Source organism: Kurthia senegalensis, from assembly GCF_000285595.1.
In the GTDB taxonomy this organism is placed as follows: domain Bacteria; phylum Bacillota; class Bacilli; order Bacillales_A; family Planococcaceae; genus Kurthia; species Kurthia senegalensis.
Genome location: NZ_HE611064.1, coordinates 513,270 through 628,612 on the forward strand (window position 1 = coordinate 513,270; position 115,343 = coordinate 628,612).

General features: G+C 39.2%; 109 protein-coding genes, 6 pseudogenes and 1 other annotated feature (1 of these 116 only partly in view). Of the genes and pseudogenes, 15 read left to right on the plus strand and 100 right to left on the minus strand.

Going from position 1 to position 115,343, the window contains the following annotated elements; genetic code table 11:
* Positions 1–198 precede the first annotated feature (198 nt).
* The 27 genes and pseudogenes from sucD to KSHG_RS03030 all read right to left on the minus strand — a co-directional run bounded on the left by sucD (position 199) and on the right by KSHG_RS03030 (position 27,187).
* Positions 199–1,119 carry a succinate--CoA ligase subunit alpha gene (gene sucD / locus KSHG_RS02900; RefSeq protein WP_010301571.1) on the minus strand — a complete coding sequence of 307 codons (921 nt, stop codon included), beginning with the start codon at positions 1,117–1,119 and terminating at the stop codon, positions 199–201.
* Positions 1,120–1,135: 16 nt separating this feature from the next.
* Positions 1,136–2,296: an ADP-forming succinate--CoA ligase subunit beta gene (gene sucC, locus KSHG_RS02905; RefSeq protein WP_010301575.1), complete on the minus strand. Its 1,161-nt coding sequence runs from the start codon at positions 2,294–2,296 to the stop codon at positions 1,136–1,138.
* 164 nt (positions 2,297–2,460) lie between these two features.
* Positions 2,461–2,745, minus strand: coding sequence for an EscU/YscU/HrcU family type III secretion system export apparatus switch protein (locus KSHG_RS02910; RefSeq protein ID WP_010301579.1), 285 nt, complete (start codon positions 2,743–2,745; stop codon positions 2,461–2,463).
* Positions 2,742–4,826, minus strand: coding sequence for a hypothetical protein (locus KSHG_RS02915; protein WP_010301581.1), 2,085 nt, complete (start codon positions 4,824–4,826; stop codon positions 2,742–2,744). Before KSHG_RS02915 ends, KSHG_RS02910 begins: the two co-directional genes overlap by 4 nt.
* A 4-nt stretch (positions 4,827–4,830) precedes the next feature.
* The gene (locus KSHG_RS02920) at positions 4,831–5,604 is read right to left on the minus strand and encodes a ribonuclease HII (RefSeq protein WP_010301584.1); all 774 of its coding nucleotides are present in this window, start codon (positions 5,602–5,604) and stop codon (positions 4,831–4,833) included.
* Positions 5,605–5,693: 89 nt separating this feature from the next.
* On the minus strand, positions 5,694–6,548 hold the full coding sequence (gene ylqF / locus KSHG_RS02925) for a ribosome biogenesis GTPase YlqF (protein WP_010301587.1): 855 nt from the start codon (positions 6,546–6,548) through the stop codon (positions 5,694–5,696).
* Between the two features lie 13 nt (positions 6,549–6,561).
* Positions 6,562–7,118 (minus strand): annotated as a pseudogene (gene lepB / locus KSHG_RS15995) (signal peptidase I).
* Positions 7,119–7,258: 140 nt separating this feature from the next.
* Positions 7,259–7,603, minus strand: a complete 345-nt coding sequence (gene rplS, locus KSHG_RS02935; RefSeq protein ID WP_010301592.1) for a 50S ribosomal protein L19 — start codon at positions 7,601–7,603, stop codon at positions 7,259–7,261.
* Positions 7,604–7,751: 148 nt separating this feature from the next.
* On the minus strand, positions 7,752–8,483 hold the full coding sequence (gene trmD, locus KSHG_RS02940) for a tRNA (guanosine(37)-N1)-methyltransferase TrmD (protein ID WP_010301595.1): 732 nt from the start codon (positions 8,481–8,483) through the stop codon (positions 7,752–7,754).
* The gene (gene rimM / locus KSHG_RS02945; protein WP_010301598.1) at positions 8,483–8,998 is read right to left on the minus strand and encodes a ribosome maturation factor RimM; all 516 of its coding nucleotides are present in this window, start codon (positions 8,996–8,998) and stop codon (positions 8,483–8,485) included. Before rimM ends, trmD begins: the two co-directional genes overlap by 1 nt.
* Positions 8,999–9,064: 66 nt before the next feature.
* Positions 9,065–9,298 carry a KH domain-containing protein gene (locus tag KSHG_RS02950; RefSeq protein ID WP_010301601.1) on the minus strand — a complete coding sequence of 78 codons (234 nt, stop codon included), beginning with the start codon at positions 9,296–9,298 and terminating at the stop codon, positions 9,065–9,067.
* Positions 9,299–9,328: 30 nt separating this feature from the next.
* Positions 9,329–9,601: a 30S ribosomal protein S16 gene (rpsP, locus tag KSHG_RS02955; RefSeq protein WP_010301604.1), complete on the minus strand. Its 273-nt coding sequence runs from the start codon at positions 9,599–9,601 to the stop codon at positions 9,329–9,331.
* A gap of 197 nt (positions 9,602–9,798) precedes the next feature.
* On the minus strand, positions 9,799–11,160 hold the full coding sequence (gene ffh / locus KSHG_RS02960; RefSeq protein WP_010301607.1) for a signal recognition particle protein: 1,362 nt from the start codon (positions 11,158–11,160) through the stop codon (positions 9,799–9,801).
* A gap of 12 nt (positions 11,161–11,172) precedes the next feature.
* The gene (locus tag KSHG_RS02965; RefSeq protein WP_010301610.1) at positions 11,173–11,505 is read right to left on the minus strand and encodes a putative DNA-binding protein; all 333 of its coding nucleotides are present in this window, start codon (positions 11,503–11,505) and stop codon (positions 11,173–11,175) included.
* A gap of 200 nt (positions 11,506–11,705) precedes the next feature.
* Positions 11,706–13,007, minus strand: coding sequence for a signal recognition particle-docking protein FtsY (ftsY, locus tag KSHG_RS02970; protein ID WP_010301613.1), 1,302 nt, complete (start codon positions 13,005–13,007; stop codon positions 11,706–11,708).
* A 16-nt stretch (positions 13,008–13,023) separates the two neighbouring features.
* A complete protein-coding gene (gene smc / locus KSHG_RS02975; RefSeq protein ID WP_010301616.1) occupies positions 13,024–16,578 on the minus strand; it encodes a chromosome segregation protein SMC in 3,555 nt (1,184 codons plus the stop codon).
* Positions 16,579–16,593: 15 nt separating this feature from the next.
* Positions 16,594–17,340 (minus strand): ribonuclease III, encoded by a 747-nt coding sequence (rnc, locus tag KSHG_RS02980; protein ID WP_010301619.1) that lies wholly within the window; start codon positions 17,338–17,340, stop codon positions 16,594–16,596.
* 217 nt (positions 17,341–17,557) lie between these two features.
* Positions 17,558–17,797, minus strand: a complete 240-nt coding sequence (locus KSHG_RS02985; RefSeq protein ID WP_010301624.1) for an acyl carrier protein — start codon at positions 17,795–17,797, stop codon at positions 17,558–17,560.
* A 98-nt stretch (positions 17,798–17,895) separates the two neighbouring features.
* Entirely contained in the window at positions 17,896–18,630 is a 735-nt protein-coding gene (gene fabG / locus KSHG_RS02990) for a 3-oxoacyl-[acyl-carrier-protein] reductase (RefSeq protein WP_010301625.1), read from the minus strand.
* Entirely contained in the window at positions 18,623–19,570 is a 948-nt protein-coding gene (fabD, locus tag KSHG_RS02995; protein ID WP_010301627.1) for an ACP S-malonyltransferase, read from the minus strand. Before fabD ends, fabG begins: the two co-directional genes overlap by 8 nt.
* Position 19,571: 1 nt before the next feature.
* Positions 19,572–20,558, minus strand: a complete 987-nt coding sequence (plsX, locus tag KSHG_RS03000; RefSeq protein ID WP_010301628.1) for a phosphate acyltransferase PlsX — start codon at positions 20,556–20,558, stop codon at positions 19,572–19,574.
* Positions 20,558–21,130: a transcription factor FapR gene (fapR, locus tag KSHG_RS03005; RefSeq protein ID WP_010301629.1), complete on the minus strand. Its 573-nt coding sequence runs from the start codon at positions 21,128–21,130 to the stop codon at positions 20,558–20,560. The genes plsX and fapR overlap by 1 nt, the downstream gene beginning before the upstream one ends.
* Before the next feature lie 98 nt (positions 21,131–21,228).
* Positions 21,229–23,277: an ATP-dependent DNA helicase RecG gene (gene recG, locus KSHG_RS03010; RefSeq protein ID WP_010301630.1), complete on the minus strand. Its 2,049-nt coding sequence runs from the start codon at positions 23,275–23,277 to the stop codon at positions 21,229–21,231.
* A complete protein-coding gene (gene sdaAA / locus KSHG_RS03015) occupies positions 23,267–24,166 on the minus strand; it encodes an L-serine ammonia-lyase, iron-sulfur-dependent, subunit alpha (protein ID WP_010301632.1) in 900 nt (299 codons plus the stop codon). The genes recG and sdaAA overlap by 11 nt, the downstream gene beginning before the upstream one ends.
* 11 nt (positions 24,167–24,177) lie before the next feature.
* Positions 24,178–24,846: an L-serine ammonia-lyase, iron-sulfur-dependent subunit beta gene (sdaAB, locus tag KSHG_RS03020; RefSeq protein ID WP_010301634.1), complete on the minus strand. Its 669-nt coding sequence runs from the start codon at positions 24,844–24,846 to the stop codon at positions 24,178–24,180.
* Between the two features lie 305 nt (positions 24,847–25,151).
* Positions 25,152–26,795 (minus strand): DAK2 domain-containing protein, encoded by a 1,644-nt coding sequence (locus tag KSHG_RS03025; protein WP_010301638.1) that lies wholly within the window; start codon positions 26,793–26,795, stop codon positions 25,152–25,154.
* 17 nt (positions 26,796–26,812) lie between these two features.
* The gene (locus tag KSHG_RS03030; protein WP_010301640.1) at positions 26,813–27,187 is read right to left on the minus strand and encodes an Asp23/Gls24 family envelope stress response protein; all 375 of its coding nucleotides are present in this window, start codon (positions 27,185–27,187) and stop codon (positions 26,813–26,815) included.
* 236 nt (positions 27,188–27,423) lie between these two features.
* Here KSHG_RS03030 and rpmB point away from each other — a divergent pair, with 236 nt between their 5' ends.
* Positions 27,424–27,612, plus strand: a complete 189-nt coding sequence (rpmB, locus tag KSHG_RS03035) for a 50S ribosomal protein L28 (RefSeq protein ID WP_010301642.1) — start codon at positions 27,424–27,426, stop codon at positions 27,610–27,612.
* A 190-nt stretch (positions 27,613–27,802) separates the two neighbouring features.
* Here rpmB and KSHG_RS03040 read toward each other — a convergent pair whose 3' ends face one another.
* The 14 genes and pseudogenes from KSHG_RS03040 to KSHG_RS03105 all read right to left on the minus strand — a co-directional run bounded on the left by KSHG_RS03040 (position 27,803) and on the right by KSHG_RS03105 (position 42,216).
* A complete protein-coding gene (locus KSHG_RS03040; RefSeq protein ID WP_010301644.1) occupies positions 27,803–28,450 on the minus strand; it encodes a thiamine diphosphokinase in 648 nt (215 codons plus the stop codon).
* Complete coding sequence (gene rpe, locus KSHG_RS03045) at positions 28,450–29,112, minus strand: ribulose-phosphate 3-epimerase (RefSeq protein ID WP_010301646.1); 663 nt, start codon at positions 29,110–29,112, stop codon at positions 28,450–28,452. The genes KSHG_RS03040 and rpe overlap by 1 nt, the downstream gene beginning before the upstream one ends.
* A gap of 5 nt (positions 29,113–29,117) precedes the next feature.
* On the minus strand, positions 29,118–29,999 hold the full coding sequence (gene rsgA / locus KSHG_RS03050; protein WP_010301647.1) for a ribosome small subunit-dependent GTPase A: 882 nt from the start codon (positions 29,997–29,999) through the stop codon (positions 29,118–29,120).
* A gap of 10 nt (positions 30,000–30,009) precedes the next feature.
* Complete coding sequence (pknB, locus tag KSHG_RS03055; RefSeq protein WP_010301649.1) at positions 30,010–31,977, minus strand: Stk1 family PASTA domain-containing Ser/Thr kinase; 1,968 nt, start codon at positions 31,975–31,977, stop codon at positions 30,010–30,012.
* A complete protein-coding gene (locus KSHG_RS03060) occupies positions 31,974–32,729 on the minus strand; it encodes a Stp1/IreP family PP2C-type Ser/Thr phosphatase (protein ID WP_010301651.1) in 756 nt (251 codons plus the stop codon). The genes pknB and KSHG_RS03060 overlap by 4 nt, the downstream gene beginning before the upstream one ends.
* A 21-nt stretch (positions 32,730–32,750) precedes the next feature.
* Positions 32,751–33,863: a 23S rRNA (adenine(2503)-C(2))-methyltransferase RlmN gene (gene rlmN, locus KSHG_RS03065; RefSeq protein WP_010301653.1), complete on the minus strand. Its 1,113-nt coding sequence runs from the start codon at positions 33,861–33,863 to the stop codon at positions 32,751–32,753.
* Positions 33,864–33,916: 53 nt separating this feature from the next.
* Positions 33,917–35,281 (minus strand): 16S rRNA (cytosine(967)-C(5))-methyltransferase RsmB, encoded by a 1,365-nt coding sequence (rsmB, locus tag KSHG_RS03070; protein ID WP_010301657.1) that lies wholly within the window; start codon positions 35,279–35,281, stop codon positions 33,917–33,919.
* The gene (fmt, locus tag KSHG_RS03075) at positions 35,278–36,219 is read right to left on the minus strand and encodes a methionyl-tRNA formyltransferase (protein ID WP_010301660.1); all 942 of its coding nucleotides are present in this window, start codon (positions 36,217–36,219) and stop codon (positions 35,278–35,280) included. The genes rsmB and fmt overlap by 4 nt, the downstream gene beginning before the upstream one ends.
* A 36-nt stretch (positions 36,220–36,255) precedes the next feature.
* Positions 36,256–36,732, minus strand: coding sequence for a peptide deformylase (def, locus tag KSHG_RS16000; protein ID WP_010301662.1), 477 nt, complete (start codon positions 36,730–36,732; stop codon positions 36,256–36,258).
* A gap of 14 nt (positions 36,733–36,746) precedes the next feature.
* A pseudogene (priA, locus tag KSHG_RS16005) lies at positions 36,747–39,156 on the minus strand (primosomal protein N').
* Positions 39,153–40,313: a bifunctional phosphopantothenoylcysteine decarboxylase/phosphopantothenate--cysteine ligase CoaBC gene (gene coaBC, locus KSHG_RS03090; protein ID WP_407635298.1), complete on the minus strand. Its 1,161-nt coding sequence runs from the start codon at positions 40,311–40,313 to the stop codon at positions 39,153–39,155. Before coaBC ends, priA begins: the two are co-directional and overlap by 4 nt.
* A gap of 131 nt (positions 40,314–40,444) precedes the next feature.
* Positions 40,445–40,669, minus strand: coding sequence for a DNA-directed RNA polymerase subunit omega (gene rpoZ, locus KSHG_RS03095; RefSeq protein WP_010301674.1), 225 nt, complete (start codon positions 40,667–40,669; stop codon positions 40,445–40,447).
* A gap of 3 nt (positions 40,670–40,672) precedes the next feature.
* Complete coding sequence (gene gmk, locus KSHG_RS03100; protein ID WP_010301677.1) at positions 40,673–41,290, minus strand: guanylate kinase; 618 nt, start codon at positions 41,288–41,290, stop codon at positions 40,673–40,675.
* A gap of 50 nt (positions 41,291–41,340) precedes the next feature.
* Complete coding sequence (locus KSHG_RS03105) at positions 41,341–42,216, minus strand: YicC/YloC family endoribonuclease (RefSeq protein WP_010301680.1); 876 nt, start codon at positions 42,214–42,216, stop codon at positions 41,341–41,343.
* Between the two features lie 169 nt (positions 42,217–42,385).
* Here KSHG_RS03105 and KSHG_RS03110 point away from each other — a divergent pair, with 169 nt between their 5' ends.
* Complete coding sequence (locus tag KSHG_RS03110; protein WP_010301683.1) at positions 42,386–44,074, plus strand: Rqc2 family fibronectin-binding protein; 1,689 nt, start codon at positions 42,386–42,388, stop codon at positions 44,072–44,074.
* Between the two features lie 288 nt (positions 44,075–44,362).
* Here KSHG_RS03110 and KSHG_RS03115 read toward each other — a convergent pair whose 3' ends face one another.
* From KSHG_RS03115 to KSHG_RS03280, 33 genes and pseudogenes are all read right to left on the minus strand, one after another.
* A complete protein-coding gene (locus tag KSHG_RS03115; RefSeq protein WP_010301686.1) occupies positions 44,363–45,265 on the minus strand; it encodes a VOC family protein in 903 nt (300 codons plus the stop codon).
* Between the two features lie 128 nt (positions 45,266–45,393).
* Entirely contained in the window at positions 45,394–46,026 is a 633-nt protein-coding gene (gene pyrE / locus KSHG_RS03120; protein ID WP_010301689.1) for an orotate phosphoribosyltransferase, read from the minus strand.
* A 1-nt stretch (position 46,027) separates the two neighbouring features.
* Complete coding sequence (gene pyrF, locus KSHG_RS03125) at positions 46,028–46,735, minus strand: orotidine-5'-phosphate decarboxylase (protein WP_010301692.1); 708 nt, start codon at positions 46,733–46,735, stop codon at positions 46,028–46,030.
* Between the two features lies 1 nt (position 46,736).
* Positions 46,737–47,648 carry a dihydroorotate dehydrogenase gene (locus tag KSHG_RS03130; protein ID WP_010301696.1) on the minus strand — a complete coding sequence of 304 codons (912 nt, stop codon included), beginning with the start codon at positions 47,646–47,648 and terminating at the stop codon, positions 46,737–46,739.
* Positions 47,645–48,412: a dihydroorotate dehydrogenase electron transfer subunit gene (locus tag KSHG_RS03135; RefSeq protein WP_010301699.1), complete on the minus strand. Its 768-nt coding sequence runs from the start codon at positions 48,410–48,412 to the stop codon at positions 47,645–47,647. The genes KSHG_RS03130 and KSHG_RS03135 overlap by 4 nt, the downstream gene beginning before the upstream one ends.
* Positions 48,412–51,615: a carbamoyl-phosphate synthase large subunit gene (carB, locus tag KSHG_RS03140; protein WP_010301702.1), complete on the minus strand. Its 3,204-nt coding sequence runs from the start codon at positions 51,613–51,615 to the stop codon at positions 48,412–48,414. The genes KSHG_RS03135 and carB overlap by 1 nt, the downstream gene beginning before the upstream one ends.
* Positions 51,608–52,711, minus strand: coding sequence for a carbamoyl phosphate synthase small subunit (locus KSHG_RS03145; protein WP_010301703.1), 1,104 nt, complete (start codon positions 52,709–52,711; stop codon positions 51,608–51,610). The genes carB and KSHG_RS03145 overlap by 8 nt, the downstream gene beginning before the upstream one ends.
* A complete protein-coding gene (locus tag KSHG_RS03150) occupies positions 52,711–53,988 on the minus strand; it encodes a dihydroorotase (protein WP_010301705.1) in 1,278 nt (425 codons plus the stop codon). The genes KSHG_RS03145 and KSHG_RS03150 overlap by 1 nt, the downstream gene beginning before the upstream one ends.
* Entirely contained in the window at positions 53,988–54,872 is an 885-nt protein-coding gene (locus KSHG_RS03155) for an aspartate carbamoyltransferase catalytic subunit (RefSeq protein ID WP_010301707.1), read from the minus strand. Before KSHG_RS03155 ends, KSHG_RS03150 begins: the two co-directional genes overlap by 1 nt.
* 181 nt (positions 54,873–55,053) lie before the next feature.
* Positions 55,054–56,415, minus strand: a complete 1,362-nt coding sequence (locus KSHG_RS03160) for a uracil-xanthine permease family protein (RefSeq protein ID WP_010301710.1) — start codon at positions 56,413–56,415, stop codon at positions 55,054–55,056.
* 27 nt (positions 56,416–56,442) lie between these two features.
* Positions 56,443–56,985: a bifunctional pyr operon transcriptional regulator/uracil phosphoribosyltransferase PyrR gene (gene pyrR, locus KSHG_RS03165; protein ID WP_010301714.1), complete on the minus strand. Its 543-nt coding sequence runs from the start codon at positions 56,983–56,985 to the stop codon at positions 56,443–56,445.
* Positions 56,986–57,228: 243 nt separating this feature from the next.
* Positions 57,229–58,152, minus strand: coding sequence for an RluA family pseudouridine synthase (locus tag KSHG_RS03170; protein WP_010301716.1), 924 nt, complete (start codon positions 58,150–58,152; stop codon positions 57,229–57,231).
* Between the two features lie 3 nt (positions 58,153–58,155).
* A complete protein-coding gene (gene lspA, locus KSHG_RS03175) occupies positions 58,156–58,632 on the minus strand; it encodes a signal peptidase II (RefSeq protein ID WP_010301719.1) in 477 nt (158 codons plus the stop codon).
* A gap of 225 nt (positions 58,633–58,857) precedes the next feature.
* Entirely contained in the window at positions 58,858–61,638 is a 2,781-nt protein-coding gene (gene ileS, locus KSHG_RS03180) for an isoleucine--tRNA ligase (RefSeq protein ID WP_010301722.1), read from the minus strand.
* Between the two features lie 47 nt (positions 61,639–61,685).
* Positions 61,686–61,914 (minus strand) — a binding site (T-box leader).
* Positions 61,915–61,961: 47 nt separating this feature from the next.
* On the minus strand, positions 61,962–62,483 hold the full coding sequence (locus KSHG_RS03185) for a DivIVA domain-containing protein (protein ID WP_010301724.1): 522 nt from the start codon (positions 62,481–62,483) through the stop codon (positions 61,962–61,964).
* Positions 62,484–62,565: 82 nt separating this feature from the next.
* The gene (locus KSHG_RS03190; protein WP_010301727.1) at positions 62,566–63,357 is read right to left on the minus strand and encodes a YlmH family RNA-binding protein; all 792 of its coding nucleotides are present in this window, start codon (positions 63,355–63,357) and stop codon (positions 62,566–62,568) included.
* 67 nt (positions 63,358–63,424) lie between these two features.
* The gene (locus tag KSHG_RS03195; RefSeq protein ID WP_010301730.1) at positions 63,425–63,685 is read right to left on the minus strand and encodes a YggT family protein; all 261 of its coding nucleotides are present in this window, start codon (positions 63,683–63,685) and stop codon (positions 63,425–63,427) included.
* A gap of 16 nt (positions 63,686–63,701) precedes the next feature.
* A complete protein-coding gene (locus KSHG_RS19065; RefSeq protein ID WP_010301733.1) occupies positions 63,702–64,253 on the minus strand; it encodes a cell division protein SepF in 552 nt (183 codons plus the stop codon).
* An 11-nt stretch (positions 64,254–64,264) separates the two neighbouring features.
* Positions 64,265–64,942: a YggS family pyridoxal phosphate-dependent enzyme gene (locus KSHG_RS03205; RefSeq protein WP_010301739.1), complete on the minus strand. Its 678-nt coding sequence runs from the start codon at positions 64,940–64,942 to the stop codon at positions 64,265–64,267.
* 166 nt (positions 64,943–65,108) lie between these two features.
* Positions 65,109–66,263: a cell division protein FtsZ gene (gene ftsZ, locus KSHG_RS03210; protein ID WP_010301743.1), complete on the minus strand. Its 1,155-nt coding sequence runs from the start codon at positions 66,261–66,263 to the stop codon at positions 65,109–65,111.
* A gap of 45 nt (positions 66,264–66,308) precedes the next feature.
* A complete protein-coding gene (ftsA, locus tag KSHG_RS03215) occupies positions 66,309–67,595 on the minus strand; it encodes a cell division protein FtsA (RefSeq protein ID WP_010301748.1) in 1,287 nt (428 codons plus the stop codon).
* 204 nt (positions 67,596–67,799) lie between these two features.
* Positions 67,800–68,198, minus strand: a complete 399-nt coding sequence (locus KSHG_RS03220) for a cell division protein FtsQ/DivIB (protein ID WP_010301751.1) — start codon at positions 68,196–68,198, stop codon at positions 67,800–67,802.
* A 14-nt stretch (positions 68,199–68,212) separates the two neighbouring features.
* The gene (locus KSHG_RS03225) at positions 68,213–68,569 is read right to left on the minus strand and encodes a cell division protein FtsQ/DivIB (RefSeq protein WP_010301754.1); all 357 of its coding nucleotides are present in this window, start codon (positions 68,567–68,569) and stop codon (positions 68,213–68,215) included.
* A 30-nt stretch (positions 68,570–68,599) separates the two neighbouring features.
* Positions 68,600–69,937, minus strand: a complete 1,338-nt coding sequence (gene murD, locus KSHG_RS03230; RefSeq protein ID WP_010301757.1) for a UDP-N-acetylmuramoyl-L-alanine--D-glutamate ligase — start codon at positions 69,935–69,937, stop codon at positions 68,600–68,602.
* Between the two features lie 15 nt (positions 69,938–69,952).
* Positions 69,953–70,927: a phospho-N-acetylmuramoyl-pentapeptide-transferase gene (gene mraY / locus KSHG_RS03235; RefSeq protein WP_010301761.1), complete on the minus strand. Its 975-nt coding sequence runs from the start codon at positions 70,925–70,927 to the stop codon at positions 69,953–69,955.
* Between the two features lie 160 nt (positions 70,928–71,087).
* A complete protein-coding gene (locus KSHG_RS16010; protein WP_010301764.1) occupies positions 71,088–73,193 on the minus strand; it encodes a penicillin-binding protein in 2,106 nt (701 codons plus the stop codon).
* 55 nt (positions 73,194–73,248) lie between these two features.
* A complete protein-coding gene (gene ftsL2 / locus KSHG_RS03245; protein ID WP_010301767.1) occupies positions 73,249–73,650 on the minus strand; it encodes a cell division protein FtsL in 402 nt (133 codons plus the stop codon).
* Between the two features lie 14 nt (positions 73,651–73,664).
* Entirely contained in the window at positions 73,665–74,603 is a 939-nt protein-coding gene (gene rsmH / locus KSHG_RS03250) for a 16S rRNA (cytosine(1402)-N(4))-methyltransferase RsmH (protein ID WP_010301769.1), read from the minus strand.
* Positions 74,604–75,020: 417 nt separating this feature from the next.
* The gene (gene bshC / locus KSHG_RS03255; protein ID WP_010301772.1) at positions 75,021–76,622 is read right to left on the minus strand and encodes a bacillithiol biosynthesis cysteine-adding enzyme BshC; all 1,602 of its coding nucleotides are present in this window, start codon (positions 76,620–76,622) and stop codon (positions 75,021–75,023) included.
* Positions 76,623–76,709: 87 nt separating this feature from the next.
* Positions 76,710–77,066, minus strand: a complete 357-nt coding sequence (locus tag KSHG_RS03260; protein WP_010301775.1) for a DUF3397 family protein — start codon at positions 77,064–77,066, stop codon at positions 76,710–76,712.
* A gap of 132 nt (positions 77,067–77,198) precedes the next feature.
* Positions 77,199–77,936 (minus strand): annotated as a pseudogene (locus KSHG_RS03265) (enoyl-CoA hydratase/isomerase family protein); the annotation flags it as partial.
* 346 nt (positions 77,937–78,282) lie between these two features.
* Positions 78,283–78,456, minus strand: coding sequence for a 50S ribosomal protein L32 (rpmF, locus tag KSHG_RS03275; RefSeq protein WP_010301781.1), 174 nt, complete (start codon positions 78,454–78,456; stop codon positions 78,283–78,285).
* Positions 78,457–78,480: 24 nt separating this feature from the next.
* Complete coding sequence (locus KSHG_RS03280; RefSeq protein WP_010301784.1) at positions 78,481–79,011, minus strand: YceD family protein; 531 nt, start codon at positions 79,009–79,011, stop codon at positions 78,481–78,483.
* A 128-nt stretch (positions 79,012–79,139) separates the two neighbouring features.
* On the opposite strand from KSHG_RS03280, the gene KSHG_RS03285 reads away from it, so the two are divergent.
* Positions 79,140–80,318 (plus strand): nucleotidyltransferase, encoded by a 1,179-nt coding sequence (locus KSHG_RS03285; RefSeq protein ID WP_010301786.1) that lies wholly within the window; start codon positions 79,140–79,142, stop codon positions 80,316–80,318.
* A gap of 16 nt (positions 80,319–80,334) precedes the next feature.
* Positions 80,335–80,784 (plus strand): GNAT family N-acetyltransferase, encoded by a 450-nt coding sequence (locus tag KSHG_RS03290; RefSeq protein ID WP_010301788.1) that lies wholly within the window; start codon positions 80,335–80,337, stop codon positions 80,782–80,784.
* Positions 80,785–80,844: 60 nt separating this feature from the next.
* Here KSHG_RS03290 and KSHG_RS18680 read toward each other — a convergent pair whose 3' ends face one another.
* The 5 genes from KSHG_RS18680 to KSHG_RS03310 form a co-directional block, all read right to left on the minus strand.
* Positions 80,845–81,360 carry a S16 family serine protease gene (locus KSHG_RS18680; protein ID WP_010301791.1) on the minus strand — a complete coding sequence of 172 codons (516 nt, stop codon included), beginning with the start codon at positions 81,358–81,360 and terminating at the stop codon, positions 80,845–80,847.
* Positions 81,338–81,904: a PDZ domain-containing protein gene (locus tag KSHG_RS18685; protein WP_010301794.1), complete on the minus strand. Its 567-nt coding sequence runs from the start codon at positions 81,902–81,904 to the stop codon at positions 81,338–81,340. The genes KSHG_RS18680 and KSHG_RS18685 overlap by 23 nt, the downstream gene beginning before the upstream one ends.
* Positions 81,905–82,026: 122 nt before the next feature.
* The gene (gene coaD / locus KSHG_RS03300) at positions 82,027–82,512 is read right to left on the minus strand and encodes a pantetheine-phosphate adenylyltransferase (RefSeq protein WP_010301797.1); all 486 of its coding nucleotides are present in this window, start codon (positions 82,510–82,512) and stop codon (positions 82,027–82,029) included.
* A 1-nt stretch (position 82,513) separates the two neighbouring features.
* A complete protein-coding gene (gene rsmD, locus KSHG_RS03305; protein ID WP_010301800.1) occupies positions 82,514–83,077 on the minus strand; it encodes a 16S rRNA (guanine(966)-N(2))-methyltransferase RsmD in 564 nt (187 codons plus the stop codon).
* Positions 83,078–83,090: 13 nt separating this feature from the next.
* Positions 83,091–84,521, minus strand: a complete 1,431-nt coding sequence (locus tag KSHG_RS03310; RefSeq protein ID WP_010301804.1) for a stalk domain-containing protein — start codon at positions 84,519–84,521, stop codon at positions 83,091–83,093.
* Positions 84,522–84,575: 54 nt separating this feature from the next.
* On the opposite strand from KSHG_RS03310, the gene KSHG_RS03315 reads away from it, so the two are divergent.
* Positions 84,576–84,965, plus strand: coding sequence for a DUF7147 family protein (locus KSHG_RS03315; protein ID WP_010301807.1), 390 nt, complete (start codon positions 84,576–84,578; stop codon positions 84,963–84,965).
* A gap of 102 nt (positions 84,966–85,067) precedes the next feature.
* On the opposite strand, the gene KSHG_RS03320 is transcribed toward KSHG_RS03315, so the two are convergent.
* The gene (locus KSHG_RS03320; protein WP_026022493.1) at positions 85,068–85,340 is read right to left on the minus strand and encodes a YlbG family protein; all 273 of its coding nucleotides are present in this window, start codon (positions 85,338–85,340) and stop codon (positions 85,068–85,070) included.
* Between the two features lie 138 nt (positions 85,341–85,478).
* On the opposite strand from KSHG_RS03320, the gene KSHG_RS03325 reads away from it, so the two are divergent.
* A complete protein-coding gene (locus KSHG_RS03325) occupies positions 85,479–86,384 on the plus strand; it encodes a glycerophosphodiester phosphodiesterase (protein WP_010301812.1) in 906 nt (301 codons plus the stop codon).
* Positions 86,385–86,436: 52 nt separating this feature from the next.
* On the opposite strand, the gene KSHG_RS03330 is transcribed toward KSHG_RS03325, so the two are convergent.
* The 6 genes and pseudogenes from KSHG_RS03330 to KSHG_RS03355 form a co-directional block, all read right to left on the minus strand.
* Positions 86,437–86,889: a YlbF family regulator gene (locus KSHG_RS03330; protein ID WP_010301814.1), complete on the minus strand. Its 453-nt coding sequence runs from the start codon at positions 86,887–86,889 to the stop codon at positions 86,437–86,439.
* Between the two features lie 15 nt (positions 86,890–86,904).
* Positions 86,905–87,792: a CAP domain-containing protein gene (locus tag KSHG_RS16020; protein WP_010301817.1), complete on the minus strand. Its 888-nt coding sequence runs from the start codon at positions 87,790–87,792 to the stop codon at positions 86,905–86,907.
* A 233-nt stretch (positions 87,793–88,025) separates the two neighbouring features.
* Positions 88,026–88,486 (minus strand): annotated as a pseudogene (locus KSHG_RS16025) (DUF420 domain-containing protein).
* Between the two features lie 193 nt (positions 88,487–88,679).
* Positions 88,680–92,113: pseudogene (locus tag KSHG_RS16030) on the minus strand (ATP-binding protein); the annotation flags it as partial.
* Between the two features lie 12 nt (positions 92,114–92,125).
* The gene (locus KSHG_RS03350) at positions 92,126–93,283 is read right to left on the minus strand and encodes an FtsW/RodA/SpoVE family cell cycle protein (RefSeq protein WP_026022494.1); all 1,158 of its coding nucleotides are present in this window, start codon (positions 93,281–93,283) and stop codon (positions 92,126–92,128) included.
* Between the two features lie 73 nt (positions 93,284–93,356).
* Positions 93,357–93,638 carry a YlaN family protein gene (locus KSHG_RS03355; protein WP_010301825.1) on the minus strand — a complete coding sequence of 94 codons (282 nt, stop codon included), beginning with the start codon at positions 93,636–93,638 and terminating at the stop codon, positions 93,357–93,359.
* A gap of 177 nt (positions 93,639–93,815) precedes the next feature.
* Between KSHG_RS03355 and KSHG_RS03360 the strand changes: the two genes are divergently transcribed.
* Positions 93,816–94,313 carry a hypothetical protein gene (locus tag KSHG_RS03360; RefSeq protein ID WP_010301828.1) on the plus strand — a complete coding sequence of 166 codons (498 nt, stop codon included), beginning with the start codon at positions 93,816–93,818 and terminating at the stop codon, positions 94,311–94,313.
* A 14-nt stretch (positions 94,314–94,327) separates the two neighbouring features.
* Positions 94,328–94,531, plus strand: coding sequence for a YlaI family protein (locus tag KSHG_RS03365; protein WP_010301831.1), 204 nt, complete (start codon positions 94,328–94,330; stop codon positions 94,529–94,531).
* 152 nt (positions 94,532–94,683) lie between these two features.
* Here the strand turns inward: KSHG_RS03365 and typA are convergent.
* Positions 94,684–96,529: pseudogene (gene typA, locus KSHG_RS16035) on the minus strand (translational GTPase TypA).
* A 182-nt stretch (positions 96,530–96,711) separates the two neighbouring features.
* On the opposite strand from typA, the gene KSHG_RS03375 reads away from it, so the two are divergent.
* Positions 96,712–96,897 (plus strand): DUF5325 family protein, encoded by a 186-nt coding sequence (locus tag KSHG_RS03375; RefSeq protein WP_010301837.1) that lies wholly within the window; start codon positions 96,712–96,714, stop codon positions 96,895–96,897.
* Positions 96,898–97,080: 183 nt separating this feature from the next.
* Here the strand turns inward: KSHG_RS03375 and KSHG_RS03380 are convergent, their stop codons facing one another.
* Both KSHG_RS03380 and KSHG_RS03385 read right to left on the minus strand, forming a co-directional pair.
* Positions 97,081–97,875 (minus strand): inositol monophosphatase family protein, encoded by a 795-nt coding sequence (locus KSHG_RS03380; protein ID WP_010301840.1) that lies wholly within the window; start codon positions 97,873–97,875, stop codon positions 97,081–97,083.
* Positions 97,876–97,977: 102 nt separating this feature from the next.
* Positions 97,978–98,175, minus strand: a complete 198-nt coding sequence (locus tag KSHG_RS03385; RefSeq protein ID WP_010301843.1) for a hypothetical protein — start codon at positions 98,173–98,175, stop codon at positions 97,978–97,980.
* Between the two features lie 149 nt (positions 98,176–98,324).
* Here KSHG_RS03385 and KSHG_RS03390 point away from each other — a divergent pair, with 149 nt between their 5' ends.
* Both KSHG_RS03390 and KSHG_RS18920 read left to right on the plus strand, forming a co-directional pair.
* Positions 98,325–98,957: a YktB family protein gene (locus KSHG_RS03390; RefSeq protein ID WP_010301845.1), complete on the plus strand. Its 633-nt coding sequence runs from the start codon at positions 98,325–98,327 to the stop codon at positions 98,955–98,957.
* Between the two features lie 207 nt (positions 98,958–99,164).
* Complete coding sequence (locus KSHG_RS18920; protein ID WP_261797751.1) at positions 99,165–99,287, plus strand: hypothetical protein; 123 nt, start codon at positions 99,165–99,167, stop codon at positions 99,285–99,287.
* A gap of 335 nt (positions 99,288–99,622) precedes the next feature.
* Here the strand turns inward: KSHG_RS18920 and KSHG_RS03405 are convergent, their stop codons facing one another.
* The 4 genes from KSHG_RS03405 to KSHG_RS03420 all read right to left on the minus strand — a co-directional run bounded on the left by KSHG_RS03405 (position 99,623) and on the right by KSHG_RS03420 (position 104,256).
* Complete coding sequence (locus tag KSHG_RS03405; RefSeq protein WP_010301847.1) at positions 99,623–99,913, minus strand: UPF0223 family protein; 291 nt, start codon at positions 99,911–99,913, stop codon at positions 99,623–99,625.
* Between the two features lie 44 nt (positions 99,914–99,957).
* Positions 99,958–100,635, minus strand: a complete 678-nt coding sequence (locus KSHG_RS03410; RefSeq protein WP_010301850.1) for an LrgB family protein — start codon at positions 100,633–100,635, stop codon at positions 99,958–99,960.
* On the minus strand, positions 100,622–100,987 hold the full coding sequence (locus KSHG_RS03415) for a CidA/LrgA family protein (RefSeq protein WP_010301853.1): 366 nt from the start codon (positions 100,985–100,987) through the stop codon (positions 100,622–100,624). The genes KSHG_RS03410 and KSHG_RS03415 overlap by 14 nt, the downstream gene beginning before the upstream one ends.
* Positions 100,988–101,133: 146 nt before the next feature.
* Positions 101,134–104,256, minus strand: a complete 3,123-nt coding sequence (locus tag KSHG_RS03420; protein WP_010301856.1) for an efflux RND transporter permease subunit — start codon at positions 104,254–104,256, stop codon at positions 101,134–101,136.
* A 135-nt stretch (positions 104,257–104,391) separates the two neighbouring features.
* Here KSHG_RS03420 and KSHG_RS03425 point away from each other — a divergent pair, with 135 nt between their 5' ends.
* A complete protein-coding gene (locus KSHG_RS03425; protein WP_147630479.1) occupies positions 104,392–105,231 on the plus strand; it encodes a TetR/AcrR family transcriptional regulator in 840 nt (279 codons plus the stop codon).
* A 109-nt stretch (positions 105,232–105,340) separates the two neighbouring features.
* Here the strand turns inward: KSHG_RS03425 and KSHG_RS18240 are convergent, their stop codons facing one another.
* The 5 genes from KSHG_RS18240 to pdhA form a co-directional block, all read right to left on the minus strand.
* Positions 105,341–105,514 (minus strand): hypothetical protein, encoded by a 174-nt coding sequence (locus tag KSHG_RS18240; protein ID WP_154646870.1) that lies wholly within the window; start codon positions 105,512–105,514, stop codon positions 105,341–105,343.
* A gap of 287 nt (positions 105,515–105,801) precedes the next feature.
* The gene (lpdA, locus tag KSHG_RS03435; protein ID WP_010301860.1) at positions 105,802–107,217 is read right to left on the minus strand and encodes a dihydrolipoyl dehydrogenase; all 1,416 of its coding nucleotides are present in this window, start codon (positions 107,215–107,217) and stop codon (positions 105,802–105,804) included.
* A gap of 3 nt (positions 107,218–107,220) precedes the next feature.
* Positions 107,221–108,528: a dihydrolipoamide acetyltransferase family protein gene (locus tag KSHG_RS03440; protein ID WP_010301862.1), complete on the minus strand. Its 1,308-nt coding sequence runs from the start codon at positions 108,526–108,528 to the stop codon at positions 107,221–107,223.
* A gap of 48 nt (positions 108,529–108,576) precedes the next feature.
* Entirely contained in the window at positions 108,577–109,554 is a 978-nt protein-coding gene (locus KSHG_RS03445; RefSeq protein WP_010301863.1) for an alpha-ketoacid dehydrogenase subunit beta, read from the minus strand.
* A 3-nt stretch (positions 109,555–109,557) separates the two neighbouring features.
* A complete protein-coding gene (pdhA, locus tag KSHG_RS03450; RefSeq protein WP_010301866.1) occupies positions 109,558–110,673 on the minus strand; it encodes a pyruvate dehydrogenase (acetyl-transferring) E1 component subunit alpha in 1,116 nt (371 codons plus the stop codon).
* A 334-nt stretch (positions 110,674–111,007) separates the two neighbouring features.
* Between pdhA and def (KSHG_RS03455) the strand changes: the two genes are divergently transcribed.
* Entirely contained in the window at positions 111,008–111,559 is a 552-nt protein-coding gene (gene def / locus KSHG_RS03455) for a peptide deformylase (RefSeq protein WP_010301869.1), read from the plus strand.
* Between the two features lie 54 nt (positions 111,560–111,613).
* Here def (KSHG_RS03455) and KSHG_RS03460 read toward each other — a convergent pair whose 3' ends face one another.
* Positions 111,614–112,393, minus strand: a complete 780-nt coding sequence (locus KSHG_RS03460) for a Cof-type HAD-IIB family hydrolase (RefSeq protein ID WP_010301872.1) — start codon at positions 112,391–112,393, stop codon at positions 111,614–111,616.
* Positions 112,394–112,758: 365 nt separating this feature from the next.
* On the opposite strand from KSHG_RS03460, the gene KSHG_RS03465 reads away from it, so the two are divergent.
* Complete coding sequence (locus tag KSHG_RS03465; protein WP_010301875.1) at positions 112,759–112,971, plus strand: DNA-dependent RNA polymerase subunit epsilon; 213 nt, start codon at positions 112,759–112,761, stop codon at positions 112,969–112,971.
* A complete protein-coding gene (rnjA, locus tag KSHG_RS03470; protein ID WP_010301879.1) occupies positions 112,972–114,639 on the plus strand; it encodes a ribonuclease J1 in 1,668 nt (555 codons plus the stop codon).
* A 90-nt stretch (positions 114,640–114,729) separates the two neighbouring features.
* Here the strand turns inward: rnjA and KSHG_RS03475 are convergent, their stop codons facing one another.
* Positions 114,730–115,343, minus strand: partial view of a potassium channel family protein gene (locus KSHG_RS03475; protein ID WP_010301882.1) — the 3' portion only. Its footprint extends 46 nt past the window's final position; 614 of the gene's 660 nt are visible here — the last part of the coding sequence; the start codon falls outside the window, past its right edge — the gene reads right to left on this strand; the stop codon is at positions 114,730–114,732.

Here is a 115,343-nt window from a genome sequence, read left to right on the forward strand (position 1 = left end):
ACTCGGAAGAAGTTCTAGGAGAGGCATATTCGTAAAAAGTATCGCGAGTTTTGATAGTGGTACAGGATGAATATAATGGAGGGCTAATAACATATTACGTCGTTTCAAATCGTTCATTTTTAACTTCCCTTCTATATAAAAAAGATGTAGCAAGTTCTGCTACATCTCATCATACATAATTTGTAATTATTTTCCAAATTAAACGTTTTGTTTCTCTGCATGCGTTTTCACTTGGTCATAAATACCACGTTCTTTTACGACTTCAATAAACGTATCTCCGATTGTTGAAGGCGTTGGTGCAACATGAATACCTGCTGCATTTAAAGCCGCAATTTTATCTTCCGCCGTTCCTTTACCACCTGAAATAATCGCACCAGCATGACCCATACGTTTTCCTGGAGGTGCTGTTTGACCAGCGATGAATGCAACGACCGGTTTCGTCATATGATTTTTCACATATTCTGCCGCTTCTTCTTCTGCTGTACCGCCAATTTCACCAATCATCACAACGCCTAGTGTTTCTGGATCTGCTTCAAATTCTTTTAGGACATCGATAAAGTTCGTACCGTTTACTGGGTCTCCACCAATACCAACAGCTGTCGTTTGACCGATACCTGCTGCTGTTAATTGATGTACCGCTTCATATGTTAATGTACCTGAGCGAGAAACGACGCCGACGTGACCTTTCGTATGGATGTATCCTGGCATAATACCAATTTTACACTCATCTGCCGTAATGACACCTGGACAGTTTGGTCCGATTAAACGGGTTTTCTTACCTTCCATATAACGTTTCACACGTACCATATCAAGTACTGGAATGTGCTCTGTAATACAAATAACCATATCAAGTTCCGCTTCAACCGCTTCTAAAATCGAATCTGCAGCAAAACGAGCGGGTACGTAAATAACCGATACGTTACAACCTGTTGCATCTACAGCATCTTTAACTGTATTAAATACGGGTACACCCTCAGCCTCTGTACCACCTTTACCTGGTGTAACACCAGCTACAATTTTCGTACCGTATTCTAACATTTGCTTCGTATGGAAAAGTGCAGTAGAACCTGTAATTCCTTGAACTAACACTTTCGTATCTTTATTAATGAAAATACTCATGTAAACCCACCCTTTCTTATCCTACACACTCAACGATTTTTTGTGCGCCATCAGCTAAAGAAGAAGCTGCCGTAATGTTCAAACCAGATGTACGTAAAATTTCTTTACCTAAGTCGACATTCGTTCCTTCTAAACGAACGACTAACGGAACTGTTAAACCGAGTTCAGCCGCAGCTGCAACGACACCTTCAGCGATAATATCACACTTCATGATGCCACCAAAAATATTGACGAAAATGCCTTTTACGTGTTCATCTGAAAGGATAATTTTAAATGCTTCTTTTACTTTTTCGGCCGTTGCGCTACCACCAACGTCTAAAAAGTTTGCTGGACTACCGCCGTAGTATCCAATCGTATCCATCGTTGCCATCGCAAGGCCTGCACCATTTACGAGACAGCCGATTGAACCGTCTAGTGGAATGTAGCTTAAATCATGCTTAGATGCTTCAATTTCTTTCGGATCTTCTTCTTCGTAATCTCTTAATTCGATAACGTCTGGATGACGATATAGACCATTGCCATCGAAGTTGAATTTCGCATCTAACGCGACGACTTCACCTTCTTTTGTCACAACGAGAGGATTAATTTCCACGATTGATGCATCTTTCTCGATAAACGTCTCATATAAACCTTGGAACAAGGCTGCAGCTTTATTTATCAAATTATTCGGAATATTAATATTAAATGCAAGACGTCTCGCTTGGAATCCAGTTAAACCAACGATTGGATCAATTACTTCTGTGAAAATTTTCTCTGGCGTTTCCTCAGCGACTTCTTCAATATTCATGCCGCCTTCTTCAGACCCCATTAACGTCACGCGTGATGTCGCGCGGTCTACGAGTAAACTAACGTAGTATTCTTTTTCAATATTAGAGCCTTCCTCTATGTAAAGGCGTTTAATTTCTTTTCCTTCTGGACCTGTTTGATGTGTCACCAATACTTTTCCTAGAAGTTCTTTTGCATAGGCTTCTACTTCGTCTACACTACGCGCAATTTTAACACCGCCCGCTTTACCACGCCCCCCAGCGTGAATTTGTGCTTTTACGACAATTACTTCAGTACCTAACTCTTTTGCTGCTTTGACTGCTTCCTTCGGTGAGAATGCAACAAAACCCTTCGGTACCTTTACCCCATTTTGACGAAGAATTTCTTTCCCTTGATACTCATGGATATTCATGAAACTTCCTCCCATCTCTTTATACAACTTGTTTGTACTTCTATATTGTAATAAAAATATTCTGACATGTCTATGCTTTATATTACAATATCTTTTATATTCGTTATAAATTTCTTCTTTAGACACAAAATCCGCTAGATTTCGCACGTTGAAATCTAGCGGATTTATTTCTTAAATGTATCATACGTTTTATCTAATCGGTAAATAAAGGCAAAAACTTCTGCCACTGCTTGGTACAATTCTTCCGGAATCGATTGATTCAAATCCAATTGACCTAATAATTGAACGAGTGAAGGATCTTCTTGTATTGGTACGTCATGAAGCTTCGCTTGTTCCAATATGTTTTCGGCAATTTTGCCTTTCCCTTTCGCAATCACTTTAGGTGCCGCGTTACTCGCAGGATTAAACTGAAGTGCGACGGCTTCTTGTCTTTTTTCTTGTTCCGTCATATGCGTAAATCTACGCCTCCTTGACCGTCTGAATTTGTTGCATGAAGCGTTGGTGTGACGACATTTTTCTCTCGTTCATACGGCTTTAATGCTACACCAGACAGCTGGTATTGATGCGCTTCTAATCCCTTGCTTAAAGTCACTTTCAACGGTTCTATTAAAGGCGCTAGTTGCTCATTTTCATTGTAAATTGTAACGTTTACGACACGACTTTGCACGTGCATGTCGATAATCGTTTCTTTCAACGCACCTAAATTTAAATAAAACATAACACGCGCATAATCGGCATCAATTTTCCCGTTTTCTTTCATCGTCCCATTCCATTGCAAAGTCGCATCTGTTTTCTTACCGAAAAACTCTAATGGGACTTGCATAATCAACTGATGCTGCGGACCATTTTCTCCAGATAAATAATGCATGCCGTTCATTCTTGCAACGAGTTGTTCTGCAGCATGTTTCGTCGTCACATTTCCACTTTCATCTTGCAAAAGAGCCATTAATTGCGGTTTCAGCTGTTGCTGTAATTGGTCTTTATCGGTTAACTTATTCGCTAAATCTGCTTCATAATTTAACCCTAAACTTTGCAGTGTATGGCGTAAAATCGACTCAAATGCTTTTCCGTTTGCTTGCTGTTCCAGTTGTCCTTCTGCCTGTTGTAATAATTGTTGTACTATAACATTCGAGCTTTTTGCCGCTTCATACGTTAATTTCTGCAAGACATCATCCATTTGTTGCGGTGCAACACCTAAAAGTTGTAATGTATTTAACTTCGCAGACTGCTGTTCATTCCCTGTCTGAAATGCTTGTTTCCCCGTATGTTCTCCGTAAAATTGCAGGAGCTGTTGTTGTACACCTTTCAACGTTTGTTGAATCGTTTCACTAGAAGCTGAATTCGCCATAAGCGGCTGCATTTGAGATAAGATTTCTTGTTTTTGTGCCGTCGTTAACTGTGGATCTTGTTGAACGGTTACTTGAAAATTTTGAAGCTGTTGCGAACTTGGGTTTTTCCCTTGTACGAGCCCACTCAATGCTTGCGCAACCGTTTGTGGCACCGCCGTCGAAAGTGCCGATGTCGTCGCTTTCGTTAATGCGTTCATAAACTTCGCTGTCGAGGAAAGTTGTACACGTGCCAAATCCGCTAACAACGATTCTTTTGCAGTCGCCATTAACCCTGTATGGTTCAAGATAGCTTGTTGCATTTGTTGTTGTGCTTGTTTATTCGATGGGTTATTTTGAAGCTGTTGCAAACTTTGTTGTACAGTGAGCGACGGACTCGCATCAGTTTTTCTTGAAGCGTTCGCAACGTAGTTCATAAGATTCGCATTTTGAGGTAACACATTCGCTTCTTTTAAAAGACCGAGTATCGTTTGTTTCATCGAAGCCGATGTCGTCGCATCATTTAAAGCACGCATACTATTCCCTAAAATCGCCGCACCACTTTCTAAAGCGAGTGGCTTTTGTAATTGCATTAAGTTGTTTAATAACGTTTGTTTCAAACTAGCTGACAACGTCACATCTTGCTGAATCGCTTGCTGTAAGTTTTGCAAACTATTTTGGAACCCCGTTTTTGCATTTCCTTGAACGATTGCTTGTAGTGAAGACTCATTCATCGGTAATTTTAATTGAATTACTTTTTCCATCGCCGCGAGCGCTTGCTCTCTCGGAACATTGGTCGTTTTCAACACTTGTTCAGCTTGTATTAATTGCTCTTTCGACATCGGTACGTCATTTTTCAAAAAGTGTTGTACGATTTGACGCATTTCTTTAGAATCTGGCAAATTCATATTCGTCATTAGTTGTTGCACTTGTTGTGCCGCTGATTGTGACGTAATAGGTCCTGAGACAACTTTTAAACTTAAATCAGGTGAAGTGGATGAAATTTGAAAGAAATGTGCGTCACCGGCCTTTAAAGGTGTTTCAAGGCGTGCCATCATTTTTTGATTTCCTACTTGCACCTCTGCCATTTGGTCTGGAAACAGTTTCTTAATCGTCCCATGCATAATTTGCCCTTCTTTTAATACCACACTTTGTAAAACGTTTGTTTGCTGTGCTTGCTGTACGTTTACACCTGATAAGTTCATCCAATCATCCTTTCTGAATCATCGTTTTAATCGGTTCAAACGTTTTACGATGAATCGGTGTTACTCCTAAATGTTGTAACGCTTCTAAATGTTGTTTCGTCCCGTATCCTGCATGTTGCCCAAATCCGTAACCTGGATATTTTTCATCCATTTGCTCCATGTAATGATCCCGTGCTGTTTTCGCTAAAATCGAAGCTGCTGCAATCGCTAAACTCTTCGCATCCCCTTTAATAATGGAGCTTTGAGGTTGTTCAATATCGAGCTTCATCGCATCCGCTAATACGTAATCTGGCTTCACTTTCAACGACTCAATCGACGCTTTCATAGATAAGCGTGTCGCTTCGTAAATATTCACTTCGTCAATGACTTCAGCAGATTGGAAATGAATCGCTGTCGCAATCGCTGTTTCATTAATTTTCGCAATAAAATATTCTCGTTTTTCTTTTGAAAGTTGCTTCGAATCATTCAATCCAACGAGATGTTCACACGCATCGTTCGGTAAAATGACAGCCGCTGTTACGACGGGCCCTGCTAACGGTCCACGACCTGCTTCATCTGTACCGGCTACGTGGCTCGTTGCGTCTACGCGGTACGATGCATCAAAGGCTAGTTTCTCTTCATGTTCGCGTTGTAAATTGTCTCGTTTTTGCTTCGCACGATGCCATGTTTTCAATGCATTTTGCACCCCTGCACGTTCATCTTTTTTTAATTCTTCCATCCATGGTTGCCACAAAAGTTCTTCCGCTAATCGTTGTTTAATTTCTTTAATTGTTGTCATCATCTATACCTCATTTTATCGGTCAATTATGCCGTTTTTTAATGAAAAAAAGCCGACAATGCATGATCGCATTGTCGGTAAATTAAAAACTACTCAAAATCCTCTACGAAATCGAATGTTAGTTTGCCTAAATGTTCATTTCGGATATCACGTACAATTAGTTCTGAAATCATTTCGTAATCAACTTCGCCACCGGAAGATTTCATATGACGTAAACGTCCAATATGGTCAAATGTACCAACGATTGGATCTGTTAATCCTTCAATTTGATAGCGTTCGTGTAAGCGTTTTGGATAATACTCTTCTAAAAATTGCAGTCCGAAAATAGCTAGATCATCCATATTCATAATGGCATCTTTAATTGCACCTGTTACAGCTAATTTATACCCGACACGTGGGTCCTCAAATTTAGGCCATAAAATTCCTGGCGTATCAAGAAGTTCTAACTGTTTCCCTACTTTAATCCATTGTTGAGAACGTGTAACCCCTGGCATATTCCCTGTACGTGCGATATTTTTCTTCGCTAAACGGTTAATCATCGTTGATTTCCCAACGTTCGGAATTCCGACAATCATCGCGCGAATTGCACGAGGCTTTAAGCCTTTGCTACGCATACGCTCCCATTTTTCAGCAAGTACTTCTTCCGCTGCTTTCGTTACGCGTTTCAATCCCTTTGAATCGAGTGAGTTCACTGCTATTGCACGGTGTCCTTTTGATTCAAAATACGCAATCCATTTTTTCGTTTGTACTTCATCCGCCATATCCGCTTTGTTTAAAATTAATAAGCGGTTTTTTTGATGAATAATTTCGTCTAACATTGGGTTTCTTGATGACATCGGTAAGCGTGCGTCAATTAATTCAAAAACAATATCGACAAGTTTCAGATTTTCTGTTACTTGACGACGCGCTTTCGCCATATGTCCTGGGAACCATTGAATCGTCATATTTTTTCTCTCCTTATTGAACTGTTCCAAATTGGTCGATTGGCCAAAAAACAATCTTCGCCTTACCGACGAATTGCTCTTCTTCAATCAATCCAATGTAACGGCTATCTTTACTATTACGACGATTATCGCCCATAACGAAATAATAGCCTGCTGGAATCTTTTTATAATTCGTATATTCTTCTAAAGTAAAATCTTCTGTTAACGTGCCACCATCTACGATTTCACGTTTATAAGCGGTTAAATACGGCTCAGCTACTTTTTGGTCGTTAATGTACAACTGATCGTTTTTATAAGCGAGCGTATCACCCGGCAATCCGATGACGCGTTTTATATAATCTTTCTTTTCAGGTGCATGAAATACGACGATATCAAAACGATGAATGCCACCCAATTTATTGACGATCATTCGCTCGCCATTTTGAAGCGTTGGCATCATCGATTCGCCATCAACGACAATGGGTGTAAAAAAACAAAACGAATAATAACGGCTAAGAAAAAAGCAATTGCTAGGGCTTTAATCCATTCAAATAACTCACTTTTTTCTTTTTTCTGTTCTTTTTTCACCATCTCGTTCGCCCCCTTAGTAAATACACTACTTATTGTACCTTATATTGGCTTTTAGACACAAAGTTTACTTAAAGGTGTCGTAGACATGAAAAAAGTGTAGAGCAAACGCTCTACACTTCCTTCTTGCTTGTGAAAAGAAATTAACGAATTTCTTTGATACGAGCAGCTTTACCACGTAAGTTACGTAGGTAGTATAATTTAGCACGACGTACTTTACCACGACGAGTAACTTTAAGTGATGCAATTTTTGGTGTGTTTACTGGGAATGTACGTTCAACGCCTACACCGTAAGAGATTTTACGAACAGTGAAAGTTTCGCTGATACCGCCACCACGACGTTTGATAACAACACCTTCGAATTTTTGGATACGTTCGCGAGTACCTTCGACAACTTTAACGTCGATAGATACAGTATCACCAGCACGGAAAGTTGGGATATCAGTACGTAATTGTTCTTTTGTAATTTCTGCAATAATGTTTGACATGTTTATGTTCTCCTTTGACAGATGCTCTTATAGGTCACTTAATGGTTGCTACAGCGGAACACCGTAATACGGCATCTCTTTTAGAAATGCACTTTAAATATTAGCATAGTCATGCTCATGTGGCAAGACTCTTTCCTTGTCGCCTCTATTATTTTTTATAACCAATTGAACGTAAATACGTTAATTGCTGATCGTTTAATTCAATATGCTCCAATAAATCTGGACGGCGTTCAAATGTGCGTTTTAAAGACTGCTCATCGCGCCACTCAGCGATTTTTGCATGATTACCAGACATTAATACGTCTGGCACTTTCATGCCTCTAAAATCCGCTGGACGCGTATAGTGAGGATGCTCTAATAAGCCTGTTGAAAATGAATCATTAATGTGTGAATCTTCTTGTCCAAGTACACCTGGAATTAGACGAACAACACTATCGATTACCGTCATAGCAGCAAGTTCGCCACCTGTTAACACGAAGTCCCCAATTGAAATTTCATCGGTTACTAAATGTTCACGAATACGTTCATCATAACCTTCATAATGACCACATAAGAAAATCAAATCTTCCTCTTGAGAAAGTTCTTCTGCTTTTTGTTGCGTATAACGTTCTCCTTGTGGACACATTAAAATAATACGTGGTTTTTTTCCTTCTTCTTGTAATGCTTCTACTGCATTAAAAAGAGGTTCCGGTTTTAACACCATTCCTGCACCGCCACCATATGGATAATCATCCACTTGGTTATGTTTGTTATTTGAAAATGCACGGAAATCCGTTACATCGAAATGAACAGCCCCTTTATCTTGAGCCTTTTTCATAATAGATGAACCGAATACGCCTTCAAACATGTCTGGGAACAATGACAGCACTTGAATATTCATCATGATAATAAACCTTCCATCAATTCAATTGTGACGCGTTTGTTTTCAACGTCGATTTCTTTAATTACTTCATAAATAACGGGTAAGTAATGCTCTTTACCGTCTACCCCTTTGACAGTCCAAACATCGTTTGCGCCTGTTTCAAAGATTTCTTTAATTTTACCGATTTCATTGCCTTCTTCGTCAAATACGTCACAGCCAACGATTTCATGGTAGTAAAATTCATCTTCTTCAAGTTCAGCTAAATAGTTTTCATTTACTTTTAGCACACTGCCTTTGAATTGTTCAACATCGTTAATGTTTGGATAGCCTTCAAAAGATAATAAAATAAAGTTTTTATGTTTACGCGCTGTTTTAATAACAACGAGTGTCGGATGCTTCGCTCCAGGAGCAAAGATTCCTAGTTTCGTTCCGATTTCATAACGATCTTCTGGAAAGTCCGTTTGTGAAATGACACGTACTTCACCACGAATACCGTGTGTGTTTACGATTTTACCTACATTGTACCAATTCATTTATTTACACCTCTTTTTTCGTATATACAACAAAAAAGGAAGGAACTAATGCTCCCTCCTTTTTCGCTAATCTATGATTTCGACGTATGTCTTCTTCATCTGGTGGCTGCTCGCAGCAGAATAAACAATTGTTCGTATTGCTTTCGCAACACTCCCTTGTTTACCTATAACTTTACCGATATCTTTTGGATTAACAGCAAGTTTATAAACGATGCGATGTTCAGATTCTTCCACCATAACGTGAATATCGTCTGGAAAATCGACTAACGGTTTCACAATTGTTGTAATCAGTTGTTTCACATTGCCACCCCCGATTATTTAAAGGTAAAATTATTTACCTAATTTTGATTCATGGAATTTAGCCATGATACCTTGTTTTGAGAACAAGTTACGAACAGTATCAGATGGTTTAGCACCTTGAGCTAACCAAGCTAATGCTTTTTCTTCGTCAATTTTAACTTCTTCAGGAGAAGTTAATGGATTGAATGTACCGATTGTTTCGATAGAACGACCGTCACGTGGAGAACGTGAGTCAGCTACTACGACACGGTAGAAAGGAGCTTTTCTAGCACCCATACGTTTTAAGCGAATTTTTACTGCCATTTTTCTTTGCACCTCCGAATAAGTTTCACACAAGATAGTATAATATCAAGCTTTCGATTGTTTGTAAAGTGTTTTTTCTTAACACAGGTAATTTTACAGGATATTTCATAAGATTTCAAGTGTTTGTAAAGTATTTTTTCTTAACAAGTAAAAATACGTCACAATCCCTATTTTTCACTCATTAAATCGAGCAAAAACTACATCTTAAATAATGAATCCATGCCTGGTAACTTGAATTTTTTCTTCTTAGAAGATGATGTAAGACCTGTCATCTGTTTCATCATTTTCTTCATTTCGTCAAACTGTTTAATTAAACGGTTCACTTCTTGAACAGAACGACCTGATCCTTTTGAAATACGTTTACGACGACTCGCATTAATGATTTCTGGATTCGTACGTTCTGCCACCGTCATCGATTGAATGATTGCTTCGATATGATTAATTTGTTTATCATCGAAGTTCATTTTATCGAGACCTTTCATTTTATTCATACCTGGAATCATTTTAATGATGTCTTCTAATGGACCCATTTTTTTCACTTGGCTCATTTGATCTAAGAAATCGTCAAACGTGAAACTTTGCGTTTTGAATTTTTCTTCTAATTCTTTTGCCTTCTCTTGATCGACTGTCGCTTGCGCTTTTTCAATCAATGTTAATACGTCACCCATACCTAAAATACGTTGTGCCATACGTTCTGGATGGAATGGCTCTAACGCATCCATCTTCTCACCCATACCGACAAATTTAATTGGTTTTTCTGTTACTGAGCGGATTGATAGTGCCGCACCACCACGTGTATCACCGTCTAATTTCGTTAATACGACGCCCGTAATGCCTACCGCTTCATTAAAGCTTTCTGCTACGTTCACAGCATCTTGACCTGTCATCGCATCGACGACTAAAAATACTTCGTCCGGTTCTTTAATTGCACGAATATCTTTCAATTCTTGCATTAATGTTTCATCAATATGCAAACGACCTGCCGTATCAATAATGACAACGTCGTGATGTTCTTCTTTTGCAAATTCAATTGCTTCACGCGCGATTTCTACTGGTGAAACGTCCGTCCCTTTTTCAAATACAGGAATCGACAATTGGTTTCCTAATGTTTGCAATTGTTTAACTGCTGCTGGTCGATACACATCGGCTGCAACGAGCAATGGTTTTTTGTTGTACTTTTTACGTAAAACGTTCGCAAGTTTCCCTGTAGTCGTCGTTTTACCAGCACCTTGTAAACCGACCATCATAATAACCGTTGGTGGTCTCGTTGAAAATTTAACCGGTGATTGTTCACCACCCATTAAATTCGTTAATTCGTCTTGAACGATTTTAATAATTTGTTGTCCTGGTGTTAAACTTTGCATAACATCTGAACCAACAGCACGTTCACTTACTGATTTTACAAATTTTTTAATAACTTTTAAGTTAACATCGGCTTCAATTAAAGCGAAACGAACTTCACGCATCATAACTTTAACGTCTTGTTCGGTAACTTTCCCTTTTCCTTTAATTTTGGCAATCGTACTTTGGAGTCTTTCTGATAAGCCTTCAAATGCCATAGTGGTCGCCCCCTAATCCCATTGTTTCAATTGTTCAATATAACGCATAACTTCTTCTCTTGAAGAATCTGCATCAATAGCTGTCGTTAAATCGGCAACAATTTGCTGTCTGTTTTTAAACTTAGATAAAAGCTGAAGTTTTTCCTCGTATTCTTCAAGCATCGCCTCTGTACGACGAATATTGTCATATACAGCTTGACGAGATACTCCATAGGATTCAGCAATTTCACCTAGTGATAAATCATCTAAATAATACAGTTGCATATAACTACGTTGCTTTTCTGTCAAAAGCGCTTGATAAAAATCAAAGAGAAAGTTCATACGTGTTGTCTTTTCAAGTAACATACATAACCTCTCCTTTACATACATATTCCAACGTATCATATAAGAAAATCACTCATTCTGTCAAGGTAAACCCCTTGTCTTATGAGGGTTTATACGCTTTAAAAATGGTGCGAACCACGTCGTGTAATCGACGATTTTTTTACAAAAAAACCTGAAATCCATATGCAGTGATTTCAGGTTTTTTATAAAAGAGCGATGCATTATTTATCGTCTAAGTCTTTTAATTGATCATCTAACGTGTCTGCAAACAATCCGTATACGTATCGTTCTGCATCAAACGGTTGTAAATCATCCATTTGTTCACCTAGACCGACAAATTTCACAGGAATGTGTAATTGATTGCGAATAGCTAAAACGATTCCGCCTTTTGCTGTTCCGTCTAATTTCGTTAACACGATTCCGGTTACTTTCGTCGCTTCTTTAAATGTCTTCGCTTGTACTAAAGCGTTTTGCCCTGTCGTTGCATCAAGCGCTAAAAGCACTTCATGCGGTGCACCAGGTACTTCGCGTTCAATGACACGGTGAACTTTTTCAAGCTCGTTCATTAAGTTTACTTTGTTTTGAAGACGACCTGCTGTATCACAAATCAAGACGTCGGCATGGCGGTTTTTCGCTGCGTTAATCGCATCGTACATTACCGCTGCTGGGTCTGAGCCTTCCGATTGTTTAACGACTTCCACACCGACGCGGTCGCCCCAAACTTGGAGTTGGTCAATCGCACCTGCACGGAACGTATCCCCTGCAGCGAGCATCACTTTTTTGCCTTCTTGTTCGAAGCGATGTGCTAGTTTACCGATTGTTGTCGTTTTACCAACACCGTTAACACCTACGAATAAAATAACTGTTAATTCACCTGCTGGTTGCATGTTCAATTCTGTAATATCTTTCTCACCTTGTTCGTAAATTTCAACAAGTTTTTCAGAAATCACTGCTTGAATGCCATCCGTTGTTTTAATGTTTTTACGCTTTACTTCCATTTCAAGTTCGTCAATTAGCTTCATAACCGTTTCAAAGCCAACATCGGCTTGTAATAACACTTCTTCTAATTCTTCAAAGAAATCTTCGTCTACTGTACGATAACGTGCAACGAGGTCATTTACTTTTGAAGCAAAAGAGTTACGTGTTTTTTCAAGACCGTGCTTGAATTTTTCTGTAATCGCTGCTGGTGAGAACCAAGATGTTTTTTTCTCTTCTGCTTGTGTTTCTTCAGCTTCGTCTTCAAGAGCCTCTTCTACTACAGCAGGAGAAGCTTGTTCAGTCGGCTTTGTAACGACCGATTCTGGAACATCTCCTTGTTCTTCTTTTCGTTCTTCTACTTGTTCTACAACTTCTTCTTGAAGTTCAGGTTGTTCTACTACTTGCTCTGTTTGCTCTGATGCGACTTGATCCTCTTCAGATTTCGTCACATCACCTTCTATTTCTTCTACTAAAGGGGCATCTTGTTGCTCATTTTCTTGTTCTTTCCCCATTAGCTTTTGTTTCATACGTTGTAAAAAGCCCATAGTTTGCTTGCTCCTTTTAGGAAATTTCTTGTTCTAATTTCACCGAAACGAGTTTAGAAACGCCCGATTCTTGCATCGTAATACCATACAAGACATCCGCGCCCTCCATCGTACCTTTACGGTGCGTAATAACGATGAACTGTGTATCATCACTAAATTTTTTCAAGTATTGGCTATAGCGTGCAACGTTTGCTTCATCGAGTGCCGCTTCTACTTCATCTAAAATACAAAATGGGACAGGACGTGTTTTTAAAATCGCGAATAACAATGCAATCGCTGTTAACGCACGCTCCCCACCTGATAATAAACTTAAGCTTTGTAACTTTTTGCCTGGTGGTTGTGCCACGATTTCGATGCCTGTTTCTAAAAGATTATCTGGTTCGAGAAGTAGTAAATCTGCTTTCCCACCACCGAATAGTTCACGGAATACTTCTTGGAAATGAACACGAACAGACGTAAAAGTTTCTTCGAATCGCGTCACCATTTCTTCATTCATTTCACGAATCGCTTCATGTAACGTATCTTTCGCCTCAAGAAGATCACTTCTTTGCGTAGATAAAAATTCATGGCGTTCTGACACATTTTTATATTCTTCAATCGCTAAGACGTTAACGTCCCCAAGTTCTTCAATGGATTGACGTAATAATTTCACTTTACGGCGCGCAACATCGATTTCGATATCGATTGCTTCTTCGAGTAAAGCTTCTTGGAACGTTAAATTGTACGCGTTCATCAATTGTTTTTCGTAATGTTGACGATTCGCATCTAAACGATTCATTTTTACATCTAAATCGCGAATCCCATTTAAAATACCTAAATGGATACGTTGTTCTTCTTTCAACGCTTGATCCGTTTCTTGAATAGCTCTTTGTGATACGCTACGTTGTTGTTTAGCATTTGCAATAGACGTTTGCAATACATCTCGACGTTGTTTCAACGTATCGATTTGTTTTACTAATTCGTTTTCAGAAAGCTTCTCGTCGCCATGATCAGACAATAACCAATCGCGTTCTTTCGTCTGGTCTGCCACGATTTTTTCAGCTTCTTCTAATTGCTTTTGTAAACTATCGACTTGTGTTTGCAAATGAATGACTTGCTCTGCTTTTACCGCTTGCGCAGCACGTTGATCTGCTAATTGACTTTGAAGTGCATCTTTTTCAGATACGCTCTTCACTTTCAATACAGTGAGCTGTTCAATTTGATCGTTCAGTTCAAGCAATTCTTTTTCCACTTCACCTAATCGCTTTTGAAGCTTTTCGCTTTCCGCAACGAGATGGTCTGCTTGTGACGTACCATCTTGGCGTTCTGTATCGACTAACATCACTTGTTGGTTGAGACGTTTCTCTGTTTCAGAGGCTGCTTTCAATTCAATTTCTAAACGATATTGAAGTTGTTTAGCATCTTCCCCTTCACTACGTAATTGCTCTACTTTCGCTTCGTGTTGACCGACTTGTTTTTCTAACGTTTTCACGACATTTTCTGCTTGTAAAATCGTTTGTTGCATGTTGTCTACATTTATGATTAATTGTTCTAATTCTGCTTTGCGGCTAAATACAGGATTCTGTTTATTCGTAGAACCACCTGTCATCGAACCACCCGCATTAACAACGTCCCCGTCAAGCGTCACGACACGGTAGCGATAGTGACATGCATTCGCAATCGCTTTCGCACCTTCCAACTCTTTCGCAATAATGACGTGACCTAATAAATTTTTCACGATAATTGAAAAGGCTGGATCCACTTCAACGAGTTGATCTGCTGTATTTATGTAGGCTGGATGCCCTTGTACTTTCGAGAGCATCTCAGCAGGTATAGAACGAGCTTTCATAATGTTTTTCGGTAAAAACGTTGCACGGCCGCCTTGATGTTGGCGTAAATATTGAATCGCCTTGCTCGCATGCTGATCCGTTTCCGTAATAATGTGCTGTGCTGTCGCACCTAAAGTCGTTTCAATTGCAGTCGCATATGGAGATGGTACTTGAATGACTTCCGCAACCGCTCCGTGAATGCCCGTAATACGGCTTTCATCACGCGCCTGTAAAATCATTTTAGGTCCTTTATAAAATCCTTCGAAATTAGAAGACATTTCAGCAAGTGTTTCTTTACGTCCTTGCATCGTTTTTAACTGATGATAGCCTTCGAAAAGCATTTCGCGTTTTCTTTGGTACTCATTGCGTGTTTTCTTCAATAGTTCTTGAGATTGTTTATAATCTGTCAAACGCACTTCTACATCGTCTGACACTTGTTGTAAGCGTGTTTCTAATTGATGCTTCGTTACTTGTGCCTCTTTTAATTGAACGCGCATCTCGCCCGACTCAGACGTTCTTTTCGTCGATTGAAGTCGTAATTGTTCTTTCTGTCTTTCCACGTACTTCCGATCATTTTTGAGCGTTGCTTGCTCATTCATACGATCGATGTATACGCTTTTCAACGATTCAATTTCTTTTTCAATTTCGTCTGTTGAACGGTCTAAGTTCGTCGACAAGTGCTTCACGGATGCTCGAATTTGTTTAAACTCTTCATTGCGCTCCGCTAATTGTTGTTCTTGAACGTGTTTTAATTCAATTAATTGCGCACATTTTTGCGTCGCATTTTCAATTGTTTTTTGGATTGTCGCTACTTGCGTCGACATATTTTGTCGTTTTTCTGCTAACAGTGCTTTACGTCCTTCAAAACGTTCTACATCTGAACTAACATCGACAAGTTCTGCTTGCTCAACGTCTAATTGATGATCGATTTGTTGCAATTGCTCTCTTAAATCGTTTAATTGTTGTTGTAGGTTTTCGGCAGCTACACGACGTGCATTTTCCTGTTCAGAAAGAGTACTTTTTTGCACGTTATGCTTTGTGAATGCCTCGTCCACTTCTTCAATATCATGAATTAATACCGCAATCTCGATGTCTGTCAATTCTTTCGTCATCGACACATAATCTTCGGCTTTCGCTGCTTGAATGCTCAGCGGCTCCATTCGTTCATCTAATTCATGTAAAATATCTAACACACGATTTAAATGATCATCTGTTTCGAACAATTTTTGTTCCGCTTTTTTACGACGTTTTTTATATTTTAAAACGCCTGCTGCTTCTTCAAAAATCGCACGACGGTCATCGGGCTTACTATTTAAAATTTCGTCCACTCGACCTTGAGAAATAATTGAAAAAGCTTCTTTCCCTAATCCTGAATCTAAAAATAAATCCGTAATATCTTTTAAACGGCACGTTTGTTTGTTTAAAAGAAATTCACTTTCTCCAGAACGGTATACACGACGAGAAACGCTTACCTCATTGTATGCAAGTGGCAAACGTTCGTCTTCGTTATCGAGGATTAATGTTACTTCTGCAAAGTTAAGCGGTTTGCGTGAATCACTTCCTGCAAAAATGACATCTTCCATTTTTGCACCACGTAGTGATTTCGCCGATTGTTCACCGAGCACCCAACGAATGGCGTCGATGACGTTACTTTTCCCACTACCATTTGGTCCGACAACAGCGGTTACGCCTTGTACAAAGTCAATACCAATACGGTCGGCAAAAGATTTGAACCCAATCACTTCAAGCCGTTTAAGGAACAATTGAATCCCCCCTAATTAATCTTTTTTATTCGTAAGTGTATGAATGGCAATTTGGGCGGCTTTTTGTTCAGCTTCTTTTTTTGATTTCCCATGACCTTCACTAATTACTACATCATTTAAAATAACTTGTGATACGAATGTACGTTTATGGGCTGGGCCATTTTCTTTTACAATCGCATATTGTAATGAACCTGAACTTGTTTGTTGGACAAGCTCTTGTAATTGGCTCTTGAAGTCCATTACATCTGAAAACATACCGAGCTCAACTTTCGGGAATACAACTTTACCCAAGAAGCCTACAACTGTTTCTAAACCTTGGTCTAAATATAAAGCACCGACAAATGCTTCAAAACAGTCCGCAAGTAATGCTGGACGTTCACGACCGCCTGTATTTTCTTCCCCTTTGCCTAGCAATACGAATTCGCCGAATTTCAATTCGTTCGCAAAAATAACAAGGGCTGGTTCACAAACGATTGCCGCACGCAATTTTGTCAATTGACCTTCCGTCATTTTAGGGAATTTAAGGAATAAAAACTTAGAAACAGTTAGCTCTAACACGGCATCGCCTAAAAACTCAAGACGTTCATTATCTTCATATTGTTTACGACGGTGTTCGTTCACGTATGAAGAGTGCGTAAATGCATTGTACAATACATTTTTATTCGTGAAATGTAAGCCTAAATTATTTTGTAATTCTTCAAATTTAGAACGAGCTTGTTCTGGTATTGCGCCATTTTTCTTTGATAGTTCTTCGATTTTCATCGTTTCATCAACCTTCTTAGTTTACTAAATTAGTACTCCATAGTAGTGTACCTTTTTATGCGTCAATGTGCAAAGTATAAAAACCACTACACCCTACTATAAAAACATTCTATTACCGCCTGAAAATAAAATAAAACCGCGCTCATAGCACGGTTTTAAGTAAAGAAACATTCCATTTGTTGCAACATTTCTATATTAAGTATAAAAACAGTTCAGCTTATTTGTTTAAAGCTGCTTCGATGAATTTTACTGCATCACCAACTGTTTGAATTTTTTCAGCTTCTTCGTCTGCAATTTGCATGTCGAATTCTTCTTCAAATTCCATTACTAATTCAACAACATCTAATGAATCAGCATCTAAATCATCACGGAATGAAGCTTCTGGTTTTACATCAGTTTCGTCAACACCTAAACGGTCAACGACAACTTTAGATACGCGTTCTAGTACTGTAGCCACAAAAAACACCTCCTCTCAATGAAAATGATCTGCGTCTTTTTCTAAATTAGTATAGCATCTTTCTAGAAAGACGAATAATGATAAATATCATGTTTTCATTACATGACCATGCCGCCATCGATATGCAACACTTGGCCTGTCATATAACGGCTCGCATCGCTTACTAAAAAGTGAACGACGTCTGCGATATGTTCCGGTTTACCGAATGCATTCAATGGAATTTGAGCAAGCATTCCTTTTTGTAATTCTTCTGGGATTTCATCCGTCATTTCTGTTTCAATGAAACCTGGTGCGACTGCATTCACTAAAATATTTCGTGAAGCTAATTCGCGAGCCGTCGTTTTCGTGAAACCGATGACACCCGCTTTTGATGCGGTATAATTCGCTTGACCTGCGTTTCCGATAATCCCAACGACTGATGCTACGTTAACGATGCGTCCTGAGCGTTGTTTCATCATCGGACGTGCAACAGCTTTCGTGCATAAGAACACAGATTTTAAATTCGTGTCGATTACCGCATCCCAGTCATCTTCTTTCATACGCATTAACAATCGGTCGCGTGTAATACCCGCATTGTTTACGAGCACATCAATCGTACCGAACTGTTCTAATGTCGTATCAATTAAGTTTTTAACTGAGTCCGCATCACTGACATTCGCTTGAACAGCGATTGCTTGAGAGCCTAGCTGTTTAATTTCTTCTACTACTTCAAGAGCACGTTGTTCTGAGCCACTGTAGTTTACGACGATTTGATAGCCTTCTTTTGCTAATTTCAATGCGATCGAACGTCCTATCCCACGAGAAGATCCTGTGACAATTGCTGTTTTACTCATATGCCCACTCCTTCGATGCTTCTACTACTTTTTGTAGTGTCGCTTCATCACTAACGTTGTAAATCGCTACGCTGCGATCTACTTTTTTAACTAAACCGCTTAATACTTTTCCGGGTCCACATTCGATGAACGTATCGACCCCTTGTGCAAGCAATTCACGAATTGATTTTTCAAATTGAACCGGCGCACTCAATTGTTCTACGAGCAATGCCTCAATTTCGCTTGGATTCGTTACAGGTTTGGCTGTAACGTTCGCAATAACTGGAATTGTCGCTTCTTTCAGCGTAACTGCATCAAGTGCTGCTTTTAATTTTTCAGCAGCTGGTTTCATTAATTCCGAATGGAAAGGTCCACTTACATTCAACGGCAACGCGCGACGTGCTCCCGCTTCTTTCGCACGCTCACAAGCGACTTCCACCGCTTTCTTCGTACCAGAAATAACAATTTGACCTGGGCAGTTCAAATTCGCAAGTTGTACAACTTCACCCGTTTCAGCCATTACTGCTGTCGTAATGTCTTGAAGCTGTTGCTCATCAAGCGCTAAAATAGCCGCCATCGCACCTAGCCCTGCTGGGACCGCTTCATTCATAAACGTTCCACGTTTGTGAACGATTTGAAGCGCTTCTTCAAATGACATCACACCGGATACGACATGTGCCGCATATTCCCCGAGGCTATGTCCAATTGTAAATTGCGGTTGAATACCTGCTCGTTGTAATTGTTTTGCTGCGAGTACACCTGTAGTTAATAACGCGGGTTGCGCATTGTATGTAAGTGTAAGCTCTTCTTCTGGACCTTCTAACATTAATTTTGACAGTGGATATGCAAGAGCTTGATCCGCATCGGCATAAAACTGTTCAAAACCATTCGTTAATAATTCAGCTCCCATTAGAACGTGCTGAGAACCTTGACCCGGAAATAGAAAAGCGATTTTTGTCATATTAATTCTCCTTTGAAATCGTAGAATCAATCGTTGCACACACGTGATGTTCAACCATCTTCGTTCCTTGGCGAATCGCACTAAAGAATGCTTTTGCGTCAGAAGAACCGTGTGCTTTAATAACAGGCGCTTTTAGACCAAACAGTACAGCACCGCCGTATTCAGAGTAGTCCATTTTATTTTTAATTTCTTTTAAGTTCGGTTTAATCATCATCGCGGCAACTTTCGTTTTCGTAGACGACATTAACTGTTCTTTTAAAAGCGTGAAAATAGAGCCTGCTACACCTTCGATTGTTTTTAATACCATATTACCTGTAAAGCCATCTGTAATGATGACGTCCGCGGCATGATTTAATAATTCACGCGATTCCACATTCCCGATAAAGTTAATCGGTGCGTCTTTTAATAAAGCAAATGCGTGTTTCGTTAAATCATTCCCTTTTTTATCTTCTGTACCGATATTCAACAAGCCAACCGTTGGATTTTCAATTCCTCGAACTTCTTTCGCATAAATGCTCCCCATAATTGCATATTGCAATAAGTTTTCTGGTTTAGCATCTGCATTGGCACCTAAGTCCAACATATCAACCCCTGCACCGTCCATTGTCGGTAAAGTCGTTGATAATGCCGGGCGATCGATTCCATCAATACGATGGACAATAAACAAACCAGCAGCCATTAAAGCACCTGTGTTCCCTGCAGATACACAAGCATCTACTTCGCCGTCCGCTACAGCTTGCGCCATACGAACCATCGAAGCGTCTTTTTTACGACGTACTGAACGTACCGGTTCATCTGTTCCTTCAATCACTTCTGAACAATGCACAACTTGTAAACGTTCATGCGTTTGTAAATACGGTTTCATTTTTTCTTCATCACCATACAATACAACTTCAAGGTCTTTAAATTCGTTCAGTGCTAATAACACACCTTCGATAATTTCCTTCGGGGCGTTGTCGCCACCCATACCATCAATTGCAAATTTCATTATTGTTCACCTTTACCTTTCGTACGATACATTTCGAATTCGCCTGTAAACACTGTCGTACCATTAACTGATGATGATACGGTTACAAATGTACGATTATTGTCACCACGACCTGTTACAACTGCTTTTGCCACTACGCGGTCTCCTGCATGTACAGGACGTGTAAATGATAATTCAGATTTTACAGTCAAAGCTAAGTCATCGTCAATGACAGCAACCGCTAAAGAGTTTGCTTGTGCAAATAAGTGATGACCTCGTGCAATGCCATTACGTTGGAAAACGTGATCTGTCGTAACATCAAAAATTGACAGTGCTCTTTCATCTAGATCGATATCAATAATCTCTCCGATGACTTCGTCGATTGGTAAGGTTTTTACTTCATTTTCAAAATTATGTGCCGCAACGTCTTTAATACGTTCACGTAATTCTGGGATAGATAATTCCATTCGATCTAATCGAATCGTTTGAACACTCACAAAAAACTTCTCTGCCAGTTGATCATCCGTAATAAAAGGATTATCCTCAATCGTTTGCTTCAACAATTTTTGTCTTTCTTTTTTTGAATACTTCATTGTCTAAGTTCGCAGCTCCCTTTGAATTAGCACTTGGTACTAATATCAGTATATAAATAGAAAAAGAAGAATGCAAGCATTTTTTGCACTCTCCATGTTTAATCGATGCGCTCTCCGTCTAAAATACCGGATTCATTCAACATTTGACGCAGCGGTTCGAATGATGATTCTTCCCAAAATTCGGTTGATTGAATTAATTGGACAGCATCTCTTCGCGCCGTTTCTAACGCACGATAATCGTGTACTAAATCCGCCATTTTAAATTGAGGTATACCGCTTTGTTTTTGACCGAAGAAATCGCCCGGTCCGCGCAGTGCTAAGTCTTTCTCAGCTAAACGGAAACCATCATTCGTTTCTGTCATTGAAATCAATCGTTCTTTGCCTTCTTCGCTTTTAGGATCAGCTACTAAGACACAATACGATTGATGTTTGCCACGTCCGACACGTCCTCTTAATTGATGCAATTGTGCCAACCCGAAACGCTCGGCATCATAAATTACCATAAATGTCGCATTCGGTACGTTGACCCCAACTTCTACAACGGTTGTCGAAACGAGAACGTCTACTTGTCCCTCACTAAACGCTCTCATTACCGCTTCTTTTTCATCTGCAGACAGTCGACCGTGCATTAAACCGACTGTAAAACGTCCTTCAAATAGCACTTGCAGTTGCGCATGCAAATCAACAGCATTTTGTACGTCTAGTTTGTCCGACTCCTCTATTAGAGGACAAATCAAATACGCTTGACGTCCATCTGCTAATTGCGCAGCCATACGGTCCAACACTAAATTAAACTGTTCGGCTTTCATCCAATTCGTTTGAATCTCTTTTCGCCCAGCTGGCATCTCATCAATAATTGAGACGTCCATCTCTCCGAACGCTGTAATCGATAATGTTCTCGGAATCGGTGTCGCTGTCATAAATAATTGATCAGGGTTGTCGCCCTTTTCTTTTAAAATTCTACGTTGATTGACACCGAAACGATGCTGTTCATCTGTAATAACTAAGCCGAGTCGTTTAAACAATACATTCGGCTGAATTAAAGCATGCGTCCCGATTAAAATATCGATTTTTCCGTTCGCTAAATCTTCCAGTAGCTCTCGACGTGCTTTCGCTCGTGTCGAACCCGAAAGTAACTCTACTCGCACGTCAAACGGTTCTAACCAAGTGCGCAAGTTTTCTAAATGTTGTTCAGCTAAAATTTCGGTTGGTGCCATCAGAGCACCTTGGAAACCTGCTGTAACCGTCGCATAAAGCGCACTTGCCGCAACGACGGTTTTCCCTGAACCTACATCTCCTTGCAATAATCGGTTCATTCGCTCAGAAGTAAGTAAGTCCACACAAATTTCATTGACGACGCGTTTTTGTGCACCTGTTAACTCATATGGTAATCTGTTAAAAAAAGCACGTAATTGTGCGACGTCGTAGTGAATCGCTTGACCGCCTTCCGATTCTTTTCGTACTTTACGTAACGCTTGCATTTTTAATTGGAATAGCAAAAATTCTTCATAAACGAAGCGGCGTCTTGCTTGCTTCGCATGTTCGGCATTTTTAGGGAAATGAACCCCTTCCATCGCTTCACGAATGCCGAGTAAACGATAAGCTGTACGGAATTTTTCCGGGATCTTCTCAGTTAATTGTTGCCCGCATAAATCCAATGCTTGTCGCACGAATTGACGGTATTTTTTTTGCGTCATTTTCCCTTTCAAGCTATACACAGGTTCAAAATCTGCTTGGTTATCTTTATCACCAAAATGTACAGACGATGCTGTGATTGTTTGACGCCCTTGGTCCCACTTTCCTGTAATCGTAACTGTTTCTCCTCGGATTAGTTTATTTTTTAAATATGCTTGATTAAAAAAGACAACCCGAATAAGATGTGTACCTACAAGTACTTGAACTTGCAATCTAGAGCGTCCTTTGCCCATAAACATTACATTCGGAGTACTTTCAATACGTGCTTCTACAGTTAAACGTTCATTATGAGGTGTTTCAGCTAAATTTTTGATTCGAAAATCTTCATGACGAAACGGGAATGTGTAAATCAGGTCTTCAATAGATTCGATTCCCATATTCCCTAAATTTTCTGTTGCGGTTTTTCCGACACCTGTTAATTCTGTAACAGAGCTCCACAAATCAATTGACACTTTTCGCTACAGCTCCTCCAAAAATACGTTTTTCTAACCAACGACCAGTCGGTGTAGCGGCAAGTCCTCCTTGTGCAGTTTCACGTAGTGCAGATGGCATTGATTGCCCGATACGGTACATCGCTTCGATCACTTCATCTGTTGGAATACGACTTTCAATACCTGCTAAAGACATATCCGCCGCAATCATTGCATTCGCTGCGCCCATCGCATTTCTTTTCACACATGGTACTTCGACTAAACCAGCAACCGGGTCACATACTAAGCCTAGCATATTTTTCAAGGAAATGGAGAAAGCATGTGCAGATTGTTGTGGTGTTCCGCCTGCCATTTCTACAATGGAAGCTGCCGCCATCGCTGCTGCTGAACCAACTTCCGCTTGGCAACCACCCGCTGCGCCAGAAATAGAAGCATTGTTCGCTACGACAAATCCGAATGCCCCCGCTGTAAATAAGAAGCGGACCATTTGCTCACGCGTCGGATTTAGTTTATTTTTCACGGCGAACAATACGCCTGGTACAACACCAGCAGAGCCTGCAGTAGGCGTTGCACAAATCATACCCATCGCAGCATTTACTTCGTTCGTTGCAACTGCTTTACTTACCGCATCTAAAATGTAATCTCCGCTTAAGCCTTTACCTGATTCAATGTATCGTTTCATAAGCACCGCATCGCCGCCAGTTAATCCAGTCACAGATTGTACACCGTTTAACCCTCGTTCGACAGCTTGTTCCATTACTTCTAAATTACGTTCCATTTGCGTTAAAATATCTTCGCGGCTTCTTTCAGACATTCTCATCTCTTGTTCAATCATAATTTCAGAAATTAATTTTTCTTCTTCTTGGGCACGTTCCACTAGTTCTCGAACGTTACGGAATAACACTTCCATTTTAATTCCTCCTAATTGTTTTTAATACGCGACACTTGCGTAATATTCGGTAATCGTCCAATTTCTTCTAAAATCGTCTCGCTAATGTTTTGATCGACTTCGATGACCATTAATGCCATGTTTCCTCGTTCGATTCGAGATACTTCCATGTGACCGATATTAATTTGATGACTCGCTAAACAAACTGATACGTGAGCGACAACACCTGCACGGTCATTGTGTACGACTAAAATAGCTGGCATACCACCAGACATACGCAGACGGAATCCATTTAGTTCTGTAATTTCAATCGCACCACCGCCAATTGAAATACCACACATAGACATTTCTTTCCCTTCGTCATCTCCTAGTACGATACGAGCTGTATTCGGATGTTCTGAAGCACCTGTTTCGACAATAAATTCAAAAGTAAGTCCTGCTTTTTCAGCTTCTTCAAAAGAAGTTTTAATACGTTCATCATACGTGTCATAATCTAATAAACCCCCGATAATGGCGACATCTGTCCCGTGTCCTTTATACGTTTCTGCAAAAGATCCGTACAGATGAATTTTTGCCCAAGTCGGTTGCTTACCGAATAAATCACGTGCGACACGACCTATTCTTGCAGCACCTGCTGTGTGGGATGAAGATGGACCAATCATAACTGGTCCAATAATATCGAAAACGGATGAAAATTTCATTGGGAATCCCCCTTAACTATAATTGTAGTTTCATTTTATCGTATTCACGTCATAAACCCAACATTTATGTGTTACTGTTATACGTGAATTTCCACTTCGAACAGACAGATTGTTTATCTTTTCCATATAGTTCAACGAGACGCTATTTTAAGCGCTTTTATTCAGAAATACACAGGAAAGAAAAAAATAAAAATAGTCTATGTATTCAAACATGCCTATTCCAATTAAACGTCTTATACGAACAAAAAAGGAATCGCGATTAGGCGATTCCTTTTTCGTATTTCACGTCGTTAGACAATCATCGATTACTCGACAGAAATAATATATGGGTAAACAGGTTGTTTACCGTTATGCACTTCTACTTCTACGTCTTCGTAGTTCGCTTCAATAAAGCTTGTAAGTTGTGCTAATTGTTGTTGCGTTGTGTTTTGACCGTAAAGAACGGTTACGATTTCTGAATCTTCATCAACTGTGCGTTTGATTGCTTCTTCAGCTGCTTCTTCTAATGTTGTGACAGAAGCGACAATTTTACCTTCAACCATAGCCATGAAGTCATCTGTATGGATTTCAACACCGTCAATTGATGTGTCACGTACAGCCGTTGTAATTTGAGCTGTTTTCACGTTAGATAACGCACGTGTCATCGTTGTGGCATTTTGTTCAACCGTTGCTTCTGGGTTGAATGTAAGAATCGCACTCATTCCTTGAGGAATTGTTTTCGTTGGAACGACAGCTGCAGGAATATCTAATAATTCAACTGCTTGTTCTGCCGCCATAATGATGTTTTTGTTATTCGGTAAGATTAATACTTGTTCTGCACCGACTTCCTTAATTGCGTTCATAATATCTTCCGTAGAAGGGTTCATTGTTTGACCGCCTTCGATTACGTAAGATGCTCCAACGCTTTCAAGTAATTCTTTCACACCTTCACCAAGTGCAACTGTTACGATTGCGTAAGGTGCTTTTTTAACTTCTTTCGGTGCTGCAGTTTTTTCTTCACCAACGATGGCTGTATGTTGTAAACGCATGTTATCCACTTTAATTTTCACAAGGCTACCATATTGGTGACCGTAAGAAATTACTTCACCTGGTGTTTCAGAGTGAACGTGAATTTTAACAACTTCATCATCAGAAATAACTAATAATGAATCCCCAAATTTGCTCATGTCTTGACGGAATTGATCTTCATCAAATGGACGTTTATCTTCTTCAAAACGAACCATGAATTCTGTACAATAACCGTAAACAATAGCAGAAGTATCCATGAAGTCTTGTGCGCGGTGATGTTCAGCGCTCACTAAATCATCTAAGCTTGATTCTACTTTTTCAGGTAGTTTTTCGCCTTTAAGACTTGCTACGAATCCTTCGTAAACGAATACTAAACCTTGACCACCACTGTCGACTACGCCGACTTCTTTTAATACTGGTAAAAGGTCAGGTGTTTTGTCTAAAGCAGCTTTTGCTGCCTTTAACGTTTCTTCCATTAAGACGATAATATTTTCTTCTGTTTCGGCAACTTCTACTGCTTTTTCTGCAGCAAGACGTGCAACCGTTAAAATCGTTCCTTCAACTGGTTTCATAACTGCTTTGTACGCTGTTTGAACACCGTGATTTAATGCGTTAGCAAAAGATTTTGCTGTTAACGTTTCTTCGTTTTCTACCGCTTTACCGAAACCACGGAAAAGTTGTGAAAGAATAACACCTGAGTTACCACGTGCCCCCATTAATAAACCTTTTGAAAGGGCTTGTGATACTTTACCGATATTTTCTGTGACATTGTTGGCAACTTCTTTAGCGCCTGATGTCATTGAAAGATTCATGTTCGTACCTGTATCACCATCTGGTACTGGGAATACATTTAGTGAATCTACGTAATCTGCGTTTTGTGATAGGTGATGTGCACCTAATTTAATCATTTCCGCAAATTTAATGCCGTCTAATGACTTCATTGTTTAAGTTCCTCCTCTTAATCGTTCGCTACACGAACACCTTGAACATATACATTAACTGAGTTCACAGCCATGCCTAACGTTGTATCGAGTGTGTATTTTACTTTCGATTGGACTTGGTAAGCCACTTCTGAAATTTTTGTTCCATAGCTCACGATTACATACATATCAATATGTAATTTATTATTTTCATTTGCACCCTCTTGACGCACTAAAACGCCACGAGCAAAGTTTTCTTTACGCAAAATATCTGTTAATCCATCGCGGACTTGATGTTTACTTGCCATGCCGACAATTCCGTAACACTCAATTGCAGCACCTCCTGCGATTTGTGCCACGACATCGTTTGCGATGTCAATATGACCGAATTCATTTGTTAGTTCTACTGACATGATTTGGCCTCCTGTCTATAATTAACTCCAATTTATTGTACTATACAAAGTTTGATTATAAAAGAATCAACTCTGTTCGTCTAGTTTTCTTCAAAACATAGTGTAAAGGTTTTTTTCTTGAAAGTCTAGGATTTAGTTATTGCAAAGTAACAATCTGTATGTTAAATTAATATGGTATGTGAAATACCGAAGTGAAACAAAATCTTTCAACTTCTTTAATTGAGGAGGAAATTATTATGCCAAAACAATGCGTAATTACTGGACGTAAAACTCGTTCTGGTAACAACCGTTCACACGCTATGAACGCTTCAAAACGTACTTGGGGTGCTAACTTACAAAAAGTTCGTATCTTAGTAGACGGCAAACCTAAACGTGTTTGGGTTTCTGCTCGTGCTCTTAAATCAGGTAAAGTTGAACGCGTATAATTTATAGCGTTTTCTAAAGCATCTTGCCACGCAGGATGCTTTTTTACTTACTAACAAGAGGCTAGGTCAAAACCTTAGCCAATACGAAAAGCCGGTATGATTTTAAAATCATACCGGCTTTTTTGACACGTACAGTTCTAGTTTAAACAAATAGATAAAAAAAAGAAGCTGTCGATCGACAGCTTCTTTTTTAATCAACGCTTCGAATCATCATGACGGCACTAGAATCAAAAGAAATGGTGCCTCCTTCTCGGCAAATCTCATTGCTCGTAAAACGCGTCGACCCGAGTTCAATCGTTTCATTCGTCGTTTCATACGCAACCCCTCGCAGCGTCACTCCTGTTACAGACATGCCAAATGGAAAGAAAGAAACGTATGGGTATTTTTCGTCATATACGAGTTCATTCAAACGAGGAAATAAAAAACGAATCTCATTTTTTTGATTTACGATGTTTAACTCACATTGAGGATGTTCTTTTTGTAAACGATACATAATGTGCAAATTAGCTTCATAATGGTCTAAACGGCCCCCTGTAGCGCCTAAAATCGTTATTTTATCTGGTAATAACAGCAAAGCTTGTCGGATTGCTAATTCTGTATCCGTCTCATCCTTTTCAGGAAGATGCTTTTCAATTTTAGCTACTTTTTCTTGAACAAGTGCCCATTCAGAAGGCGTAAGGGAATCAAAATCTCCTACAGCAAGTTGTGGCGTAATTCCGTTTTCTAACAAGTAGATCGTGCCATGATCTGCACCAATCCAAGTGACATCTTGTAAAGAAAAGAGGAGATCGCTAGCGACCTCCTCTTTCGGACCTCCAGCACAAATAACAACGTGCATTAAAGTGCAGATTCTCCCGCTTCTTTAATCGCTTGCAATGCTGCATGGCGATCCTCTTTACCGAAAATGGCAGATCCTGCCACGAAAATCGTCGCACCTGCTTTTGCACAAGGAACGATTGTTTCTGCGTTGACGCCACCATCAACTTCAATCGCCACATCTAAATTACGCTCTTGAATAATCGCTGATAACTCAGAAATTTTAGGAACGACAGAAGAAATAAATTTCTGTCCGCCAAAACCTGGATTAACTGTCATAAATAGAACCATATCCACGTCTTCTAAAACGTGCTTAATCGTTTCAATCGGCGTATGTGGATTGAGTACAACACCTGGTTTCACTCCGAATGAGCGAATTAGTTGAATCGTACGATGTAAATGGCGACAAGCTTCTACGTGTACTGTAATATAAGCCGCGCCTGCTTTTGCGAATTGTTCAATATATTGGTCCGGATTTTCAATCATTAAATGAACGTCTAAAGGCAATTCTGTATGTGGACGAATCGCATCCATTGCGATTGATCCGAATGAAATGTTCGGCACGAAATGCCCGTCCATTACATCTACGTGAATTAAATCGGCGCCTGCCGCTTCCACATTTTTCACTTCTTCTACTAACTTTCCAAAATCTGCAGCTAAAATAGATGGTGCAATTTTAATCATATTGATTAATACCTCGGCTTTCTATCTGTAATTTCTTGAAGGAATTGTAAGTAATGATCGTAACGATATTGTTTAAGCTCGCCTGTTTCAAGCGCTTCTTTCACTGCACATTTCGGTTCTTTCACGTGTAAACAACCTCTAAATTTACAGCTTTCTGAAAGCTTCGTTAAATCAGGGAAACAATACGTTAACTCTTCTCTTTCTATTGTATCAAAATCAAAGGAACTAAAACCAGGTGTATCTGCGATTAATCCTTCTGCTACTTCGATTAATTCAACGTGACGTGTCGTATGCTTCCCTCGACCGAGCGCATCTGAAATGACGCCCGTTTTTAATTCTAACTGCGGCATTAACGTATTTAATAACGTTGATTTTCCTACACCAGACTGTCCTGCAAGTACCGTTGTTTTTCCTTTCAAGTAAGGAACAACTTTAGACATAAGCGTCGCGTCGTCTTTAAACGTTTGGATGATTGTGTAGCCAATTGCTTCATAATCTTTCACATATGCTTGAATCGCATCCTGCTTCGTTTCTGGTAATAAATCCATTTTCGTTAAGCAAATAAGCGGTTGAATATGAAAAGATTCTAATACGACTAAAAAACGATCCAATAAAATCGTATTGAATTCTGGTTCTACGACTGAAAATACGAGCAATGCTTGATCAATATTCGCAATCGGGGGTCGAACAAGTTCGTTTTTACGTTGTTCTACTTTCGTCAACGTCCCATCATTATTACCTTCTACTTCATACTCGACAAAATCTCCTACGAGCGGCGTAATGCCACGTTTACGAAAAACCCCACGCCCTCTCGTTTGAATTAATTGCTGTCCATCTTGAACATAATAAAAGCCACTTAAAGCTTTACGAATTTGGCCAGTTGCCATCTAATTCCTCCTATAAGTCTTCATAACGAATCGTCTCGTTATAAATTTCTTCTCCATCGCGTGTTATGCGATATATTCCAGATTTATTTTCTTCTATAATAAGCTTCAATCGACGCGTCGTCGTTTCACTAATCATAAACGTTTCGTACACATCGTCTACTGCGTGATCTTTATCTTGAATGTAAATGTTAATTTTTTCAGCGGCACTCGTTGTTGTATCCTCATCGTTATTTTCGTTATACGGAATCTCAATAGAACGAATCAATGTTTTCGAAGGGATCATCTTCGGTCCTTTCGACATAATCACTTTGATTTCTGTATTTTTCGTTACAGTCGTCCTTGCTGCAGGAGTCTGCGATGAAACGAGCCCTTTCATTACTGTCGATGAATATTCATCGTCTGAAATACGAATCGTAGCACCTACATTATCAGCATACGTTTTCAGCTGTTCTTCCGAGTAACCGATTAAGTTCGCTATTTCAAATGTTTCTTCCCCCTTACTCACCTTAAATGTAATCGGTGTTTCTGAAGGAATAACCGTCAAATCTGCTGACGGATTTTGGTCTAAAATTTCACCAACATTTTTTTCTGAAAAAACTTTTTCAACTTTCACTTTAAAACCACGTTTCGTTAAAAGCTTCTGTACTTGTTCAATATCTCGACCGATGTAGTCATCGAGCGTTACACGTTTTTTACCTTCAGATACGACAAAATCTACAGCTGTTTTTTTGTCAACTTTTTTACCGACAGCCGGTGTCGTACGAATGACCTTCCCTTCTGCAACGTCATCTGAATATTCCATCGTTCGCTCTCCAATATCTAAACCTGCATTTTGCACTTGATTCAATGCTTTTTCATAAGAAATGTCTACTACATTCGGCATTTCTATTTGCTCGGCTTTAAATAAGTTAGGGAATAAAATGATCGTCGCTAAAAAGAGAACCATTAAAATAGCTAATGTGAATAGCGTCACTAAAAATTTATTGCGTTTCTTTTTCTTTTTCGTCGGCGGCACAGGTTTCGGATTCGGCTTTTCTTCTTTAATCATCGCAATTGTCGCTTCATCCATTTCTTCTGGTTTAAAATCCCGAATAATCGGTAATGCTTTCGTTTTCTCCATATCTTCTGGTACAGAAAATTTTGCTTCATTACGACGATTTTCATCTAAAACCGTTTGTAAATCTGCTCGCATCGCTTCAACATTTGCATATCGATTATGAGGCTCTTTCGCCGTCGCTTTTAACACGACGTTTTCTAAACTTTGTGGAATCGCTGGCACGACATTTCGAACAGATGGCGTTTCAGCTTGTAAATGTTTGAGCGCAATCGACACAGCCGACTCCCCCATAAATGGAAGCTGCCCTGTCAATAATTCATACAATACAATGCCGAGCGCATACATGTCCGACTTTACTGTCGCCACGCCCCCACGCGCTTGTTCGGGTGATAAATAATGCACCGTCCCGAGTACAGAGTTTGTTTTCGTAAAAGAAGTCGCAGATAAAGCCATCGCAATGCCGAAGTCCGTAATCTTTACATTCCCTTCTTCATCCATCAAAATATTTTGAGGCTTAATGTCACGATGAATAATTTGATTTTGATGTGCATGCGCAATCGCAGAAGTGAGCTCTAGCATAATACTAACCGCTCGCGTTGGAGAAACAGGCGCATATTGCTGAATGTATTGTTTCAACGTCTGTCCTTTAATATACTCCATGACTAAGTAGTGCATATCCTCTTCTTCTCCGACATCATAAATAGAGACAATGTTCGGATGGGTCAAACTCGTGGCAGAAGACGCTTCTCTTTGAAACCGGCGATGTAAGTCATCTTCGTCTGAGAAGTTATATCGCAATATTTTTATCGCCACATCTCGATCTAAAATACGATCATGCGCTAAATAAACATTCGACATGCCGCCGCCACCGATGAGTTCTTGTATTTGATACCTTCCACCGATATTCATTCCAATAATCATACGTCTACCCCCTCTCGCTGTTGCTCTGAAAGGATAAATGTAATATTGTCTTCGCCACCGTACTCGTTTGCGACTTGAATAAGTGTCATTCCTTTATCGTCTAAAGATTGCTCCGACATGATAATACTATGTAACTCAGCAGAGCTGAGCTTATTGCTAAGACCGTCTGAGCAAATTAGTAAATAGGTGGAAGGCAACAATCCCACCTGATAATAATCGGGTGCAATTGTTGCCTCAGTACCTAAAGATTTTATAATATAGTTTTTTTGTGGATGGCTTGCTGCTTCTTCTTCACTAATTTCTCCTGAATCCAGGAGTACATTTACGTAAGAATGATCTTTCGTAATTTGTTGAATTTTTTCTGAATCGACAATATACATACGACTGTCTCCAACATGGCAAACTGTAGCAAATCCGTTTTGAATGACAGCGACAATAATTGTCGTTCCCATCCCTTGGCACTCTTCGTGCGTAAGTGAATAGTTGTAAATACGTTTATTAACGTCTTTAATGACTACTTGTAACCACTCACGAATCGTTTCCGTAGAATCAAATACAACTTTACTCGCTCCTAAAAAGGCTTCTGAAAAACCTTCTACGGCCATCGTACTAGCGACATCGCCCGCATTATGACCACCCATGCCATCCGCAACAATTGCTAATGTTGTAGCAGGGTCGCGCTGTAATAAAATTGCACGGTCTTCATTGACCGTTCGCTTTCTTCCAATATCACTTTGAACTGTAAATCTCAAGGCACTTCACCTCTTTAACAATTAGTGTGCTGTTTCTTCTTCACGTTCTTGCGCACGTAATTGACCACAAGCAGCCGCAATATCTGAACCTTGCTCACGACGAATCGTTACGTTAATACCACGGTCTTTTAATGTGCGTTCAAATGCAAAAATACTACTACGTGACGTACGTACATAATCACGTTCTGGTACATAGTTAATCGGAATTAAGTTGACATGACATTTAATGTCTTTAATTAAATCAGCCAATTCATTCGCCACTTCCGGTGAATCATTTTGACCTGACATTAAACCGTACTCAAAACTTACACGACGTCCTGTTTTTTCTGTATAGTAACGAACCGCATCCATTAACTCGTTTAATTTATATGCTTTAGCAATCGGCATTAAGTTTTGACGAGCTTCTTGGTTTGGTGCGTGTAAAGAAACAGCGAAGTTAATTTGTAATTCTTCATCTGCGAATTTATAGATTTTCGGTACAATTCCAGATGTCGAAACAGTGATGTGACGGGCACCGATATTTAATGATTGTTTATGGTTGATAATGCGTAAAAATTGCATCATGTTATCGTAGTTATCGAATGGTTCTCCGATTCCCATAATGACGATGCTTGAGACACGTTCGTCTAATTCGTCTAATTGACGTTGCACTTTTACGACTTGTTCCACGATTTCACCAGCTAATAAATGACGTTTTAAACCACCTAATGTAGAGGCACAGAACGTACAGCCAATACGGCAACCTACTTGTGTCGTTACACAAATAGAGTTTCCGTAGTTATGACGCATTAGAACCGTTTCAATTGAATAGCCATCTTGTAATTGGAATAAAAACTTGATTGTACCATCTTTTGATTCTTGTTTTACGAGTGTAGAAAGTGTGCTCAATTCAAAGTCCGCTTCTAATTTATCGCGTAGTCCTTTTGATAAGTTGCTCATTTCTTCAAATGTTGCGACACGTTTCACATATAACCAATCAAAAATTTGTTTCGCACGGAATGCTTTTTCTCCATTATCTTTTAACCATTGTTCCATATCTTCCGGTAATAATGAATAAATTGATTCACGTAATACAGGCTTTTCTTTTTTGACACGTTTTTTTTCAGTTACTGGTTTTAAAATTTCTTGTTCCACTTTTCGGAATCTCCTTAATTTGGCTTAGGGGCTTCATGCCCGTTCAGCACTTGTTATTTCACTAAGCTTTTTTTGACAAATGACGCAACGAAAAATCCATCGCTGTTAAAGTCTTGAGGGAAAACTTGCATCATCCCTTGTTCACGAAGCGTTGTTAATACTTCTGGAGCATTTTCAACAGGGGCAAGCATCATATCTGTATGCTTCGCTAAAAATGCTTCAACTGTCCCATTGTTCTCCATTTTATCAATTGTACACGTACTGTAAACCATTTTGCCTTGAGGTTTCAATAATTCATAGGCAGAATCTAATAAATCAAGCTGAATTTTGTGCAATGATTCGAAGTCTGATTCTGATTTTGTGTACTTAATATCTGGTTTACGACGAATAACGCCTAAGCCGCTACAAGGGGCATCAACTAAAATACGATCGAATGATTGCTTTTCAAATTGTTCTGTCGCTTTACGGCCGTCTAACATTTGTGCTTCGATAATTGATAAGCCTAAACGTTTTGCACTTTCATCAACTAATTTAATTTTATGTTTATGAAGATCTGTCGCAATGACTGTTCCTTCATTGTTCATTTTTTCCGCAATATGCGTCGTTTTCCCACCCGGTGCTGCACACATATCGTATACACGCATACCCGGTTGAACGTCTAAAGCGTATGCAGGAATCATTGAACTTTCATCTTGAATCGTAATAACGCCTTCTTCAAATGCTTTTGAACGTGCAGGTTGACCTTCTAATACGTGCAAGCATTCTGGAATATTTTCACTACGACGAACGGCAAATTTTTCTTCCCAAAGCGCTTCTAATCCACCACGTGTATCCGCTTTTGTTGCATTCACACGTACCGTTTGAAGTGGTGGTAAGTTATTCTCGATTAACATATCTTCCGTTACTTCCACACCGAAACCATCGATATAGCGTCGAACGAGCCACTCTGGATGACTCGTTTCAACTGAAATACGTACAGCGGGGTCTTTAATTTCTGTCGTATCGCGTAAACCGTTACGTAAAATTGAACGTAAAATACCATTTACTGTTGAACTAACCCCACGGTGACGTGCACGATGTTTCGCGATTTCAACCGCTTCATTAACTGCAGCGTGATCTGGAATTTTGTCCAAATAAGCAATTTGGTATAACGCTAAACGTAGTACCCATCGTACCCATGGATCTAATTTCCCACGTACGTATGGTTCTAAATAGAAATCTAGTGTTAATTTATGTTGTAACGTACCGTATGTTAACTCTGTTAATAACCCACGATCTTTCGCAGTAATATTATATTTTTCGATTGTTTGGTGTAATAACAAATTACTATAAGCTTGTTTTTCATCGACAGCTAATAAAATCGTTAATGCGGCATCGCGTACGTTACCGTCCCAAATTGGTGCTTTCTTTTTACTCATTCAAATCGTTCCCCGATCTCTAATTTCGAGCCTACGCCATTTAAATAATTCACAGCAGGCATCGCTTTTTTACCAGCTGGTTGAAGTTCTAACACATCAACAGCTGTTCCTTCTCCACAAGCAACTGTAAAGAATTTTTTCGCTTTCGCAACGACTGTACCTGGTGCTTCTGTCGTCGTTTCAACTGACTCACGTACAGCCCAAATTTTCACATTATCACCGTTCAATGTCGTGTAAGCAACTGGCCAAGAATTTAAGCCACGTACTTGATTAAATACCGTACGTGCATTTTGTGCCCAGTCAATACGTTCTTGCTCACGAGAAATATTACGTGCAAATGTTACTTTCGTTTCGTCTTGTGGAATACGTTCGTTCGTTCCTGCAACGATTGCTGGCAATGTATCTTTTAGTAAGTCGCGTCCGATAATGCTTAGTTCATCAAACAATTGACCTGTCGTATGGTGGTCTTCGATTGCCATCGCACGTTGAGAAATAATATCGCCCGCATCTAATTTTTCCGCCATATACATAATTGTAACACCTGTTTCCGATTCACCGTCTAAAACAGATTGGTGAATCGGTGCGCCACCGCGGTATTTCGGTAACAATGATGCATGTACGTTCACACAACCGAGTGCCGGTACGTCAAGTAACTCTTTCGGTAAAATTTGACCGAATGCTGCTGTCACGATTAAATCGGGTTGCAACGCAATAATTTCTTGAAGTTCTTCTGAACCACGTAATTTTTCGGGTTGAATGACACGTAAGCCTAATTCAACTGCCGCTGCTTTCACTGGTGGTGGTGTTAAAACGTGTTTACGACCAACCGGACGATCTGGTTGTGTTACGACAGCTAATACGTCGTATCCTTCTTCAACGATCATTTTCAATACAGGTACTGAAAAGTCAGGTGTTCCCATAAAAACAATTTTCGTCATCTTTATTCTTCCTCCCCGTACATTTCAGCCATTTCTTCATCTGTGTACATTTTTTACAGCTTTCGTCGTGAATAGTACGCCGTTTAAATGGTCAATTTCATGTTGGATAATACGTGCATCGTAGTTATATGCTTCTAGTTTGTACGTATCGCCAAAACGATCTTGGAATTCTACACGTACACCGTTTGAACGTTCCACATCCCCAAATTTCTCAGGAATGCTTAGGCAACCTTCTAAATCAATGTTTGTATCTACTGAAAACTCGACGATTTCAGGGTTGATTAGCTCTAACCGTTCATCTTCCTCATCTTCTGAATCGACGTTTAATAAAACGATGACTGCTTGGATAGATTCGTTTACTTGTGGAGCGGCGATTCCAACCCCTTCACTTTCAACCATCGTTTCATACATGTTATCTAACAATGTATGCAGTTTTTCATCGAATTTTTTAACGGGTTTTGCTTTTGCTAACAATACGTCAGCTGGTTCTGTTACGACATTTAAAATTGTCATGTAAATCCTCTTTTCTATATAGACGACGGATCTAAATCGACGCTCAATTGAACGTCGTCTTTAATCCAATCTGTTCGATACATTTTTATTAATTGTTTCAATGCCTCAATCAAATTAGGCTCTACTTTGTATTTTATCAAACATTGATAACGATATCTATTTTGTATGCGACTAATGGATGCAGGCGTCGGTCCAATAAGTCCCACTTGTGGAGATAAAGAGCCTTGTAAAAAGCGCATGGCCATCGTCGCATATTCAGAAGCTTTTAACGCATTTTCGTGACTCACTTGAATGAGAACAACGAAAAAATACGGTGGGTAGCTATAGCGGTGACGCATATGCATTTCTTTTTGGAAGAAAGGCACATAATGTTGCGTCTTCGCTAACTGAATCGCATAATGTTCCGGCGTATACGTTTGAATAACTACTTCCCCTGGTAATTCATGACGTCCCGCACGACCACTCACTTGCGTCAATAACTGGAACGTTTTTTCTGCCGCTCTAAAATCAGGTAAGTTTAATGACGTATCCGCACTTAGTACACCGACGAGCGTAATGTTTGGAAAATCTAGCCCTTTTGCAATCATTTGTGTACCGAGTAAAATATCTGCTTCGCCGTTACCGAACGCTTCTAATATTTTTTCGTGAGAGCCTTTTTGTCGCGTCGTATCGACGTCCATTCGCAGTACCCTTGCTTCTGGAAACACCGTATGCAACTCTTCTTCAATTTTTTGTGTCCCAGTCCCGAAAAAGCGAATGTATTCACTTTCACATTGCGGACATTTCGTAGGAACCGGTTCTTCATAACCACAATAATGGCATTTCAATGCGTGGCTTGCTTTATGGTACGTCATGGAAATATCACAGTTTTTACATTGTACGACCGTCCCACAGTCTCGACATAATACGAAAGATGAAAATCCACGGCGATTTAAAAAGAGCACGATTTGTTCTTTTCTTTCTAATCTCGCCCGAATACCTTCCGCTAATGCAATCGAAAACATCGAACGATTCCCTTTGTGCAACTCTTCCCGCATATCTACGACTTCAACAGTCGGCATCGCTTGGTGCTTCGCTCTTTCAGTTAATGTCAGCAGTGTGTACACACCTTTTTGAGCTCTCGCATGCGATTCGAGTGACGGCGTAGCACTTCCTAAAATCACCGGACAATTGTAATAGCGACTACGCCAAATCGCCGCATCTCTCGCATGATAACGCGGTGTATCTTCTTGTTTGTACGTCGATTCATGTTCTTCATCTAAAATGATAATACCGACATTTTTAAACGGAACGAAAATGGCCGAACGGGCTCCAACAACGACTTTTACTTCACCGCGTTGAATTTTACGCCACTCATCATATTTCTCCCCTGTCGATAATCCACTGTGCATGACTGCTACTTGTTCGCCAAATCGTGCACGGAATCTTTCCGTCATTTGTGGCGTTAAGGATATTTCAGGTACGAGAACGATTGCCTCTTTTCCTTCTTCCAACGCATGTTGAATTGCTTGCAAATACACTTCTGTTTTGCCACTTCCTGTTACACCTTGTAAAAGGAACGTTTCGGCACGCTTCGCATCATACGCTTTGATGACGGCTTCTAAAGCAACTTGTTGTTCAGAAGTCAACGTCAGTGGAACGGTTGCCTTTGCGTCTTTCGAAAAAAGGATCTCGGTACGTTTCCTCATTTAAAAACGTCGCACCTCCTTTTTCAACGACGCTTTTTAACACCGCTTCAGACACGTTTAGCTCCGCACATAGCTCACTCGGTACAAATTGTTCTCCGGCATGCTCAGACATCCATTGTACGACTTGTAACTGTTTCTTCGCACGCCCCCCCATCTGTTCAGCCATTTGCTGCAAATAGAATTTATCTTCATGCACTTGGATCATACGAACAGTTTTTGCTTTACCTTGTTGTTTCACAGTAGTCACAACTTCTACTTGTTGTCGTTTCAACGCTTGTTTTAACATTGGTAAAAGCGCATTTTTTTCAAACAGTTTGTAGTTGCTCATTTTTCTTTTCCCGAACACGGTTTGTAACGATTCATCTAGCTGCTCAACAGGTACTTTCAATACGACACGTTTTTCGTATTTAGCGCGAAGTGCGTTCGGAAGCATAACTTGCAATGCATCAATTTCATAACAAAGCGTTTTTTGCGTCATCCATTTCGCCATCTCTAACATTTCAGCCGTTAAAACGGGCGCAATGTCTAACAACTCCGCGACGTCTTTTAATTTCCCTTGTGGAACATCTGTCGTATCGCTCAAACCGACGACAAAACCGAGTACATTTCGTCGACCGAAAGGCACTTTCACACGGCTACCCGCTTCAATTAACGTTTCCAAAGATGATGGTACGCCATAATCGAACGGTCGATCGACAGGATAGGCCGATACATCAACAATTACTTTCGCAATCATTCCGCAACACCTGATTGTGTAAGAATTGTTTCAAACAATTGAACAGCTAATTGTTTTTTATCCATCGATGGGAAAGCACGTTCAAAATCACGTCCGTATAGCGTGACCGTATTTTGCTCTGAACCGAAACCACGATCCGTTTTAGAAACGTCATTTGCGATAATGAAATCCGCATTTTTCTTTTCTAATTTACCCGTCGCGTAAGTCGCTACATCGTTCGTTTCTGCCGCAAAGCCTACGAGTAGTTGATGCGTCTTTTTCGCTCCGAGTGACGCCAAAATATCCGTCGTTCTTTCTAATTCTAGCCCTTGGTCGGTAGACGTTTTTTTTATTTTTTGTGTTGCTGGATGTTTAGGTCGATAATCTGCAACGGCTGCCGCTTTTACGACGATGTCTGCCTTATCATATTCAGATAAAATAGCTTCATACATTTGCTCCGCACTTTCTACTGAAATGACGCGCATCCCATTCGGTATTGGAATCGATACAGGGCCATGTACGAGTACGACATCTGCTCCTAAATCACGCGCTGCCTCTGCCATAGCAAAGCCCATTTTCCCACTTGAAAAATTAGATAAATAACGAACCGGGTCAATTCTTTCGAGTGTCGGCCCCGCTGATACGATCACTTTTTTTCCTTTTAGCGGTAATTTTTTCGGTTGAAAAAACGCAGCAACGAGTGCCGTAATTTTTTCCGGCTCTTCTAAACGACCTTTCCCTACATAACCACAAGCTAAAAAGCCTGCTGAAGGTTCGATAAAACGAATTCCATCTTTATATAGACGATCGATATTTCGAATAACCGCTGGATGTTCGTACATATGAACATTCATCGCTGGCGCAATCCAAACAGGTTTCGTCGTCGCAAGCAATGTCGTCGTCACCATATTATCTGCAATCCCATTTGCCAATTTGCCAATGACATTTGCCGTAGCAGGTGCCACGATGATTAAATCTGCCCAATCTGCCAAGTCAATATGCGCAATAACATTCGAATCTTTTTCATCAAATGTATCTGTATAAACATCATGTTTCGACATTACTTGAAAACTCAATGGATTGACAAATTTCGTTGCGGATTCTGTCATCATCACTTTCACGACAGCACCAGCTTGCGTTAATTTACTTACGAGTGCGACTGCTTTATATACAGCAATCCCACCTGTTACACAAAGTAATATTTTTTATTTACGAGCATATCGATTCCTCCCACAATAAAATAGAAAGCCCCCAAGAACCAACCTGGGGGCTTCTACGATTCTTCATCGAGTAATTGTTGATGGCGAAATTAAACTTCGTCTTCGTATACTTTTGATTCGTCTTGTTTTTCTTTCATTAAAACGCCTGCAGCTACTTCTTCAAGTGCTTTCCCAACATTTTTCACTGATTGGTATTCAGGAAGTAGTGCTGGAGAGCCCTCTTGCATACGGCGAGCGCGTTTTGAAGCTAAGCTCACTAAAGAATATTTTGAATCAAGTTTTGTTTTTAATACGTCAACTGATGGATAAATCATCGGTTATTCCCCTTTCAACATAGCTAAATATTGTTTTTCTACACGTTCACGACGGCAGTGTTCAGCTAAAATAATGGCATTAATACGTTCACACGCATTTTCCACTTCATCATTTTCTACGACATAATCGTATAAATTCATCATTTCAAGTTCGCGATTTGCCGCAGCAATACGATTTTGAATGACTTCTTGTGACTCTGTACCACGACCGATTAAACGGTTTTGAAGTTCAGACAAACTTGGCGGTGCAAGGAAGATAAATAAAGCGTCTGGCGCTTTTTCACGAATTTGTGTAGCACCTTGAACTTCGATTTCTAAAAAGACATCTCGACCCGCATCTAATGTTTGGTTGACATAGTCAATCGGTGTGCCATAGTAGTTGCCAACATATTCAGCATACTCCAATAGCTTCCCTTGTTCGATTAGTTTTTCAAAATCTTCTCGATCCTTAAAGAAGTAATCTACTGCATCTACTTCCCCTTCGCGTGCTTTACGCGTCGTCATCGAAATTGAGTATTCATAGTTCGTATCTGGTTGAGAAAATAATTCTTTACGTACAGTACCTTTACCGACGCCAGATGGTCCAGATAGAACGATTAAAATTCCGCGTTCTTTTATCATTAGTTCTCCCTCATCGTTCCAAATTAATAATTTTACAACTTCTTCAGTGATTATTCAATATTTTGTGCTTGTTCTCTCATTTTTTCGAGAATAGCTTTTGATTCTACCACTGCAATTGATAGTTGGGCTGACTGATTTTTAGATCCAATCGTATTCAGCTCTCGATGAATCTCTTGCAAAAGAAAATCGAGTTTACGCCCGATTGACTGGTCTTCTGCAAACATATCATCTAATTGTGTCAAATGGCTATTTAAGCGATCTAGTTCTTCTACTATATCGATTTTTTCCGCAAATATAGCAACTTCAGTTAAAACACGATCTTCTACGATCGTACTCCCCGTCACTTCATTCATTCGTAACAACAATTTTTCACGATATTTCGTCGTCGCTTCAGAAGCGAACTGACGAATGTGCTGAACTTCAAGCGAAAGTGCTTGTTGGAATTGCTTCATATTTTGCAATAAAGCCATTCCTTCTCGTTCACGCATCGTAATTAAATTGTGTAAAGCTTCTTCTACAGCTTCACAAACAGCTCGTGCAATGTCTTCTCGTGGCACTTCCTTTTTCTCGACAGTTAAAGCACCGTCTAGTGAAAGAAGTTCAGACATCGCCCATTCTTTTTGCAAAGGAACTTGCTTTTGCAATTCGTCCCTTGCACTTTTATACGCTTGAACTAAAGGCCAATTAATCGCAATTTGTTGCTGGGATTGTTGCAAATCTTGCACGTTCACAGAAATATCAAGCTTCCCTCGAGAAATTTTACTCTGTATGTGCTTCTTCGCAGCAACTTCCGCTTCCATCCATTCTTTTGGGAATCGACTCGAAACTTCTAAAAAGCGATGATTGACTGAACGTATTTCAATCGTAAGTTGAAAATATTCTGTTTGTGCGACACCCCTACCGAAACCTGTCATGCTACGAATCAATGTCAGTCACATCCTTCTTTGCATAATAGTAATAGTATATCATAGCGCATTCTCTTTTGGCTCACCGTTTTCAACTTTTATAAAAAATTCATCATTCCCTTGAAAGCTACAAACTCTCGCTAAAAATGGTAAAATATAAAGACGTTATATACGAAAGAGGTAGTCAATTATGGCATACGATGGTTTATTTACAGTTGCGATGACGCACGAATTACAAAAACTCGTAACAGGTCGCATCGCACGCATTCATCAACCGAATGCACAAGAAATTGTTTTCACCGTTCGCGCAAACGGACGTAACGATAAATTATTATTTTCTGTACACCCTTCATACGCTCGCGTACAAATTACGGAGCAATCCATTGAAAATCCACCAGAACCACCTATGTTTTGTACGTTGCTTAGAAAGCATATCGAAGGTGGGTTCATCGAATCAATCGAACAACTCGGTGCAGACCGTGTCATCGTCTTAACGATTACATCAACGGATGAAATCGGCGATCCCATTACGCGTAAATTATATGCAGAAATTATGGGACGTCATAGTAATCTCGTATTAGTCGATACAGAAAATGGCAAAATCGTCGACAGTTTGAAACATTTACCACCGAGCGTCAATAGTTATCGTACGGTGCTTCCGGGATTTGAATATTTAACACCTCCCGCACAAGACCGTGAAAATCCGCTAACAATTACATTAAATGAACTCGATGGCTTTTTCGGTATCCCACGCGATCCGAAAGAAATTATGAATCATTTTGTCGGCTTTAGCCCTTTACAAGCGAAAGAGTTCGTCCATCGTGCAGAAGCGAGCGAACAATCAATGGCAGACTTGTTCCAGCCGTTCATTCAACAATTTAAAGACGGTGGTACCGTACCAACTTACGCTGAAATCGGTAATAAAGTCGTATTCTCTCCGATTGAATTAACGCATCTAGACGGCCAAACGACCGCTTATCCAACGCTTAGTGCGTTGCTTGACCGTGTGTTCTTTGCACGAGCAGAAAGAGACCGTGTGAAACAGCAAGCGGGTGATTTAGAACGTTGGTTGCATAGTGAAATAAGTAAATTGAAATTAAAACTTAAAAAACTTGGCCAAGATTTAAAACGCGCACAAAATCTTGACCAATATCAACTGTACGGCGAACTATTAATGGCGAACTTGTATGCATTTGAAAAAGGACTTACAGAAGTCACAGTTACGAACTACTATACGAATGAACCAATTACGATTCCGATTAGCGTGCGCAAGACGCCAATTGAAAATGCGAAAAGCTACTACGCAAAATATACGAAATTTAAACATGCACTTATCAAAGTACAACAACAAATTGATAAAACGAATGAAGACCTTGCGTATTTCGATATGATCGCACAGCAAGTCGAACAAGCTGCGCCTGCAGATATTGAAGAAATCCGTGAGGAACTTGCGGACCAAGGCTACATGAAACTAAAAAAATCAAAACGTCGTAAAAAACCGACAAAACCACAGCCTGAAACGTATGTTTCTTCTACAGGAACACGCATTTCAGTCGGTAAAAACAATAAACAAAATGATTATTTAACGTTTAAACTAGCACATAGAAACGATATTTGGATGCATACGAAAGATATTCCTGGTTCTCACGTCGTTATTCATACAGCCGAGCCAGATGAACCGACGATTCGTGAAGCAGCAAATTTAGCTTCTTACTTTAGTAAAGCGCGTGCGTCTTCTTCTGTTCCAGTCGATTACACACAAATACGTCACGTAAAAAAACCAAATGGTTCGAAACCCGGCTTCGTCATTTTCTTTGAACAAAAAACTATTTTCATTGATCCAGACGAAGATGCTATCATGAAACTCGAGAAAAAATAAATTAAAAAAGCCCCTTCGCTTACCCTGTTAAGCGAAGGGGCTTTTTTCTTAGACAAAGAAATGCTTTCGAGCCATCGCTAGCAAACTGCCCTACCACCATTTCACTGTCAGTTTTCCCCAATAACTATTTTTAAAACCACACAAAATGGCGAAAATGACCATTTAATGAAGCGAAAAGTTCTAGTGTCTCGTTCAAAATAAATTAAAGATAGTTAAAATTTCATCCTTTATAAAAAAATCACGTTCGATTCAACGAAAATAAGTTGAATCGAACGTGATTTTTAGCGATTAATACGTAAAGACGAGTTTATTTTTGCTCGGATCTTCTACGACGACTTTCGTATCTAAATCTTGAAAGGCAATATGTTGTTTCATATGATTTTTAAAATCATCAAAGGCAATTTTATTCGATAAACGAATTTGCACTTCTTTTAGTCCACTATGGCGTGCAATTGGTGTCGCAACATGTTCACCACACCACGTATTCCCTGCGATATGATGATGGTAGCCTCCCGCTCCAACGAAAAAGACATCATCGTAAACTTCCTGCATATTAAAACCTAGTACGTCTACATAAAAAGCAAGCGTTTCTTCAAATTGATCAATGCGTAAATGCACATGTCCAATCGTCGTGCCAGCCGGTAATTTTCCGTCCGTATCAAAATCAGCTAACGGCGCTAATTGTTTAAAATCCAATGGGTTGCTACCACCGGGATGTTTGTCCCACTCATCTCTCGGACGATCCGCATAAATTTCAATGCCATTCCCTTCAATATCTGACAAGTAAAAAGCTTCACTATACCCATGATCACTCGCACTATCCAATTTTGCGATTGGAATAATTCGTTCAAAATGTGGAAAGCGATTTTCTTGTTCTAACGGGCTATCTACCGTTTCTTTATTGCGTAGGATGTCAAAAAATTTCGTTGCGAACGATTCGCGAGAAGGAAGTAAAAATGCGGTATGAAATAAGCCTGTACATAGAGAAGGCTGCATTTTCTCTGCTTCTTTGCGTAGTTCAAAAAAAACAGGTTCTTCCGCTCCTGCTGAAAAGGTCGTATAAGATGTCGTTTTTTCAACGATATGTAACCCAACGACGCGTTCATAAAAAGCCGTTTGACGTTCTAAGTCAATGACCTTAATGACGACACGATCGATTGATAAATTTGAATCTATTTCAAATGCTGCCATGCTGTAAGCCTCCGTTAAAACCTAGTTATTTACTATGTTTTATCATATTTTAAGTTTTTTGCAAATATTTGCACAAAAAAATGATAGACGCACGCATCGCTGCATGTGCCCATCATTTAGAAAACGATTTATTTTAATTTATCTGCTTTTAAATCTTCATACCACGTTAATAAACCCGGGATATCCGCTTCTTCAATGGCAGCTGTTTCTTTAGCCGCTTCAATTAATGCTTCAAAATTAGATAGACTATAATAAGGCACGCCTGCTTTTTCAAAATTCTCAAGCGCTTTCGGTAATAAGTATGAGTAGACCGAAACGACGCCGAGGACATTTGCTCCTTCACGCTCTAACGCTTCAACGGCATTAATAGATGAACCACCTGTCGAAACGATGTCTTCAATTACGACTGTTTTGGCACCTTCTGCAAACTTCCCTTCCGTCTGTTTACCACGACCGTGATCTTTCGGTTTAGAACGAACGTATACCATTGCTAAGTCTAAAAGATCGGCTACCCACGCTGCATGTGGAATACCTGCTGTCGCTGTACCTGCTACGACTTCTGTACCTGGGAATTTTTCTTCGATTAAATCCGCTAATCCTTGCGCGATTACTTTACGTACTTTCGGAAATGAGATCGTTAAGCGTGTGTCACAGTAAATAGGTGATTGAATACCTGAAGCCCACGTAAATAATTGTTTCGGACTTAATTCTACTGCCCCTACTTCTAACATTCCTTTTGCTACTTCATGTTGAATTGCCATCTTAGTTGCCCTCCCATAATTGCTTCACTGTATGATATGCTTCGACTGGATTTTCTGCTTGTGTAATCGCACGTCCTACGACAATTTGTGTCGAACCTTCTATACGTGCAACTTGTGGTGTTGCGACACGTTTTTGATCATGTGTTGCACCACCTGCTAATCGAATACCCGGCGTCACTTTTAAAAAGTCTTTTCCGCACGCTTCTTCAATCATCTTCGCTTCATGTACAGAACAAACGACGCCATCAAGCCCTGCTTGCTGCGCTAATTTCGCATAATGAACGACGCCTTGTTGAATCGTCCCAGGAATTTGCTGTTCAACATTCATTTGTTCTTCAGTCGTCGACGTTAGTTGCGTCACAGCGATTAATGCTGGACGTTTCTTCCCTTCTTGCGTACCTTCTTGTAAGCCTTCTAATGCAGCCGCCATCATCGCGCGACCACCTGCTGCATGTACGTTAATAAGATCAATATCTAACTTTGCTAAGCCCTTCATTGCCGATTTTACCGTATTCGGAATATCGTGCAATTTCAAATCTAAAAAGATGTCATGACCCGCTTCTTTAATCGTGCGAATAATCGACGGACCGTTTTGTAAATACAGTTCCATCCCTACTTTTACGAATAGAGGTTCATCAAACTTCCCTAAAAATGTTGCGACATCTTCAGGTGTTGGAAAATCTAGTGCAATAATTGGCTTCGTATTCATCTTATCGATGGCTCCTTCCGACTAATTCGTCTACGTGTGAAACGCCTAGTTGTTGTAATTTAGCAGGTAATTGTTCAATAATATTCGGACAAACGAAGGGATCGACGAAGTTCGCCGTTCCTACTGCGACTGCCGTTGCTCCGACAGATAAGAAGTCGATAACATCTTCTACCGTCGCAACTCCGCCCATACCGATTATCGGAATGTTCACCGCTTTGTACACTTCATATACCATACGAAGGGCGACAGGTTTCACAGCGGGACCTGATAAACCACCTGTGACATTCGCAATAATTGGTTTCCCTGTTCGTTCGTCTAGGCGCATACCTACTAACGTATTAATCATCGTAATCGCATCAGCACCCCCACGTTCGACTGCTTTTGCCATCTCTACGATGCTCGTCACATTCGGTGACAGTTTCACATAAACAGGTACGCTCGAAACAGCTTTCACACTACGTACGAGTTGTTCCGCAACGTCTGGATCTGTTCCAAACTGAATGCCTCCGTGTTTTACGTTCGGACATGAAATGTTTAATTCTAATGCATAAACGTTCGATGCTTGACTAATTGCTTTCGCTACTTCTACATAATCTTCTGCTGCAGAACCTGCCACATTCGCGATAATCGGCACATCGTATTTTTCTAAAAAAGGTAACTCGTGTGCTAAAACATGTTCTAAACCTGGATTTTGTAAGCCGATTGCATTCAACATACCCGAAGACGTTTCCGCTACACGCGGTGTCGGGTTTCCTCGACGCATTTCCGGGGTCGTCGCCTTAATCATAATGGCTCCTAGTTTAGATAAATCATACAAGTTTGCGTACTCTTGACCGAACCCAAAACAGCCAGATGCTGGCATAATTGGATTTTTCAACGTGACGCCTGGTAATTTAACTTCTAATGGGTTCACAGTGCAACAACTCCTTTCGGGAAAACAGGTCCATCTGAACATACTTTTTTGTAGCCGCCATCGGTCGTATCACATACGCATGCGTAACATGCTCCAATTCCACAGCCCATACGTTCTTCGAATGATAAGAACCCTTTTTTTCCTTCAAAAAGATGGTCGATTGCACGAAGCATCGGCGTTGGTCCACACGTATAAAACGTATCGAATGCTAGTTTCTTTTCTTCGATTAACGTCGTTACGAAACCTTGATGCCCACTTGAACCGTCTTCCGTCACGATATACGTTTCACCTAGTTTATTAAATGCTTCTTCGTAAAAGACGTCCTTCTCAGAACGGAATCCTAATACGTGAATCGTCTTAACGCCTCGTGCATTTAAACGTTTTGATAATTCATGTAGCGGCGGTACACCAATCCCACCACCGATTAATAAAGCGGTCTCTTCGGGAGCTGTTTCTTCAACAGGGAATCCATTTCCTAACGGACCAAGTACATCGACTTCGTCACCTGCTCGTTTCAAAGAAAGAACGTCCGTACCACGTCCACCAGCACGATATAACATCGTAAACTGACCTGCTTCTTGATCAATATTCGCAATAGAAATCGGACGACGAAGTGTTGGTTCGTAACTATCCGCTACACGTAAATGTACGAATTGTCCCGGTTGGTTCATTTGTTGAGTTAAACTGCCCTCTAGCGTTAACTCATAAATATGATTTGCGACTAGTTGTTGACGCACTACTTTCATTTTTTCTTGTTGAATCATTACATGTTTACCTCCACTTTCGCTTTTGGCATTGGCATTGCAGTAAATGTCATTGACTCGATGACTTTTAAAATCGCATCTGCTGTATCAAGTGAAGTTAAGCAAGCGATACCGTTTTCTACTGCTTCACGACGAATTCGGAATCCATCACGTGCTGGTTGTTGCCCTTTCGTTAACGTATTAATAATTAACTGTGCATCACCATTTTGAATGACATCTAATAATGTCGGACCGTTTGAGCCGATTTTATCAACGACTGTTGATGAAATACCGGCTGCCTCTAACGCTTTCGCTGTTCCTGGTGTTGCTAAAATAGAGTAACCAATTTCAACGAAACGTTTCGCAAGTTCTGTCGCTTCCGCTTTATCTTTATCTGATACGGTCATTAGTACTGAACCGTGATCTTCAATTTTCGTTCCAGCTGCTACGAAACCTTTGTACAATGCTTTTTCAAGCGTACAGTCTTTCCCCATTACTTCCCCTGTTGATTTCATTTCAGGTCCTAATGTCGTATCTACTCGGCGTAATTTCGCAAAGCTGAATACCGGTACTTTCACGTAAACACCTTCTTGAATTGGCGCTAAGCCTGTTGGGAATCCTTGGTCAATAATCGACGTTCCAAGAATTGCTTTCGTTGCAACGTTCGCCATTGGGATATTCGTAATTTTACTTAAGAATGGCACTGTACGTGATGCACGTGGGTTCACTTCGATAACGTATACTTCATCGTTTGAGATGACGTATTGGATATTCATTAATCCTTTAATGCCTAAGCCAAGTGCTAGACGCGTCGTATAATCGACTAACGTATCGATATGTTTTTGAGATAAGTTTTGTGGCGGATATACAGCGATCGAGTCACCTGAGTGAACCCCTGCGCGTTCGATATGTTCCATAATCCCTGGAATGCATACATTTGTACCGTCGCAAATAGCATCGACTTCAATTTCTTTCCCTGTTAAGTAACGGTCAATTAATACCGGTTTTTCTGGAGAAGCTTCTACCGCTGTCGCCATATAATGTTTAATTTCTTCTGTGCTATAAACAATTTGCATCGCACGTCCACCGAGTACGTATGAAGGACGAACAAGTACTGGATAACCAATTGATTCAGCAATTTTCACTGCGTCTTCTGTATTCGTAGCCGTTTTGCCTAATGGTTGTGGAATGTCTAATTCGTGAAGTGCTGCTTCGAAGCGGTCACGAGATTCTGCAAGGTCGATTGAATCTAATGATGTTCCTAAAATTTTCACGCCGCGTGCTTCTAATTGATCTGCTAAGTTGATGGCTGTTTGACCACCGAATTGAACGACAACGCCTTTCGGTTGCTCTAAGTCGATGATGTGCATCACGTCTTCAATCGTTAATGGTTCGAAGTACAGTTTGTCTGAGATGGAGAAGTCAGTAGAAACTGTTTCTGGATTTGAGTTAACGATGATTGCTTCGTACCCTGCTTCTTGGATTGCCCATACAGAGTGAACGGTTGCGTAGTCAAACTCTACCCCTTGACCGATACGGATTGGACCAGAGCCAAGTACGATCACGGATTCACGGTCCGTTTTAATCGATTCATTTTCATCGCCGTACGTACCGTAGAAGTAAGGTGTTTCTGATTCGAATTCTGCGGCACACGTATCAACCATTTTGTAAACGGGAATAATGCCGTTTTCTTTACGGAAGTCGTATACGTCACTTTCGTTCATGCCCCATAGTTTACCGATTGTTTCATCGGCGAAACCAATTTTTTTCGCGTAGCGAAGAACTGCAACGTCGCGTACGTTTTCTTTTAATGTCGTTTCGTAATCAATGATGTTTTTGAATTTATTTAAGAAGAACAAGTCGATTTTTGACCATTCATGAATTTCTTCGATTGTCACGCCGCGGCGAAGTGCTTCACCTAGGAAGAATAAACGTTCATCGCCTGCTTTTGTGACACGTTTTTTAATCCATTCATCTGTTAAGTCTTCGGCATGTTTCATTTCGATATGTTTATGACCTGTTTCAAGTGAACGTACCGCTTTTAACATCGCTTCTTCAAAGTTGCGACCGATTGCCATTACTTCACCTGTTGCTTTCATTTGCGTACCTAAATTACGTTTTGCTCCTTCGAATTTATCGAAAGGCCAACGTGGAATTTTCGCTACGATGTAGTCAAGCGCTGGTTCGAAACAAGCGTATGTTTTGCCTGTTACAGGGTTAATCATTTCATCAAGCGTTAAACCGACAGCGATTTTAGCTGCTAATTTTGCGATTGGATAACCTGTTGCTTTAGAAGCAAGCGCAGATGAACGTGATACACGAGGGTTTACTTCGATAATGTAGTAGTTGAAGCTATTTGGGTCAAGTGCTAACTGTACGTTACATCCACCTTCAATGCCTAATGCGCGGATAATTTTAAGTGATACGTTACGTAGCATATGGTATTCACGATCTGATAACGTTTGAGAAGGGGCTACAACGATTGAATCGCCTGTGTGAATGCCGACTGGATCCACATTTTCCATATTACATACGACAATGGCATTGTCTTTTGAATCACGCATTACTTCGTATTCGATTTCTTTATAACCTGCAATTGATTTTTCGACTAAACATTGCGTCACTGGAGAATATTTCAAACCAGACGTCACAATTTCATGCAGTTCTTGATCGTTTTCACAAATACCACCGCCAGTACCACCTAATGTAAAGGCAGGGCGAACGATAATTGGATAACCGATTTTTTTCACGAAAGCTTCCGCTTCTTCTACTGTATGAACAATTTCTGATTCTGGTGTAGGAACGTCTAGTTCGTACATTAAGTTACGGAATAAATCACGGTCTTCTGCTTGGTTGATCGCGTCTAGTTTCGTTCCTAAAATTTCAACGTTCATCTCATCTAAAATGCCTGAGTTGTGTAATTCAATCGCCATATTTAAACCTGTTTGACCACCTAATGTTGGTAAAATGGCATCTGGACGTTCTTTACGAATAATACGTGAGACGAACTCAAGGCTAATTGGTTCAATGTACACTTTGTCAGCGATTTGTGTATCTGTCATAATCGTTGCTGGGTTTGAGTTAATTAGAATAACGCGGTACCCTTCCTCTTTAAGTGAAAGGCAGGCTTGTGTACCTGCGTAGTCGAATTCTGCGGCTTGTCCGATAATGATTGGACCTGAACCGATTACTAAAATGGATTTGATATCTTGGCGTTTAGGCATGTTGTTGTTGCTCCTCTCTAGTATTGTTCTTCATTAACTCAATAAATTCGTCGAATAAGTGGTTCGGATCTTCCGGACCAGGTGATGCTTCTGGGTGATATTGTACAGTGAAGGCTGGTGCTGTTTTGTGGCGTAATCCTTCACATGTTCCATCATTTAATGCAACGTGTGTTACTTCTAAATCTGTCGCTGCTAATGAATCCATATCGACTGCGTACCCGTGGTTTTGAGACGTTAATTCTGTACGATCTGTACGTAAATCTTTCACTGGGTGGTTCGCACCGCGGTGTCCGAATTTTAATTTGAATGTTTGTGCACCACTCGCTAGTGCAAATAGTTGATGTCCTAAGCAAATACCGAATAATGGCACTTTTCCGATTAAATTTTTAACCGTTTCAATTGCTTCCGGTACGTCTAATGGATCCCCAGGTCCATTTGATAACATAATGCCATCTGGTTTATAAGCTAAAATTTCTTCTACTGTCGTATTGTAAGGAACGACGACAACATCACAATCACGGTTGTTTAATTCGCGTAAAATACCGTGTTTCATACCGAAGTCCATCAGTACAACTCGTTGCCCACGTCCTGGTGATGGATAAGCACTTTTCGTTGATACTTGTTCTACTTGGTTTATTGGAAATGTTGTGCTTTTCAAGCGTTCGATTACTTCTTCCACATTCACTTCTTCATTCGTCGCAGTTAAGTATCCTTTTACAGATCCTTCGTTACGAATAAGACGTGTCAGTTTACGTGTATCGATGCCTTCGATTCCTGGAATGTCTTTCATTTTGAAATAATCATCTACTGTGCCTTCATTTCGGAAATTCGATGGTGTTTTCGCAAGCTCATGTACGACGAATCCTTTAATCGCTGGTGAAATCGTTTCGAAATCGTCACGGTTAATCCCGTAGTTCCCGATTAGTGGATAAGTCATCGTTACAATTTGACCGCAAAATGATGGATCTGATAATGTTTCTTGGTATCCTGTCATCCCCGTTGTAAATACAACTTCACCGTCAGAACCTTTATCGCTACCGAATGCTTGCCCTTCAAATACTTCCCCTGTTTCTAAAATGAGTTTTCTCGTTGTCATTATGCTTCCTCCCATACAATCTTACCGTTGTAAATTGTTTTTTGTGGCCATCCGTAAGCTTTCCAGCCGTTAAATGGTGTGTTTTTCCCCTTTGATTCGAAATGTTCGACATCAACTGTTTGTTCATGTTCTAAATCGATGAGTACGATATCTGCTGATTCGCCGATATTTAACGTACCGTATGGCAATTTGAATAGTTGCGCAGGTTTCACAGTCATCCAGTCGATCAATTGACGAAGTGTCCATTTACCTGTCTTCACAAATTGTGTGTACAGTAATGGAAATGCCGTTTCGAAACCGACAATGCCAAACGGTGCACCGACCATGCCACAGCATTTTTCTTCATGCGTATGAGGTGCATGGTCCGTTGCGATACAATCAATTGTGCCATCTAGTAGCCCTTCATGTAATGCTTCCCAGTCATCTTTCGCACGTAATGGCGGATTCATTTTCCAGTTTGCATCGTCTGAAGGAATATCCATCTCTTCTAAGATTAAATGGTGAGGACAAACTTCTGCAGTCACGCGGATGCCCGCTTTTTTCGCATCGCGTACAGCGCGTACCGATTCTTTCGTCGATACGTGACATACGTGATAGTGAGCACCAGCCGCTTCTGCAAGTAAGACGTCACGCGCAATTTGAACCGACTCACAAACAGATGGAATACCAGGTAAACCGAGTTCATGATTTCGCGTTCCTTCGTGCATCACCCCGTCATAAATAAGTGAGTTATCTTCACAGTGCGCTACGACTGTAACGTCTAATGCTGCCGCATCTTTCATTTGTTCGAACATCGTTGAGGCAAGTTGTACACCAACGCCATCGTCTGAAAAAGCAACCGCGCCGTTTTCTTTCAATGCTTTCATATCCGTACGTGCATCGCCTGATTGTGCAACCGTTAGAGAACCATATGGTAAGACGCGAACTTTAGCGCTCTTTTCAATCAGTTTGTTGATTAGTTGCAAATTTTCAACCGAATCAGGTACAGGTTTCGTATTAGGCATGGCACAAATTGTTGTGAATCCACCTTTAGCTGCTGAAGCCGTTCCCGTTTCAATTGTTTCTTTATGTTCAAATCCTGGTTCGCGTAAGTGTACATGTACGTCCACAAAACCTGGAGAAGCGATGCACCCGCGTCCGTCAATTACTTCATCTGCTTTCGTTGAAATATTTTGTCCAACTTCTGCAATCGTACCGTCATTCGCAATGAAAATTTCACCTGCTGTTAGTTGTCCTGCTTCATCTACTAATTGAATGTTCGTCAATAACTTTGTCATTATCCTTTTCTCTCCTTTAAGATCGATTCTACAATGGCCATTCGTATGAAAACACCGTTACGAACTTGGTTAAAGATGCGAGAGCGTTCACACTCGACTAAACTTGAATCAATTTCTACTCCGCGGTTGATTGGGGCTGGGTGCATGATGATGGCATCTTTTTTCATTCGGCGCTCACGCTCGACTGTCAAACCAAATTGTTCATGATACCCTTCTTTCGTAAACCCTTCGAATGCGGCATCACGCTCGTGTTGCACACGAAGTAGCATGACGACATCACTCGTTTCAAGAAGTTCCTCCCAATCTTGATATGTATTTTCAAAATCACCTTGCCACTCACTTGGGCAAAGTATTCGAACGTTCGCACCTAATCTCGTTAATGCTTCCGCATCTGATTTTGCGACACGACTATGAGATACGTCGCCGACAATCGTCACGTTCACTCCTTCGAACTTCCCGAACTCTTTGAATATTGTGAATAAATCGAGTAGACATTGAGAAGGATGTTGACCTGCTCCATCTCCTGCATTAATGACAGCTACGTTAATTCCTTCAAGTAGCTCATCATAATAAGCATCTGTCTTATGTCGAATGACGACAGCATCCATACCGATCATCTCTAAAGTTTTCACCGTATCATACAATGTTTCACCTTTTAGCGTGCTCGAGAAGCCTGCTTCAAAAGGAATAACGGTCGCTCCGACTTTACGTTCTGCTGTTTCAAAACTCGTCTTCGTCCGCGTGCTCGGTTCAAAAAATAAGTTTGCGACTAAGTAGTCTTTTTCTAGTTGTGATGGTGCTCCCTCTTCGAACTCGCCAGCTCTTTTTAAAATTGTATAAATTTCTTCGTTTGAAACTTCTTCAATTGATCGTAAATTTTTCATCGTATGAAAACCTCCATTTTTTTAGCTTACGCTTTCGAATCATATCGATTAAAAAAGCCTCCTTAGAAATATAAGGAGGCGGAGGAAGGATCTTACAGTTATTATTAGTGTTCTCACTAATAAGTCGCTGTATGTTCACCCTTCTGAGCCTCTCTGGGCATCTATTAAAAGGTCGTACTATTTAGTTATGCTGTTCTTGTTCTTTTTGTTCGTCTGCTAACAACTCAATGTCTGGCTGTGCTTTCCCCGGTAAGATGATGTTTAATAACACACCGACGATTGCCGCTAATGCCATACCTTCAATCGCAAAGTCATTATCTTGAATACCGAATGCGTTGTGCCATAATAACTTACCGCCACCGATTCCTAGTATTAAGATGACCGATGCAATCACGAGATTACGTTTATGATCAAAATCAATTTTATTTTCTACTAACATACGTAAACCACTTGATGCGATGATCCCGAATAATAAGATGGATACGCCACCAAGTACTGGTGTTGGAATCGTACTGACAAGTGCCATTAATTTACCTGAGAACGATAGTAGTACTGCGAATACTGCCGCACCACCGATTACCCAGACGCTAAACACACGCGTTAGTACGAGTACACCAATGTTTTCACCGTATGTCGTTTTCGGTGGACCCCCGATGAAAGCTGAGAGTAACGTACCGAAACCATCACCGAGTAATGAGCGATTCAAGCCCGGATTTTTAATAAAGTTACGGTTAACGACTTTCCCTAAAACGAGTTGATGTCCAATATGCTCTGAAATCGTCACGATGACAATCGGTACCATTGCGAGTAAGATAGGCGCTGTCACTTTAAAGTCGTAGTCAATTCCGACGATTAAGAAGTCCGGTGCAGCAATCAAAGCTGCTTCCGTTACCGATGTAAAGTCGATAAAGTTTGTACCCGCAATTTGATCTGAAATCAACGCTGCGATGTACCCAACGATTAGACCGATCAAGATTGGCATCGTACTAATAACACCTTTTACGAAGTTATTAACGACGATTGCTGCTGCTAATGTAATCAGTGCAATCACGAAGTAAGATGCGTGATACACTTGTGTATTATCTTGTAGCGTTTCGTACATTGACATATTAACAGCCGTTGTCGCAAGCGCTAAACCAATGACCATAATGACAGGTGCTACGACGATTGGTGGTAAAATACGTAAAATCCATTTGTACCCTGTTTTCCAAATGAGTAAGGAAACGATACCGTACACAATACCGACTGCCATCGCCCCGATCATTGCACCACCAGGACCGTCTGCAGCTTTTGTTGCAACCATCATCGGCGCGATAAAAGCGAAAGATGAGCCTAAGTATGCGGGTACTTGGAAGCGTGTAATGAGTAAGAAAAACAGTGTCGCAATCCCACTCGTTAGTAGCGCAATCGCTGGTGATAAGTGTGTAAGTGTTGGTACTAAAATTGTTGAGCCAAGCATGGCGAACATATGTTGTAAACTTAACGTGATTAATTGACCGCCCGAAGGCTTTTCATTTATATCGAGAACAGTGTTGTTTGACATTTCTTCATTTCCTCCAATATTGAATACCTATTCGTAAATTGCGACGCTATCTTGGTCGTCTACTTCTACCATATGAACGACGATTCGTTCGTGTCGAGCTGTCGGAATGTTTTTTCCGACGAAGTCTGCTCGTACGGGCAATTCACGATGTCCTCTATCTACGAGAACCGCTAATTGGATTTGTGCTGGACGTCCGATGTCCATGACAGCGTCCATTGCTGCGCGAACTGTTCGTCCTGTGTAAAGTACGTCATCGACAAGTACGACCGTTTGATTCGTAACATCTTCTGTAATATCTACTTGTTGAACGAGTGCTTCACCGTTATCCGTTTTCATTGATAAATCATCACGGTAAAGAGAAATGTCTAATTCACCTGAGCGAACTTCTTTCTTTTCAATCGTATTGATTTTTTGTGATAAGCGGCTTGCTAAGTAAGCCCCTCGTGTTTTAATACCGACTAAGATGACGTTATCGATTCCTTCGTTGCGCTCGATAATTTCATGTGCAATTCGAGTTAACGCTCGGTTAATTGCTGCTTCATCTAAAATGTCTGCTTTTTTTTCAACCATTTTCATTTCCTCCTTCCTTGTTTTAAACGTTCCGTTTGTGCATAAAAAAACCTCTTGAGCGTTTGCCCAAGAGGTTGTATAGGTATACTGATAGATATGTCAAATAAACTGTACGCATACAGCAATCCCACATTCTTCGCATCCCTTTTCAGCCTCTCTGGACTGTCTTTAAAAGGTGAATATTAAGATTTTCACTGACATCAGTATAGACCGTAAGACATAAAGTGTCAACGGATTTTTTGATTATTTTTCGTAATGACTGCGTAAATCAGCTAATAACGCTGCATACTCAGCAGGAATTGGTGCAGAAAACTCAAGATATTCTTTCGTACGTGGGTGTACGAAACCTAAAATACCGGCATGCAATGCTTGACCGCCAATATCCATCGTTTTTCTTGGTCCATATTTTGGATCCCCAACTAGTGGATAACCAATGTAGTTCATATGCACACGAATTTGGTGCGTACGACCTGTTTCTAAACGACATTCGATTAACGTATAGTCTACGCCAAAACGATCTGTCACGTAGAAATGCGTCACAGCATGTTTACCATTATCTACGACAGCCATTTTTTGACGATCTTTCGTATTACGACCAATTGGTGCGTCAATTGTTCCTTTATCATGTGGAATATGCCCATGAACAAGCGCTGTGTAGCGACGTGTTACCGTTTTATCTACTAATTGTTGTACGAGACTCTCATGGGCTGCATCATTTTTCGCAACCATTAATAAGCCTGATGTATCTTTATCGATACGGTGTACGATACCTGGACGTACGACACCATTAATGCCTGATAAATCGTTACAATGGAACATTAAACCGTTCACAAGTGTACCTGTTGCATGTCCTGGCGCAGGGTGTACGACCATGCCTTTTGGTTTGTTTACGACAAGTACATCTTCATCTTCATAAACGATTTCTAATTGTAAGTCTTCCGCTAAAATTTCTAACGGCTCTGGTTCTGGAGGTGTTACTAAAATAACGTCCTCCACTTTTACTTTGTATTTTTTAGCGACTACTTCTTTATTAACTGAAACATGTCCACCTTCAACGAACCCTTGGATTTGTGTACGTGACCATTCTGTTTGCATTGTTGCGATTGCTTTATCAATGCGGTTGCCAGCTACTTCTGCAGTAGCAACGAATTTGATTGTATCTGCCATAAGTTACTTCTTCACCTTTCCTGCTTTTCCTTCGTAAAATAATACGTAAATGATCATTGTGATGACACCAAATGTCAGTGCCATATCTGCAATGTTGAAAATCGGGAAATCATAGTTAATGACTGGAATCCAAAAGCTCGCAAAATCGACCACTTCTCCGCGTAATAGACGGTCAATAAAGTTTCCGATTGCACCACCTAATAGCAGCATTAAACTCGTTTGAAATAATGGTTTCCCTTTACCTTCTTTATGGAAATAATAAATAATCGCTACGATCACGACAATTGTAATTATTGTAAATAAGCCAAACTTCCCTTGCATCATGCCCCAAGCAGCACCTTGGTTTCGGTGTGAATACAATGAAAAAATCGGATCCCAAATGACAATTTCTTGTCCTTTGTCCATATTTTTCACAACGCCCCATTTTGTTAATTGGTCAATAATGATGACAAAGAGAGCAATACCATAATATTTATACACAACAGTTCCCCCGTTTACCTTTATCCTACTATTTTAAAATAATTGTATCCGAACGATAATTTTATCATAAATACGAAAAAGATTACAGTTCATTCTATTTCGCGCGTATCATTTTGCGAATACGCATCACCTTTTTACACAAAGAACCGCCCTTGCTTACGCAAAGAGCGGCTCTTTTTTTATGAGAAAAGATTATTTATTCCTGTCCTCATCAATTGCTTCTATTTATTTAGTTTCTAGATCTACATCCGCAAAGTTTTCTTCAACGACTGTTGCACAGCGTTCACATAAATCTGGGTGGTTAGCATTGTGTCCAACTGTTGGATCAACTGTCCAACAACGATCACATTTTTCGCCTTCTGCTTTCACAACCGCTACAGCAACTGTTTCTGTTTTAACACATTCTGGTGTTGCGTCAGCAAGATCGCCGACAACAAATTCAGATACGATCATCAGTTGTGAGAAGTCAATTGCTTCTTCAGAAAGAATAGCTTTCGTTTCTGCATCTGCATAAACGGTTGCTCTCGCTTCTAAAGATTTACCAATTACTTTCGCTGCACGTGATTCTTCTAAAGATTTTAGAACGACGTTACGTACAGTCATGATTTTCGCCCATTTCGCAGTTAATGCTTCGTAGTTATCTTTTTCAACAGCGTCTGGCATATCTGTTAATTGTACAGATTCTTCTGTTGTCCAAGCCATATAGCCGAAGATTTCATCTGCTGTATGAGGAATGATTGGTGCTAATAATTTCACTAATGCATTTAATGTATCGAATAATACAGATTGCATAGCGCGACGTGCGTGATTGTTTGGTGCTTCTACGTAAACAACATCTTTCGCAATGTCTAAGTAGAATGAGCTTAATTCTGTTGCGATAAAGTTATTAATTGCTTTATACACTGTTGCAAATTCATAATTATCGTATGCAGTGCGCACAGTTTGAACTAATTTTTGAAGTTGCATGTACATGTATTGATCTACTTCACGTAAATCTTCATATTTCACATAATCTGTTTCGTAATTGAAATCAGCTAAGTTCCCGTGTACGAATTTAAGCGTGTTACGCACTTTACGGTACATTTCTGAAACTTGTTTTAACATATCCATTGAGATACGCACATCTGCTGTGTAATCAACTGAAGCAACCCACATGCGAAGAATATCTGCACCGTATTGTTGCATGATTTTCGCTGGTGCGATGATGTTACCTAGTGATTTAGACATTTTACGACCGTCACCATCTAACACGAAGCCGTGAGATAGTAAGCCTTTGTACGGTGCATGACCGTTCGTAGCGACAGAAGTGATTAATGAAGAGTTGAACCAACCACGATATTGGTCAGAACCTTCTAAGTAAAGGTCTGCTGGGTAGTTCATACCGCGCTCTGCTAATACACCTTGGTGAGACGAGCCAGAGTCGAACCAAACGTCCATGATGTCGTTCTCTTTAGTAAATTCACCATTTGGAGAACCTGGGTGTGTGAAACCTTCTGGTAATAATTCTTTCGCTGTTTTTTGGAACCAAATATTTGAACCGTTTTCACGGAATAAATCTTGAACGTGTGCAATTGTTTCTTCTGTGATGATGCTTTCGCCGTTTTCAGCGTAGAACACAGGAATTGGAACACCCCATGCACGTTGACGAGAAATACACCAGTCACCACGGTCACGGATCATGTTGAATAAGCGTGTTTCGCCCCATTCAGGTGTGAAGTTCGTATCGCGGATTGCTTGTAACAATGCTGGACGGAATTTTTCAATTGATGCAAACCATTGTGGTGTTGCACGGAAAATAACTGGTTTTTTCGTACGCCAGTCATGTGGGTATGAGTGTTCGAAGAATGTTAAGCTTAATAATGCGCCAACTTCTTCTAATTTTTCACAGATTGGTTTGTTCGCTTTATCGTAGAACATACCTGCAAACTCGCCTGCAGCTTCTGTTAATATACCGCGGTTATCGACAACTGAAAGAATTTCTAAGCCGTAACGTTTACCAACTTGATAGTCATCTTCCCCGTGTCCAGGAGCTGTATGAACACAACCAGTACCTGCTTCAAGTGTTACGTGATCGCCAAGCATCACAAGTGATGTACGATCAAATAATGGGTGTTTCGCTGTAATATTTTCTAAAGAAGCACCGTTGATTTCACGGTCGATTTGAACATCTTCCCAACCATTTTTCTCTGCCACTGTGTTTAATAATTCTTTCGCAACGACGAATTTACGATCCGCTACTTTCGCAACGACATACGTGAATTCAGGGTTTACAGAAATCCCTAAGTTGGCTGGCATTGTCCAAGGTGTAGTTGTCCAAATAACAAGTTCTTCATCGTTATTTAATACCCCTTTCCCATCTTCTACTTTGAAAGCAACGAAGATTGAAGGTGATTTAATGTCTTTGTACTCGATTTCTGCTTCAGCTAAAGCTGATTCAGAAGATGGAGACCAATAAACGGGTTTTAACCCTTTAAAAATATAACCTTTTTTCGCCATATCGCCAAATACGCCAATTTGACGTGCTTCGAATTCTGGGTTTAATGTGATGTATGGATTTTCCCAATCAGCACGAATACCGATACGCTTAAATTGTTCACGTTGGTTATTTACTTGATCTAAAGCATATTCTTTACAAAGTTCACGGAAATCCGCAATCGACATTTTTTTACGGTCATGTCCTTTGTTCGTTAATGCTTGTTCGATTGGAAGACCGTGTGTATCCCACCCTGGAACGTATGGTACGTAGTAACCTGTCATTGAACGATGACGGTTAATCATATCTTTTAATACTTTATTTAAAGCGTGACCCATATGGATATCACCATTTGCGTAAGGAGGTCCATCGTGTAAAACGAATGGTGTACGATCTTTCGTACGTTCTAACACTTTTGCATTAATGTCCATTTCAGCCCATTTTTCTTGCATTTTCGGTTCCATGTTTGGAAGATTTCCGCGCATTGGGAAATCTGTTTTTGGCATTAATAACGTTTTTTTATACTCAGCCATTGTAATTCCTCCTAAATATTAATCCATAAAAAAACTCCTCATCCCATAAAAGGGACGAGGAGAAGTTAACTCGCGGTACCACCCTAATTGCATAGCTACAGTTCGCTATGCCACTTAAGTACACCTTAACGCGGTGGTGACGAGATTGCTTACTAAATTCCGTTCAGCGATCTAGCTCAAGAGTGATCTTCGGCTTTTATTGTTCGTTCGAGCTTTCACCGTCCTCGAATCGCTAATCCACAAATAAAAACGTACTGTCTCTATCGTTGCTTTTCATATCATATGTTGCAATTATAGAAAATTGCTCGTGGAACGTCAAGTGATTATTCTTCTTCTGGTAATTCAATAGCATCCAAGTCATCTACGTCTGGTACTTTAATTTCATATTCCATTAAGTGATCCCAGTCGTCTGATTCAATTAAATCAAGTTGTGCTTCGACGATCATTTTGAAACGATTACGGAACACTTTGGAATGCTTTTTCAATTCTTCAATTTCAAGAGCTACTGTACGTGCTTTAGCAAGTGCCTCATTGACAATTCGGTCCGCATCTTTTTCTGCTTCTGTCACGATTAACTTCGCTTCTTTTTGAGAGTTGCGGCGCACTTCTTCAGCAGCTTCTTGCGCAACAACGATTGACTTTTGCAATGTTTCTTCAAGAGCACTGTAATGATTCAATTGTTCATGAGTAGCAGATAAGCGTGCTTCTAAATCTGCTTTGTCCTTCATAACGAGATCCATGTCTTTCATTACTTGCTCCATGAATTCATTAACTTGATCCTCGTTATATCCACGAAATGCACGATCAAACTCTTTATTATGTATATCGAGTGGTGTTAATGGCATACTATCTCTCCTTTGTCGCAATTATCTTATCAACAATTATACATTTCTTTCCTTAGAACTTCATCTTTTTTCATCAATTCATTTATTTTCTTTCCATTTTACCAATTTTTAATCGAATTTTCTCTTTCTTTGTATGCCCTTCAATCGATAGCAATACGAGACGTCCGACACCTCTAATAGACAATAGATCATGCTCTTGTAGTTCAAAAGCATTTTGTTCACGAACCGTATAATTTACTTTCACACGTCCAGCTTCAATAAGCATGGCGGCTTTTTGTCTCGAAATGGACGGATAACATGAGGCAATCACCGTATCTAAACGAAGTGATGACGTCGTAACGACACTTTCAAGCCACGGGTCGTTGCTCTCCCCAATAAGTTGCTGTTCTGATACTTCTATAATCGTCGCTTTACTTTTACCAATCGTCGTCAAATTCGCTCGCACATAATCTGCTACTTCTTGTGCTACAACAAATTGAACCATTTCTGAATCGATGCGAATATCTCCAAACTTCGTTCGATCTATTCCGAGATGAAGTAAAGCACCGAGTACGTCTGGATGTTTCAGCTGAACGAACTTAGAAGCGTACCGTACGCCGAGAACACATAATTGAAAATCGTCCTTTACTGGTACTATATAACTTGGGTATAACATACCGCGTACACGTTCAACATTTCCACCGAATGCTCCGTCTACTGAAAAGTGAACGTCTTCATTTTTCCCGATAATCGCTTCAATAATTTTCACTTGGCGCGGATCTAAAAAGTCCAATAGTTTAGGCGCATAAAAATCTTCGACGTATCGTTTGTATTCAAACACTTGTTCAATAAAACCATGTTCTTCTTTTCTAAAATGTTGAAAAATAGTATCCATCTTAACTCCTTATAAAAAAACTGCTTTTACGTTCATTCTCAAATGAAGTAAAAGTCAGTTTTTTTCATTAATACAATAATTGAACTAAAATTGTTTGCACACCGCGTTGAATAAAATTCAGTGCGAGTAATGCAACAATTGGTGAAATGTCGATCATACCAATTGTCGGAATAAACTTCCTGAAAATCGATAAATACGGATCTACAATTTTATCTAGCAATCGACCGAAAGCTGAGTTTTGTAATCCCGGTAACCAGCTCATTAAAATATAAATAATAATTGCAAACCAATAAATTTGGAATGCATAGTACACAAATGTAAGAATCATAAATTATTTGTTCTCCTTAATACTGCTCTGCATCATAATAATGTTCTGATATTGCGCCGTCAATTTCTACGTTATCTGGTGTACATAAAAAGATGTCGATCCCAATTTTTTTAATTTCGCCGTTCAAGGCAAAAACCGTACCACTTAAAAAATCAATAATACGTTTGCCATTTTCTTTATCAATTCGTTGTAAATTGACGACGGCTGTTTTTTTATTTCGAATACATTCTGCAATGTCTTGTGCTTCTGAATAAACACGAGGCTCAAATAAATTCACTTTAGAAGTTGTTTGTGTAAAACTCACTAAATTTGTACGTTGTTCTTCTGTGTACATTTGTGTGACTTGATTCGTGTTCTTTGGCACAGGTTGCATTTTGCGTTGTTGCTGTTGTTTACGAGGTGTAGCCATTGGTGTCGTAACAACTTGCTGCATTTGTTGATTCGGTACTTGTTTTGCAACTTGTTGTGGTTGCTGAGGATGTTGTTCTTTTTTAGGAGTCGTTTGCTCCATTGTGTCATCCTCTGCTTCATCTTCTAAGTAAAAGAAGTTTTTTAAGATGTTTTTCATATGAATCCTCCTTAGTCCAAACCAACTAACGCAGTACCGATACGAACGAACGTCGCACCTTCTTCTACCGCAATCGCATAATCATGCGACATCCCCATTGAAAGTTCTGTACATGGGGCATGTTCATATTGTTGGTTAATAATTTGTTGTTGAAGTTGTTTCAATCCTTTAAACGTTTGACGAATAATAGATTCGTCTTCCGTATTCGGTGCCATCGTCATTAAACCAATGACAGAAAGGTTTGAATACGGCGTTAATGACTTAATAAAAGGAAGTACTTCTTCAACTTTTAATCCGTGTTTTGAGTCTTCCTCCGATACATTTACTTGTACGAAGCATTGGATTTTTTTCGTTGCACGTTTGTCCAATTCTTCCGCCAAGCTTAAACGATCTAACGAGTGAATATAATCTACGTGATCAATTACTTTTCGAACTTTACGTGTTTGTAAAGTTCCGATATAGTGCCAAACAGCACCATTCGTAATATGTTGTTGTTTTTCTAACAATGGTTCAGGACGATTTTCGCCTAAATGTATTAATCCAGCGGCAAGAGCTTCTTCTGCACGCTCAGTAGGTACTTGTTTCGTCACCGCAATAATTTGAACTTCTTTCGGATCACGACCTACTTTTTCGCATGCTGCGTTAATATTCAATTGAATGTCTTTTAAATTATCGATAATTAGTGTCATAATGAATCCCAGCTTTTCAAATTACTTGTCAATCATTTTATTTTTTATTTTATCAAGCATTGCTGTATTAATCAACGAATTCCCTAGAACGATACAAAAAAAGAGGATATTCCAACAAGATGGTCTCACCTTTTTGGAATATCCTCTTTATGCAATTTTTTACAAATTATCGACGGTTACGACGATTTCGTAAAAATGTTGGGATTTCTAATTCGTCTTGTTGTCCTTGTTGTTCAACTTGTGGTGAAGCTGTGTGTGTAGCTTCTTGTTGAACAGGTTGCGGTGCAACAGGCGGTGTTGATTGTTGTGATTGTGTAGTAGTCGTACGTGGCGCTGCATTTGGCGCTTGGTAGCTACTATGATTTTCAGAGAAATCTGTCGCAATAACTGTCACGACAATTTCATCTTTTAAGTTATCATTAATAACAGCACCGAAAATGATGTTCTCGTCATCATCAGGTGATGCAGCACTTGAAATAATGTCTGCAGCTTCTTGTACTTCGAATAAGCTCAAGCTAGAGCCACCTGTAATATTTAAAAGAACACCTTTCGCACCTGCGATTGATGTTTCAAGTAACGGACTAGAAATAGCTTTTTTAGCAGCTTCTTCTGCACGTTTTTCACCAGTTGCAATACCAATACCCATTAAAGCAGAACCTTTGTTAGACATAATTGTCTTAACATCGGCAAAGTCTAAGTTGATTAAACCTGGTACGGCGATTAAATCTGAAATACCTTGAACACCTTGACGTAATACGTTATCCGCTTCACGGAATGCTTCAAGCATTGGCGTACTCTTATCAACGATTTCAAGTAATCGATCATTCGGAATGACGATTAATGTATCAACCGCTTCTTTCATTGTCGCTGTTCCAGCTAAAGCTTGAGATTGACGTTTACGACCTTCAAAAGAGAATGGACGTGTTACAACACCTACTGTTAAAGCACCAATTTCGCGTGCGATTTGTGCAATTACTGGCGCAGCACCTGTACCAGTACCGCCTCCCATACCAGCAGTTACGAATACCATATCCGCACCTTGTAAAGCTTCTTCTAACTGTTCGCGGCTTTCTTCAGCTGCTTTTTTACCTACTTCAGGATTAGCACCTGCGCCTAAACCACGTGTTAATTTATCCCCAATTTGTAAACGAACGTCGGCTCGTGATGTAATTAACGCTTGTGCGTCTGTATTGACAGCGATAAATTCTACACCTTGAACACCATGTTCAATCATACGATTGACAGCGTTGTTACCGCCACCGCCGACACCAATTACTTTGATTATAGCTAACGGATTTTCATTCTGTTCGAAACCAATCATCTCAATTCCTCCTATTTCCTCAGTCACTTTTATTATTCGAATCTGTTATTCTAAAAAGCCTTTTAAAAGACCTTTGAATTTCTTTGAAAAACTTTCTTTCGGTTTTTGTGGTTCTGTAATTTGTTCATACTCAGAAGGACTGTCTTCTACGATTGCAGGTGGTACATCTTCTTGTACCGACTGCCCTTCATATTTGCGATAAAATGCATCTTGCAAATACGCATAACGAATTAAATTTACTGCAGATGTGTATTCAGGTTCACGTACACCGATGTATTGTGGCGTAGCAATCCGTACACGCGTTTGCAGACAATCACGTGTAAGTTGAGCGATTCCATCTAATTTTGCAACGCCACCTGTTAGCACGACGCCTCCAGGTAAACCAGACAAGTTTTGACGGTAAAATTCATCTAGGATCAATTCGAATAATTCTTCTAAGCGCGTACTAATGATTTCAGAAATATAACGTTGGCTATATTGTTCTTTCGTGTCTGCACCAATTACAGGTACTTCAAACACTTCATTTTCAGACGCTTCATTGAAATAAGCATGACCGTATTCAAGCTTAATTCTTTCAGCTTGTTCAGTAGGTGTACGCAATACGATAGATAAATCTTTCGTAATGTTTTCGCCACCGACAGGAATAACAGCTGCATGAATCAATTGATTTTCTTTAAAGACGCTAATCGTCGTCGTTTCGCCACCAATATCAATTAATGTCGTTCCACGACTCTTCTCATCGTCTGTAAGAGCAAATTCACCTGCAGCTAATGGTTGTAGATAAATATCTTGAATAACTAGTCCAGCCTTCTCTACACAACGTAAAATATTGTGTAAATTCGTTCTAGTTGTTGTAATCATTGTTGCGTCAACTTCTAATCGAATGCCTAACATACCACGAGGGTCCTTAATGTCTGACACGCTGTCTACTGTGTAGTAGCGTGGGACTAAATTAATTTTCTCGCGATCTGGGCTAAGAGAAATCATTTCAGCCGCATCTAATACACGATAAACATCGTCGGTTGTAATGTCGCTATTTGTATCGTTGACAGCAACGATACCTTTCGCATCTTGTAAAACAACTTGATTACCAGGAATCCCTAAAATGACTTTATGTATCGACATACCAATCATTCGTTCAGCTTGGTCAACAGCTCGTTTAATTGATTGTACTGTAGCATCAATGTCTACAATACTTCCTTTACGGATACCTGTTGATTTAGCATTCCCTACACCGATAACATGCACGGCATCATCATCGACTTTACTAATAATACATTTTACAGATGTAGATCCTATATCTAGCGATACATAAATCTCTTTCTCACTCATTGCGGCACCTCCCTTTCGCTACTCTTGTTATTGAATATTTTAGTGTAAAATCATTTTCTTGTCTAAACATATTGTAGTAAACATGTTTAATTTCATGAATTCAGCGATATATTTGTCAAAATTTCCAAAAATAATACGTTTATAAACGTATTATTTCATATTTTAACGAAATTTACACGTTAGAATAGCAATTTTTTTACAAAATCACTTCTTTTTGTACGATTCGAAATATTCCCCTACTTCTAAATTAAAAATGCCTTTTTTCTTTTGTTCATTTTTAACTTGTTCAGCCATTTCCGGATAGTATTGTAATTTCGATGCAAGTGTTTTAGCATTTGCACGCACTTCATTACCATCTGTCATATATAACTTTATATAATTAGCATTTTTACTTGAAACGTTCGGACGAATTTCAGAAATGGAGTGCAACAGTTCAGCATCTAGTTTTGCTAATTGCTCTGCTGTATGCTGCCTTACTTCCTCGTTCGTAAATCCAGTCATGATCGGCATATCCATTTCTTTTACCTCTTCATCCGCACGTACTACAACACCATTTTCTAACACATATTCGGTGCGTTTTTCATCATCCCGAACGTAAGCCACACGCTTGTATTCTGTCAGTTGAATATGGACTGTATTCGGTAAATCACGTTGTACGACAACTTTTTTACCGTTCGTTCATTTGCTAATCGTTCTTCAACATCCGCGTTGCGATATCCCCAAAGAGAATCGCCTTCATAAACATCACTTTGTTTTGCGTAATAACTTGCCTCTTTTAACGTTGCACCGTCGACGGAGATTTTTCCAATATGACTGATTGGAATTTGGAGATAAACGAGCGTGAGCAAACAAACAAATAATATCGACATGATAATTAAATATTTCTTTGCTGGTTTTTGTGGATGATGATCATTCTTTTTGGACTGTTGGTCAGTCGACTGCTTTAAACTTGAAAACTCAATAATCTTCTCCATACTCACATCTCACCTACCCTCTTAATAAAACTAATTCAATTTTTGTACAGCTTTTACAAAACGTTCTCCGCGCACTTCAAAGCGACTATATTGATCCCAGCTTGCACAAGCTGGAGATAATAATACGACGTCCCCTTCTTTTGAAAGAGCGTATGCTTTTTCTACAGCGTCTTCAATCCATTCCGCTTTTTCGATTGCTTCAACACCACATGATTTTGCAAACTCTGCGAAACGATCCGCTGTTTGGCCTGATACGACGACCGCATGAACGTTCGGCATAAATTCACGTAAGTCTTCAAATGAATGATTACGGTCCAAACCACCTGCCAATAAAACGATTGGTTGTTTGAAAGCAGATAACGCACTGCGTGTAGCAAGCGTATTCGTCGCTTTTGAATCGTTATAAAATTTACGGCCATTTAATTCTTTAATGAATTGTGTACGATGTTCTACACCAGCGAATGTTGCTAATACATGTTCCATTGCTTCTTGTGGACAGTTCATTAATTTCGCAACTGCTACTGCGCACATTACGTTTTCCACATTATGTTTCCCAGGCAATGCGATAATGTCACGTTGCATAAACGCTTCCCCGTTCCAATAAAGCATTTCATCATCACAGCTAATTCCTCGTTCAAGAATTTGAGTAGATGAGAATGGTATTTTTTGTGCTTTTGATTTCGATGCATATGTTGAAACGATTTCTTGATCTGCATTGTAAATTAAATAATCATTTTCATCTTGATTACGCGTTACATTGAATTTTGCTTTCGCATATTCTTCCATTGAGCCGTGGTAGTCAATATGTGCTTCAAACAAGTTCGTCCAAATCGCAATGCGTGGTTTAAATGCATTCGTACCCATTAATTGGAATGATGATAATTCTGTTACGATTACGTTGTCTTTTTCAGCTTCTTCTGCAACGCCACAAGCAACTGTACCAATATTTCCCGCGATTAATGGTTTCAACTTACCTTCATTCAAAATGTTAAATAACAATGTCGTCGTCGTCGTTTTACCATTCGAACCTGTAATTCCGATCATTGGCGCTTCGCTAACTAAATAAGCTAATTCCACCTCGGTCCATACAGGAATATTACGTTGTAATGCGTCTTTTACGATAATGTTTGAATAAGGAATTCCTGGATTTTTCACGACAAGTTCGAAGCCCTCATCTAATAAATCTTCCGGGTGACGTCCACAAATGACGTTCATACCTTGTTCTAATAATCGTTTTGCTGCATCATTTTCTTCAAATGGTTTAGCGTCATTCACCGTAACGAATGCGCCTAATTTGTGCAATAGTTCAGCCGCTGCGACACCGCTTTTCGCTAAGCCTAAAACTAATACTTTTTTATGTTCAAACATTGTTATTTTTTCATCTTATAAAACCTCCAGAACCACTGCAATCACTGCAACGATAACACCGAAACCCCAGAATGTAAGCACGACGCGCCATTCTGACCATCCAGATAATTCGAAGTGGTGATGTATTGGGGTCATTTTAAATACTCGTTTGCCCGTCTTTTTAAACACAGCGACTTGAATCATAACAGAAGCTGTTTCAATAACGAATACGAGACCGATTAATAATAATAGTAATTCTTGATGCGTTAAAATAGATAACGTTGCAAGCGCACCACCAAGAGCAAGTGAACCTGTGTCACCCATAAATACTTTCGCAGGGTTTTTATTAAACAATAAGAAACCGAGTAAAGCACCTGTTACAGCAAAAGCAAATAAAGCTAAATCATATTGCTCTTGAACGAATGCGATAATAGCGTACGCTAAAAACGCAACTGAACCAGTACCAGATACAAGACCGTCTAAACCATCTGTTAAATTGACTGCATTTGAAAATCCGACTAACCAGAAAATCATGAATACAACGTAAACCCAACCGAGGGAAAGATCATAGTTCGTAAATGGAATGTGCACGCTATTTTCAAAATCGCCTAAATTGACGATTAAGAAATACGCTACGATAGAAATGACGATTTGTGCAATTAATTTTTGAAGAGAGGTTAACCCTAAATTACGTTTGAAAAATACTTTCATTCCATCGTCTAAAAATCCGACAATCCCGAAACCGAGTAATACGATTAATAAAGCAACTGCTTCAGCAGAAATTAATCCTTTACCTGCACCGACTAATAACGTCGTTAAAATGATAGCTATTAGGAAAATGATTCCACCCATCGTAGGTGTTCCTGCTTTTTTCATGTGAGATTTTGGGCCTTCCTCACGAATACTTTGTCCGAATTTCAAACGAGTTAGTGCAGGAATTAGCATCGGTGATAAAATCACTGAAATAGCAAATGCTACAACGATCGTTAAGAAAATATCGGATGTTGACATAGATACTGACATTTTTAAAAAACTCCTTTTATTTTAACTATATAAATACGTTATCTATCATAGTAGTTTAATTTTAAAATGAAAAGTCTTTTTCAATAAAAGGGGTTTACATTTCAAATACAATTATGACAACGACGCAAAACAGCCTGTTGTTAATTACTTAATTTGATTTTGTTAATGTGATTTTTAATTTTGAATTAGAGTCAATCATCGTTCCTTTTGGTAAAGATTGTTTCGTAACAAATCCTTCTCCTTCGACATCAAAATCAAGCCCAGATAAAGATTCATACGTAAGTACGTCACGCAATGACCAATCTTTCATAGAAGGTAAACGAATCTCATTGCTATCTGTTCTTAAGAACAAATGATTCCCAATCAGAATTTTTTCACCTTTTTTAGGGTATTGATCAATAATTTGCGTTCCATTTTCTCCAATCATCACTGTAGATAATTTTTCATCTTTCAACGATTCTGTCGTTTGTTCAATCGTTTCATCGATATAGTTATCTACTTGAACACCTTCGGTTTTTTCAATTGTATCCGGCTTAACGTTTAAATATTTCAAACTTTTGCCCATGACTTCATTGAAAATTTCAGAAGTTGGATCTGAACCGAATTGTTCCGCTTTTAGTTTTGGCTTTTTCACGGCGATATACATAACAAGTTGTGGTTTATCAGCTGGTGCGCTACCTAGAAATGAATAAAGGAATTCATTTTTTCCCCAATAATACCCGCCACCTGCTTTTGGAATCTGAGCTGTACCTGTTTTTCCAGTTACTGTATAATCATCACTTGCAAATTTTCTCGCTGTTCCCACTTCTGACGTTACGGTCGTCGCAAGCGTATCACGCACTTGCTTCGCTGTTTCCGCAGAAATCGGTTCTCCTTTTACAGTCGGTTTATTTTTTTCGATTACTTTTCCTGTATTTGGATTCACAATTTTCTCAATGACATACGGTTGCATCATCTTGCCATCATTCGCAATCGCGGTGTACGCTTGAATAAGTTGAATCGGTGTAACCGTTGAACCTTGTCCATATGCTGTTGTTACACGGTTAATCGGATAATCATTCAACAATTTACCAGTCGCTTCATTCGGTAAGTCAATCCCTGTCTTCTCACCGAAACCAAATGCTTTCAATGAATTCATAAAAGCTTCTCCGCCGATACTTTTCAATAAGTTTGCCATTCCTACGTTAGAAGAACGTTGAATCCCTTCTAAATACGTAATGCGTCCCCACCCGTACTTGTTACTATCCCGAATCGTTGCCGTATATACTTTGTATTGACCCGATTGGAACGTTGCATTTGGATTCCAAACCCCTTTTTGAATAGCTGTTGCTAACGTGAACGTTTTCATTGTCGAACCTGGTTCAATCGTTTCTTCCGTTACAAAGTTCGCCCAACTATTTTGTAGTCCTTCCCTCGTTTGCAAGTTAAATGTCGGGCGTTGCGTCATTCCTAAAATCTTGCCTGTAGAAGGATTGGCTACAATCGCTGTAATTTTTTCTGGGTTGTATTTTTCTTGAACATCGCTTACAGCATCTTCTAAGAAACTTTGGATCATCTTATCAATTGTTAAATAAATGTTTTCGCCATCTTGTGCTTTTTTAACTGTTTCATTTTTATTCGGTAACAAAAATCCCCAGCCATCACTTTGAAACGACATACTGCCATTTTTACCTGACAGCTCTTCATTATAAATTTTTTCGATGCCCATATTCCCTTTCATGACACCTGTTTCCTCATCTTGACTCACGATACCGATTAAATTTGAGGCAAAAACGCCATTTGGATAAAAACGGTTTGAATGGGCTTCAAAGTTAATACCAGGTAATTTGTATTTCTCAATGGCGAGTTTCACACTATTTTGAACACCGCTACCGTATCTTCCAAACTCCACTTGGTATTTCCCACTATTTCGCCCATCGACTAATATTTTTTTAATTTTCTTGGCTGGTAAATCAATATATTTCGCTAATACTTTCGCTGTTTTTTCTGCATCTACTACGTGATAATCTTCCTGTTCATTTTTTGAAATTTCAGGTGTCACGATAGCAAACAGTTTGTATGTCAATTCATCTTCCGCTATAGCAGAACCATTTTTATCTAATATTTTCCCTCTAGAAGAAGTTAATAATTGATTTTTTGTATGCTTTTGTTCTGCGCGCGCAGCTAGATTTTGCCCTTCCGCTGAACCTGTTGCTTGTATAAAAACGATACGTAAGAACATACATAGAAAAAGGAGCCCAAAAATGCCTAGCATTAGAGCGGCTCCCCAACGATTCCCAAAAATGTTTTTTACTCTAATTTTTTTCTCGTCATTTTCCAGACACTACCTTCACATTCGTTTCATTTGAAGTTAAACCTAATGCTTTTGCTTTTTCCATTAGACGTTCTGGTGTAGACAAGCGGCTGACTTCATTTGATAGCTCGCTATTTTCGAGTTTAATAGCAGATAGTTTTTCATTCGTCTCATGAATATGTGTAGAAGTATCTTGAATATGCATAATTGTATTCAAGTTCAAAATGGCAAATAGAGCGATAACACTTAGAATTGCAACAAAGCTAACTTTTTCGACTTTTGACCATCTGAAAATTGACTTCTTACGTTGTTGAGACTTCTTCTGAGGTTGTTGATTTGGTTTAAATTCTGGTTGTTGTGGAACTTGCTCAATGTACGGTTGTTGTATGTAATCCACTTTACGGTTTGCCAATGCCATCTACTTAATTCCTCCTAACTCTTAATACGTTCAATGACACGAAGTTTCGCTGAACGTGAACGATTATTCTCTTCTAATTCTTCTTCGCTTGGTAAAATAGGTTTACGTGTTACTAATTTAAAATCCGGTTGTAAATAATCCGGAATAACGGGTAACCCAGGTGGTAAATCAGGTAATGAAGATTTTTCTTTAAATAATACTTTGCATAAGCGATCTTCTAATGAATGGAACGTGATAACGCTAACGCGACCACGAACGTGAATTAAATCGAGCGCTTGTTGTAATGAATCTTCTGCTGCTCCTAATTCATCATTCACTGCAATACGAATCGCCTGGAATACGCGCTTCGCTGGATGACCTCCTTTACGACGTGCTGCCGCAGGAATCCCCTCTTTAATAAGTTCCACTAATTCGCCTGTTGTGTTAATAGGAGCTTGTTCACGGGCTGCTTCAATCTTTCTAGCAACTTGTTTCGAAAACTTCTCTTCTCCATAACGATAAAAAATACGCACTAAATCTTCATATGCCCATTCATTCACAACATGAAATGCAGTAAGCGGTGCTGTTTGGTCCATACGCATATCAAGTGGTGCATCTTGGTGATAACTAAAACCACGCTCCGCATTATCTAACTGCGGTGATGATACACCTAAATCATATAAAATCCCATCGACTGAAGTAATGCCTAATGCATTCAATTCCTGCTTAATGTTTCTGAAATTTGAATGTACGAATGTTACTCTGTTCAAATAGGGTGCTAATCTTTCTTTTGCATGATCGATTGCAGTTTGGTCTTGGTCAAAACAAATTAACCGACCTTCGTCCGACAACTGACTTACGAGATATTCACTATGTCCAGCCCCGCCGAGCGTACAATCTACATAAATGCCATCAGGACGAATGTTCAAACCATCGACTGTTTCTTTTAATAATACGGTTGTGTGATTGAACACTATAAAGTCCCTCCAAATTCTAATAAACTACGTGCAATTATTTTTATTGCACATCTAAGATATGTACGGTTATTTGCAAAAAATGATTTTTCAACTAAAAAATTTTTCACAAGTCTATACAATACCCCACTTTATACAGTAAATGTACCACATCCCAACTGTTTCCTCCACCAATTCCTGTACAATTACTTGGATTCGTCGAAAAATAAGTATTTTATCCCCATTGCCATTTTGAAAAATAGTATTTTTTGCATTTATTTTAACTAATCTTCTTATTACCCAAATTTTATTATATAAAACATCCTACATGCTTCAGAAATAAATTATCATTTTCCACAGAACTACGTCTTTTTTCTAGCAAAAGTAAAAAAGACATATAAAAAAAGTACATCTTTATGACTAAAGATGTACTTTTTATTATAAATAAATGATATGATGTCGTCCGTCAATCGTATAATCGAGCGTTACTATTTTTTCAATTAAATCTGGACCATACGTATTTAAGAATGGATACGGTGTAAATGTTCGTTCTTGGAACGCACCGAGTGGCAATACTTCATGTTCTACATCGTCAAAGCGACGCATCGCTACTTCATGTTTCAAAAGAACTTCCTGTTCAATTTTGCGTAGCATAAAGTCTAATTGTGCTTTATGGAACGTTAAATTTTTATCGACAATCGCATTCAAATGTAAATCATTTTGAATAAGATGCTCATGCAATGTTTCGTATTGTTGATCAAGTAAACGTTTCGTCGATTCAATCGTCTGTTTCGCTTCTCGATCATACACTCTTTCTTTAAATGCTTGACGAAGCGTTTCGATTTTACCTTCTAAAACATCTTTCGCACTAATTTGTAGATCTTCTAACAATGCTTGTACGTGTGACGTAATAAACGTGATATTTAAACGAGGTGTGAAAACAGGCACTTTCATGTTTAAAATTTCAAAGCCTTCTTTCAACGTCGACCAGTAAGCGAGTTCGCCCGGTCCACCGACGAATGATAATACCGGGAATACGCAATCTTGCATGATCGGTCTCGTCACTACATTATTACTTAAACAATAGTTCGTACGCACTTCTTCTTTTAATTGTTCTGCTGTAAATTGTACGTTGGCAGCTAAATTGATGAATTTACCGTCTTTGCGCGTTAATAAGTAGCGTGCCCCGTCTTCTGTGTAAAATAAGTTTGCAGCATCTTCCGTCGCACCAATCGGCATTGGATAGCCTAGGTCAACTAAATGTGCTTCGCGAGCCGTTACGACTTTTGCAATTTGCTCTGAATGCTCGATTAATTGTTCAAAATAAGGTGTTTCATATTCACGTAAACCACGGTTCGCTGCATCAATCATTAATAAACCGTGTTCTTTAAATAAGCCGTGCATTAAACGTACGAAGAAATCTGTAAAATTCGTTGATTTACGAACTTCTACGAGAACGTCATCTAATAAAGCACTCGTGTAAGCTGTTTCTCCGAATGTTTTAAACACATCTGTTACCCATTCCGTTAACTGACGCTCATCAATTTCCGTATAAGAAGCTTGTTTTTTCACTCTCGTATTTTCACCATACGTCGTTTTCACGAGCGTATTCGTAAATGTATGATTAATTTCATCGATATCATGATCTTCCCCTGCAATCCAAAATACAGGAACGACTGGAATACCTAATCGTTCACGTTGTTGTTTCGCAAGGACGATGACCGTAATTGCTTTATGTACTGAATAAAGCGGCCCTGTTAACAAACCTGCTTGTTGCCCACCGACAACTGTTACTGCATTTTGTTCAAGTTCTGCTAAATGTTTCTTATCTTGTTCAGACAAGCCGTACGGTGCCATAAATTGACGAATCACGTTCACTAATTGTGCGCGACGCACAGGATGTTTTTCTAAATCTTGTAAGCGTTGTTCAAACGCTTCTTGTGTTTGATTATAATGAAAAAAAGACGCCAAATCACCGTTAGCCATATAACTTGCTAACAAAGGATTCGTTGCTTTTAATTCAACTTGTTCCAATTTCATAATCGTAACTACTCCTCTTCGAATGTTTCACTCAATAGTAGCAGTATACCATTTACTGCTTTCAGACACGTATAAATGTGCTTGCCGTTATGAAACGAACCAATGTGCAACCCATAAACACACGTAACAAATACCGCAAATCATAAACAATAGACGCCATGTCTTTTTCAACACGCTCGTCATTTTTAATATTTCTTTATTATGCCATTCGAGAGTGGTGATGATCATTAGTAACGCCACTAACACGATGTAATGGTATACACCTAAACTAAATCCAAAAAACTTTTCAGTTAAAATCGGCATCGCAAAAAATAAAAAGAACGTCGTAACGTCCGAGGCAATACCGAGTGCTTTTGCACCGGTCATTTTCTTTTTCAAAATTAGAACGAGTAACACAAAAATAATCCAGGCATATGTCGTACATAATTCAAAAATCGTTTCCATCCTGTTCCGTTCACCCACTCTCATTTTCTTTATCTCTATGCAAGTATAATAATTTTTACAAACAATTAGCAACTATCATTTAAAAACCCACAAGAAGCATCGTAAGCTTTCTCGCAGGTTTTTAAATGAAACTTATTTATTTTTATTTAAAAAGCGCTCTACGGCTTGCAAATGTGGTTCTTGCTCCCATAATCGAGCACACGTTGCTACTTCTTCTTGAATACGCGTATATAGTTCAGCATTTTTCCATTTACGAATTTCCATCTCTTTATACGCTTTATGTACGCCAGGCTCGATTTTCCTCATATTTCCAATAAATGTATTTAACGCTTCGCATGCGTCGCCATCAAAAACGCGCATCGCCCAACCAATTTCAAAAAGTTGTTCTGCTGGATACACACTTGCATCAACGAGCATTTTTAACGCTCTGTCATGTCGCAAGCCACGTTGGAATAAGTACGTACCGCCTCCCCATCCCGTCGTAATCGCGAGCGTTCCTTGAATGAAGCCACATTTTGCGTGACGTGCAACGAGACGGAAATCACAAGCCGTCGCAATTTCACAGCCACCTCCAACCGCTGCACCATTAATGAGCGCAATCGTCGGGACAGGTAGCGTTGCCCACTCGTATAACAGCTCCGCCATTTTCGACAACATCGTCGATGCTTCTTCCGCCGTCGTAAGTGCATGAAACTCAGATAAATCGCCTCCTGAACAAAAAGCGCGGTCACCTGCACCTGTAATGACTAAAAAGCGTACAGAAGGATGTTCGTATACGTAATCCATCACTTCTCGAAATCCTTGCATAACTTGATCATTAATTGCATTTCTGCGTTCTGGACGATCAATCGTGAATGTCAACACCCCATCTTGTTCTTCAAAAAATAACCATTCCCCATTCTCATCACCCCTATTTTATTTTTCAGAAACTTTTCATTATCATAGCAACGTTCCAAATTAAATAGCAAGAGACGAAATTTTTTACGTCTTATTTTATTTTTTATTTTCACTACGAATCCTATGACTGTCGAAAAAAATAATTTTTTGCCCATCATAAAATTATTTTCTTTTTTCTATCCCATTCAATTTATATCTTTATTTTTTAAATAAAAAAGCCTATCATTAACTGACAGGCTACCATGATTTACACACATAAAAAGGCCGCTAAAGAGCCATGGTCTCTCTAGCGGTCTCTCTTCAGTTTTAAAAACTGAAATTATTTGCTGATAACTTCTTTACCTTTGTATGAACCACAAGCTTTACAAATGTGGTGAGCTAATTTAAGTTCTCCACAATTTGGGCAAGCTACCATACCTGGTACAGATAATTTAAAGTGCGTACGACGTTGACGTTTCGCAGTTTTAGAAGTTCTTCTAAATGGTACAGCCATTGAATGGCACCTCCTTACAGATATTTATTCATCTGTTTGATCAAAAAACTTAGCTAAGTCAGCTAGTCTTGGATCCACTTTTTGTTCGTCATTTTGTTTCTGACGATCAAATTCTTCTTCCGACATAACCGACCAGTGATCGTTTTTCGGCTCCAGAATTTGTGCATCTTCCTTATACACTTGCATTGGTACTTCTAATAAAATTAGTTCTTCCAATACAGGGTCGACATCGATTACATCACCTTCAACAGGATGAATGTTATCCATTTCATCATGACCAGCCATATCTCCCCAGCGGAAAACTTCCGCTGCTTCAATATCAATTGGATAGATGACATCTTCCCATGTGCGTGCACAAGGAAGCGTTAAAGTCGTCGTCACGCGAAAATGACAGTTCATTTGCTCTGACCCGAAAGTACAGAGACCTTCTACGTGAACAGGAGCAATAGCGCGAATGTCGCCATTGCGTTCCATTACGCTATCCAGTTGGACAAATTCGTCAACCGGCATCCCGTTTTGGCGATATTTCGATAATTGTGGGATTGCCCATTTCATATATATTATCACCTCAAGACAACAAAATTGATTATATAGTGTGAACAAATAGATGTCAAGATATTTTCTTGTCAGTACTATTAAAGTCTGTTTATAATCATACTAGTTAGTATAAACGGAGTGATTCTATGAATGCAACAGGTGTTATTGTTGAATACAACCCTTTCCACAACGGGCATCTACATCATATCAAACAATCAAAGATTTTAACAGATGCAGATATCGTAATTGCGGTCATGAGTGGACATTTTTTACAACGAGGTGAACCGAGCTTCGTAAATAAGTGGCTGCGCACAAAAATGGCACTATTAAATGGTGTTGATCTCGTCATTGAACTTCCTTACGCTTTTTCAACTGCACCCGCAGTCGATTTTGCAAAAGGTGGGATTGCGTTATTAGATGCTCTCGGCTGTCAGTCGATTGCATTCGGTAGCGAAGAAGGTCAAATTGAACCATTTTTAGCCGTTTACAGCGCGATTGAGACACAAACTAGCACTTTCCAATTAAATGTCCAACAAGCTGTTAAAAACGGCGTAAGCTACGCTAAAGCCCTAAATAGTGCCTATGCACAATTAGCGACAACGAGTACACAAAAATTTGCTGACTTATCGTTGCCGAACAACATTTTAGGGTACCATTATGTTGAACAAATTTTTAAACAGAAAAGCGAGATGAAACCGTTCACGATTCCACGTGTCGCCTCAGGTTACCACGATGCGATTCACGAAGGAACGACCATCCAAAGCGCAACAGGCATTCGACAAGCTGTTTTTGAACAATCATTGCAAACAGTCGAGACGTTCATGCCCGCTTCCAACTACGCTTTACTGCAACAAACAAATTTAATGAATTGGGATCGTTTGTACCCGCTACTGCGGTATGAACTATTACGTACCCCTCCAGAACAATTGGCACAATTTGCAGAAGTAACAGAAGGTATTGAACATTTATTAATTAAAGCCGCAAAAACGTGCGAAACGTTCCAGACGTTTATGGAACGGATCAAATCAAAACGCTATACGTGGACACGATTGCAACGTATGTTGACGCACATCGTCACCGGATTTACTTCCGAACAATTAAGCGAAAGTCAACGTCCATCGTATGCACGCATTCTCGGCATGACGACAAATGGGCAAAAATATATTTCAACGCATAAAAAACAATTTAAATTACCGCTCATTAGTCGCGTCGCAAGTTTCGAAGATGCTATGCTTGCGCAAGACATAAAAGCAACGGACATTTATTTACATGCTTCAAACGAATCAATTGGCTTAGATTATAAATATCCACCGATTCGTTTATAACGAGGAGGACGAACGAATGATTGAAATCTCTTTTCAAAAAATAAATGCATCCAATTTAGCAGACGTACAAAAAATTTCATTACACGAGACACAAAAACACTTTATCGAAACGGTAGACGACTGTTTAGAAGAAGCCGCCACCGTAGAAGAGTGGCGTCCTGTAGCCATTTTAGCTAATAAAGAAATTGTCGGTTTTGCGATGTACGGTAGCTTCGGTCCGCAAAAAGATACGTGGATTGATCGCATTATGATCGACAAAAAACATCAAGGAAAAGGCTACGGTCGACGTGCTATGCTCGCTTTGATGAAACGTGTCGTGACAGAATATGACGTATCGACGATTTATTTAAGTTTAACTGAACATAATACGGTCGCCAGAAAATTATATGAAAGCATCGGTTTCGTCTACATGAACGAAAAAGATCCGAGTAACGATGAATTAATGTTTCACTATATCGTCAAATAAAAAAGGCTAATCAAACAGAAAGAGCCGTCATGATTTTAAAGTCATGACGGCCCTTTCTGTTTACGATGCTTTTTTCGCTTTCAATGCCTCTAAGTAATCGAGCGCATCTTCTACATTTTTTACCGGAACGATTTTCATATTCGTAATATTATTTTCTTTTGCTGACGCTTTCGCCTCATCATAGTTTGACTGAATATGCGCTTTCGGTGCTAATTTTTGATATTCTGATACGTCATCGTCTGGTGCGAAGAAAATATCGACACCCGCATCATGTGCTGCGACAACTTTTTTGTCGATTCCGCCAATTCGTCCGACCGTACCATCCTCATTCATCTCACCTGTACCAGCGATGTTATACCCTTTCGTCAAATCACCTGTCGTCAGTTGATCGATAATTTCAAGCGTAAACATCAAGCCCGCTGACGGTCCACCGATATCTTCCGAGTGAATCATTACATCTGGTGTCGTTTTAATGGATTTACTGTCATCAAATGCAATACCTAAACCAATTTTTTCGTTATCTTTTGAAATTTCTCGTAACGTAATTTTTTCGTTAATGTTTTTTATTTCGCTCAATTTGAACGTTAACCGTATCCCCTTTTTTCTTATCTTTCAAAAAGGCAACGAGTTCATCATGTTTCTGAATTTTTTTACCGTCTAGTGCTGTAATTTCATCGCCCGCTTCTAAAATACCGTCCGATGCTGATTTCATAACAACTTGCGTAACGTACACACCTTTGTAATCGACCGTAAATGGTTTTTTCGTTTCTTTAAACGCAACATATTTCGCATTGAATTGTGAATCTGTCATTAAGTGTAATTGTCGTTCATTGTATTGCTCATTCGTTTCTTGGCCCCCGAGAACTTCCTCTTTCGTTAAAACATCCATGTTCTTCCCAAGTTTTGCCCATACGTAAGTAAAAGGCGTCGCAATACCCATCGACACAGTCATCATACTTAATTTACCGTCTCCAGGTGCATCCCCATCTTTCACTTCTACGTATTTCGTTAAATCATAGGCACTACCAGGTTTCATAACGTAATAGTTCAGTGGATACAACATGCCCGCTGCCATAACAATTAATACGAGTACGAAACTCCAAAATACTTTTTTATTCATCTTCTCGGTTACCTCCTCTACTCGTGTATGAGACGTAAAAAAGAACAGAAAGTTACGTCCAATTGAAAAAAAGCCGATTCATTAAGCAATGATCGGCAATAGTGCGTATGATGTACACTTCTTTATTTTGTATTAAATTTTTCGTACAATGCTTTTTCGACGATTTCAGGTACGAGTCCTTTAATTTTACCACCGTATTGCGCTACTTCTTTTACGATACTTGAACTTAAAAATGAATGTTCATTTTTCGTCATAATAAAAAATGTTTCAATATTTTTGTCTAAGAAACGATTCATTGACGTAATTTGCATTTCATATTCAAAATCCGAAATCGCACGTAGTCCACGCACAATGGCACTTGCGTTTTTGCTTTGTGCATAATCGACTAATAAACCAGATGAGCAATCAATGCGTACATTCGGAATATCTTTCGTAATTTCTTTTATTAAAGCAATTCGTTCATCTACTGTAAATAAAGGTTTTTTAGATGAATTGTTTAGCACTGCAACATATACGATATCAAACACTTCTGCAGCACGTTTAATAATGTCCAAATGCCCGTTTGTTAGTGGATCGAAACTTCCTGGTACAACTGCAATTTTTTCCAAACTATTCTCCCTCTTCCTCTAAGCGATAAAATGAAATAATCGTACTACCATATTTCTCTTCGCGATATTTCGTAAACGTTTCAATTTGATCTGGTAATTTCAACGTCGTATCGTGTTCACAAACAATTTTACCGTCTGCTGCTACGACGCCATTTTTAATAATATCTTCCACCATTTTGTAGTAGCTATGTTTAGCATATGGTGGGTCTAAAAAGATCAAATCTGCTTGTACTTCTCGCTTAATTAAAGCTTTCAATGCACGTGTTGCATCATTACGAAAGACTTCCGTTTGTTCTTCATAACGGCATTTTTCAATATTTTCTTTTAAATTTTGAAACGCTTTACTATCTTTTTCAATGAAAATCCCTTTTTCCATTCCACGACTTAACGCTTCAATTCCTAAGCCGCCGCTTCCTGCGAATAAATCGAGTACAGTTCCCCCGTAAAAAAATGGACCTAAAATGTTAAATAGGGACTCTTTGACTTTATCCGTTGTTGGTCGTGTCGTGCTACCATTAATCGCTTTTAATGGCATACCTTTGCGATCTCCTGCAATTACTCTCATCGTTTGATACCTCTTATTTTAACGCCTCATCAGAAATATTAATGTCGATTCGCTCATCCAACTTTTGAATATCCGCTCCGAATAAACGAATGAGCCAAGCTTCTTCTACATAATATTGACCATTCACAACCTCAAAAGGCTGCGATGCGATGTCGTAGCGCTTATTATTAAATACATAAAAAGCAGATGTCATCGGGAAACGGTAGCTTTGTTTAGCATTTTTCACGTAATACCCATTTTTACCTGTTTTCGCTGTATAACCTAGTGTATCAAATAATGGCGTTGCAGCATATAATACACGCCCATCTTTTAAAATGATTCGCATATTTTTTTGTTGAACATCATTCACATAAACTGAGCGCCCATCTTCGAATAATAGCGGTGCTAACCCTTTAGAAGCACCATTCATCGCGAAATAAGACGTCGTAGCATCAAGTGATTCACTTAATGTTTGATCCAATACGTCGTTCGTCACTTTTTTTCCTTCTAATTTTTGCAATTGCGCTTTCCACGCTTTTAATTGGCTTTCTGACATGTAATCATACAACGTATTGACCATTGCACGCGTTTTTGTCGCACCGTATACGCTATCATCTAAAATAGAAGCGACGACAGTCGGTAACCAATCTGACCCTGAAAATGTATATTTTTGTTTAATGACATTAACTGCCACATATCCTGGTAATTGATTGCTATGAATACTTTTCGCAAACATAATACGCACACCATTTTTCGCTTGCTCTGCATGAATGACATCTACATGATTTGGATTGCTATCGATTGCTTTCACGAATGCATCTTGTAATTGTTGCGTCATTTCCCCGCCACCATAAACCGTTGCACGGTCATTCGTAAATGCTTTTTTTAATGGTGTTTTTTGCCAATACAACTCATAAACAGCGCCCGTTCCTTGGTAATAAGAATAATCCGTCAACGCGAGCGATCTCGTTGCGACCCGTGGTAGGCCCGTAAACCATTGGCCACCGATACGTTCCTCATCCGAAATATGCAATTGCGTATGACTAACGACACCGTGTTTAAGTGTTAAAAATTTATTCGCAAGCAACGTTCTAGACTGTATACCACCTTTAGCTAGTGGAATGACATATTGTAATTTTTGTGTCGTAGATGTGCCTTCTTTAAACTGCGTTAACGTTTGATCCATTCGATCACATTTTTCCGTTTTTCCTTTAGCATCTTTTACACATTTCTTATTTTTTATTTTTTCAGGCCAAGAAATAATCACGTTACTTTCTGGCAAATCGGTAAAGGTTTGCGTCACAATCAATTGATTCCCTCTATGAACAATATCAATGACTTGATTGTATTTAAAAGTTTGTTGTTCATTATCTACTTTGTCTGAGAAGACATGGAATTGAAACGTCAGCAAAAGACCATTGATAAAAATCAATAGTGCAAATACGATAACAGCTGCTTTTTTCATGTGCGAATCCCCCTGCATCATGGTAGTATTTATAAGAAAGGATGTGTATTTATAATGATTCAACGCTTTATTGAACTCGGACAAGGATATGGCGATTTATATGAGATGTTAGAAATTATGAACACGAACAAAGATCGCATTCAAAATACATTCGTATTCGTTTCACAAAAAGATGGTAAACAAGTCGCTTCTTTTGCCGTAGCATTAAAACCTGTAGGTGAAAGTAAATTCATGCCGATTTACGTTTGTCGTGAAGGAATTCCTTACGACGCTGAGAAACCTTCTACACGCTACAATATGTTTAAAGAGGCAATTGAAAATGTGGATAAAACACTCATTACTTTAGAAGTAAAACATTCTTCTGTATATGTCGATGTCACATTGTATTATCAATATTTAATTGGTTTATTACGCCTTTATCATTACATTCCAAACTTAGGTTAAAACAAGTTAAGCACTACTATAGTAGTGCTTATTTTTTATAGACTAAAAAGACTATTTCTCTTTTTATCGGACATAATGAAAGAACTTTCATCATTTTATTGATTAAAGTCCTGCTTTATAGTCGTATTCTTTTGCTTTATCTGGTTTGGCATTTTCGTACTCCGTTTTCACGAATGGGCGGTACGATGGTAGAACGTTTTTTACAAATGGTAAACGTGACAATTTATTAGACAACTCTTCTACGTCATCCATATCGCAATATAAAACGACATACTTCGCACGTCTTGATATGTAGTTTACGTGGCCGTAGCGACGTAATGATTTTGCTTGTTTCAAATGATGCACGTATACGATTAACCCTTGTCGTTCTCTCACAAAAAATCCCCTCATTTCTATATTAAAAGAATACCATAGCATAAAAAAACTCCGCAACCTTGCGAGGCTGACAGAATCGATTACTTTCGAGTATAATAAGAAAGAAAAAGTCTGCAACCTTTAAGGAGGAATTATTTAATGGGCACAAAAACAAAAATCGCTGTAGCTATCGCTGCAGCTAGTGCAGCTGCATGGGCCGGTACGAAAGCATTTGTTACACCACAAAAACGTGATGAGAAACAAGCGCTTCAATATGATTGCCCCGTCGTACTTGCACACCGTGGAGGCTCACATTTAGCTCCTGAACAAACGCTAGCAGCTTTCAACAACGCTGCCGATTTAGGTGTTGATGGATTTGAACTAGATATCCGTCTAACGAAAGATGAAGAAATTGTTGTTTTCCACGACGAATATATTGATCGTACGAGTGATGGAAGTGGTCGTATCGCTGATATGACACTTGAAGAATTACGACAATTTAATTTCGGCCATCAATTCGTTGATTTAGAAGGTAATTTTTCTTATCGAAATAACCCGCAACAAATCGTAACGTTGAAAGAACTATTCGAACAATTCCCAACGATGTTCGTCAATATCGATATGAAAGACGCACCGGATACATATGAAGGTGGTCTTATGCCATCTAAATTATGGCACTTGCTAGAAGAATGCAATGCGAAACAACGCGTCGTCGTAACGAGTTTTTACGACGAGCAAATTGATCGATTTAATTTATATGCTCAAAATGAAATTGCGCTCGGTGCAGGTAAAGGTGAAGTAACGAAAGCTTACACAGCTTATACGAGCCAATTCAAACATCTGTATAGCCCGAAAGTAGACGTCTTCCAAATTCCTCGTCACTTCGGTAGCGTCATCGCGCTAGATACGAAAGGATTCATTCAATTTTTAAACGCTGTCAACGTCCCTGTCATGTACTGGACGCTTGATACAGAAGAAGAAATCCGTGAAGTACTCGAACGTGGTGCACGTGGTATCGTTACAGATCGCCCAGACATCGCGATGAATGTTATTAACAACAAATAGATAAATACAAAAAAGGAGTTATGAACATTCATAACTCCTTTTTTAATGCGTATTAAGCGCTACAAGAACAGCCGCCACCTGAACCGCAACCGCCACCTGTGCTACAGCTAGAAGCTTGTGCAAAGAAAGGATTGCTTACAGGTACTTTAACTGCTTCCGAAACAGATTTCGCTAAAATTAAGCTCACTTCATCTAATAAATCTTGATAGTGGTTTTCGGCAAGACGTAATTGACTCACCGCTTCATTCATATCTAATTCACGCTTCATTTGACGAATACCTTTCATGACCGTCTTATAGTCAGGATGGTATTTACCGAAACGTTGTACTTCTTCATATTGTTCTTTCATACGTGTAAAAGCTGAAATTTGTGCTACTAATGCTTCGTCACTATAAACGATGCTTCGTGCCTTTCGCAACGCCGCATACGTTTCAGATTGTTTGATTTGATCAGCTAGTTGATCTACATCATCGAGAATTTCTCCCCATTCTGAAGTCATCATCATCGCAAAATACCTCCTTTATTCTTTTTCAGCTTCGATAAAGATTTGCGTGTAGTTTTTTCCGAACACACCCGTACCTAAATAGCTGAAATTATCATTCAATAGCGTTTGACGATGCTTTTCAGAATTCATTAAACCGTGAATAGCTTCTGGTGCATCCGTATAGTCTTCCGCTGCATTTTCAGATGCAGATTTAAACGGAATTTGCGCATCATTCAATCGCTTTTTCAAACTTATTTGTTCTTCATCTTCCGACGTCGTTTTCGCATGAACTTTACTTCGCTCAAGCGCTAGATGATTTAATTCACTCATCGTTTGTACAGTCGGTAATCCTTTATGTTGGCGGAACACGTTCGTCAATTCAGACAGTTGTTCCGCATTTTCTGCATTAATTTTTTGTTGTGCAAACGACGATGGCGTTTTCGGTGTTAATAAATCCCCTACGAAACTCATATCGTACGGTTTCATTTTCACGAGCGTCGGCCCGTCTAAAAATCTAACTGCGTGAAGATCGCCATCGATGTTATCAAAATAAAGTTGCGCATATACACCATCATACATGACGAGCAAACGAGATTGTAAATCAAGCTCACTTAGCATAAATGTATACGTACTATTTTTTATTTTCACATGCACTTCTGTATCTGTAATCGTCGTGCGATACAATTGTTCTAGCGTTTGTCCGATTTCAAAAGGTTTTGCTTCCGCATCGTCCCCCGCTAAGAAAATTTGTACGACACGATTATTTTCAACACCCGCTAAAATATAGCTTGATTTCTTTTTGTATACCCACCAATCAAAATCATATTCAGAAGGACCAATGCGTTCTGGTTCTCCTAATTCTTTTTTCAATTGTGCAACATCTTTCCCGATTAAAGTCGAGTACCCTTCTTTCGGTCGTGGCATCGCATCCGTACTACTATTCGATACCGTTTGTTCTGGAAAAGCCTTACTCGGTGATTTCAGTACATCGTTTTCTTGAACCGACGTATTCGTATAAAAAATACGATTAATAAAAGCGCAAACACAAATAAAATTCGATATAATGCTTTCAAAATTCCCTCTCCAATATACGTAATACGTTTATTATACATGACAATAAAAAAAATCCAAAACGACGGAATCGTTTTGGATTTCCATTATGGATTAAGAATTGCTTTAATAACAGAAGTCGTTTCTCCGCCATGATAAAACACGTAAAGTAATAAATAAACCATCGTTCCTGTAATTGCTGTAAAGAACCAAATGATACTCGTAATAGGTCCAATTTTACGATGTTTTTTGTAATTCTCTTTAAAGCCTAACCAAAGCGTCACAAGGCCAAAGACCGCCCCTACAGTCGCTAAAGTAATGTGGAATACGAGGAAGATCACATAATATTTTTTCAAATCATCCGGTCCACCGAATGCCGTGTTCCCAATGAAGATCGTACGTGATGCGTAGATGATGAAAAAATTAAGGCAGAGATAGCACCTGCAATCATCACTTTTTTATGTGCTTCGATTTTTCTTTTACTAATTAATACCCAACCAATCGCAATTAGCACAGCGCTAAGCACGATGAAGAATGTACTAATCGTCGGTAAAATAGGTAAACTCATGTTCTATACTCCTTACGATTTTCCCAAATTGATACGATAAGAAATTTTCTTATCGTTACGCGATGTCTTACTCATTATAACAACTTTCTTTTTAAAAAGAGTGTATAAATCGTGACAGAAATAAAAAATAGAAGGGTTACCTGAAAAAGGTTTCCGCTTCTATTTTTCATCATTGTTTAGTTAGCATGCATTAGTCTTCTAATTCAATGAGTAAATCGCCTGTAGAAATTGCATCCCCCGCAGCGACATAAATTTCTTTCACAATACCGTCTTTCGGTGCTTGAACAGTCGTTTCCATCTTCATCGCTTCTGTGATAAGTAAATGCTCACCGCGTTTCACAGGGCTTCCTTTTGAAACAGCCACTTTCAACACTGTCCCTGGCATCGTAGCACCAATTTGGCTTGCATTTACTGGGTCCGCTTTACGCTTCGCTTCTCCTGTAATTTCAACCGTCATATCTTGCACGGTAATATCACGAGGTTGACCATTTAATTCGAAGTACACTTGGCGTGTACCATCATGTTGTGGCTCGCCAATTGCGACTAATTTAATAATTAACGTTTTCCCTTTTTCAATACTCACTTCAATTTCTTCACCTAAACGTAACCCGTGAAGGAATGTCGGAGTATCAAGTACAGATACGTTCTCAAATTGATCGAATGTTTGCATGTATTGTTCAAATACTTTTGGATAAAGAACATGCGCAAGCGCATCTTGCGTCGTCATTAAACGATCGTATTTCGCACAAAGTGCTTCACGTTCTTTTTCAATATCGATATTTTCTAGTAACTCACCTGGACGTACCGTAATTGGTTGACGGTCTTTCAAAATGACTTTTTGTAAATCTTCTGGGAAGCCGCCATACGGTTGACCTAAATAGCCTTCAAACAATTCAATAACTGAATCTGGGAAACTTAGCGTATGTCCACGTTCGATTACCGTTTGCTCGTCTAAATCATTTTGAACCATGAACAGTGCCATATCCCCGACTACTTTTGATGACGGCGTTACTTTAATAATATCACCGAACATTAAGTTGACGCGTGAGTACATTTTCTTCACTTCTTCCCAACGATCGCCTAGACCTACACCTTTTGCTTGTTGTTGAAGATTTGAATATTGTCCACCCGGCATTTCATGCACGTAAATTTCTGAATGTGGGCTATTCATGCCACTTTCAAAGTCTTTGTAATATTTACGAATATCTTCCCAGTAGTATGAAATTTTTTCAACTCCGTCAATATCCATACGTAAATTACGTTCGCTACCTTTCAACGCATAATACAAGCTATTTGCGCTCGGTTGAGACGTCAATCCAGACATTGAGCCAACAGCTGTATCAATAATGTCTACACCCGCTTCAATCGCTTTGGCGTATAAGTAAATACCATTACCGCTCGTATCATGTGTATGAAGATGAATTGGTAAATCCGTTGCTTCTTTTAATTCACTTACTAAACGATATGCTGCATTCGGTTTTAATAAACCTGCCATATCTTTAATCGCAAGAATGTTCGCACCGGCATTTTCTAATTCTTTTGCCATTTTTTTGTAGTAATCAACTGTATATTTAGAACGAGAGTCGTCTAAAATATCGCCCGTATAGCAAAGTGTCGCTTCCGCTACTTTTCCTGCATCACGTACAGCATCAATCGCTACTTGCATGCCTGGTAACCAGTTTAAGCTATCGAAAATACGGAATACGTCGATACCTTCTTTTGCAGATTCTTTCACGAAATCTTTAATAACGCTATCTGGATAGTTTTTGTATCCGACTGCATTCGCGCCGCGTAATAACATTTGGAATAACGTATTCGGAATCATTTGACGAAGATAACGCAGACGTTGCCAAGGATCTTCTTTTAAGAAACGATACGCAACATCGAAAGTCGCTCCTCCCCACATTTCTAATGAGAAGAAATCATTCCCCATAATTTTAGATGTCGCATCGGCAATATTATACATATCATTTGAACGAACGCGTGTTGCAAGCAATGATTGGTGCGCATCACGCATCGTCGTATCTGTTAATAATACATCGTCTTGCTCTTTAATCCATTTCGCTAATCCTTCTGGACCGCGCTCGTCTAAAATTTGTTTCGTACCGTTCGGAATATCTTGATAAATTTTCAAGTCCGGTTTATGTGGTTTCGGATAAATTGGTTTTGTTTTCGATTCAATTCCTGGGAATCCATTTACTGTAACATTCCCAATATAACTTAATAATTTCGTACCTCGGTCACGCGGTGTACGGAATTTTAATAATTCTGGATTGGCATCTATAAAGCTCGTATTGAAATCGCCGCTAATAAAATCTGTATGGCGTACAACATTTTCCAAGAAAGGAATGTTCGTTTTCACACCACGAATACGGAATTCTTGTAAATTTCGATCCATTTTTTTGCTGCTTCTTCGAACGTATTTCCCCACGTACATAATTTCACGAGTAAAGAATCGTAATGTGGAGAGATCACAGCACCTTGGAAGCCATTCCCTGCATCTAGACGGACGCCAAAGCCACCGCTTGAACGATAAACTGTTAGACGCCCCGTATCTGGCATGAAATCATTTGCTGGATCTTCTGTCGTAATACGAGATTGAATGGCAAAACCATCTAATTTAATATTTTCTTGTTGTGGAATTTGAATCACTTCATCATGCAATGTATGGCCTGCAGCAATTTTAATTTGCGCATGCACGATATCAATGCCTGTTACCATTTCCGTAATCGTATGTTCTACTTGGACGCGCGGATTTACTTCGATGAAATAAAATTCGTCGCCTGATACTAAAAATTCAACCGTTCCGGCGTTGACGTAATTTACATTTTTCATTAATTTCACTGCAGCATCACAAATACGATGGCGTAAATCGTCTGAGAGAGCATTGGATGGTGCGATTTCAACGACTTTTTGATGTCGACGTTGAATTGAACAATCACGTTCATATAAATGCACTAAATTGCCTTGTGTATCTCCAAGAATTTGTACTTCAATGTGTTTTGGTTTATCAACGAATTTTTCAACATACACTTCGTCCGAACCAAAAGCAGCTTTTGCTTCTGATTTTGCACGTTCATATGCTGCTTGCACTTCTTCTGCATTATGTACGACACGCATACCACGTCCGCCACCGCCTAAAGCGGCTTTAATCATAATTGGATAGCCGTGGCTTGCTCCGAATTGCTCCACTTCTGTAAGCGATTGTACTGGACCATCTGTTCCTGGAATAACAGGAATATTAGCTAATATAGCTTGTTCACGAGCTTTTACTTTATCTCCGAACATATCTAAATGTTTCGATTTAGGACCGATAAAAATAATGCCTTCTTCTTCACATCGTTCTGAGAAATGTAAATTTTCAGATAAAAAACCATAGCCTGGATGTATAGCATCTGCTCCAGACTCTTTGGCAATACGTAAAATATCTTCAATATCTAAATAAGCGTCGATTGGCTTTTTACCAGCCCCAACTAGGTAAGCTTCATCTGCTTTATAACGGTGGTATGAACCACTATCTTCTCGTGAATAAATCGCTACTGTGTGAATTTTCAATTCTGTACATGCACGGAATACACGAATCGCAATTTCTCCGCGGTTCGCTACTAAAATTTTGTTGATTGTCATAAACAAATCCCCCTAAGATTTTCGTTTGGAATGCGAGATCTTCACATGGGTTGATATATTGGCAACAACGCCCAGTGCCATTGATAATAACAACACCGATGTCCCTCCATAACTAATGAATGGAAGTGGTACCCCTGTAAGCGGAATTAATCCCGCTAAACCACCTACGTTAACGAAAGTTTGGAAGCCGATCCACGCGGCAACACCTGTACAAATCATGCGAGCCATACTGTCTGTTGTACGAATAGCAATGAGTAAAATTCGTGCAATAAGGAAAAATAATCCACCTAATACGACAATGACACCAAATAAACCGAGTTCTTCAGAAATAACCGCTAAAATAAAATCTGTTTGAGGCTCTGGTAAATATCCGAGCTTCTGAATAGATTGTCCAAGACCAAGTCCTTGTAAACCACCCGAACCAATCGCATAATATCCATTGACGACTTGATACCCGTATCGCTTTTCATCAGAAAAAGGATTTAAGAACGCTTCTAGACGTCCTACTCTTTTTCCTGAGAAGAAAAGCGATGGGAATTTAATTACTAAAAACAACAGCATGCTAAAAGCAATCGTTAAAGGGACTGCGAAATAACTAAACGTGCGGAAACGAATTCCGCTAGAAATGACGACTGAAAGCGCAACTGCAAATAGCAGAAGCGCACTCCCTAAATCCGGTTCTAAATAAATTAACACGAGTGCTGCAAATAATAAAATCATCGGTGGTAAATACCCTTGGCTAAAACTATTTAGTAATTTCTTTTCTTCTTTCTTTTTAAAGATTGCTGCAAAATAAAGAATAAAAGCAAGCTTTGCAATTTCAGAAGGTTGTACGTTCATAACGCCTAAATTAATCCAACTTACTGCACCTGACCCCCCAGGTGAGAAACCAAATTGTTTAACAGCAAATAGTGAAAGGAATGTTACGACAAGAATTGTACCGTAAATTTTTTTCACTTTAAATAACTGATAAGGTATTACGGATACAACAAAAAATGCTATAAATGCTAGAACTAAATTAAGTATTTGTTTATTGTAGTAAAAGTCTGCCGAATAATCCCAACGCTTAACCGCCCAAACCATACTCGCACTATAAATCATAACAAGACCAAACAAACATAGCAAAGTATATGTAACAAATAATGGATAATCGAAGTTTTTTAAGTAAATTTTAAACTTTTTTTCATTTTATACCTCACTTATTAGCAAAAAAACCCAAACACTTTTAAGGTGTTTGAGTTTTTTATTTTTTCGTGAACGCATCGTGTAACACAGAAAGTTCTTTCTCTAAAGAGTCTAGAATTTTGCGTCCCTTTTCACGCTCTAAAAGACCCAATTTAACGGCAAAATCGATTTCTCTTGATAAACCGAACATTTGAGTATCTAAAACTTCCTCATACAATGGACATTGTGGCATTGTTAAGTTTTCCATTTGTACTCGGATCAATTGTGCTATTTTATCCGCATCGGCAATTAGGAGTTCTAATGCCTTCTCCTGATACGAACTTTGAGATTTAGTATCCATGAGGACGCCCCCATTACCTGGTTATTTCTTATCGTTCTATCATATAGATTTTAGCTTTTACTCATTAAAATTGCAAGTATATACGCATTAAAATTCAAGTTTAGTTAAAATCTTACCTCAACAAATCGAAAAAAGGTTATACTGTTTAGTGGAACGTAATGTTAAGGAGGGCCAATTATGGACACTATTATCCTCATTAAAGGAAAAACAAATTTCGAAATCACATTGGACGCAAGCACATGGATTTTCGACGATCGTAAATTAGATTTAACTACGTATTTTACAGCGGAACAAGTACACGTAGATCCTGATGAAAAATACGTAGAAGAAGCAGGTAAATTCTGGTCTCGTGAAATTATGGAAGGTGCGGTATTCCCACCAACTTTAAAAACAGAAAAAAAATTCAGTCATAAAGAAATGCGTACAGGTACTTTCGGTATGCATGTAGAACCTTTTATTCAAAACGCCGAACCGACTGAAGATGCAACACAAGCTGTTTTCATTACCAATCAAGGTGAAGAATTTGCCTTTTCAATTGAAGAAGCAAAAACAAAAATCTTCAAATTCAGCCAAGATGGTAATATGTTAGAAAATGGCCCTGTCTATTTACTTGATGGCGACGGCCAAAATGCCGAATCGCCAATTCAAGGCATCGTTAAAATCGAAATTCGCTAAGGAGGCCCATCAAAATGCGTGTACAATGTGTTATTTGTGATGAAATTCATGAAATTCCGGACTTCTCACCTGAAGCCAAAAAATTACGAAATCGTCCTATTCATACATTCACTTGTGATGAATGCTACGAACGTATTACGGAAAATACGCTATCTCGCATAGAAACTGGTAACTTTGAGTTTCGCCGTGGCAACCATAGCGTAGAAGAAGACTTTTAACTTTTAACCGAAAAAGGGCGTCACATCATGTGACGCCCTTTTTTTAATTCAATGAACGAGCAAAATGGCAAATTACGCTAACCATTTTGGCATTTTCTAAAGCAGCAAAAAAAGCCTCCATAAAAGGAGGCTTTTTTCAAATTGCTTTTAAATTATTTATCAGAAGCGCGGTGTTTTTTAGAAACTTTTTCACGTTCATTTTTGTTTAAAATTTGTTTACGTAAACGAATAGATTCAGGAGTTACTTCTAAGTACTCATCGTCATCTAAGAATTCTAACGCTTCTTCAAGAGTTAGGATTTTTTGGAGCTTTAATAACGTTTGTTTGGTCTTTGTTAGAAGAACGAACGTTTGTTTTAGCTTTCATTTTCGTAATGTTTACAGTGATATCGTTGTCACGTGTATTTTGACCAACGATCATACCTTCGTAAATTTCAGAACCTGGTTCTAAGAATAGTGTACCACGGTCTTCAATTTGCATCATACCGTAAGTAGTAGCTTTACCTGTTTCCATAGAAACTAAAGCACCGTTACGACGGCCACCTACACGGCCAGCTACTGCTGGTTTGTAAGAATCGAATGTATGGTTAATAATACCGAAACCTTTAGTTAAAGACATGAATTCAGTTGTATAACCGATTAAGCCACGAGCAGGTACCATGAAGATTAAACGAACTTGACCAGTACCATCGTTGATCATATCAACCATTTCACCTTTACGTTCATTTAATGATTCGATGATTGAACCTAGTGAATCTTCAGGAACGTCGATTTGAACACGTTCTACTGGTTCACATTTCACGCCATCGATTTCACGAATGATAACTTTTGGTTTAGAAACTTGTAGTTCATAACCTTCACGACGCATGTTTTCAACTAAGATTGAAAGGTGAAGTTCACCACGACCAGATACAGTCCATGCATCTGGAGAATCAGTTGGTTCTACACGTAAAGATACGTCAGTTTGTAATTGAGCAGTTAAACGTTCTTCAATTTTACGAGATGTTACCCATTTACCTTCACGACCAGCGAATGGTGAGTTGTTAACTAGGAACGTCATTTGTAAAGTTGGTTCATCAATACGCATTGGTGGTAGTGGATCGACGTGATCTTGTGGACAAACCGTTTCACCTACGTTGATTTCTTCCATACCTGAAACGGCGATTAAATCACCAGAAACAGCTTCTTGGATTTCTTCACGTTTTAAACCGAAGAAACCAAAGATTTTAGTAACACGGAAGTTTTTAACAGTACCATCTAATTTAGAAAGTGCTACTGATTGACCAACAGAGATTTTACCGCGGAATACACGGCCAATACCAATACGGCCTAAGAAGTCATTGTAGTCAAGTAATGCAACTTGGAATTGTAATGGTTCTTCACGAGTATCTTCTGGTGCTGGAATGTGTTCGATAATTTTTTCGAATAAACATTTCATGTTTTCTTCTTGGTTTGCTGGATTTGGATCAAGAGATGCAGTACCATTCACGCCTGAAGCGTATACTACTGGGAAGTCTAATTGATCTTCGTCTGCACCAAGTTCGATTAATAAGTCTAGTACTTCATCAACTACTTCTTCAGGACGAGCTGAATCTTTATCGACTTTGTTTACAACAACGATTGGTGTTAAACCTTGTTCTAAAGCTTTTTTAAGTACGAAACGAGTTTGAGGCATACAACCTTCATAAGCATCGACTACTAAAAGTACGCCGTCTACCATTTTAAGGATACGTTCTACTTCACCACCGAAATCGGCGTGTCCAGGTGTATCTAAAATGTTAATTTTTGTATCATGATAGTGTACTGCAGTATTTTTAGCTAAAATTGTAATACCGCGTTCACGTTCAATATCGTTAGAGTCCATTGCGCGTTCTTCAACATGTTCGTTTGAACGGAATGTACCTGATTGTTTTAATAATTGGTCGACTAGAGTTGTTTTACCATGGTCGACGTGGGCAATAATTGCAATGTTTCTTAAATCTTCACGTAAGTTAGTCATTGTTCCACTCCACTTTTTTTTATTTCGAGTCCATAACTGTGCAATTATAGCACAATAAATCGTTAATTACGAATTTTTTATGGGTCGTTTATGAATATTTTTTCAAATGATTCGAATACCTTGCCAAAAATACATTTTCGCTTCAAAATAGAGACAGATTCCACAATGGAGGTTCTATTATAATGAATAAAGCAAAACTTGTAATGGCTATTTTAGCAATTGCTGGCGTTCTATCAATGTTTTCAATTGGCGTTGCAGTTGCGTATAACAGCATTCTAGGAATAGTTTTTAGCATCGTGCTCGTATTCGCTATTTTCGGATATGCATTTAGCTTAAAACGTAAATTCCGTGAACGTGGCCTACTATAATCTTTTAAAAAGATGCACATTCATTCGAATGTGCATTTTTTTAATACATTATACCGTCAACTGATTTCACAATTTTTATAGTAGCACTGTGGATAACATTTATTCAATAGAGTTGCTTATATTTTTCTTAAAAATAAAATGGAGACAAGGCTTAAAGCCTTGTCTCCATTGATTTTTTTATTTTTATTTTAATGTTATATAATCGTTAATAATTTCACTATGAATCGATGGATTAGATACAATAAATGTATCTTGTTCCAATAAATTGATTTTTTTGTTTTCTAAAGTCGAAGCAATGGCACCGACTTCGTTGGCAATAATAACGCCTGCTGCGATGTCCCAAGGAGATAATCGAAGTGAAATGTACGCATCCATTCTTCCAGTCGCAACGGCCATCATTTCGAGTGTTGCTGCACCTAATGAACGCGTCCCTCTAAGCTTTCGTATTAGGCGAATAACGCCTTCATGTTCTATTTTTTTATTCGGCGTTCCCCAAACTGCATTAATCCCAACAATTGATTTGTTTAAAGGCAATGCTTCTAAATGCGCTAATCGCTGACCATTCATATAAGCACCCTCACCAGCAATCGCATAGTACAACTCATCTGCCACGACATCATAAATGTATCCAGCTTGTCCTACTCCATCTTCATAAATCCCAATTGAAATAGCAAAATTTCGATGTTGTCGTACGAAATTCATCGTACCATCAATTGGATCAACAATCCAAACGACGCCCTCTAAAGATGTCACCGGGTTCCCTGCCATTCCTTCTTCACCAAAAACGCGATAAGTATCATCATAAGTTCTTATTTTATTAATAATAAACTGTTCGATTTCTTTATCAATATTCGTCACTAAATCATTCGCATCTGATTTCGTTTCAATTTGCATGACTTCATGAAATGAACGGCGAATTCGTTCGCCCGCTTCTTTTAAAATTGCCACTGTATAGTTATGTAAGCCGTGAATATCCATTGTTGGTACACCCCTTAACATTCTTTTCATTCAGTATAACAAAAAACACCCGTCACTTAGGAACTAAGTACACAGGTGTTTCAAAAAAATATGAGATTCTTATCAAGCGAATGCATGGAATGCCTCCAATTCCGAATGAATTTCACTCAGTCTCTTTTTGCTCTGTATCATTTGTTTCTCATCTTTATCCGTCATCGCATCGTACAATGTAATTAATTCGTAATCAAGTTCTAACTTTAAACCATTAATATAATTTCGTTCAAAATCTGTCTTTCGAACCATGTTCATTAACTGTTTCATCTTGATCATCTCCTTAATAATTATCGAGGTCATCAAGAACTTTCTTTGAAGTTTAAACTTTCTAGATGTGTGTAAGCTCTTGTAGAAGAATTTTTCCCGTATTTCAGTTAAACTAAACATATATATTTTTACAACAATGGAGGATTTTCATGACACTCGTTCAATGGTCAGATCAAGATTTTAATGTTTTCACAATCAATGGATTAGAACCTCGTATGACGGCACTAATCGATATCGTACGTCCTAAATTCAATCAATTAGGAGAATCATTTTCTAACTATTTCACCGTACAATTAGAACAAGAATTTTTCCCACACGTTGCGAAACATGCGCGTCGAAAAGTGAACCCACCGAACGATAGTTGGGTCGCTTTTGCCCCTAACAAACGTGGCTACAAAGCGATGCCTCATTTCCAAATCGGTTTATTCGAAAGCCACCTCTTCATTAATTTAGCGGTCATTTATGAAGCCCCAAATAAAAATGAAATGGCACAACGTTTAATGGATGCTCCTGCTTTATTCGAGGAACTACCAGAAGACTTTTACGTTGCTGGCGATCACATGTCAGATGCGACGATTTCTTTAAAAGAGGCACGTCATAACGATGATATTCCTCGCTTACTAACACGCTTACAAAACGTTAAAAAAGGCGAGTTCATTATCGGCAAAACAATCGATCGTGACGTTGCCGTTAAGTTAACTGCAGAACAATTCGACCAAGAAGTTGAAAAAACGTTCGCTGCATTGCTACCGATTTATAAAACGATGGTACATCACTCATAACTAAGCGTCACATAAAAAAAGAAGCTGCTTAAAGGAACGGACCTAAAATCTGAGACAACATAAAAATAAAAAGACACTTTCAAAAGTATCAAATCTTTGGAAGTGTTTTTTGATGAAAAAAATATTCATACGAAACAAAAAGGAAAGTGATGAAGATAAAATGATGAACGTATGTGGAAGTAAGAATGACGGTCAATTTATCAGTAGGTGAAGTGGTATAAAAAAGGGGAGTTACGTCGTTTACAACAACTAATCGGTAAACAAGATCGGATCGGAAAAGGACTGTTTGAAGAAAAATTAATTGAAACATTCCATGCCATGCCAGCTTAACGTGCGAAACATTTGATGTTGAATAGCTTTTGAGAACAACGAATGACATTGTCGTTCAAACCGTTCAAGCATACATCAACTACTGTACGAATACTCGGATTTTAGCAAAGTAAAACCATCTTTCTCCAGTACAATACCGGAAAAAGATGGTTCAATAAAAATTTGACGGCGACTCCTAGGGGAAAAGCATGAGCAGAAGACCCCAGCAGTGAGCTTGCGAGCGAGGAGGATTCTGCCATGCCCCAGGAAAGCGTCCGTCACATTTAGCTTAAAAGAAGCATCTTTTTCACTGTCTCACTTTCATGGGTCAGTTCCTAAAGGCAGCTTCTTTTTGTTTAACGACGTTTTTGTTTTACTTCGCCACGAATAATCGCTTTTGCAGGTGCTTCTTTTGCTTTTTTCACAACTTGATAAGCACCGTAACCACTATCACGTTCAAATTCACGACAGTACGTTTTTTCCTCAGACATCGCAGGTACGATTTCTTTAAAGCGACGATGTGTATTTAAAAGCACTTCTCGTTTCACGCCTTTTTCGTAAGCTGTTTCAACAGCTTGGAAAAAGGCAATCACGTCTACGATTTCTTGAGAAGACCAATCCAATGAAAATGGATATGAATATTCCATGTAAATTCCCTACTTTCACAAACATAGTACAGCTATTGTACACGTTAAAAGAGCAACCAAGCAACAATCGGACAAACGATCGCACCTAATATTGCACTGAGCGTCATCGATACAGAACCGATTGACAACGTTTTTTCACCGTATTCCGTCAATTTACTCACGCCAATTCCGTGTGAAGCACTCCCCATTGCAACGCCGCGACTCACAGGAGAATCAATGTTGAATTTTCGGTAGATGATCGGTCCAAAAATAGCGCCTAAAATACCTGCAACGATGACGAAAAATACGGTAAATTGTGGGATTCCACCAATCGCATCACTTATTTGAAGAGCAACGGGTGACGTAATGGATTTCGGTAAATAACTAAGTTTTACGTCCGTCTTTAAACCAACTGCCCACGCAAGAAATAAAATGCTCGCCATGCCAGTCGCCATCGCAATAGCAACGCAACTTAAAATGATTTTACGGTTTTTCATAATCGTTTGCCACTGCGTATACAAAGGATATGCCATCGCAACGACTGCTGGACCGAGCAGCCAGTTAATCCATCGACCGCCTTCCATATACGTATCGTACGGAATATCAAGCAGAACGAGCAAGACAATTAAGCAAATCGTAGATGTCAAAATGGGAAACAAAAAAGAAATATTCGACCGTTTGTAAAGCCACGTCATGAAATAAAAAATACCGATTGTTAGTACGAGCATACTAAGTGTCATCATGTTGACGTGCCTCCATTCTCATCGCAATCTTTCCTGTCAATGTGAGTGTAAACAACGTGCTAATAGCTAAAATAACAACGAGTAAAATGCCATAACCAGATAAAAGTTCCGGATAATTCATAATACCAACGGTCGCTGGAATGAATAATAACGTCAAAATAGAAATTAAAAATCCTGCACCATCTTTTATAAAACTTTCGCGAATTACACCTGTTAATAAACAAATTAACAGCAATAATAAACCGATAATACTTCCTGGAAGTGGTAAATGCGTCCAATCAACAATCCACGTTCCAATAAGTGTAAATAAATAAAGAACCCCTATTTGTAAAATGATTCGAATTACTTTCATCCCCTCACCCCTTTCCAATTATTGTATATTTAACCGAATATTCTGTCTACGTTCTTTCCTCCTTATTTCACTACGAAAAATAGGTGCATTCATACAAAAAAAGACTTCGACTAGTTCATTGAGCTAGTCGAAGCCTTTTCATTTACTTACACATCTTTATTTTCATGTGCACGATCTTTTTTCATTAATTTTGATAACAGTTCGTATACGAGTGGCACGATGATCAATGTTAAAACAGTTGAACTGATTAAACCACCGATTACCGTAATCCCCATCCCTTTCGAAATAAGTCCTGCACCTTCTCCACCAATTGCTAATGGAATCAAGGCCCCAATCGTTGCGATTGCTGTCATTAAAATCGGACGTAAACGAGTAGCCCCCGCTTCTAAAATCGCTTCACGTAATGACATACCATCGTGTTCCATATGAATAATACGGTCTACGAGAACGATGGCATTCGTTACGACGATTCCGACGAGCATAAGTAACCCGATTAAAGAAGATACGCTAATCGTTTCTCCTGCAATCCAAAGTGCTACTAATGCGCCGATTACTGTAAATGGTAATGAGAATAAAATAGCAAATGGCGCTAAGCCTTCACCGAATGTAACAACGAGTAGGAAGTATACGATTGCAATCGCTGCGATAATCGCAATTCCTAACTTGAAGAAGGCGTCAGAAATATCTTCTGTTACACCACCTGTATCGATTGTTACACCATTTGGCACGTCAATTTTATCAATTTTTTCTTGAACAGCATTCGAAACTTTCGTTACATTTTTATCTTTAGAAGTAGCTGTGACTGTCGCATAATATTTCCCACCGTTACGAGAAATTTCTGTGTACGTTTTATCTTCTTTCACATTGACTACTTCGCTTAATTTCACTTTTTCACCAGTCGGTGTTGTGATTTTTTCATTTAACACTTTTTCAAACGTATCTGGATTCGTAATATCTGATGTGATTTCAACATCAATTTCTTTTCCATCTTGTTCGACAGTCGTTAACGTTGTCGCTTGAACGTTCGGGTTAATCGCCATCGCAATTTGACCTGTCGTTAAGCCTAATTCATTCGCACGTTTTTGATCAACGACTAATGTTTTTTCATCGTACTGATCTGATAATGAAGATTTCGCATCTTTCAATGAATCATTGTCATTTAAAATGGCTGTAATTTCATTGATAACCGGGCGCATATCTTCGATTGTATTGCCGTAAACAGAATAGGATAATTCGTTATTTGAAGAGCCAGTAAAGTTTTGTTCTTTCCATTCACCAGCTTGTTCTACTTCTTTGATTTCTTTCACGAGTTTTTCTTTTTTCGTTGCGAAATCTTTCGTATCTGGGTCATAAATGATGTACATTAGAGCGCCGTTTCCGCCGCCACCCATCATCGGATTAGAGCCACCAATTGACGTTTGAATCGTATCGATGTCTTTGTTTTTCTTCACGACATCTTCTACTTTCGCAACATCTTCAACGACTTGCTCACGTGTTTGACCTGCTTTCGGTGTGTACGTTACGTATGCCATTTTTTGTTCGTCATCTGGTAAGAAACTAAAGCCGACAAGTGGTGTTAAGAATAAACTAGCAGCTAATACAACGACCGAAGCGATTGCCGTAATCCATTTATGTCCTAGCACCCACGTAAGAACGGATTTGTACCATGTAGCCAGTTTTCCGTGTTCTTCTTTTTTATGTGCGCGTTCCGATGGCTCTTTATACAATTCTTTTTTGAATAATGTATGTGCCAATACAGGAACGACCGTGATTGCAACAATTAATGAAGCGAATAGCGCAAATGCCATCGTTAATGCGAATGGTAAAAATAATTCACCAACCATGCCACCTACTAATGCAACTGGTAAGAATACTGCTACCGTTACGAGTGTAGACGCTAAAATCGGTTTAAACATTTCAAGTGTTGCTTCACGAATTAACGTACGTCCACTTTGTTTTTCTGTTTGTGAATACAAGCGTCGATAAATATTTTCTACGACGACAATAGAGTCATCAATTACCCGCCCAATCGCAACGGTCATCGCACCAAGTGTCATCATATTTAACGTAATATCTAATTGTTTCAAGAAAATAATCGCAATTAATAATGATAATGGAATCGAAATAATCGAAATGATTGTTGAACGAATATTTCTTAGGAATAGCATGATGATGATTACAGCCGCAATCGCACCGAACAATGCTTTTTCGAGCATCGTATTAACCGATTTCTCGATTGGCTCGCCTTGGTCAAGCGTCACATCAATTTTAATTCCTTTATTTTCATCTTCAAATTTCTTCGCTGCATCTTTAACATCTTGTACGACATCTACCGTGTTCGCATCTTGTGCTTTTACGGCTTGAACAGCAATCGCATCTTCTCCATTCGTACGAGAAATCGATTCAACTTCCCCTACAAGTTTCAATTCAGCAATATCTTTTAATTTTACTGTTTTCGGTTCTAGTGATGCACTTGTTGCACTACCCATTGCTGCAGCCGCAGCTTCTGCTGATACGGCTGCACTTGCTTGAACCGGAATTTCAAGATTTTCTAATTTTTTCATCGTTGTCATTTTACCGTCGACAACAACAGACTGTTCTGAGTCTTTGAATTCAAACATACCAAGCGGTGCTTTCGTGTCCATCCCTTGAACGTATTGTTTAACCGAATCTTCTGTTAAACCATTTTTTTGTAACTCTTTATCGTTAAAGCGAAGTTCAACTTTTTTCACTTGTTGTCCTGATAAAGAGACAGATGATACACCGTCAAGCTGTTCGATTTTCGGTTGTAAATAATCTTCTACCGTCTTCGTAAGCTCTGCAATATCTTGATTGCTAGACGATACGCTTAACGCAACGACCGGGAACGCATTTAATGATAAACGATCAATCGTTGGCGCTTGTGCCGTATCAGGTAATTCTACCTTCTCAAGCGCTTCTTTAATACTTTGACGCGCTTCTTGCATATCTTGACCATATTCAAACTCTACTTGAATATTCGACATATTCGAATATGAATTTGACGTAACGGTTTTGACGCCTTCCAAATTGGCAACCGCTTTTTCATAAGGTGTCGATACATCTTTTTCTACTTGTGTTGGAGTTGCCCCTGGATATGTAGTCGATATCGAAATCATTGGAACTGTAATATCAGGGATTGATTCCATCTTCATCTTTAATCCTGCATAAACACCTGCGCATGCTAAAATAATCGTCATTAGCCATACCGCTAGTTTGTTTTTCAGAATAAATTTGACAAAATCATTCACGAGAACACCGCCTTTTTCTTCTTTTATTGACTATACGAAAGCCATTTACTATAATTATGACCAATTAGTCATCTAACGTTTATCTTAGTGACCGGAAAGTCAAAAGTCAATTCATTAGGAAGGGGAATTTCAAAATTGTCTAAAAGAGAGTTTATTATGCAGCAAGCGAAAGAGCTTTTCATCACAAAAGGTGTTGATCAGACATCAATTGAAGACATTACGAAAGCGTGTGAAATTTCAAAGGGAGCTTTCTATTTAAGCTTTAAATCAAAAGATGATTTATTAATCTCTCTCCTTGATCAATTAATTCGTTCTGTCGTCCTCGATATCCAAGAGCTAGATGAGGAAACCATTCCACCTAGACAAAAGCTCATTACGTATTGCACAAAACAATTTACAATATTAGAGGAAAACATCCCATTAGTTATTACCTCATTACAGTCCGGCTCGAAACATATTAATCACGCTTTCTTCGAACATTTACAACAATTTGCACTACACATAAATAATTGGATTTTTTCAATTTTAAAGCAATATTATCCAACCGTTGCTGATGAAAAAATATATGAGGGGTTCATTTATTTAAATGGTCTCATAAAAGGCTACAGTGACTTCTTTTATCAACATCAAATTCGCTTTGATTTCGAGAAGATTAGCGAGCAAATTGTCGACTGTTTAGACTTACTGATTGCCGCACCGCTCCCCACTAATATTACGAAAGAAATGTTCGAGTCTTCTACGAGTTGCGTACCACGCAGTCCAAAGTCGACGCGCGTGTTAATTGAAGAAGAACTCATACGGTGCCGTAGCATCTTCTTAGAGCAACCGTTTTACATAGACAGCTTATCTCTTATCGAAATGGAATTGCAGCGAGAAAAGCCTCGACAAGCGATACTACAAGGTATGATTCACAACTTAAGTCATGAAAAAGAATGTAAATGGCTGATCCTTTTACTCAAACAATTATTTTTATAAAAAAACATCGCCGCTTCTTTACTGAAGACGACGATGTTTTTTTATTTACATAGTACTAGTTGCTTTCACAATAAATGCTTCGACTACTGTTATATGAAGTTAACATGTATTAATTATTCGCTTTCTTTTTTGCCCATACGATGCGCCAGCCGAATGCTACAGCTAAAACAAGAAGCCATACGAGTAAAATACCAGTGTTTTGGAACTTAGCTGTAAAGAATGTCACGACAAATGTAAGCACAGCAATGACAACAAATAATAAAGCTAATTTTTTTCCACTCATGAAAATCTCCTCCTAAAATACGTTCGCAACGTATGCGCAACGCATATTTCACAAAAATGCACGATGCATCTTCTAAAGTATATCCTCGCTCATTTTAGCAGAAAAAGAAAAGAAAGTTAACGCTCAACGAAATTGTTACGAAAATTGTCCAATTTCGTCCATAACTCCTCACAAATCATTGAACAATTTTAAACATTGTTCTTTTCTACCTCCACTAAACGATTATTTACATTACAAAAAAAGCCCTGAAAATCCATTGATTTTCAAGGCTTCTTCATTAGATAAAATTATTTTTTACCTAAGATGTGGATTGGGTTACCAAGAGCTACTTCTGCAGCTTCCATTGTAATTTCCCCTAAAGTTGGGTGAGCATGGATTGTCATAGCGATATCTTCTAAAGTCATGCCGCCTTCAATAGCAGTAGCCATTTCTGCGATCATGTCAGAAGCACCAACACCAACAATTTGAGCACCGATTAATAAACCGTCTTCTTTGCGGCCAACAAGTTTAACAAAACCTTCTGTTTCGTTAAGAGCTAATGCACGACCATTTGCGCCGAATGGGAATTTACCAGTAACTACTTCGAAACCTTCAGCTTTTGCTTCTTCTTCATTTAAGCCAACAGTAGCCATTTCTGGATCTGTGAAGCATACAGCTGGGATTGCTAAGTAATCAACGATTGATTTTTCGCCAGCAATTGCTTCAGCAGCTACTTTACCTTCGTAAGAAGCTTTGTGAGCTAATTGTAAACCTGGTACGATATCACCGATTGCATAGATGTTTTCTACAGACGTACGACCTTGTTTATCAACTTTTAATAAACCGCGTTCGCCGAATTCAACGCCTACTTCTTCAAGACCCATATCGCCAGTGTTTGGACGACGACCGACAGTTACTAATACGTAATCCGCTTCAATAGATTTTGCTTCGCCAGCTACTTCGTATTTTACAGTAACGCCAGTTTCTGTTTCTTCAACGCCTTGAGCAAGTGCGCCAACTTCAACAGTAACGCCTTTTTTCTTAAGACCTTTTTTAACGATTTGAGTCATCGCTTTTTCGAAACCTGCTAAGATGTCTTTGCCGCCTTCAAGGATTGTTACTTCAGAACCTAGGTTAGCGTAAGCAGAACCTAGTTCAGTACCGATGTAACCGCCACCAATTACGACTAATTTGCCTGGTAATTCAGTAAGGTTTAAAGCACCTGTAGAGTTAAGAACACGTTTAGAGAATTTGAAAGTTGGAATTTCCACTGGACGTGAACCTGTTGCTAAAATTAAGTTTTTGAAGTTGTAATGTTTTGAACCGTCTTCAGTAGCTACTGTTAATGAGTTTGCAGAGTTGATGTATGCTTCACCCATAACGACTTCAATACCATTACCTTTTAATAAACCAGAAACACCGCCAGTTAATTTTTTAACGACGCTTTCTTTGAATGCTTGTGCTTTAGCGAAGTCTAATTTAACTTCTGAAGCGATTACACCCATATCTTCTGATTCTTTAGCATGTACATAGCGGTGACCTACTGAGATCATTGCTTTTGAAGGAATACAACCAACGTTTAAGCAAACGCCACCTACGTATTCTTTTTCAATAACTGTAACTTTTTGACCTAATTGTGCTGCGCGAATTGCGGCTACGTATCCACCAGGACCCGCACCAATTACGACTGTATCTGTTTCGATTGGGAAATCTCCTACTACCATTTTTTATGCCTCCATTAATAATAATTCAGGATCACTTAGTAAACGCTTGATTGTATTCATAGCGTTTTGAGCAGTAACCCCGTCAATCATGCGATGATCAAAGCTCAATGATAATGCTAACACAGATGCGGCTACAATTTCACCATTTTTAATGACTGGTTTTTCTGCAATACGACCTACGCCTAGAATTGCAACTTCTGGATGGTTAATTACTGGTGTGAACCATTGACCGCCCGCTGAACCAATATTAGAAATTGAGCATGATGCACCTTTCATCTCATTCGATGATAGTTTACCATTTCTCGCTTTGTCTGCCAATTCGTTAATTTCATTCGAAATAGCGAAGACCGATTTACGATCTGCATTTTTGACAACTGGAACGAGTAGACCACGTTCCGTGTCTGCTGCTATACCAATATTATAATAATGTTTCGTAATAATTTCCTCTGTTTCGTCATCAAACGAGCAATTTAATGCAGGGAACTCGCGTAAAGCACTCACAAGAGCCTTCACAACATATGGAAGGTACGTTAATTTAATACCTTTCGCTGCTGCAACTTCTTTGAATTTTTTACGGTGTGCAACAAGTGCTGTCACATCGACTTCATCCATTAAAGTTACGTGTGGTGCTGTATGTTTAGAGTTCACCATTGCTTTTGCAATCATGCGGCGCATAGAAGAAATTTTCTCACGTGTTTCTGGGAATTCGCCTTCTGAAACGACCGGTGCTTGCACTTTTTCCGTTGTGCTTTGTTCAGATGATACAGCTTCTTCTTGTGGTGCTTCTTGTTGTTGACCACCATTTTTGAATGATTCGATATCTTCTTTTAAGACGCGACCATTTTTACCTGTACCTGTCACTAATGAAATGTCTACATCATTTTGGCGAGCGAATTTGCGAACAGAAGGCATCGCAATAATGCGTTTCGTTGAAGAAGGAGCTTCTTCTTTCGGTTCTTCTTTCACTTCTTCTTTCGGTTCTTCTTTCACTTCTGCTTTTGGTTCTTCTTTTACTTCTTCTTTCGGTGCTTCTTCGTCGTCTTTATGACCATGAAGTTCAAGATCTTCGTATCCTGGTGCATCGATTTCAAGTAAAACAGTCCCTACAGTTGTTAATGTACCTTCTTCTACGAGTACTTTTTCAATCGTACCTTCTACTGGAGATGGGATTTCTACAACTGCTTTATCGTTTTGTACTTCTGCTAAAATTGTATCTTCTTCGATTTTATCTCCTGGTTTTACGAACCATTTAATAATTTCACCTTCGTGAATACCTTCACCAATGTCTGGTAAGCGGAATTTATAAGCCATAATAAGTTACCCTCCTACTGAATATTCGTTGTCTATGTTGTGGAACAATTAGAATTCTAGAACTTTTTTCGCAGTTTCAATAACATCTTTATAGTTTGGTAACCATACTGATTCTGCTTGTGGGAATGGATAAATCGTATCCGGTGCAGCAACGCGTAGAACAGGTGCTTCTAATGAAAGAATCGCACGTTCGTTAATTTCTGCTACAACAGTTGCAGCAACACCGGCTTGTTTTTGTGCTTCTTGTACGACAATCGCACGGTTTGTTTTTTCAACAGATGCGATGATCGTGTCGATATCTAATGGAGAAATTGTACGTAAGTCAATAACTTCCACAGAGTGACCTTCTTTTTCTAATTCTTCCGCTGCTTTTAATGATTCGTGAACCATTGCACCGTAAGTAATAATTGAAAGGTCTGTTCCTTCACGTTTCACGTCTGCTTTACCTAGTTCAATTGCGTATGCTTCTTCTGGCACTTCTTCACGGAATGAACGGTAAAGTTTTAAGTGTTCTAAGAAAACAACTGGGTCATTATCGCGAATAGAAGCGATTAATAAACCTTTTGCATCGTAAGGAGTTGATGGTACGACTACTTTTAAGCCTGGTTGTTGTGCAACAAGACCTTCTAAGCTATCTGAGTGCATTTCAGGTGTATGCACACCACCACCGAATGGAGAACGAATCGTTACAGGTGCGCTTAAGTTGCCACCTGAACGGTAACGAAGTCGTGCTAATTGGCCAGAAATTGAATCCATTACTTCATAAACGAAACCGAAGAATTGAATTTCAGGAACCGGGCGGAAGCCTTCAAGTGCTAAACCGATTGCTAAACCACCAATACCTGATTCTGCAAGTGGTGTATCAAATACACGATCCTCACCGAATTCTTTTTGAAGACCTTCTGTTGCACGGAATACCCCGCCGTTTACACCGACGTCCTCACCGAAAACTAATACGTTCTCGTTGTCTTTTAATTCACAACGAAGTGCGTCTGTAATTGCTTGAATCATCGTCATTTGTGCCATCGGTTATTTCGACTCCTTCTCTGCATAAATTTTCAATTGTTCTTTCAAGTTAGAAGGCATGCTACCTTCGTCATGCATAATATTAATTAAGTCCGTTACTTTTTGTTTCGGAACGCTATCTGCTTCTTTAATTGCTGCTTTAATTTGCTCTTTTGCATCTTCAATAACAGCTTCTTCTTTCGTTTGATCCCATAATCCTTTTGCTTCTAAATATTTACGGAAGCGTACGACTGGATCTTTTTTACCCCATTCTTCATCTGTTTCAGAAGTACGGTAACGAGTTGGGTCATCCCCAGCCATCGTATGTGGACCGTAACGGTAACATACTGTTTCAATTAAAGTAGGTCCTTCGCCTTTAACTGCACGTTCACGCGCATCGCGAGTTGCCATATAAACAGCAAGTGGATCCATACCATCAACTTGAATGCTCGGAATACCTGCTGCGATACCTTTTTGCGCTAATGTCGTCGCACCTGTTTGTAAGTGACGAGGTGTAGAAATAGCAAATTGGTTATTTTGAATAATAAAGATTGCTGGAGATTTGAACGCACTCGCAAAGTTAATTCCTTCGTAGAAGTCCCCTTGTGAAGAACCGCCATCACCTGTATACGTTACGGCAACTGCTTCTTTACCACGTTTTTGTAAGCCGAGTGCAACACCTGCTGTTTGAACGTATTGTGCCCCAATAATAATTTGTGGTGACAACACATTCACACCTTCAGGAGATTGACCACCTGCAAAGTGACCACGTGACCATAAGAACGCTTGTGATAATGGTACGCCGTGCCAAACGATTTGTGGCACATCACGGTATCCTGGTAAAATCCAATCTTCTTTTTCTAATGCGAAGTGAGAAGCAATTTGAGAAGCTTCTTGTCCAGCAGTCGGTGCGTAGAAACCTAAACGTCCTTGTCTATTTAATGAGATAGAACGTTGATCTAAAATACGTGTAAACACCATACGGCGCATTAATTCTACTAACTCTTCATCCGATAATTTCGGATCAAGTTCGGGATTAACAAGCTCCCCTTCTTCATTTAAAATTTGAACCATTTCAAATTTTGCTTCAATCTCTTCTAAATTTTTTACGGCATCAAATTGTGAATTGTTAACTGTCATTCTCTCACATCTCCTTCATAACTGTATTATTTTTATTTATTTTTTCACTGGTACAACTAACTTATGAACTTAGTATACCGAAACATTTTTCGTTCGTCAACGCTTACATTATCTTGTTTTGTTATTATTTTTCTAAAAGTTCTATAAACTTTTTTCTACCTCTGTATTACATTTATTTATACTTCTGTATTATATCAGGGCATATTTTAATGCATTTTTCACTAATACAGCAGTAGTACACATCGTCGTTTAACTCAAAATGTTCTGTCATTGCACATGTCGTTTTGTCATGTATACTAAAAATATAGATAGAAAATGAAAGGAAGTACGATTCATGATTTTAATGAAAGACATTATTCGTGAAGGACACCCTACTTTACGTCAAAAAGCCACAGAACTAACTTTCCCTTTAACAGCGGAAGAAAAACAATTTGGTGAAGACTTATTACAATTCTTAATCAACAGCCAAGACCCAGAGTTAATGGAGAAATACGAATTACGCTCTGGTATCGGGATTGCTGCCCCACAAGTGAACGTTTCAAAAAGAATGTTTGCACTTCACGTACCAGACGATAAAGGGAATATCGTCAGCATGGTCGTTGTGAATCCTAAAATCGTCAGCCATTCTGTTGAATTAGCTTACTTGCCTGCGGGTGAAGGTTGCTTATCAGTCGATCGTGAAGTTCCAGGATACGTACCTCGTCCACAACGTATTACTGTGAAATATTTTGATTTAGACGGTACGGAGCATAAAGTACGTCTTAAAAACTTGCCTGCAATCGCTTTCCAACATGAACTTGACCATTTAAATGGTGTAATGTTCTACGATCATATTAATAAAGAAAATCCATTTTTCGAAGTAGACAATTCTCACCCACTAGATTAATCGGATAAAACAAAACGGCTCGCCTCTATATATAGAGGCGAGCCGTTTTCATATTTAAATCAATCCTAGTTTTTTCATTGCTTTCGATAAGCCATCTTCATCTACATGATCCGTTACGAACGTCGCCGCTTCTTTCGCTTCTGGGACACCATTGCCCATCGCAACGCTAATACCACGTTCTTTAAACGCCGCCAACATTTCCTGGTCATTTAATCCATCACCAAAAACGACAACGTCTTCCGCTTCATACGGCGTATGTTTTAAAAATTGTTCAATGCCATATGCTTTCGATACGCCTGAATTAATGACATCAATCGAATACTCATGCCAGCGAATAAAATGGAATTCCGGAAAAGCTTCCGCAAATTCGCGTTCACCTTGTTCTCCTGTATAAAGAAGCAATTGATACATTTTCTTCAATTCAAATGCATTCGGTGAAATCGTTGGCATTGGATAATATAAAGAATCCATGCTCACTTGAACTTTTTCCGTATTAATCGTAGAAGTCATTTTTTCATCATCTAAAAAGACGACTGGATAATTGCGCTCTTTTGCCAACTGCACGAAACGCGTCATCGAATCGATTGGAAGTGGGCTCTCTGAAATGATTTTTCCTTTATAAACGACATATTGTCCGTTGAAACTTACATAAGAATCTACTCGTAATTGGGCAGCTACCTCTTCTAAAAAATACGGAGAACGCCCTGTCGCGATGGCAATTTCATGCCCATTTGCACGAGCTTGTTCGATTGCTCGGTGTGTCGCTTCTGGAATTTGCTTGCTCGTATTGTACAATGTACCGTCAATATCAAAAAATAAAATCTTTTTTTTCATTTTCTCGCCCCTTGAAAATATTTTTTACGAATTAAAAGAAATATACCGTCTTACTATTACACGCACAGTTTATCAAAAATACGATAGACCGTACACAATGAGCCTTCCCTACTTGATTATTTACAAAGTGAAAAAACGCTTCCTATCTACTTTGCAAAGCATTTATGACGCGCTCTTTACATATTTTTTGTTTTTATGTATAATCCTCTACTGGAAGATTAGCGAATTCGCTAGAAAAAAAGACGAAAACGTTTCAGTCGCCCTGACCATTTTTATGGAGGGCTTTTCTTTATTTTAAGGAACTAACATGATAATATAAAGGAAATGCAATTATTTTGAACGTATTAAAGGAGAGCTAAAATACAATGATTTACAAAGTTTATTACCAAGAAACAAAGCTTGAAGTACCAGTTCGCGAAAATACTAAGAGCCTATATCTTGAAGCATCAGACGTGCGTGAAGTACGTGCCAAACTTCAAGATCGTGACTACAACATCGAATTAATTCAATTGCTTGAGGGCAACTACCTTGAATATGAACAAGCAAGTGAAAACTACCGTTTGGAGAAATTTGACTAAATGAAATTTGTCAAAAACGACCAAACTGCTGTATTCGCACTCGGCGGACTGGGCGAAATCGGCAAAAATACGTATGCAGTTCAATTCCAAGATGAAATTATCTTAATTGACGCAGGTATTAAATTCCCAGAAGATGATCTTCTAGGAATTGACTACGTAATCCCTGATTACACATATTTAAAACGCAATGTTGATAAAATTAAAGGTTTATTCGTCACACATGGTCACGAAGATCACATCGGTGGTATTCCTTATTTATTACGCCAAATTAACATTCCTGTTTACGGTGGTAAACTTGCGTTAGGTCTATTACGTAACAAATTAGATGAGCATGGCTTGCTACGCTCAACAAAATTAATCGAAATTGAAGAAGATGATGTTATTAAATTCCGTAAAACATCTGTAAGCTTCTTCCGCACTACGCACAGTATTCCAGATGCATACGGAATTGTCGTTAAGACACCCCCTGGTAACATCGTGCATACGGGGGACTTCAAATTTGACTTCACTCCAGTAGGCGAACCTGCAAACATTACGAAAATGGCTGAAATCGGGAAAGAAGGCGTTCTTTGCCTGCTATCTGATAGTACGAACGCTGAGCGTCCCGAATTTACTATGTCAGAACGTAAAGTTGGCGAGTCAATCGATGACATTTTACGCAAAGTAGAAGGTCGTATTATTTTCGCGACTTTCGCATCTAATATTCACCGCTTAAAACAAGTGACAGACGCTGCAGCAGCACATGGTCGTAAAGTTGCTGTATTCGGTCGAAGCATGGATAATGCTATTACGATCGGTCGCGAACTTGGATACATTACAGCACCGAAAGAAACTTTCGTAGATGCTCAAATGATCAATCGTTTACCTGCAAACGAAGTAATGATTCTTTGCACAGGTTCACAAGGTGAACCGATGGCCGCATTATCTCGTATTGCAAACGGTACACACCGTCAAATTCAAATTCAACCAGATGATACAGTCGTATTCTCTTCTTCACCAATCCCTGGTAACACAACAAGCGTTAATAAAATTATTAACTTGCTATACCGTGCTGGTGCTGAAGTGATTCATGGTTCACTTAACAATATCCATACGTCTGGTCACGGTTCTCAACAAGAACAAAAATTAATGCTTCGCTTAATCAAACCTAAATTCTTCATGCCAATTCACGGTGAATACCGCATGTTACGCATGCACGGGAATTTAGCTGAAGATTGTGATGTCCTTCATGAAAATATTTTCACGATGGAAAATGGTGATGTCCTTGCATTAAGTTCTGATTCAGCACACATTGCTGGTCGTATCCCATCTGGAGATGTTTACATCGATGGTAACGGGATTGGAGATATCGGAAACATCGTATTACGCGATCGTCGCATTCTTTCTGAAGAAGGTCTCGTAATCGTCGTAGTAAGTATCGATATGAATACGAAGCGTATCGTTTCTGGTCCAGACATTATTTCACGCGGTTTCGTTTACATGCGTGAATCAGGCTCTATGATTAATGAAGCACAACAAATGTTAAATAGACATTTACACAGCTCATTACAAGACAAAGTGCCACAATGGTCTGAACTTAAAAACGAAATTACGGATGTATTAACACCGTACTTATACGAAAAAACAAAACGTCGTCCAATGGTCTTACCGATCATCATGGAAGTCTGATTATAAGAAAAGACGAAGGAATAAATTCCTTCGTCTTTTTTATTGCAATAAAATAATACAAAGCCTCGAAATGATCGAGGCTTTTATATATTAATGTAGCATTTTCTTTTCAAAACGATTAATATCATCATCTGCTCCGATAACGATTAAAACATCACCTTCGTGAATAATTTCATCTGCTTGTGGCGATACGATGACATCATGGTCTCGTTTAATTGCCATAATATTAATCCCGTAGCGCGCACGAATGTCCATTCCGATAATCGTATGACCTTCCAAGTGATGCGTCGCTTTAATTTCGACAATCGAGTGTTCATCGGATACTTCTAAATAATCCAATACGTTGTTCGATAGCATATTATTCGCAACACGAATGCCCATATCACGTTCTGGATGGACGACGTGATCCGCTCCAATTTTCCGCAACACTTTCTCATGATAATCATTTTGAGCTTTGACGGTAATTTTCGGTACGCCGATTTCTTTTAAAATAATCGTCGTTAAAATACTCGCTTGAATATCATCACCGATAGCAACGATGACATGTTCAAAATTACGAATACCTAATTGTTTTAAAACAGTTTCATCTGTCGTGTCAGCTGTGACCGCTTCTGTTGCAATTTGTGCAAACTCATTCACTCTTTCAGTTGATTTGTCGATAGCCATAACGTCTGCACCTTGATCGACTAATTCATTCACGATAC

Bases quoted from the DNA above. Each gene is read 5' to 3' on its own strand.
- fapR (WP_010301629.1), bottom strand. From the start codon at position 21,130: ATGAAGTATTCAAAAAAAGAAAGACAAAAATTGTTGAAGCAAACGATT.
- KSHG_RS03285 (WP_010301786.1), top strand. From the start codon at position 79,140: ATGAATGCAACAGGTGTTATTGTTGAATACAACCCTTTCCACAACGGG.
- KSHG_RS03385 (WP_010301843.1), bottom strand. From the start codon at position 98,175: ATGAAACAGTTAATGAACATGGTTCGAAAGACAGATTTTGAACGAAAT.
- KSHG_RS03380 (WP_010301840.1), bottom strand. From the start codon at position 97,875: ATGGATATTCACGGCTTACATAACTATACAGTGGCAATTTTAAAAGAA.
- KSHG_RS03195 (WP_010301730.1), bottom strand. From the start codon at position 63,685: ATGATTCTTACATTTGTGTACTATGCATTCCAAATTTATTGGTTTGCA.
- KSHG_RS02910 (WP_010301579.1), bottom strand. From the start codon at position 2,745: ATGACGGAACAAGAAAAAAGACAAGAAGCCGTCGCACTTCAGTTTAAT.
- rpmB (WP_010301642.1), top strand. From the start codon at position 27,424: ATGCCAAAACAATGCGTAATTACTGGACGTAAAACTCGTTCTGGTAAC.
- KSHG_RS03310 (WP_010301804.1), bottom strand. From the start codon at position 84,521: ATGAAAAAAGCAGCTGTTATCGTATTTGCACTATTGATTTTTATCAAT.
- ileS (WP_010301722.1), bottom strand. From the start codon at position 61,638: ATGGCTGAGTATAAAAAAACGTTATTAATGCCAAAAACAGATTTCCCA.
- lpdA (WP_010301860.1), bottom strand. From the start codon at position 107,217: ATGGTAGTAGGAGATTTCCCAATCGAAACAGATACAGTCGTAATTGGT.
- pyrE (WP_010301689.1), bottom strand. From the start codon at position 46,026: ATGGCAATTCAACATGAAGTAGCAAAAGGAATGTTAGAAGTAGGGGCA.
- ftsY (WP_010301613.1), bottom strand. From the start codon at position 13,007: ATGGGCTTTTTACAACGTATGAAACAAAAGCTAATGGGGAAAGAACAA.
- ffh (WP_010301607.1), bottom strand. From the start codon at position 11,160: ATGGCATTTGAAGGCTTATCAGAAAGACTCCAAAGTACGATTGCCAAA.
- fabD (WP_010301627.1), bottom strand. From the start codon at position 19,570: ATGACAAAAATCGCTTTTCTATTTCCGGGTCAAGGTTCTCAGCACGTT.
- KSHG_RS03405 (WP_010301847.1), bottom strand. From the start codon at position 99,913: ATGGAATATTCATATCCATTTTCATTGGATTGGTCTTCTCAAGAAATC.
- KSHG_RS03030 (WP_010301640.1), bottom strand. From the start codon at position 27,187: ATGTCAGTAGAACTAACAAATGAATTCGGTCATATTGACATCGCAAAC.
- KSHG_RS03190 (WP_010301727.1), bottom strand. From the start codon at position 63,357: ATGGATACTATTTTTCAACATTTTAGAAAAGAAGAACATGGTTTTATT.
- KSHG_RS03115 (WP_010301686.1), bottom strand. From the start codon at position 45,265: ATGGCAGCATTTGAAATAGATTCAAATTTATCAATCGATCGTGTCGTC.
- rsgA (WP_010301647.1), bottom strand. From the start codon at position 29,999: ATGGCAACTGGCCAAATTCGTAAAGCTTTAAGTGGCTTTTATTATGTT.
- KSHG_RS02915 (WP_010301581.1), bottom strand. From the start codon at position 4,826: ATGAACTTATCAGGTGTAAACGTACAGCAAGCACAGCAAACAAACGTT.
- KSHG_RS03110 (WP_010301683.1), top strand. From the start codon at position 42,386: ATGGCATACGATGGTTTATTTACAGTTGCGATGACGCACGAATTACAA.
- KSHG_RS03150 (WP_010301705.1), bottom strand. From the start codon at position 53,988: ATGACAAAGTTATTGACGAACATTCAATTAGTAGATGAAGCAGGACAA.
- mraY (WP_010301761.1), bottom strand. From the start codon at position 70,927: ATGTCAACATCCGATATTTTCTTAACGATCGTTGTAGCATTTGCTATT.
- rimM (WP_010301598.1), bottom strand. From the start codon at position 8,998: ATGAATTGGTACAATGTAGGTAAAATCGTAAACACACACGGTATTCGT.
- ftsA (WP_010301748.1), bottom strand. From the start codon at position 67,595: ATGAGTGAGAAAGAGATTTATGTATCGCTAGATATAGGATCTACATCT.
- sdaAA (WP_010301632.1), bottom strand. From the start codon at position 24,166: ATGGAAGTGTTATTCCGTAACGTTCGAGAACTAGTGGAACGTGCCCAA.
- KSHG_RS03260 (WP_010301775.1), bottom strand. From the start codon at position 77,066: ATGGAAACGATTTTTGAATTATGTACGACATATGCCTGGATTATTTTT.
- KSHG_RS03465 (WP_010301875.1), top strand. From the start codon at position 112,759: ATGATTTACAAAGTTTATTACCAAGAAACAAAGCTTGAAGTACCAGTT.
- fabG (WP_010301625.1), bottom strand. From the start codon at position 18,630: ATGAGTAAAACAGCAATTGTCACAGGATCTTCTCGTGGGATAGGACGT.
- def (WP_010301869.1), top strand. From the start codon at position 111,008: ATGATTTTAATGAAAGACATTATTCGTGAAGGACACCCTACTTTACGT.
- KSHG_RS03135 (WP_010301699.1), bottom strand. From the start codon at position 48,412: ATGATTCAACAAGAAAAAATGAAAGTAGTGCGTCAACAACTAGTCGCA.
- KSHG_RS03360 (WP_010301828.1), top strand. From the start codon at position 93,816: ATGGACACTATTATCCTCATTAAAGGAAAAACAAATTTCGAAATCACA.
- KSHG_RS03325 (WP_010301812.1), top strand. From the start codon at position 85,479: ATGGGCACAAAAACAAAAATCGCTGTAGCTATCGCTGCAGCTAGTGCA.
- KSHG_RS03280 (WP_010301784.1), bottom strand. From the start codon at position 79,011: ATGAAATGGGCAATCCCACAATTATCGAAATATCGCCAAAACGGGATG.
- KSHG_RS03460 (WP_010301872.1), bottom strand. From the start codon at position 112,393: ATGAAAAAAAAGATTTTATTTTTTGATATTGACGGTACATTGTACAAT.
- KSHG_RS03155 (WP_010301707.1), bottom strand. From the start codon at position 54,872: ATGAAAAATTTACGATCAATTGAAGAAGTTTCAAACGAAGAAATTTAT.
- KSHG_RS19065 (WP_010301733.1), bottom strand. From the start codon at position 64,253: ATGAAAAACATCTTAAAAAACTTCTTTTACTTAGAAGATGAAGCAGAG.
- KSHG_RS03365 (WP_010301831.1), top strand. From the start codon at position 94,328: ATGCGTGTACAATGTGTTATTTGTGATGAAATTCATGAAATTCCGGAC.
- KSHG_RS03315 (WP_010301807.1), top strand. From the start codon at position 84,576: ATGATTCAACGCTTTATTGAACTCGGACAAGGATATGGCGATTTATAT.
- KSHG_RS03390 (WP_010301845.1), top strand. From the start codon at position 98,325: ATGACACTCGTTCAATGGTCAGATCAAGATTTTAATGTTTTCACAATC.
- ftsZ (WP_010301743.1), bottom strand. From the start codon at position 66,263: ATGATTGGTTTCGAACAGAATGAAAATCCGTTAGCTATAATCAAAGTA.
- rsmB (WP_010301657.1), bottom strand. From the start codon at position 35,281: ATGAGTAAAAAGAAAGCACCAATTTGGGACGGTAACGTACGCGATGCC.
- KSHG_RS03185 (WP_010301724.1), bottom strand. From the start codon at position 62,483: ATGCCATTAACACCACTCGATATACATAATAAAGAGTTTGATCGTGCA.
- pyrF (WP_010301692.1), bottom strand. From the start codon at position 46,735: ATGAATACGAAGCCAATTATTGCACTAGATTTTCCAACACCTGAAGAT.
- def (WP_010301662.1), bottom strand. From the start codon at position 36,732: ATGACAATTTTAAATGTCGTAACAGAACCAGCTGACGTATTGTTAGCA.
- KSHG_RS18685 (WP_010301794.1), bottom strand. From the start codon at position 81,904: ATGAATAAAAAAGTATTTTGGAGTTTCGTACTCGTATTAATTGTTATG.
- KSHG_RS03145 (WP_010301703.1), bottom strand. From the start codon at position 52,711: ATGACAACGAGAAAACTCATTTTAGAAACAGGGGAAGTATTTGAAGGG.
- murD (WP_010301757.1), bottom strand. From the start codon at position 69,937: ATGTTTGAACATAAAAAAGTATTAGTTTTAGGCTTAGCGAAAAGCGGT.
- KSHG_RS02965 (WP_010301610.1), bottom strand. From the start codon at position 11,505: ATGTTACTTGAAAAGACAACACGTATGAACTTTCTCTTTGATTTTTAT.
- rpe (WP_010301646.1), bottom strand. From the start codon at position 29,112: ATGATTAAAATTGCACCATCTATTTTAGCTGCAGATTTTGGAAAGTTA.
- bshC (WP_010301772.1), bottom strand. From the start codon at position 76,622: ATGAAATTGGAACAAGTTGAATTAAAAGCAACGAATCCTTTGTTAGCA.
- KSHG_RS03290 (WP_010301788.1), top strand. From the start codon at position 80,335: ATGATTGAAATCTCTTTTCAAAAAATAAATGCATCCAATTTAGCAGAC.
- plsX (WP_010301628.1), bottom strand. From the start codon at position 20,558: ATGAAATTTGCAATTGATGGTATGGGTGGCGACAACGCCCCGAAGGAA.
- rnc (WP_010301619.1), bottom strand. From the start codon at position 17,340: ATGAAAATCGAAGAACTATCAAAGAAAAATGGCGCAATACCAGAACAA.
- ylqF (WP_010301587.1), bottom strand. From the start codon at position 6,548: ATGACGATTCAATGGTTCCCAGGACATATGGCGAAAGCGCGTCGTCAA.
- KSHG_RS03445 (WP_010301863.1), bottom strand. From the start codon at position 109,554: ATGGCACAAATGACGATGATTCAAGCAATTACAGACGCACTTCGTTGT.
- trmD (WP_010301595.1), bottom strand. From the start codon at position 8,483: ATGAATATTCAAGTGCTGTCATTGTTCCCAGACATGTTTGAAGGCGTA.
- sucD (WP_010301571.1), bottom strand. From the start codon at position 1,119: ATGAGTATTTTCATTAATAAAGATACGAAAGTGTTAGTTCAAGGAATT.
- KSHG_RS03440 (WP_010301862.1), bottom strand. From the start codon at position 108,528: ATGGCTTATAAATTCCGCTTACCAGACATTGGTGAAGGTATTCACGAA.
- KSHG_RS03410 (WP_010301850.1), bottom strand. From the start codon at position 100,635: ATGATGACACTTAGTATGCTCGTACTAACAATCGGTATTTTTTATTTC.
- rnjA (WP_010301879.1), top strand. From the start codon at position 112,972: ATGAAATTTGTCAAAAACGACCAAACTGCTGTATTCGCACTCGGCGGA.
- rpmF (WP_010301781.1), bottom strand. From the start codon at position 78,456: ATGGCTGTACCATTTAGAAGAACTTCTAAAACTGCGAAACGTCAACGT.
- KSHG_RS03330 (WP_010301814.1), bottom strand. From the start codon at position 86,889: ATGATGATGACTTCAGAATGGGGAGAAATTCTCGATGATGTAGATCAA.
- KSHG_RS03415 (WP_010301853.1), bottom strand. From the start codon at position 100,987: ATGAAAGTAATTCGAATCATTTTACAAATAGGGGTTCTTTATTTATTT.
- KSHG_RS16020 (WP_010301817.1), bottom strand. From the start codon at position 87,792: ATGCCACGACCGAAAGAAGGGTACTCGACTTTAATCGGGAAAGATGTT.
- KSHG_RS03025 (WP_010301638.1), bottom strand. From the start codon at position 26,795: ATGAAGTCATTAGACGGCATTAAATTTGCGGAAATGATTAAATTAGGT.
- KSHG_RS03225 (WP_010301754.1), bottom strand. From the start codon at position 68,569: ATGGAGAAGATTATTGAGTTTTCAAGTTTAAAGCAGTCGACTGACCAA.
- carB (WP_010301702.1), bottom strand. From the start codon at position 51,615: ATGCCTAAACGCCAAGATATCAAATCCATTTTAGTAATCGGTTCAGGT.
- pyrR (WP_010301714.1), bottom strand. From the start codon at position 56,985: ATGGTTGAAAAAAAAGCAGACATTTTAGATGAAGCAGCAATTAACCGA.
- KSHG_RS02920 (WP_010301584.1), bottom strand. From the start codon at position 5,604: ATGACAACAATTAAAGAAATTAAACAACGATTAGCGGAAGAACTTTTG.
- KSHG_RS03160 (WP_010301710.1), bottom strand. From the start codon at position 56,415: ATGTCAAACAACACTGTTCTCGATATAAATGAAAAGCCTTCGGGCGGT.
- KSHG_RS03355 (WP_010301825.1), bottom strand. From the start codon at position 93,638: ATGGATACTAAATCTCAAAGTTCGTATCAGGAGAAGGCATTAGAACTC.
- KSHG_RS18240 (WP_154646870.1), bottom strand. From the start codon at position 105,514: ATGAGTGGAAAAAAATTAGCTTTATTATTTGTTGTCATTGCTGTGCTT.
- sucC (WP_010301575.1), bottom strand. From the start codon at position 2,296: ATGAATATCCATGAGTATCAAGGGAAAGAAATTCTTCGTCAAAATGGG.
- ftsL2 (WP_010301767.1), bottom strand. From the start codon at position 73,650: ATGGCATTGGCAAACCGTAAAGTGGATTACATACAACAACCGTACATT.
- KSHG_RS03205 (WP_010301739.1), bottom strand. From the start codon at position 64,942: ATGACACTAATTATCGATAATTTAAAAGACATTCAATTGAATATTAAC.
- pdhA (WP_010301866.1), bottom strand. From the start codon at position 110,673: ATGACAGTTAACAATTCACAATTTGATGCCGTAAAAAATTTAGAAGAG.
- rpsP (WP_010301604.1), bottom strand. From the start codon at position 9,601: ATGGCAGTAAAAATTCGCTTAAAACGTATGGGTGCTAGAAAAGCTCCT.
- sdaAB (WP_010301634.1), bottom strand. From the start codon at position 24,846: ATGAAATTTTCATCCGTTTTCGATATTATTGGACCAGTTATGATTGGT.
- rplS (WP_010301592.1), bottom strand. From the start codon at position 7,603: ATGTCAAACATTATTGCAGAAATTACAAAAGAACAATTACGTACTGAT.
- KSHG_RS03040 (WP_010301644.1), bottom strand. From the start codon at position 28,450: ATGCACGTTGTTATTTGTGCTGGAGGTCCGAAAGAGGAGGTCGCTAGC.
- pknB (WP_010301649.1), bottom strand. From the start codon at position 31,977: ATGATTATTGGAATGAATATCGGTGGAAGGTATCAAATACAAGAACTC.
- KSHG_RS03170 (WP_010301716.1), bottom strand. From the start codon at position 58,152: ATGGCAGATACAATCAAATTCGTTGCTACTGCAGAAGTAGCTGGCAAC.
- gmk (WP_010301677.1), bottom strand. From the start codon at position 41,290: ATGATAAAAGAACGCGGAATTTTAATCGTTCTATCTGGACCATCTGGC.
- KSHG_RS16010 (WP_010301764.1), bottom strand. From the start codon at position 73,193: ATGCTAGGCATTTTTGGGCTCCTTTTTCTATGTATGTTCTTACGTATC.
- fmt (WP_010301660.1), bottom strand. From the start codon at position 36,219: ATGACGAAAATTGTTTTTATGGGAACACCTGACTTTTCAGTACCTGTA.
- rpoZ (WP_010301674.1), bottom strand. From the start codon at position 40,669: ATGATTTATCCATCAGTTGACGTATTAAAAACAAAACTTGATTCAAAA.
- rsmD (WP_010301800.1), bottom strand. From the start codon at position 83,077: ATGAGAGTAATTGCAGGAGATCGCAAAGGTATGCCATTAAAAGCGATT.
- KSHG_RS03375 (WP_010301837.1), top strand. From the start codon at position 96,712: ATGAATAAAGCAAAACTTGTAATGGCTATTTTAGCAATTGCTGGCGTT.